General features: G+C 67.6%; 86 protein-coding genes, 2 tRNA genes, 3 rRNA genes, 1 other RNA gene, 7 pseudogenes and 1 riboswitch (2 of these 100 cut by a window edge). Of the genes and pseudogenes, 61 read left to right on the top strand and 38 right to left on the bottom strand.

All coding sequences use genetic code 11. The features are described from left to right. A pseudogene (locus ABIE51_RS17480) lies at positions 1-934 on the bottom strand (sodium-translocating pyrophosphatase); it reaches 1,095 nt to the left of the window's first position. Between the two features lie 198 nt (positions 935-1,132). On the opposite strand from ABIE51_RS17480, the gene ABIE51_RS17475 reads away from it, so the two are divergent. Further along, positions 1,133-1,657 (top strand): hypothetical protein, encoded by a 525-nt coding sequence (locus tag ABIE51_RS17475; protein WP_192632872.1) that lies wholly within the window; start codon positions 1,133-1,135, stop codon positions 1,655-1,657. A gap of 75 nt (positions 1,658-1,732) precedes the next feature. Here ABIE51_RS17475 and ABIE51_RS17470 read toward each other — a convergent pair whose 3' ends face one another. The 3 genes from ABIE51_RS17470 to ABIE51_RS17460 are packed head-to-tail and all read right to left on the bottom strand — an operon-like array spanning position 1,733 to position 4,176. Beyond that, a complete protein-coding gene (locus ABIE51_RS17470) occupies positions 1,733-2,203 on the bottom strand; it encodes a DUF2846 domain-containing protein (protein ID WP_192632873.1) in 471 nt (156 codons plus the stop codon). 5 nt (positions 2,204-2,208) lie between these two features. Then, a complete protein-coding gene (locus ABIE51_RS17465) occupies positions 2,209-2,859 on the bottom strand; it encodes a hypothetical protein (protein WP_192632874.1) in 651 nt (216 codons plus the stop codon). Between the two features lie 60 nt (positions 2,860-2,919). Continuing rightward, a complete protein-coding gene (locus tag ABIE51_RS17460) occupies positions 2,920-4,176 on the bottom strand; it encodes a 6-phosphofructokinase (RefSeq protein ID WP_192632875.1) in 1,257 nt (418 codons plus the stop codon). 191 nt (positions 4,177-4,367) lie between these two features. Here ABIE51_RS17460 and ABIE51_RS17455 point away from each other — a divergent pair, with 191 nt between their 5' ends. The 3 genes from ABIE51_RS17455 to ABIE51_RS17445 all read left to right on the top strand — a co-directional run bounded on the left by ABIE51_RS17455 (position 4,368) and on the right by ABIE51_RS17445 (position 7,222). Beyond that, complete coding sequence (locus tag ABIE51_RS17455) at positions 4,368-4,946, top strand: adenylate kinase (protein WP_115844278.1); 579 nt, start codon at positions 4,368-4,370, stop codon at positions 4,944-4,946. Between the two features lie 227 nt (positions 4,947-5,173). Beyond that, positions 5,174-6,580 carry a Mur ligase family protein gene (locus ABIE51_RS17450; RefSeq protein ID WP_502913340.1) on the top strand — a complete coding sequence of 469 codons (1,407 nt, stop codon included), beginning with the start codon at positions 5,174-5,176 and terminating at the stop codon, positions 6,578-6,580. Between the two features lie 69 nt (positions 6,581-6,649). Beyond that, positions 6,650-7,222: an LON peptidase substrate-binding domain-containing protein gene (locus tag ABIE51_RS17445; RefSeq protein WP_115844163.1), complete on the top strand. Its 573-nt coding sequence runs from the start codon at positions 6,650-6,652 to the stop codon at positions 7,220-7,222. Here ABIE51_RS17445 and ABIE51_RS17440 read toward each other — a convergent pair. Beyond that, positions 7,211-9,220, bottom strand: coding sequence for a bifunctional DedA family/phosphatase PAP2 family protein (locus ABIE51_RS17440; RefSeq protein ID WP_192632876.1), 2,010 nt, complete (start codon positions 9,218-9,220; stop codon positions 7,211-7,213). The genes ABIE51_RS17445 and ABIE51_RS17440 overlap by 12 nt on opposite strands. 122 nt (positions 9,221-9,342) lie before the next feature. Here ABIE51_RS17440 and ABIE51_RS17435 point away from each other — a divergent pair, with 122 nt between their 5' ends. After that, complete coding sequence (locus tag ABIE51_RS17435; protein WP_192632877.1) at positions 9,343-10,011, top strand: protein kinase family protein; 669 nt, start codon at positions 9,343-9,345, stop codon at positions 10,009-10,011. Positions 10,012-10,073: 62 nt separating this feature from the next. Continuing rightward, a complete protein-coding gene (locus tag ABIE51_RS17430) occupies positions 10,074-10,922 on the top strand; it encodes an SDR family oxidoreductase (RefSeq protein ID WP_192632878.1) in 849 nt (282 codons plus the stop codon). 18 nt (positions 10,923-10,940) lie between these two features. Here ABIE51_RS17430 and ABIE51_RS17425 read toward each other — a convergent pair whose 3' ends face one another. After that, a complete protein-coding gene (locus tag ABIE51_RS17425; protein ID WP_192632879.1) occupies positions 10,941-11,813 on the bottom strand; it encodes an ion transporter in 873 nt (290 codons plus the stop codon). 110 nt (positions 11,814-11,923) lie between these two features. Between ABIE51_RS17425 and ABIE51_RS17420 the strand changes: the two genes are divergently transcribed. Next, a complete protein-coding gene (locus tag ABIE51_RS17420; protein WP_192632880.1) occupies positions 11,924-13,156 on the top strand; it encodes an acetylornithine/succinyldiaminopimelate transaminase in 1,233 nt (410 codons plus the stop codon). A 63-nt stretch (positions 13,157-13,219) separates the two neighbouring features. Here ABIE51_RS17420 and hemL read toward each other — a convergent pair whose 3' ends face one another. Both hemL and thiE read right to left on the bottom strand, forming a co-directional pair. Then, positions 13,220-14,506: a glutamate-1-semialdehyde 2,1-aminomutase gene (hemL, locus tag ABIE51_RS17415; protein WP_192632881.1), complete on the bottom strand. Its 1,287-nt coding sequence runs from the start codon at positions 14,504-14,506 to the stop codon at positions 13,220-13,222. Then, a complete protein-coding gene (gene thiE, locus ABIE51_RS17410) occupies positions 14,503-15,171 on the bottom strand; it encodes a thiamine phosphate synthase (protein ID WP_192632882.1) in 669 nt (222 codons plus the stop codon). The genes hemL and thiE overlap by 4 nt, the downstream gene beginning before the upstream one ends. Positions 15,172-15,241: 70 nt before the next feature. Here thiE and ABIE51_RS17405 point away from each other — a divergent pair, with 70 nt between their 5' ends. Further along, on the top strand, positions 15,242-15,433 hold the full coding sequence (locus tag ABIE51_RS17405) for a rubredoxin (protein ID WP_157031132.1): 192 nt from the start codon (positions 15,242-15,244) through the stop codon (positions 15,431-15,433). Between the two features lie 18 nt (positions 15,434-15,451). Here ABIE51_RS17405 and ABIE51_RS17400 read toward each other — a convergent pair whose 3' ends face one another. Then, positions 15,452-15,898: a DUF192 domain-containing protein gene (locus tag ABIE51_RS17400; protein ID WP_192632883.1), complete on the bottom strand. Its 447-nt coding sequence runs from the start codon at positions 15,896-15,898 to the stop codon at positions 15,452-15,454. Between the two features lie 563 nt (positions 15,899-16,461). On the opposite strand from ABIE51_RS17400, the gene ABIE51_RS17395 reads away from it, so the two are divergent. The 5 genes from ABIE51_RS17395 to rrf all read left to right on the top strand — a co-directional run bounded on the left by ABIE51_RS17395 (position 16,462) and on the right by rrf (position 21,661). Further along, a 16S ribosomal RNA gene (locus ABIE51_RS17395) occupies positions 16,462-18,006 on the top strand. A gap of 109 nt (positions 18,007-18,115) precedes the next feature. Beyond that, a tRNA-Ala gene (locus ABIE51_RS17390) sits at positions 18,116-18,191 on the top strand. A gap of 21 nt (positions 18,192-18,212) precedes the next feature. Beyond that, a tRNA-Ile gene (locus ABIE51_RS17385) sits at positions 18,213-18,289 on the top strand. Positions 18,290-18,522: 233 nt separating this feature from the next. Further along, a 23S ribosomal RNA gene (locus ABIE51_RS17380) occupies positions 18,523-21,386 on the top strand. Positions 21,387-21,546: 160 nt separating this feature from the next. Beyond that, positions 21,547-21,661, top strand: a 5S ribosomal RNA gene (gene rrf / locus ABIE51_RS17375). The 16S, 23S and 5S rRNA genes sit together here with 2 tRNA genes alongside, the layout of an rRNA operon. Positions 21,662-21,814: 153 nt before the next feature. Here the strand turns inward: rrf and ABIE51_RS17370 are convergent. The 9 genes and pseudogenes from ABIE51_RS17370 to ABIE51_RS17330 form a co-directional block, all read right to left on the bottom strand. Next, positions 21,815-23,290 (bottom strand): DNA polymerase Y family protein, encoded by a 1,476-nt coding sequence (locus ABIE51_RS17370; RefSeq protein ID WP_192631610.1) that lies wholly within the window; start codon positions 23,288-23,290, stop codon positions 21,815-21,817. 132 nt (positions 23,291-23,422) lie between these two features. After that, positions 23,423-24,085: a ribose-5-phosphate isomerase RpiA gene (rpiA, locus tag ABIE51_RS17365; protein WP_192631609.1), complete on the bottom strand. Its 663-nt coding sequence runs from the start codon at positions 24,083-24,085 to the stop codon at positions 23,423-23,425. Positions 24,086-24,134: 49 nt separating this feature from the next. Continuing rightward, positions 24,135-24,605, bottom strand: a complete 471-nt coding sequence (locus tag ABIE51_RS17360; protein WP_192631608.1) for an EVE domain-containing protein — start codon at positions 24,603-24,605, stop codon at positions 24,135-24,137. Further along, positions 24,602-25,189: a 5-formyltetrahydrofolate cyclo-ligase gene (locus ABIE51_RS17355; RefSeq protein WP_192631607.1), complete on the bottom strand. Its 588-nt coding sequence runs from the start codon at positions 25,187-25,189 to the stop codon at positions 24,602-24,604. Before ABIE51_RS17355 ends, ABIE51_RS17360 begins: the two co-directional genes overlap by 4 nt. A gap of 161 nt (positions 25,190-25,350) precedes the next feature. Continuing rightward, positions 25,351-25,537: non-coding RNA, 6S RNA (ssrS, locus tag ABIE51_RS17350), on the bottom strand. 125 nt (positions 25,538-25,662) lie between these two features. Next, a complete protein-coding gene (locus tag ABIE51_RS17345; protein ID WP_115844112.1) occupies positions 25,663-25,962 on the bottom strand; it encodes a cell division protein ZapA in 300 nt (99 codons plus the stop codon). A gap of 7 nt (positions 25,963-25,969) precedes the next feature. Beyond that, complete coding sequence (locus ABIE51_RS17340; protein ID WP_115844110.1) at positions 25,970-26,191, bottom strand: TIGR02449 family protein; 222 nt, start codon at positions 26,189-26,191, stop codon at positions 25,970-25,972. A gap of 77 nt (positions 26,192-26,268) precedes the next feature. Then, positions 26,269-28,461 (bottom strand): putative bifunctional diguanylate cyclase/phosphodiesterase, encoded by a 2,193-nt coding sequence (locus ABIE51_RS17335; RefSeq protein ID WP_354504608.1) that lies wholly within the window; start codon positions 28,459-28,461, stop codon positions 26,269-26,271. A gap of 685 nt (positions 28,462-29,146) precedes the next feature. Further along, positions 29,147-30,814, bottom strand: a pseudogene (locus tag ABIE51_RS17330) (ligand-binding sensor domain-containing protein); the annotation flags it as partial. Positions 30,815-30,965: 151 nt separating this feature from the next. Here ABIE51_RS17330 and ABIE51_RS17325 point away from each other — a divergent pair. Continuing rightward, entirely contained in the window at positions 30,966-31,505 is a 540-nt protein-coding gene (locus tag ABIE51_RS17325) for a UPF0149 family protein (protein WP_192631763.1), read from the top strand. 72 nt (positions 31,506-31,577) lie between these two features. Beyond that, a complete protein-coding gene (locus tag ABIE51_RS17320; RefSeq protein ID WP_192631605.1) occupies positions 31,578-32,906 on the top strand; it encodes an aminopeptidase P N-terminal domain-containing protein in 1,329 nt (442 codons plus the stop codon). A gap of 739 nt (positions 32,907-33,645) precedes the next feature. Here the strand turns inward: ABIE51_RS17320 and pepQ are convergent. The 7 genes and pseudogenes from pepQ to rph form a co-directional block, all read right to left on the bottom strand. After that, positions 33,646-34,912: pseudogene (gene pepQ, locus ABIE51_RS17315) on the bottom strand (Xaa-Pro dipeptidase); the annotation flags it as partial. A gap of 193 nt (positions 34,913-35,105) precedes the next feature. After that, a complete protein-coding gene (locus tag ABIE51_RS17310; RefSeq protein ID WP_192631604.1) occupies positions 35,106-35,456 on the bottom strand; it encodes a PilZ domain-containing protein in 351 nt (116 codons plus the stop codon). A 13-nt stretch (positions 35,457-35,469) separates the two neighbouring features. After that, positions 35,470-37,653, bottom strand: coding sequence for a DUF1631 domain-containing protein (locus ABIE51_RS17305; RefSeq protein WP_192631603.1), 2,184 nt, complete (start codon positions 37,651-37,653; stop codon positions 35,470-35,472). Between the two features lie 321 nt (positions 37,654-37,974). Then, positions 37,975-39,126, bottom strand: a pseudogene (hemW, locus tag ABIE51_RS17300) (radical SAM family heme chaperone HemW); the annotation flags it as partial. Between the two features lie 159 nt (positions 39,127-39,285). Then, a complete protein-coding gene (rdgB, locus tag ABIE51_RS17295) occupies positions 39,286-39,888 on the bottom strand; it encodes an RdgB/HAM1 family non-canonical purine NTP pyrophosphatase (RefSeq protein ID WP_192631601.1) in 603 nt (200 codons plus the stop codon). Further along, the gene (locus ABIE51_RS17290; protein ID WP_192631600.1) at positions 39,885-40,274 is read right to left on the bottom strand and encodes a VOC family protein; all 390 of its coding nucleotides are present in this window, start codon (positions 40,272-40,274) and stop codon (positions 39,885-39,887) included. Before ABIE51_RS17290 ends, rdgB begins: the two co-directional genes overlap by 4 nt. An 8-nt stretch (positions 40,275-40,282) precedes the next feature. Further along, on the bottom strand, positions 40,283-41,047 hold the full coding sequence (gene rph, locus ABIE51_RS17285; RefSeq protein WP_192631599.1) for a ribonuclease PH: 765 nt from the start codon (positions 41,045-41,047) through the stop codon (positions 40,283-40,285). 90 nt (positions 41,048-41,137) lie between these two features. Here rph and ABIE51_RS17280 point away from each other — a divergent pair, with 90 nt between their 5' ends. From ABIE51_RS17280 to ABIE51_RS17260, 5 genes are all read left to right on the top strand, one after another. After that, the gene (locus tag ABIE51_RS17280) at positions 41,138-41,998 is read left to right on the top strand and encodes a YicC/YloC family endoribonuclease (RefSeq protein ID WP_115844139.1); all 861 of its coding nucleotides are present in this window, start codon (positions 41,138-41,140) and stop codon (positions 41,996-41,998) included. Positions 41,999-42,131: 133 nt separating this feature from the next. Beyond that, positions 42,132-42,758 (top strand): guanylate kinase, encoded by a 627-nt coding sequence (gene gmk / locus ABIE51_RS17275; RefSeq protein ID WP_192631598.1) that lies wholly within the window; start codon positions 42,132-42,134, stop codon positions 42,756-42,758. Between the two features lie 152 nt (positions 42,759-42,910). Continuing rightward, a complete protein-coding gene (rpoZ, locus tag ABIE51_RS17270; RefSeq protein WP_115844089.1) occupies positions 42,911-43,210 on the top strand; it encodes a DNA-directed RNA polymerase subunit omega in 300 nt (99 codons plus the stop codon). 272 nt (positions 43,211-43,482) lie between these two features. Next, entirely contained in the window at positions 43,483-45,675 is a 2,193-nt protein-coding gene (locus tag ABIE51_RS17265) for a RelA/SpoT family protein (protein WP_115844087.1), read from the top strand. 74 nt (positions 45,676-45,749) lie between these two features. After that, positions 45,750-46,133: a RidA family protein gene (locus ABIE51_RS17260; protein WP_115844085.1), complete on the top strand. Its 384-nt coding sequence runs from the start codon at positions 45,750-45,752 to the stop codon at positions 46,131-46,133. Positions 46,134-46,185: 52 nt separating this feature from the next. Here the strand turns inward: ABIE51_RS17260 and ABIE51_RS17255 are convergent, their stop codons facing one another. Together ABIE51_RS17255 and ABIE51_RS17250 are read right to left on the bottom strand one after the other, a co-directional pair. Next, positions 46,186-46,533, bottom strand: coding sequence for a YkvA family protein (locus ABIE51_RS17255; RefSeq protein WP_354504603.1), 348 nt, complete (start codon positions 46,531-46,533; stop codon positions 46,186-46,188). A gap of 38 nt (positions 46,534-46,571) precedes the next feature. Beyond that, positions 46,572-47,624 carry an AraC family transcriptional regulator gene (locus ABIE51_RS17250; RefSeq protein WP_192631596.1) on the bottom strand — a complete coding sequence of 351 codons (1,053 nt, stop codon included), beginning with the start codon at positions 47,622-47,624 and terminating at the stop codon, positions 46,572-46,574. A 240-nt stretch (positions 47,625-47,864) separates the two neighbouring features. Between ABIE51_RS17250 and ABIE51_RS17245 the strand changes: the two genes are divergently transcribed. The 10 genes from ABIE51_RS17245 (at position 47,865) to ABIE51_RS17200 (ending at position 61,071) form a co-directional block, all read left to right on the top strand. Further along, complete coding sequence (locus tag ABIE51_RS17245; protein ID WP_192631595.1) at positions 47,865-49,118, top strand: parallel beta-helix domain-containing protein; 1,254 nt, start codon at positions 47,865-47,867, stop codon at positions 49,116-49,118. Then, positions 49,115-50,263 (top strand): SO2930 family diheme c-type cytochrome, encoded by a 1,149-nt coding sequence (locus ABIE51_RS17240; protein ID WP_192631594.1) that lies wholly within the window; start codon positions 49,115-49,117, stop codon positions 50,261-50,263. Before ABIE51_RS17245 ends, ABIE51_RS17240 begins: the two co-directional genes overlap by 4 nt. A gap of 97 nt (positions 50,264-50,360) precedes the next feature. After that, positions 50,361-52,775, top strand: a complete 2,415-nt coding sequence (locus tag ABIE51_RS17235) for a TonB-dependent receptor (protein WP_192631593.1) — start codon at positions 50,361-50,363, stop codon at positions 52,773-52,775. A gap of 119 nt (positions 52,776-52,894) precedes the next feature. Further along, on the top strand, positions 52,895-55,012 hold the full coding sequence (recG, locus tag ABIE51_RS17230; RefSeq protein ID WP_192631592.1) for an ATP-dependent DNA helicase RecG: 2,118 nt from the start codon (positions 52,895-52,897) through the stop codon (positions 55,010-55,012). Between the two features lie 104 nt (positions 55,013-55,116). Continuing rightward, on the top strand, positions 55,117-56,136 hold the full coding sequence (locus ABIE51_RS17225; RefSeq protein ID WP_354504599.1) for a glucokinase: 1,020 nt from the start codon (positions 55,117-55,119) through the stop codon (positions 56,134-56,136). Between the two features lie 45 nt (positions 56,137-56,181). Beyond that, positions 56,182-57,189, top strand: a complete 1,008-nt coding sequence (locus tag ABIE51_RS17220; protein WP_192631591.1) for a glycosylasparaginase — start codon at positions 56,182-56,184, stop codon at positions 57,187-57,189. Next, on the top strand, positions 57,186-57,911 hold the full coding sequence (locus tag ABIE51_RS17215; RefSeq protein ID WP_192631590.1) for a copper homeostasis protein CutC: 726 nt from the start codon (positions 57,186-57,188) through the stop codon (positions 57,909-57,911). The genes ABIE51_RS17220 and ABIE51_RS17215 overlap by 4 nt, the downstream gene beginning before the upstream one ends. Before the next feature lie 36 nt (positions 57,912-57,947). Further along, positions 57,948-58,880, top strand: a complete 933-nt coding sequence (locus ABIE51_RS17210; protein WP_192631589.1) for a nucleoside hydrolase — start codon at positions 57,948-57,950, stop codon at positions 58,878-58,880. An 82-nt stretch (positions 58,881-58,962) separates the two neighbouring features. Then, positions 58,963-59,208, top strand: coding sequence for a type B 50S ribosomal protein L31 (locus tag ABIE51_RS17205; RefSeq protein ID WP_115844063.1), 246 nt, complete (start codon positions 58,963-58,965; stop codon positions 59,206-59,208). 558 nt (positions 59,209-59,766) lie between these two features. After that, a complete protein-coding gene (locus ABIE51_RS17200) occupies positions 59,767-61,071 on the top strand; it encodes a citrate synthase (RefSeq protein ID WP_192631588.1) in 1,305 nt (434 codons plus the stop codon). Positions 61,072-61,718: 647 nt separating this feature from the next. On the opposite strand, the gene ABIE51_RS17195 is transcribed toward ABIE51_RS17200, so the two are convergent. After that, entirely contained in the window at positions 61,719-62,372 is a 654-nt protein-coding gene (locus tag ABIE51_RS17195) for a hypothetical protein (RefSeq protein WP_192631586.1), read from the bottom strand. Positions 62,373-62,594: 222 nt separating this feature from the next. Further along, positions 62,595-65,087, bottom strand: coding sequence for a penicillin-binding protein 1A (locus ABIE51_RS17190; protein WP_115844055.1), 2,493 nt, complete (start codon positions 65,085-65,087; stop codon positions 62,595-62,597). Positions 65,088-65,366: 279 nt separating this feature from the next. Here ABIE51_RS17190 and ABIE51_RS17185 point away from each other — a divergent pair, with 279 nt between their 5' ends. The 14 genes and pseudogenes from ABIE51_RS17185 to tkt all read left to right on the top strand — a co-directional run bounded on the left by ABIE51_RS17185 (position 65,367) and on the right by tkt (position 82,764). After that, on the top strand, positions 65,367-66,425 hold the full coding sequence (locus ABIE51_RS17185) for a pilus assembly protein PilM (RefSeq protein WP_115844053.1): 1,059 nt from the start codon (positions 65,367-65,369) through the stop codon (positions 66,423-66,425). Then, positions 66,425-67,211: pseudogene (locus ABIE51_RS17180) on the top strand (PilN domain-containing protein). The gene ABIE51_RS17185 and the pseudogene ABIE51_RS17180 overlap by 1 nt, the downstream one beginning before the upstream one ends. Next, the gene (locus ABIE51_RS17175; protein WP_192631584.1) at positions 67,208-67,879 is read left to right on the top strand and encodes a type IV pilus inner membrane component PilO; all 672 of its coding nucleotides are present in this window, start codon (positions 67,208-67,210) and stop codon (positions 67,877-67,879) included. The pseudogene ABIE51_RS17180 and the gene ABIE51_RS17175 overlap by 4 nt, the downstream one beginning before the upstream one ends. A gap of 1 nt (position 67,880) precedes the next feature. Continuing rightward, a complete protein-coding gene (locus ABIE51_RS17170) occupies positions 67,881-68,432 on the top strand; it encodes a pilus assembly protein PilP (RefSeq protein WP_192631583.1) in 552 nt (183 codons plus the stop codon). An 18-nt stretch (positions 68,433-68,450) separates the two neighbouring features. Further along, positions 68,451-70,379, top strand: coding sequence for a type IV pilus secretin PilQ (locus ABIE51_RS17165; RefSeq protein ID WP_192631582.1), 1,929 nt, complete (start codon positions 68,451-68,453; stop codon positions 70,377-70,379). Between the two features lie 368 nt (positions 70,380-70,747). Beyond that, complete coding sequence (locus ABIE51_RS17160; protein WP_192631581.1) at positions 70,748-71,740, top strand: AAA family ATPase; 993 nt, start codon at positions 70,748-70,750, stop codon at positions 71,738-71,740. A 64-nt stretch (positions 71,741-71,804) separates the two neighbouring features. Continuing rightward, a complete protein-coding gene (locus ABIE51_RS17155; protein WP_502913339.1) occupies positions 71,805-72,785 on the top strand; it encodes a DUF58 domain-containing protein in 981 nt (326 codons plus the stop codon). Next, positions 72,785-73,270, top strand: a complete 486-nt coding sequence (locus ABIE51_RS17150; protein ID WP_192631579.1) for a DUF4381 domain-containing protein — start codon at positions 72,785-72,787, stop codon at positions 73,268-73,270. The genes ABIE51_RS17155 and ABIE51_RS17150 overlap by 1 nt, the downstream gene beginning before the upstream one ends. A gap of 56 nt (positions 73,271-73,326) precedes the next feature. Then, positions 73,327-74,289 carry a vWA domain-containing protein gene (locus tag ABIE51_RS17145; protein WP_192631760.1) on the top strand — a complete coding sequence of 321 codons (963 nt, stop codon included), beginning with the start codon at positions 73,327-73,329 and terminating at the stop codon, positions 74,287-74,289. Continuing rightward, positions 74,286-76,019 carry a VWA domain-containing protein gene (locus ABIE51_RS17140; RefSeq protein ID WP_192631578.1) on the top strand — a complete coding sequence of 578 codons (1,734 nt, stop codon included), beginning with the start codon at positions 74,286-74,288 and terminating at the stop codon, positions 76,017-76,019. The genes ABIE51_RS17145 and ABIE51_RS17140 overlap by 4 nt, the downstream gene beginning before the upstream one ends. Then, complete coding sequence (locus tag ABIE51_RS17135) at positions 76,016-77,761, top strand: BatD family protein (protein ID WP_192631577.1); 1,746 nt, start codon at positions 76,016-76,018, stop codon at positions 77,759-77,761. Before ABIE51_RS17140 ends, ABIE51_RS17135 begins: the two co-directional genes overlap by 4 nt. 53 nt (positions 77,762-77,814) lie before the next feature. Beyond that, complete coding sequence (locus ABIE51_RS17130) at positions 77,815-79,164, top strand: dicarboxylate/amino acid:cation symporter (protein ID WP_354504590.1); 1,350 nt, start codon at positions 77,815-77,817, stop codon at positions 79,162-79,164. 162 nt (positions 79,165-79,326) lie between these two features. Next, positions 79,327-80,658 (top strand): dicarboxylate/amino acid:cation symporter, encoded by a 1,332-nt coding sequence (locus ABIE51_RS17125; RefSeq protein ID WP_354504588.1) that lies wholly within the window; start codon positions 79,327-79,329, stop codon positions 80,656-80,658. Positions 80,659-80,778: 120 nt separating this feature from the next. Then, a complete protein-coding gene (tkt, locus tag ABIE51_RS17120; protein ID WP_192631576.1) occupies positions 80,779-82,764 on the top strand; it encodes a transketolase in 1,986 nt (661 codons plus the stop codon). Between the two features lie 311 nt (positions 82,765-83,075). Here tkt and ABIE51_RS17115 read toward each other — a convergent pair. The 4 genes and pseudogenes from ABIE51_RS17115 to ABIE51_RS17100 all read right to left on the bottom strand — a co-directional run bounded on the left by ABIE51_RS17115 (position 83,076) and on the right by ABIE51_RS17100 (position 87,540). Continuing rightward, positions 83,076-85,017 (bottom strand): annotated as a pseudogene (locus ABIE51_RS17115) (acetyl-CoA hydrolase/transferase C-terminal domain-containing protein). Between the two features lie 38 nt (positions 85,018-85,055). Beyond that, a complete protein-coding gene (locus ABIE51_RS17110) occupies positions 85,056-85,922 on the bottom strand; it encodes an MBL fold metallo-hydrolase (RefSeq protein WP_192631574.1) in 867 nt (288 codons plus the stop codon). Between the two features lie 111 nt (positions 85,923-86,033). Further along, the gene (locus ABIE51_RS17105; protein WP_192631573.1) at positions 86,034-86,834 is read right to left on the bottom strand and encodes a S1/P1 nuclease; all 801 of its coding nucleotides are present in this window, start codon (positions 86,832-86,834) and stop codon (positions 86,034-86,036) included. Between the two features lie 82 nt (positions 86,835-86,916). Further along, positions 86,917-87,540: an OmpW/AlkL family protein gene (locus tag ABIE51_RS17100; protein WP_192631572.1), complete on the bottom strand. Its 624-nt coding sequence runs from the start codon at positions 87,538-87,540 to the stop codon at positions 86,917-86,919. A gap of 225 nt (positions 87,541-87,765) precedes the next feature. On the opposite strand from ABIE51_RS17100, the gene gap reads away from it, so the two are divergent. From gap to ABIE51_RS17080, 4 genes are all read left to right on the top strand, one after another. Next, positions 87,766-88,767, top strand: coding sequence for a type I glyceraldehyde-3-phosphate dehydrogenase (gene gap / locus ABIE51_RS17095; RefSeq protein ID WP_157031096.1), 1,002 nt, complete (start codon positions 87,766-87,768; stop codon positions 88,765-88,767). A gap of 119 nt (positions 88,768-88,886) precedes the next feature. Beyond that, entirely contained in the window at positions 88,887-89,315 is a 429-nt protein-coding gene (locus ABIE51_RS17090; RefSeq protein WP_253337604.1) for a group III truncated hemoglobin, read from the top strand. Between the two features lie 119 nt (positions 89,316-89,434). Further along, positions 89,435-92,128 (top strand): DUF2339 domain-containing protein, encoded by a 2,694-nt coding sequence (locus tag ABIE51_RS17085; protein WP_192631571.1) that lies wholly within the window; start codon positions 89,435-89,437, stop codon positions 92,126-92,128. After that, positions 92,125-93,468 carry a DUF3999 domain-containing protein gene (locus ABIE51_RS17080; protein ID WP_192631570.1) on the top strand — a complete coding sequence of 448 codons (1,344 nt, stop codon included), beginning with the start codon at positions 92,125-92,127 and terminating at the stop codon, positions 93,466-93,468. Before ABIE51_RS17085 ends, ABIE51_RS17080 begins: the two co-directional genes overlap by 4 nt. A 16-nt stretch (positions 93,469-93,484) precedes the next feature. On the opposite strand, the gene ABIE51_RS17075 is transcribed toward ABIE51_RS17080, so the two are convergent. The 3 genes and pseudogenes from ABIE51_RS17075 to ABIE51_RS17065 all read right to left on the bottom strand — a co-directional run bounded on the left by ABIE51_RS17075 (position 93,485) and on the right by ABIE51_RS17065 (position 97,766). Then, positions 93,485-93,973: a DUF4019 domain-containing protein gene (locus tag ABIE51_RS17075; protein ID WP_192631569.1), complete on the bottom strand. Its 489-nt coding sequence runs from the start codon at positions 93,971-93,973 to the stop codon at positions 93,485-93,487. Positions 93,974-94,099: 126 nt separating this feature from the next. Further along, entirely contained in the window at positions 94,100-95,119 is a 1,020-nt protein-coding gene (locus tag ABIE51_RS17070) for a ribonucleotide-diphosphate reductase subunit beta (RefSeq protein WP_425477957.1), read from the bottom strand. A 237-nt stretch (positions 95,120-95,356) separates the two neighbouring features. Further along, a pseudogene (locus ABIE51_RS17065) lies at positions 95,357-97,766 on the bottom strand (ribonucleoside-diphosphate reductase subunit alpha). A 272-nt stretch (positions 97,767-98,038) separates the two neighbouring features. After that, positions 98,039-98,249, bottom strand: a riboswitch (cobalamin riboswitch). A 184-nt stretch (positions 98,250-98,433) separates the two neighbouring features. Here ABIE51_RS17065 and ABIE51_RS17060 point away from each other — a divergent pair. The 12 genes from ABIE51_RS17060 (at position 98,434) to ABIE51_RS17005 (ending at position 112,614) form a co-directional block, all read left to right on the top strand. After that, positions 98,434-99,606: a phosphoglycerate kinase gene (locus ABIE51_RS17060; RefSeq protein WP_192631567.1), complete on the top strand. Its 1,173-nt coding sequence runs from the start codon at positions 98,434-98,436 to the stop codon at positions 99,604-99,606. A 111-nt stretch (positions 99,607-99,717) separates the two neighbouring features. Further along, positions 99,718-100,356: an HAD hydrolase-like protein gene (locus tag ABIE51_RS17055; protein ID WP_192631566.1), complete on the top strand. Its 639-nt coding sequence runs from the start codon at positions 99,718-99,720 to the stop codon at positions 100,354-100,356. A gap of 104 nt (positions 100,357-100,460) precedes the next feature. Then, positions 100,461-102,497 (top strand): DUF3857 domain-containing transglutaminase family protein, encoded by a 2,037-nt coding sequence (locus tag ABIE51_RS17050; RefSeq protein WP_192631565.1) that lies wholly within the window; start codon positions 100,461-100,463, stop codon positions 102,495-102,497. A 71-nt stretch (positions 102,498-102,568) separates the two neighbouring features. Further along, positions 102,569-104,764 carry a sel1 repeat family protein gene (locus ABIE51_RS17045; protein WP_192631564.1) on the top strand — a complete coding sequence of 732 codons (2,196 nt, stop codon included), beginning with the start codon at positions 102,569-102,571 and terminating at the stop codon, positions 104,762-104,764. 192 nt (positions 104,765-104,956) lie between these two features. Further along, positions 104,957-106,423 carry a pyruvate kinase gene (gene pyk, locus ABIE51_RS17040; protein ID WP_192631563.1) on the top strand — a complete coding sequence of 489 codons (1,467 nt, stop codon included), beginning with the start codon at positions 104,957-104,959 and terminating at the stop codon, positions 106,421-106,423. A 211-nt stretch (positions 106,424-106,634) separates the two neighbouring features. Further along, positions 106,635-107,645: a class I fructose-bisphosphate aldolase gene (locus ABIE51_RS17035; protein WP_192631562.1), complete on the top strand. Its 1,011-nt coding sequence runs from the start codon at positions 106,635-106,637 to the stop codon at positions 107,643-107,645. Between the two features lie 260 nt (positions 107,646-107,905). Then, a complete protein-coding gene (locus ABIE51_RS17030) occupies positions 107,906-108,070 on the top strand; it encodes a periplasmic nitrate reductase, NapE protein (protein WP_115844003.1) in 165 nt (54 codons plus the stop codon). 1 nt (position 108,071) lies between these two features. After that, a complete protein-coding gene (gene napF, locus ABIE51_RS17025; RefSeq protein WP_192631561.1) occupies positions 108,072-108,572 on the top strand; it encodes a ferredoxin-type protein NapF in 501 nt (166 codons plus the stop codon). Further along, positions 108,569-108,889, top strand: a complete 321-nt coding sequence (locus ABIE51_RS17020) for a chaperone NapD (RefSeq protein WP_192631560.1) — start codon at positions 108,569-108,571, stop codon at positions 108,887-108,889. The genes napF and ABIE51_RS17020 overlap by 4 nt, the downstream gene beginning before the upstream one ends. Then, on the top strand, positions 108,886-111,378 hold the full coding sequence (gene napA / locus ABIE51_RS17015) for a periplasmic nitrate reductase subunit alpha (protein WP_192631559.1): 2,493 nt from the start codon (positions 108,886-108,888) through the stop codon (positions 111,376-111,378). The genes ABIE51_RS17020 and napA overlap by 4 nt, the downstream gene beginning before the upstream one ends. A 10-nt stretch (positions 111,379-111,388) precedes the next feature. Continuing rightward, positions 111,389-112,006 (top strand): nitrate reductase cytochrome c-type subunit, encoded by a 618-nt coding sequence (locus tag ABIE51_RS17010; RefSeq protein ID WP_354504580.1) that lies wholly within the window; start codon positions 111,389-111,391, stop codon positions 112,004-112,006. After that, complete coding sequence (locus ABIE51_RS17005) at positions 112,006-112,614, top strand: cytochrome c3 family protein (RefSeq protein WP_192631558.1); 609 nt, start codon at positions 112,006-112,008, stop codon at positions 112,612-112,614. The genes ABIE51_RS17010 and ABIE51_RS17005 overlap by 1 nt, the downstream gene beginning before the upstream one ends. A gap of 493 nt (positions 112,615-113,107) precedes the next feature. On the opposite strand, the gene ABIE51_RS17000 is transcribed toward ABIE51_RS17005, so the two are convergent. Together ABIE51_RS17000 and cysK are read right to left on the bottom strand one after the other, a co-directional pair. Then, positions 113,108-113,629 carry an O-acetyl-ADP-ribose deacetylase gene (locus ABIE51_RS17000; RefSeq protein WP_192631557.1) on the bottom strand — a complete coding sequence of 174 codons (522 nt, stop codon included), beginning with the start codon at positions 113,627-113,629 and terminating at the stop codon, positions 113,108-113,110. Positions 113,630-113,797: 168 nt separating this feature from the next. Further along, on the bottom strand, positions 113,798-114,754 hold the full coding sequence (cysK, locus tag ABIE51_RS16995) for a cysteine synthase A (RefSeq protein ID WP_157031086.1): 957 nt from the start codon (positions 114,752-114,754) through the stop codon (positions 113,798-113,800). Positions 114,755-115,083: 329 nt separating this feature from the next. Between cysK and ABIE51_RS16990 the strand changes: the two genes are divergently transcribed. Then, on the top strand, positions 115,084-115,343 hold the 5' end (the start) of the coding sequence (locus tag ABIE51_RS16990) for an efflux RND transporter periplasmic adaptor subunit (RefSeq protein WP_115843988.1). The gene runs 865 nt beyond the window's last position; only the first 260 of its 1,125 coding nucleotides appear in the window; its start codon is at positions 115,084-115,086; its stop codon lies beyond the right edge, outside the window.

Below are 115,343 nucleotides of genomic sequence, written 5' to 3'. Positions count from 1 at the left end.
GCGTGGTGATCGGGTAGAACGCGATCGCCGCGAGCACCGCCGACACGATCACGCCCTTGTAGAGCGCGCCCATGATCGAACCGCCAGCCTTCACCTTCACGAAGAACGCGCCGATGATCGAGGCGATGATCGACACGCCGCCGAGCACCAGCGGATACAGCACCGCGTTGCGTCCGGCTTCGGCGAGCATCAGGCCGCCGAGCAGCATCGTCGCGATGACCGTCACCGCATAGGTTTCGAACAGGTCCGCCGCCATGCCCGCGCAGTCGCCGACGTTGTCGCCCACGTTGTCGGCGATGACCGCCGGATTGCGCGGATCGTCCTCGGGAATGCCGGCTTCGACCTTGCCGACCAGATCGGCGCCGACGTCGGCACCCTTGGTGAAGATCCCGCCGCCCAGTCGCGCGAAGATCGAGATCAGCGACGAACCGAAGGCCAGGCCGACCAGCGCATGCAAGGCGTGTTCGCCGGTGAAGCCCATGCGCTGCAGTACGAGGTAGTAACCGGCCACGCCGAGCAGGCCGAGGCCGACCACGAGCATGCCGGTGATCGCGCCGCCGCGGAACGCGACGTCCATCGCCTGGCTCATGCCCTTTCGCGCGGCTTCGGCGGTGCGAACGTTGGCGCGCACCGACACGTTCATTCCGATGTAGCCGGCGGCACCCGACAGCACTGCGCCGAGCAGGAAACCCACTGCCGTGGCCCAGCCGAGGAAGAAGCCGATGAGGACGAACAGGACGACGCCCGCGATCGCGATCGTCGTGTATTGCCGGTTGAGGTAGGCGCGCGCGCCTTCCTGGATCGCGCCGGCGATCTGCTGCATTCGTTCGTTGCCGGCGGGTTGTGCGCCGATCCAGCGCGCGGAGATGATCCCGTAGAGGATCGCGATGACGGCGCATACCAGCGCCAGAACCAAACCGTACTGCTCCAGCATGAATCCCTCCCCGTAGAAGTGGAAACACCAGGAAAACGAGTACTGCGCAATCGAATTGTGAGCTGCGCGGGTCGTGGGCCACCGCGACAACGGCCCGACTATCGCACAGGCCGCAGGCCCGACGCACGCTGTAGACGCAGCATTCAGCGCACCCGTGCCAGCCTGCGGTCCCCGTCACGGAAAGGGATTCCCGCCGCCATGCGAGTGTCGCCGCTCCTTCTCCTGCTCTTCACGCTGCCGGCGCTCGCCGCCACTCCCGGGACCGATGCGAAGGCCGATGCGAAGCCGGAAATCGCGCGCGGTCCGGTCCAGCCGCAGGCGCAGGGCGCCGTGCACACGCTGCGGCAGATTCCCGAAGCCTGCGCGCGACTGGAAGGCATGTTCACCGGACAGGCCGACGATCCGTATGCGTTCACCGTGGTGCGCATTTCGCCGCAGTGCCAGCCGCGCGCGCGTTTCGTCGATGCGGCGAAGGCGAAGCCGGCCGAAAACGGATGGGTGCTCAACGACCTCATCCGCGTGCCCAACGCCGCGTGCCCGTCGCAGCAGGCCGTCGTGCACATCTGGCGAAAGCCGGTGGACAAGACGGCGAAGCTCGATGGCCAGGGACAGCAGCGCATCTACCTGGAAGAGCAGTCGCAGAAGGCGAAGGCCGGCAAGCTCGACGCGATCCCGATGTATGCCGCGCAGATGAAGGTCGAGGGCAAGGCCTGCGCGCGCTGATCCATTCGCGAAGCCCGAATCGCAGATGCACGAAGGGGCCGCATGCGGCCCCTTCGCTCTGTTGCAGTGGATGCCTTACTTGGCGAGCTTGAGCTTGCCCGACATCGACACGAACGTCGCTTCGTCCGACGGCGACAGATTCGGGCGACCTGCGACGATGCCCATGCCGAGCGAGCCGAGCACGTAGTACGTTTCGCCGGCTTCGACTTCCATCGTCAGCACGTCCTTGGTCTCGCCATGCACGTTGTACTCGTGCTTGCCCGGCTCGACGTTGGCGACGAAGTACTTGCCGCTGCGCAGCTTGCCCAGCTCGTTCTCGCCTTCGCGCACCTTGAAGCCGATGGCGGCACCGACGAACTTCGACTCGCGGAAGAACACGATCTGCGCCTTGTCTGCCGGTGCGGCCTGGATGAGCGTGTTCGCCGTGGCGGCCGGCGCGGTGGTGGTGGCCGTCGTGGCCGTGGCGGTGTCGCCCTCGTTCGCGATGGCGAAAGCCGGGGCCAGCAGCAGCGAGAGGATGGCGGTGCGGGACAACATGGAACGCATTCGATCTACTCCTTGATGTGGGACGCGTTGTCCGCGTCGGTGGTGCGTGGGGTTTCCTGCGCCGGTGCGGTCGCTTCGGCGACCACCGGCGACGTATGTACGGCGCGTGCGGAATCCAGGTCCTGCGCGAGCTTGGCCATGGCGTGCGTGCCGGCGGGGATTTCGATCTCCCGGCCGCGCACGAACAGTCCGAACGGCCCGGCGACCATCGACGTGGCCAGCGAGGCGTTGATGTTGTCCTTGCCGCGCGCGGCGAGCTTCATCGCGCGCAGCGGCAGCGGGCCGTCGGGGAGGTCGAGGAAGCGCGCCGCGAGCAGCAGCTCGCCGGGCTTTCCGCCGGCGCGCGAGGTCTGCGCATGAACCACCTCGCCGACGCCCGGTGTGCCGGCAGGCACGATCACGACGCCATCGCGCATCAGCGGTGCAGCGAGTCGCAGCTGGAAGCGGTCGCCGATCTTGTGGGTATCGGACCCGACGGGTTCGGCGAGCTCGACTTCGATCTGCTGTCCGGCGCACAGCGTCTGGCATGCGGGCGCGGGAGTCGTCGCGGGTTGCGCAGCGGGCGCAGGCACATCCGTGGGTGCCGGTGCATCCGGCGTTTGTGCGAACACATGCCCGGTGGCCATCGCGGCCACCAGTGCGAGCTGCCATTTCATCCCTGTCCCCTGTTGCGCGGCGGAGGTTCCGCCTGCGCAGGGGAAGCTAACTGAACGGCGCTATTCCGCCAAGGGCGGCAGCTTCTTCTCGACCAGCGTGTGCTTCAGCGACACGTACTTCGGCAGGCCGTCGCGCCCGTACGGCGGCGGCGCTTCGCCGCGGATCAACGGTTCCAGGTACCGCCGTGCCGGCGCGGTGATGCCGTAACCGTCGGCGCGGATGAAGTCGTCGGGCATCTTCTTTTCGTGGTTGGCGATCTGCGACAGCGGCGCGGCTTCGACCTTCCAGCGATACGGCATGTCGGACGTGCGCACGATCACCGGCATCACCGAGTTCATGCCCTTCAGCGCGAACTCCACCGCCTTGCGGCCCACCGCCTGCGCCTGGTCGAGGTCGGTCTTCGACGCGAGATGGCGCGCCGAACGCTGCAGGTAATCGGGCAACGCCCAGTGCACCTTGTAACCGAGCGCGTCCTTCACCCGACCGGCGAGAAACGACGCCACGCCGCCGAGCTGCGTGTGGCCGAAGGAATCCTTGCCGCCGCCGGCATCGGCGACGAACTTGCCGTCGGCCGTCTGGATGCCTTCGCTGGCGACGACGACGCAATAGCCGACGCGCTCGACGGTGGCCTTCACCTTCGCGAAGAAATCGGCTTCGTCGTAAGGACGTTCGGGGAAGAGGATGAGATGCGGCGCGGCGTCCTCGCCGTTGCCGGCCAGCCCCGCGGCGGCGGCGATCCAGCCGGCGTGGCGGCCCATCGCCTCGTAGACGAAGACCTTCGTCGACGTATCGGCCATCGCCGCGACGTCCAGCGCGCACTCGCGCACCGACACCGCGGTGAACTTGGCGACCGAACCGAAGCCCGGGCAGCAGTCGGTCACGGCCAGGTCGTTGTCGACCGTCTTCGGCACGCCGACGCAGGTCAGCGGGTAATCGAATTCGGCGGCGAGCTGCGAGACCTTCAGCGCGGTGTCGGCCGAATCGTTGCCACCGTTGTAGAGGAACCAGCGCACGTCGTGGGCGCGGAAGACCTCCAGCAGGCGTTCGTACTTCGCCCGGTCCTGATCGAGCGATTTCAGCTTCACCCGGCACGAGCCGAACGCGCCGCCGGGCGTATGGGCGAGCGATCGGATCACGCCCGCCGGCTCCTTCGAGGTGTCGATCAACTCTTCGCGGAGCACGCCCAGGATGCCGTTGCGGCCGGCGAGCACGCGGACCTCGTGCGCGCGGGCGGTCTGGATTACGGCCGAGGCGGTGGCGTTGATGACGGCGGTGACACCGCCCGACTGCGCGTAAAGCAGGGTTCCGGAGGGCATGTCCAATTCCTGGTCCGTGGGCGGATCGGGTGAGGGAGGCTGGGCAGGATGCGGTAAAGTGACCGCGAATTTGCCCGCCGGGGCAGGCTGCTGCGAGTGTAGCGCCGGTCGGCGGGCGGCGATCCCGGACCCGGTCCGGCGTGCGCCGGCCCCAGCGGCACCCCGATTTTTCCGTTCTAGGAGTGATGTTGATGCGATTGGTACTTCTGGGCGCGCCCGGCTCCGGCAAGGGCACGCAGGCCGCGCGACTCAAGGACCATCTGCAGGTCCCGCACATTTCGACCGGCGACCTGCTTCGCGCCGAAGTGGCCGCGGGCAGCAAGCTGGGTCTGGAAGCGAAGGAAATCATGGCCTCGGGCAACCTCGTCAGCGACGAGATCCTGCTGGGCATGCTGGAAGACCGCTTCTCGCGCGACGACACGAAGGGCGGCTTCATCCTCGACGGCTACCCGCGCAACCTCGCGCAGGCCGCGGCGCTGGACCAGCTGCTGCAGCGCATCGGCCAGCCGATGGACTACGCGGTGCAGCTGGAAGTGCCGACCGAGATGCTCGTCGAGCGCATCGCCGGTCGCGCCAAGGCCGAAGGCCGCGCGGACGACAGCCCGGAATCGGTGCGCCGTCGCCTGCAGGTCTACAACGACCAGACCGCGCCGGTCGTCGATTTCTACCGCCAGCACGGCCAGCTCACCGTCGTGAATGGCGTGGGCTCGCTGGACGACGTGTTCACCCGCATCGTCGAGGCGCTCGCGCCGGCGAAGGAAGTCGGGTGATTTGATTCAAGCCCCTCTCCTGCTTGCGGGAGAGGGGTTGGGGTGAGGGCAAACCGCCGATGCGCTTCGATCGAAGTCACTGGCCAACCTCCCTCACCCCTTGCCCTCTCCCGCAGGCGGGAGAGGGGGTGTGATGGCCGTGCGGTGCCCGCTTCGTTGACTTGGCCGCGACCGTTTAGGAAGTCCTGATCTTGAAGATTCATATTCTGGGCATCGCCGGAACCTTCATGGGCGGTGTCGCCGCGCTCGCGCGCGAACTCGGTCACGACGTCGAAGGCAGCGACCAGGCGGTGTACCCGCCGATGTCCACGCAGCTGGAAAACATCGGCATCGCGCTGAAGCAGGGCTACACGCCCGACCACATCTCGGCCGATTGCGAACAGATCGTCGTCGGCAACGCGCTCTCGCGCGGCAACGCGGCGGTGGAACAGGTGCTCGACGACGGGCGTCGCTACACGTCGGGGGCGCAGTGGCTCAGCGAAAACCTGCTGCCCGGCCGCGACACGCTCGCCGTCGCCGGCACGCACGGCAAGACGACCACCACGACCATCCTGACTTACCTGCTCCAGGCGGCCGGACGCGAGCCGGGCTTCCTGATTGGCGGCGTCGCGGAAGACTTCGGTGTGTCCGCGCGCGTGGGGCAGGGCCGCGAATTCGTGGTCGAGGCTGACGAGTACGACACCGCGTTCTTCGACAAGCGCAGCAAGTTCGTGCACTACCGCCCGCTGGTCGCGATCCTCAATAACCTGGAATACGACCACGCCGACATCTTCCCGGACGTGGCCGCCATCCAGCGCCAGTTCCACCACCTCGTGCGCACCGTGCCGCGCCGCGGCCGCCTGATCGTCAACGGCGAGGACGCGCACCTGGCCGAAGTGCTGGCGATGGGGTGCTGGACGCCGGTCGAAACCTTCGGCCTGGACGCGAGCCAGATCCCCGCATCCGCCGGCGAACGCAGCCACGGCGACCGGGCGGACGACAGCAGCGTCGCGCGCGCCGCATTCGACTGGACCGCGCGCCTGATCGAACAGGACGGCAGCCGCTTCGCCGTCGTGCATCGCGGCGTGGAACTGGGCGAAGTGACATGGCCGCTGCTTGGCCGCCACAACGTGATGAACGCGCTGGCCGCGCTCGCCGCGGCGAACGCGGTTGGTGTCGACGTGGCCGGCGTGCTCGGCGCGCTGTCGGAGTTCCGCAGCGTGAAGCGCCGGCTGGAAGTGATCGGCCAGGCGCAGGGCGTCACCATCTACGACGACTTCGCCCATCACCCCACCGCGATCGCCACCACGCTGGCGGGCCTGCGCGCGAAGGTCGGCGATGCGCGGATCGTGGTCGCGATGGAACCGCGCAGCAATTCGATGCGCCTGGGCGCGCATTCCGATGCACTGGCGCCTTCGCTCGACCTCGCCGACACGGTGGTGTTCCTGCATCGTCCGGAACTGGCGTGGGATGCCGGCAAGGTGGTGTCGGCGCTGCGCCACGAAGGCGTTGCCGTGCCCGACGCCGACGCGCTGATCGCCGCGTTGCGCGAACGCGTGCGCGACGGCGACCACGTCGTGTTCATGTCCAATGGCGGCTTCGACGGCGCACCGCGCCGCTTCTTCGCCGTGCTCAAGGACGCCGCCGCGCGCTGACGCGGCGCGCGGCCTTCGCGTCGCCGGCACCGGATCGGCCCTACACTGGCCGCGATGTCAGACGACGCCATGCCGCAACCGCTGGGGCTGTTTCCGCTGCACACCGTGCTGGTTCCCGGCGCGGCGCTCGGGTTGCGCGTGTTCGAACCGCGTTACCTCGACCTCGTCCGCGATTGCACCCGCGCCGGTCGCGGCTTCGGCGTCTGCCTGATCATCGACGGCGAGGAAGCGGGCGCGCCGGCGAGCGCGGCCGCGTACGGTACCGAGGCGGTGATCGAGGACTTCGACCGCGGCGAGGATGGCCTGCTCACGCTGCAGGTGCGCGGCACGCGCCGCTTCCATGCGCACCGCGTGCGCGTTCGCGACAACGGTCTGCAGGTCGCCGACGTGAACTGGTGCGATCCCGACCCCGACGATCCGCTGCGGCCCGAGCACGGGCTGCTCGGAAAGTTGCTGGAACAGATCGTGGAGCAGATCGGCGGCGAACACGCCAAGGCGCCGCACTCGCGCTTCGACGATGCGGCCTGGGTCGGCTGGCGACTCGCCGAGCTGCTGCCGCTGGAAAACGCGCAACGGCAGGTGCTGCTCCAGACCGACGACCCGCACGCGCGACTCGACCGGCTCCTCGCGCTACTTCCCTGACGCGTTTGCCGGCGTCGTCGTGCGCACGCGCAGCACGGGCGTGTCGCCGTGCGGATGCGCGTCCTCGGCGATGTCCAGGTCCTTCAGAGCTTCGCGCACCATCGCGTGCGCGCGCCCGTCGTCGCTGACCGGCAACCAGAGCGCTGCCACGGCGAGCGGCTTGTTCAGGCGCAACGTCTGACTCGTGCCGATCCACAGCGGCGTGCCGTCGTCCAGGCGCACCGGCGCGCGCCACAGGCGCAGCACGAACTCTTCGTTCTCGCTTCCGCCCGGATGCACCATCAGCAGCGTCTCGGCCTGCGCGTCGAGCGTGGCCGGCAGCACGGGCTGCTCGCTTGCGGAGGTGTCGTCGTCGAGCAGGCCCAGCGTCGCGATCCAGTCCGCCTGCGGCTGCACGTGCCAGCCGCGTGCTTCCAGGCGTTCGCGCAGCGGGTCGAGCGACCCGGCGACCTGCACGTCCAGCGGCCAGCGGCGGCGCTGGTCGCGTTCGTTGCGCTGCGCCGGCAGCTCGCTCCATCCCTCGCGCCACCATGCCTCGGCATCCATCACCGACGTCGGCGTCGCGGCGGCAAAGCGCGCCAGCAGCGTGTCGGCGGTGCGCGGCGCATGCCACAGCGCGGCGATGGCGAAGGTGCCGTAGAACAGCCACGCCAGCGGGCGCATCCAGAACGAGCGCTGCACGTGCCGGCGATAGGCGATGCCCAGCGCCAGCAGCCACAGCACGCCGAACAGCGTGCCGCCGACGAGGTCGCTGGGCCAGTGCGCGCCCAGGTACAGGCGCGAGAACGCGACCAGCGTGGTGATCACGCCCGCGAGCAGGTACGGCCACACGCGCGTGCGGCCGGGCAATTCGCGCGCGATGAGCACTGCGAAGAAGCCGAACACGATGGTCGACATCGTCACGGCCACCGACGGGAAGCCGAAGCCGGCCGGCGCGGTCGGCGGACGCGGCATGTCGATCACCGCTTCCAGCAGCGACGTGAACACCAGCCCGAACACGATCGCCGCCGCGAAATGCGCCGCCGCCATCCAGCGCTTGCGCCACAGCAGGTAGGCCAGCGCGACCAGCACCGCCGGGCCCAGCACGGACGCATCGCCGATGCAGGCGAGTGCGGCCATCAGGCGGTCGGCGAGCGGGTTGCGCAGGCTCCACATGAAGTCGTGGATGGTGTGGTCCAGCGCCAGCGGCCCGCCGCTGGCCAGCAGCGAGGCGACCAGCGTGAACCACGCCCAGCTGATCGCCAGCAGGCACACGGCGAGCATCAGCAGCGACGGGGATTCGGGCCGGTTCGGATCGATCAGGGCGGCGGCGTACGGCCCCAGCCGCGGATGCTGGCGCGTCCAGCGCAGGGCGCGCGCAAGCAGGGTGTCGGCGTGGTCGGCGAACCATCGCCACGTGTACAGCACCACCGCCCAGACCAGTGCTACCGCGACCGCCAGTGCGCCGAGCACCAGCGCGAGGCGATCGGCCACCGCGGCCACCGCGTCGTAGGACCGCCCCAGCACCCAGCCTGGCGCGAGGAAGAGCGCCGACCATGCGATGCAGGCGACCAGGCTCGGAAGGGCGTAGCGCCGCAGCGGCATGTGCAGCATGCCGGCGATCGCGGGCACGAACGGCCGCACCGCGCCGACGAAGCGCGCGATGAAAATGCTCTTCACGCCATGGCGGCGGAACATCGCCTCGCCGCGATCGAGCCACTGCGGATAGCGCGAGAACGGCCATCTCGATCGCAACTGCGGGCCCCATCGGTGGCCGACCCAGTAGCTCAGGGCGTCGCCGATGAAGGCGCCGAGCGTCGCGCACACCAGCGCATACGGGCCGCTGATGTGCCCCAGGCCCACCAATGCGCCGACCGCGAACAGCAGCGGCAGCGCCGGCACGACGATGCCCAGCAGCACCACGGCGTCGCAGAAGGCGATGAGGAAGATGACGGCGCCGGCGGCGACGGGGTGCTCCGCGATCCATGTGGTCGCGCTTTCGATCCAGGCCGGTTCCATCGGGCGATTATAGGCAGCGCGTCCATGACGACGCGATGGCGACGGTCACGGTGACGATCGGCATCGGCGGGGAGAACCCTCGGCCGTCCCGTCCGCGAATCGCGATTCCGTACACTGGCGCGATGTCTTCATCATCCGACGACGCCATCGAAGTCCAGGCGCTCAAGGCCGACAGCTTCGGCCGCATCGCGCTCATGCGCGACGACCGCGGCCTGTTCGTGCGTCGCGACCTTCGCCATGTGCCGCTGTGGCTGCGCGTTCCCGCGTGGTGGCTCGCACGGCGCGAGGCGCGCGCGCTGCAGCAGGTCCACGGCCTGCACGACGTGCCGCAGCTGCTGCGCTGGGACGGCCGACGGCTCGACCGCAGCTACATGGACGGCGCGGCGATGTACCAGCGTCCGCCGCATGGGGACCTCGCGTATTTCCGTCGCGCGCGTCGCCTGCTGCAGCAACTCCATCGGCGCGGACTGGCGCACAACGACCTGGCGAAGGAGGCCAACTGGCTCGTGCTCGCCGACGGCCGGCCCGGGATCATCGACTTCCAGCTCGCCACGCGCGGGCAGCCGCGTTCGCGCTGGATGCGCCTGCTCGCGCGCGAGGACCTGCGCCATCTGCTCAAGCACAAGCGCACCTATTGCCCGCACGCGCTGACGCCGGTGGAGCGGCGCGTGCTCAAGCGCCATTCGTGGCTGCGCGAGGCGTGGTTCGCCACGGGAAAGCCGGTCTACCGCTTCGTGACGCGGCGCATCCTGAAATGGGAAGACAACGAAGGCCAGGGACCCAAGCCGTGACCTTCCGGCCATAATCGCGGCCATCGGCGCGCCAAAGGCGCGCGCAATGTAGGAGACGCGCCATGCGCACCCTGTCCGGAAAAACGCTCTTCATCACCGGCGCCTCGCGCGGCATCGGTCGCGCCATCGCGCTGCGGGCCGCGCGCGATGGCGCCAACGTCGCGATCGTCGCGAAGTCGTCGGTTCCCAATCCGAAACTGCCCGGCACGATCCATACCGTCGCCGAGGAAGTGATTGCCGCCGGCGGCAAGGCGCTGGCGATCAAGTGCGACATCCGCGAGGAAGACGAGGTCCGTGCCGCTGTCGCCGCGACGGTCGACGCGTTCGGCGGCATCGATATCCTGGTCAACAACGCCAGCGCGATCTGGTTGCGCGGCACGCTCGACACGCCGATGAAGCGCTTCGACCTGATGCAGCAGGTCAACGCGCGCGGCACGTTCCTGTGTTCGCAGGCCTGCCTGCCGCACCTGCTGAAGGCCGCAGATCCGCACATCCTGTCGCTCGCGCCGCCGCTGAACCTGGATCCGAAATGGTGGGCGCCGCACACCGGCTACACGCTGGCGAAGATGGGCATGAGCTTCGTGACGCTGGGCTTGGCCGCGGAGTTCGGCCCGCAAGGCGTGGCGATCAACGCGCTGTGGCCGCGCACGGTGATTGCCACCGACGCGATCAACATGATTCCCGGCGTGCGCCCCGAACTCTGCCGCACGCCGGAGATCGTCGCCGACGCCGCGCACGTCGTGCTGACGCAGCCGTCGCGCGGGTACTCCGGTCAGTTCCTGATCGACGACGACGTGCTCTCCGCCGCCGGCGTCACCGACTTCAGCGGGTACGCCGTCGATCCGGACGCGAAGCATCTGCTGCCGGACCTGTTCCTCACCGACGCGCAGCTCGCGCGGCCGCCGCGCTGAGCTTCAACGCAACGGGCGTCATCCGGTCGCCGACGGCAGCGTAGTGCCGCAGTGGCGGCAGAAGTGCGCGGCCGGATCGTGGCCTTCCAGCCCGCACCCCGTACAGCCGCGGCGATCGAGCCGGCTCGCGTCGCCGCTCGCCTCGCGCAGGCTGCTGGCCAGTTCCGCGGTGTAGATGCCGGTCGGCACGGCGATGATGCTGTAGCCGATGAGGATCAGCAGCGACGTGATGAAGCGCCCCAGCGTGGTCTGCGGCGCGATGTCGCCGAAGCCGACCGTCGCCATCGTCACCACGGCCCAGTACATGCTCGTCGGGATGCTGGAAAAACCGTGTTCCGGGCCTTCGACGACGTACATCAACGCACCGAAGATCACGGTGATGGTCATCACCGCGCACACGAAGACGAAGATCTTGCGGCGGCTACGCCACAGCGCACCGACCAGCACGCCGCCTTCCTCGACGTAGTGCGTGAGCTTGAGGATGCGGAACAACCGCAGCATGCGCAGGATGCGCAACGCCAGCAGGCTCTGGCTGCCGGGCAGCAGCACCGACAGGTACGTCGGCAGGATCGACGCCAGGTCGACCAGGCCCCACAGGCTGATCGCGTACCGCCACGGATTGCGCAGCACCGCCAGGCGCAGCGCGTACTCGGCGGTGAACAGCAGCGTGAATCCCCACTCCAGCCCGTGCAGCAGCTCGCCGTGGCGCGCATGGATGCGCGCGACGCTGTCGAGCATGATCACCACGACGCTGACCAGGATCGCCGCGATCAGCACCAGGTCGAAGTTGCGCGAGCGCCGCGTGTCATGGCGGAACACGATGTCGAACCAGTGGCGACGCCAGCCGGATTCGGTGGCCGGCTGGAGCTGCGGATCCATCAGCAAGGGCATGGGCATCCTCCTGCGGCGATTGTGCTCAGGCCCTCGTGCAGGCCGCGGCAAGCCGCGCGCCGGGTCCGGATGGGCGACAATGTCGCCTTCCATTCCCCACGCCCGTTGCCATGACCGCCTCGTCGTCCGACCTGTTCTCGCTGTCCGAACGCTACTACCTGCCGGTCTACCGGCCGCGCCGGATCGTGCTCGACCACGGTCGCGGCGCGCGCGTGTGGGATCGCGATGGTCGTGAGTACGTGGATTTCGGCGCCGGCATCGCGGTGAATGCGCTCGGCCACGCGCATCCGCCGCTGGTCGCGGCGCTGACCGAGCAGGCGGGCAAGCTCTGGCATACCTCCAACGTGTTCGTCAGCGAACCGCCGCTGCGGCTGGCCGAAGAACTCGTCACCGCATCGCGTTTCGCGCAGCGCGTGTTCTTCTGCAATTCCGGCGCCGAGGCGAACGAGGCGGCGATCAAGCTCGCACGCAAGTGGGCGGCCTCGCAGGGTCGCGCGCCGGCGCAGCGCGGCATCCTCACGTTCCGCGGCAGCTTCCATGGCCGCACGCTCGCGGCCGTCACGGCCGGTGCGCAGCCGAAGTACCACGAAGGGTTCGAGCCCCTGCCGCCGGGCTTCGTCTACAGCGATTTCAACGACCTGGCCGCGGCCGAAGCCGCGATGGCGTCGGGCAGTGTGTGCGCCGTGCTGGTCGAACCGGTGCAGGGCGAGGGCGGCGTGACACCGGCGACGGCGGAATTCCTGCTCGGCCTGCGCGCGCTGTGCGACCGTTTCGGCGCGCTGCTGATGCTCGACGAAATCCAGTGCGGCATGGGCCGGACGGGCCGCCTGTTCGCGTGCCATGCCTATGGCGTGACGCCGGACGTGGTGACGCTGGCGAAGGCGCTGGGCAGCGGTTTCCCGATCGGCGCGATGCTGGTGGGCGAGAAGGCCGCAGAAACGATGCAATTCGGCGCGCACGGCACGACCTTCGGCGGAAACCCGCTCGCCGCAGCGGTGGCACGCGCGGCGCTGGCGGAGTTGTCATCGCCGCAGCTGCTCGCAAACGTGACGCGCCAATCGCAGGCGATTCGCGATGCGCTGGTTGAGGTCGACGCGGAACTGGCCCTGTTCTCCGAAATCCGCGGCATGGGCCTGATGCTCGGCGCGCAGCTGCGCGAAGCGCATGCGGGCAAGGCCGGGGCGATTCTCGATATCGCCTGCGATCACGGCCTGCTGTTGCTGCAGGCCGGGCCCGACGTGCTGCGTTTCGTCCCGGCGTTGAACATCGGCGATGACGACATCGCCGAAGGTTTGCAGCGCCTGCGTTCGGCGCTGCGCGCATTCGTCGCGAACGCAGGCTGATCCGGACGTAACGCCTGCAAGTAAAAATCCCCGCTGACGCGGGGATTTTTTATTTCGCGGATCTCAGCCCAGTTCGGCGAACGACGCGCGTGCCGCGTCGATCGTGTGCGCGATCTCCGCATCGCCATGCGCGCTCGAGACGAAGCCGGCTTCGAACGCCGACGGCGCCAGGTACACGCCGCGGCCCAGCATCGCGTGGAAGAAACGGTTGAAACCCGGGGTATCCGATGCCTTCGCGTCCTCGAACGTTTCCACCGGACCTTCGCGGAAATACAGGCCGAACATGCCCGGGGCGCGCGTGGTGGTGAACGCGATGCCGGCATCGCGCGCGGCGGCTTCGAGGCCGTCGCACAGCACGTGCGTGCGGCGCTCCAGTTCAGCGTGGAAGTCCGGCACCTGGATCAGGTCGAGCGTCGCAAGACCCGCGGCCATCGCCACCGGATTGCCGCTCAGCGTACCGGCCTGGTAGATCGGGCCGCTCGGTGCGACCTGCTCCATGAGGTCGCGACGACCGCCGTATGCGCCCACCGGCATGCCGCCGCCGATGATCTTGCCGAACGTCGACAGGTCCGGCGTGATGCCGTAAAGCGCCTGAGCGCCGCCGAGCGCGACACGGAAACCGGTCATCACCTCGTCGAAGATCAGCAGCGCGCCGTGCTTGGTGCACAGTTCGCGCAGGTGTTGCAGGTAGCCATCGCGCGGCAGGATGCAGTTCGCGTTGCCGACGATGGGTTCGATGATCAGGCCCGCGATTTCGCTGCCGATTTCGTCGAACAGCTGCGTGGCGGCGTCGAAATCGTTGTACGGGATCGTCGAGGTCAGGTCGGCCAGCGCCGACGGGACGCCCGGGGAATTCGGCAGGCCCAGCGTCATCACGCCGCTGCCTGCCTTCACCAGGAAGCTGTCGCCGTGGCCGTGGTAGCAGCCTTCGAACTTCACCATGCGCGTGCGCCCGGTGGCGCCGCGGGCGACGCGGATCGCCGACAGCGTCGCTTCGGTGCCTGAGTTCACCATGCGCACCATCTCGCAGCTCGGCACAATCTGCGCGATGCGTTCGGCCATCGTCACTTCCAGCGCGTTGGGGACGCCGAAGCTGAGGCCGTTGACCATCGTTTCGGAAACGGCGGCGAGCACCTGCGGGTGCGCGTGGCCGGCGATCATCGGGCCCCACGAGCCGACGTAATCGACGTAGCGGTTGCCGTCGACGTCGACGATGTATGCGCCTTGTGCGCTCTGCGCGAAGAACGGTTCGCCGCCGACCGACTTGAAGGCGCGCACCGGCGAGTTCACGCCGCCGGGAATGAGTTCGCGGGCGCGGGAAAACAGGGCATGCGAGCGTTCGTGGTTCATGGCGTGGAAATGTCCGTCGTGGAAGGGGAATGCGCAGGCCGCGCATCGAAGCAGTCGAGATAGGCGCGCACGGCAGCCGCAGGATCGGCCCCGTCGAACACGCCGGAAATCACAGCGAGCAGGTCGGCGCCTGCCTCGACCAGCGGGCGCGCATTGTCCGGCGTGATCCCGCCGATCGCCACGCGCGGCAGGCCGAGCGGCGCGCTGGCGCGCAGCAGGTCGAGCGTCGCGCGCCGCGCATTGGGTTTGGTCGGCGAGGGGAAAAACGCCCCGAACGCGATGTAGCTGGCGCCGGATGCGGCGGCCAGGCGCGCGAGTTCGGGATCGTCGTAGCACGAGGCGCCGATGATCGCCGCGTCGCCCAGTGCGTCGCGGGCCGCGGCGATTTCCCCGTCGTCCTCGCCCAGGTGCGCGCCGTCGGCGCCGATCGCCGCGGCAAGGCGCCAGTCGTCGTTCACGATCAACGGCACGCCGTAGCGGCGGCACAGCGTCAGGAGCTCACGGGCCTGAGTGGCGCGGAGGGCCCCGTCCGCGGCCTTGTTTCGGTATTGCAGCCACGTGGCGCCGGCAGCCAGGACCACTTCCACACGCGCGAGGAGGCGGCCGGTGTCGGTTTCGTCGGGCGTGATGGCGTAGAGGCCGCGCGGCGGCCAGGGCGGATTCATGCGGAAAGCTTCCGTGGGCGCGGGCGCGGTGGGACAATGCGCGTTCCCGCAAAGCCCGCATTATCCGCCCATGTCCGAGACCGCTGCGACCACCACGTTCCGCACCTGGATGTGCGTCGTCTGCGGCTTCATCTATGACGAGGCCCTGGGGCTGCCGGAAGAGGGCATCGCCCCGGGCACCCGCTGGGAGGACGTCCCGGACACCTGGACGTGCCCGGACTGCGGCGTCACCAAGGACGACTTCGAGATGATGCCGCTCTGAGGCGGCCCATCTGACGGTTCAGGGCTTCACCAGGCCCGGGCTGAACGTGAGTTCCGCGCCGTCCTGCAGTTTCAGCCGCGCCGCCTGGCCGGCATTGAGTTCGAGTACGTAACGCGCCGGCGCATCGCTGGGATACGGCGGGCAGCGGTCGCCCAACGAGCAGGGCGGCACGTCCCGCTGCTGCGAGACCAGCTTGCGGGCCGAATCGAAGTAGAGGATGTCCAGCGGGATCTTCGTGTTCTTCATCCAGTAGGCCAGTGGCTCCTGGCGCTCGTGGATGAAGAGCATTCCGCGATCGGCGGCCATTCCGTCGCGGAACATCAGGCCGCGCTCGCGCTCTGCCTCATCGTCGGCCACTTCCACCGCATAGCGCTGGCCGCCCAGCTCGACCCAGGTGTCGGCGCCGCTGGCGCAACCGGACAAGGCGAGGCCACAGCACACGAACAGCAGTCGGAAGGCGGTCATACGGGGCTCCAAGGTGCCGGGAACAGGGAAGACCGGAACATCCGGCAACGCCTTTCGCGAGTCAACGAAAAAACATTCGACGCACCCCTTCCCAAAGCCGGAACGCATGTGCACAATGCGCGCCCCGCCGAGGTGAATCACTGACGCGGGACGCGGTTGAAGCGGCGTTGTTCGAAGGGCGGTTGACGAACTTCGAAGGTGCTGTAAGATGCGCGGCCCTGCTGACGGGACGGCCTTGAAACGAGGCGCTGAACGGGAGGCGGGGGCAGCGAAAAAGATCTCGACACGGTGTTGACGGAATCGAAATTCGCTGTATAGTAGTCGGCTCCCTCGGGCACTTCGGTGCGGCGGGGTGAGGCAAGGGAAAGGCGCTGAGGCCGGCCCCGAGATCTTTGACAGTGTGCGCAGGTGACTTGTGCGGGCGTCTGGCTAGTGGATGGTTGTCCATCAGCAGATGTCCTGTAACAAGCATTAATGATTCAAAGCATGCAAATGCAAGCGAGTAATTGATGCCTGGAACGGGCTCTGCACTCAAGATATTGAACCTTCGGGTTCTGCAATTTTAAGTGAAGAGTTTGATCCTGGCTCAGAGTGAACGCTGGCGGCAGGCCTAACACATGCAAGTCGAACGGCAGCACAGAGGAGCTTGCTCCTTGGGTGGCGAGTGGCGGACGGGTGAGGAATGCATCGGAATCTGCCTATTTGTGGGGGATAACGTAGGGAAACTTACGCTAATACCGCATACGTCCTACGGGAGAAAGTGGGGGACCTTCGGGCCTCACGCAGATAGATGAGCCGATGCCGGATTAGCTAGTTGGCGGGGTAAAGGCCCACCAAGGCGACGATCCGTAGCTGGTCTGAGAGGATGATCAGCCACACTGGAACTGAGACACGGTCCAGACTCCTACGGGAGGCAGCAGTGGGGAATATTGGACAATGGGCGCAAGCCTGATCCAGCCATGCCGCGTGTGTGAAGAAGGCCTTCGGGTTGTAAAGCACTTTTGTCCGGAAAGAAAAGCGCTCGATTAATACTCGGGTGTTATGACGGTACCGGAAGAATAAGCACCGGCTAACTTCGTGCCAGCAGCCGCGGTAATACGAAGGGTGCAAGCGTTACTCGGAATTACTGGGCGTAAAGCGTGCGTAGGTGGTTTGTTAAGTCTGATGTGAAAGCCCTGGGCTCAACCTGGGAACTGCATTGGAAACTGGCTTACTAGAGTGCGGTAGAGGGGTGTGGAATTCCCGGTGTAGCAGTGAAATGCGTAGATATCGGGAGGAACATCTGTGGCGAAGGCGACACCCTGGACCAGCACTGACACTGAGGCACGAAAGCGTGGGGAGCAAACAGGATTAGATACCCTGGTAGTCCACGCCCTAAACGATGCGAACTGGATGTTGGGGGCAACTTGGCCCTCAGTATCGAAGCTAACGCGTTAAGTTCGCCGCCTGGGAAGTACGGTCGCAAGACTGAAACTCAAAGGAATTGACGGGGGCCCGCACAAGCGGTGGAGTATGTGGTTTAATTCGATGCAACGCGAAGAACCTTACCTGGCCTTGACATGCACGGAACTTTCCAGAGATGGATTGGTGCCTTCGGGAACCGTGACACAGGTGCTGCATGGCTGTCGTCAGCTCGTGTCGTGAGATGTTGGGTTAAGTCCCGCAACGAGCGCAACCCTTGTCCTTAGTTGCCAGCACGTAATGGTGGGAACTCTAAGGAGACCGCCGGTGACAAACCGGAGGAAGGTGGGGATGACGTCAAGTCATCATGGCCCTTACGGCCAGGGCTACACACGTACTACAATGGTAGGGACAGAGGGCTGCAAACCCGCGAGGGCAAGCCAATCCCAGAAACCCTATCTCAGTCCGGATTGGAGTCTGCAACTCGACTCCATGAAGTCGGAATCGCTAGTAATCGCAGATCAGCATTGCTGCGGTGAATACGTTCCCGGGCCTTGTACACACCGCCCGTCACACCATGGGAGTTTGTTGCACCAGAAGCAGGTAGCTTAACCTTCGGGAGGGCGCTTGCCACGGTGTGGCCGATGACTGGGGTGAAGTCGTAACAAGGTAGCCGTATCGGAAGGTGCGGCTGGATCACCTCCTTTAGAGACTAAAGACAGCAAATTGCTGGCCGGACGTCCGCACAAGTGACCTGCATCTAGTTCCGGGACCTCCCAAGGGGGAAGTCCGCGGGAGCGTCCCTCGTTTGAACAAGGGGCTTTAGCTCAGCTGGGAGAGCACCTGCTTTGCAAGCAGGGGGTCGTCGGTTCGATCCCGACAAGCTCCACCAAACCAGCCGTGCACGACTTTTGGGTCTGTAGCTCAGGTGGTTAGAGCGCACCCCTGATAAGGGTGAGGCCGGTGGTTCGAGTCCTCCCAGACCCACCACTCCCGAACGAAACTAGATTGCGCACACATCAAGAATTGAAGCGGTACGGCGTTGAGGCCGGATCGCGTTCTTTGAAAACTGGGAAAGTAGCGAGCGTTTTGAGACGAATGTCCATGACGTGTCGTGAGGCTAAGGCGGGTGCCGAAAGGCACCTTATAATTGAGTCGTTGAATTCGCGTTTGGGCTTTGTACCCCCGAACACAGACGACCCTGAGGCGACTTGGGGTTATATGGTCAAGCGAATAAGCGCACACGGTGGATGCCTTGGCGGTCAGAGGCGATGAAGGACGTGGCAGCCTGCGAAAAGTGCGGGGGAGCTGGCAACAAGCATTGATCCCGCAATGTCCGAATGGGGAAACCCACCTAGCAATAGGTATCCTGCAGTGAATACATAGCTGCTGGAAGCAAACCCGGAGAACTGAAATATCTAAGTACCCGGAGGAAAAGAAATCAACCGAGATTCCCTAAGTAGTGACGAGCGAACGGGGACCAGCCCTTAAGTTGATTGAGTTCTAGCAAAACAACCTGGAAAGGTTGGCCATAGACGGTGACAGCCCGGTATGCGAAAGAGCTCTTTTGATGAAATCGAGTAAGGCGGGGCACGAGAAACCCTGTCTGAACATGGGGGGACCATCCTCCAAGGCTAAATACTCCTGACCGACCGATAGTGAACCAGTACCGTGAGGGAAAGGCGAAAAGAACCCCGGAGAGGGGAGTGAAATAGACCCTGAAACCGTGTGCGTACAAGCAGTCGGAGCCCGCAAGGGTGACGGCGTACCTTTTGTATAATGGGTCAGCGACTTACTGTTCGTGGCGAGCTTAACCGTATAGGGGAGGCGAAGGGAAACCGAGTCTGATAAGGGCGCATAGTCGCGGGCAGTAGACCCGAAACCGGGTGATCTAGTCATGCCCAGGGTGAAGGTTGAGTAACATCAACTGGAGGCCCGAACCCACTCCCGTTGCAAAGGTAGGGGATGAGGTGTGATTAGGAGTGAAAAGCTAATCGAACCCGGAGATAGCTGGTTCTCCTCGAAAGCTATTTAGGTAGCGCCTCATGTGAATCTTCCTGGGGGTAGAGCACTGTTATGGCTAGGGGGTCATTGCGACTTACCAAACCATGGCAAACTCCGAATACCAGGACAGACTGCATGGGAGACACACGGCGGGTGCTAACGTCCGTCGTGAAAAGGGAAACAACCCAGACCCACAGCTAAGGTCCCAAATTTCGTGCTAAGTGGAAAACGATGTGGAAAGGCACAGACAGCCAGGAGGTTGGCTTAGAAGCAGCCACCCTTTAAAGAAAGCGTAATAGCTCACTGGTCGAGTCGGTCTGCGCGGAAGATTTAACGGGGCTAAGCACGGAACCGAAGCTTGGGGTGCACACTTTGTGTGCGCGGTAGAGGAGCGTTCCGTAAGCCGATGAAGGTGGATTGAGAAGTCCGCTGGAGGTATCGGAAGTGCGAATGCTGACATGAGTAACGATAATGCGGGTGAAAAGCCCGCACGCCGAAAGCCCAAGGTTTCCTTGCGCAACGTTAATCGACGCAGGGTGAGTCGGCCCCTAAGGCGAGGCAGAAATGCGTAGTCGATGGGAAGCTGGTTAATATTCCAGCACCTCGCGTAAGTGCGATGGAGGGACGGAGAAGGTTAGGCAGGCCGGGCGTTGGTTGTCCCGGTGAGAGAGTTGAGGCGGTCCCCTTAGGCAAATCCGGGGGGGCAACGTTGAGACTAAGGACGAGTCCTTTAGGACTAAGCTGCCGATATCACGCTTCCAGGAAAAGCTCCTAAGCTTCAGCTTACGCAGACCGTACCGTAAACCGACACAGGTGGGCAGGATGAGAATTCTCAGGCGCTTGAGAGAACTCGGGTGAAGGAACTAGGCAAAATAGCACCGTAACTTCGGGAGAAGGTGCGCCCTTTTTGGTTCATAGCTGAGAAGGGCCGCAGTGACCAGGCCGCTGCGACTGTTTATCAAAAACACAGCACTCTGCAAACACGAAAGTGGACGTATAGGGTGTGACGCCTGCCCGGTGCCGGAAGGTTAATTGATGGGGTCAGCCGCAAGGCGAAGCTCTTGATCGAAGCCCCGGTAAACGGCGGCCGTAACTATAACGGTCCTAAGGTAGCGAAATTCCTTGTCGGGTAAGTTCCGACCTGCACGAATGGCGTAACGACAGCGGCGCTGTCTCCACCCGAGACTCAGTGAAATTGAAATCGCTGTGAAGATGCAGCGTTCCCGCGGCAAGACGGAAAGACCCCGTGAACCTTTACTATAGCTTTACACTGAACGTTGAGTTCGTCTGTGTAGGATAGGTGGGAGGCTATGAAACCGAGGCGCTAGCTTCGGTGGAGCCATCCTTGAAATACCACCCTGATGTGCTTGACGTTCTAACCTAGGTCCGTAATCCGGATCGGGGACCGTGTATGGTGGGTAGTTTGACTGGGGCGGTCTCCTCCCAAAGTGTAACGGAGGAGCACGAAGGTACGCTCAGCGCGGTCGGACATCGCGCACTGTGTGCAAAGGCATAAGCGTGCTTGACTGCAAGATCGACGGATCAAGCAGGTACGAAAGTAGGTCTTAGTGATCCGGTGGTTCTGTATGGAAGGGCCATCGCTCAACGGATAAAAGGTACTCCGGGGATAACAGGCTGATACCGCCCAAGAGTTCATATCGACGGCGGTGTTTGGCACCTCGATGTCGGCTCATCACATCCTGGGGCTGTAGTCGGTCCCAAGGGTATGGCTGTTCGCCATTTAAAGTGGTACGCGAGCTGGGTTCAGAACGTCGTGAGACAGTTCGGTCCCTATCTGTCGTGGGCGTTGGAGATTTGAGAGGGGCTGCTCCTAGTACGAGAGGACCGGAGTGGACGAACCTCTGGTGTTCCGGTTGTCACGCCAGTGGCACTGCCGGGTAGCTATGTTCGGAAGCGATAACCGCTGAAAGCATCTAAGCGGGAAGCGCGCCTCAAGATGAGATCTCCCGGGAGCTTGACTCCCCTGAAGGAACCATCAAGACCAGGTGGTTGATAGGCTGGGTGTGTAAGTGCAGCAATGCATTGAGCTAACCAGTACTAATGATCCGTGTGGCTTGACCATATAACCTCAAGTGGCCTTGGACTTACGACAACGTCGTGACGTTCGGCTCACTCGCTACTTATCCCAACCTATCCGCTGAAGACGGCTTGCCGTCCTAAGCAAACCAACGAGAGCGTGTGCGCGACTCAGTCCACCGAGATCCGCGACCCTCCACCCTCTCCCTGGTGACAATAGCTGTGTGGTCCCACCCGATCCCATTCCGAACTCGGAAGTGAAACGCACATGCGCCGATGGTAGTGTGGCTCAAGCCATGCAAGAGTAGGTCATCGCCAGGGGCTTTACCCCAGAAGGCCGGTCCATCAGGACCGGCCTTCTTCTTTTGCGCGATCAAAAAAGCAAACTGGCGCATCGCTTGACCGAACGTCAGCACAGGCATGCGCTGCAGAACCTTTCGAGATTCAACGGCAGCCGATCCCGCACCACGAGAATCAGAACAGCGATCCCGTCGTTCCCGATGCCGCAGGTGGTTCTTTGGAGGTTCCGCGCGTCCAACCTCCAGCGCCAAAAGGCTTCGCGGTAACCGCCTTGATCCTCTCAGGCTGTTCCCGAGCTTTCCGGTGCGCCTCTTCGGCCAGCACCTTGAACTGGCGTTCGCGCTCAAGCCACAGCTCTTCCGCTGAATCCGCGGGCTTGCTGCGCGCCGCCACGTCTTCCTCCAGCCCCGCCTCCGGAATCGTGGCGAAGGGAATCCGCATCGGCGCCGCGTCCTGCTCCAGCGCCTCCTGCATCGCGCCGAAGTAGAGCGTGTTGTTGCCGTAGCGCCGGTTGATGGAGTCGAGCGTGGCGCTGATTGCCTTCGCGCGCCCGCGGGTGGCCATCAGTTCTTGGGTAATGCTGCCAACCGGTTCGAGCTGAGTTAGCGTAACGGCCACGGATAGCGGCGGGTGTCGCTTGACGTTCCAGCGCTTCCCTTGGATGGCGGTTTCGAGCGACGCGAGTTCATCGCCCAGTAAACGCAACAACGTCGGCGTGTCGTCGAGCGGCGCAAACGAGAGGTCGCGCTCGAAGCGGTTTTCCATCCCGACAAAACGAATGCGGATCGAGAGTCCGCCGGCCAGGTAGCGTTCGTGCCGCAACCGCATCGCGGCCTTCGCCAGCAGCTTGAAGAGAACGGCGCGCGCGCCCTCGAACGTGCGCAGTTCAGGACCGAGCACGTGCGAGTGGCCCAGCGACGCGCGGCGCTCGGTCCGACCCGGCAATTCATGCCCGCGCAACTGAAGCCAATAGCGTTCACCTTCGATGCTGCCCCACGCGGCGCGTAGCTGGGATCGCGATGCAGCGCAGAGCTGCTCAGACGTATGGATCCCGGCGCGCAGCAGGCGCTGCTCGACCGATGGCCCGATGCCGCAGAACTCCCGAAGCGTGAGCGAATGCAGGGCAGACGGGAGATCGACTTCCTCGAGTACGGTCAGTCCATCCGGCTTGCGCATGTCCGACGCCGTCTTCGCAAGAAACCGGTTCGGCGCAATGCCGATCGAACAGCGGATCGCCGGACTGAAGCCCTCGTCGACCAGGCGCTGCTTGATGCGCTGGGCGATTGCTTCCGCATTGGCGCGCTCGCGCTCGCGGCCGATCAGCCAGCACGGCACCTCGTCGATCGATTCGGCCTTGCCGTGCGGAATGCACTCCTCGATGGCGGCCATCAGGCGATGGTGCATCGCGATGTATCGGGCGGGTCGCGCCTCGCGCAGGATGAGATCCGGGCAGAGCTCCAGCGCTTCCCACACCGGCGTGCCCGTCTTCACGCCGAACGCCTTTGCCTCATAACTGGCCGCGATGGCACAGGTCGTGGCCGACATGACCGGCACGACCGCAACGGGCCGCCCGAGCAGCGCCGGCTCGTCGTACTGCTCCACCGAGGCGAAGTACGAGTTGAAGTCGACGAAGAGGCAGCGCAGGGTCATGGCGTACCGGCGAATTCACCGGGAAAAGCGACAGCACCGGAGGAAAGTGTCGCGCGCCGTTGACGCCGGCGCGTATCCGAGCCGATTGTCGACGCTGCCGGTCTCACGTCTTGAGACCGGCACGCCACGGAACTACAGGACGATCGGCGGCTCGCCGCCGACGATCACCACGTCGGCCGGGCGGCGCGCGAACAGGCCGACGCTGACCACGCCGGGAATCTGGTTGATCGCCTGTTCCAGTCCGACCGGATCGACGATCGCGAGCCCATGGATGTCGAGAATGACGTTGCCGTTGTCGGTGACCACGCCCGCGCCGTCCGCGGTCTGGCGCCACACCGGCTGGCCGCGCGTCATCGCCTGGATCTCACGCGCGACGAGGCTGCGCGCCATGGGGATCACCTCGACGGGCAGCGGGAATTTGCCGAGCACGTCCACGCGCTTGCTCGGATCGACGATGCACACGAACTTCTGGCTCGCCTCGGCGATGATCTTCTCGCGCGTGAGCGCCGCGCCGCCGCCCTTGATCAGGCGCTTGTGCGGATCGCATTCGTCCGCGCCATCGACATACAACGACAGGGGGCCGGTCGCGTTCAGATCCAGCACCTCGATGCCGTGCTGGCGCAGGCGCGCGGTGCTCTGGTCGGAGCTCGACACGGCGCCCTTGATGCGGTCCTTGATGCGCGCGAGCGCGTCGATGAAGAAGGCCACGGTGGAACCGGTGCCAACGCCGACGATCATGCCGTCCTCGACGTACTCGATGGCCTTCTCGCCGGCCAAGCGCTTGCTTTCGCTCATGTGGGCTGCGTGGGTAGTGGAAATTGGAAAGGGACGACGCGCGCCGGCGTCATTCGAGCGACAGCAGGTACTTCCACTGCGCGGCCGTGACCGGCAGCACCGACAGGCGATTGCCGCGGCGGATCAGCGCGAAGTCCTCGCCGAGCTTGCCGGCGTGCTGCTTGAGTTCGTCCAGCGTGATGGTGCGCTTGAACTTGCGCTCGAACGCGACGTCGACGAGGAACCAGCGCGGTTCCTCGCGCGAGCTCTTGGCGTCGTAATAGTCCGACTTCGGGTTGAACTGCGTCTCGTCGGGATACGCCTTGCTCGCCACCGTCGCCGTGCCGACGATGCCGGGCACGTCGGTATTGGAGTGATAGAACAGCACGCCGTCGCCGACCTGCATGCCATCGCGCATGAAGTTGCGCGCCTGGTAATTGCGCACGCCGTTCCACGGCTCGGTGCGCACGCGTTCGAGATCGTCGATGGAGAACGTGTCCGGTTCGGACTTCATCAGCCAGTAGCGGCGACGAGCGCTCATGCGGAACTCCTGCAGTCGAGCGTGGACGATTGCGTGCACACCGCGTCCAGGGCGACGTCCCAATCCGCGCGGTCGAGCGTCTCGACCCGTTGCACGTCGAACGCGGCTCCCACCAGCCACGGCGGCGCAGGGCGCTGGTGGCGGAAGGCGAAGCTGCGATCGTACCAGCCGCCTCCCATGCCGAGCCGATGGCCGCGTCCGTCGAAGCCCACCAGCGGCGCGACGACGAGGTCCATCTGTTCCGGTTCGAGCATCGAGGTTTCGGCGATGTCCGGCTCCGGGATGCCGTGGCGATTGCTCACCAGCGCGTCGCCCGGCCGCCACGGCGCGAAGCGCAGGCGACCATCGTCGTTGAGGACAGGGAGGCAGTAGACGCACTCGCGCGGCAGGCGCAACTGCCACACGTGCAGCGCGATCTCGCCATCCATGGCCCAGTAACCTGCGACGGAACCCGAGGAGGGCGCGAAGGGGAGCGCGAGCAACTGCGCGGCGAGACGTTCGGCGGCGGCGATGCGCTCGCCGGCAGGCAGTTCACGGCGGCGGTTGCGGAGCTCGCGGCGCAGCGCCGTGCGGTCGACCGTCATGCAGCGCGGGATCCTGTAGTGCGGCGCCGCGAAGGCGGCCGGTGGACGGGAATCAACGAAGTTACGAAAGCCGGGCGCGACCGCGCGCGGCCACATAAAAATTCGGGCGCGAATCCGCGCCCGAACCGGGGTGCGGCATTTCTGCCGCGACCGTGAGATGGAAGTCCTCCGCCAATGGCGATGCTTGCGAAACGACCTTGAACCCGGGGTTCAAGTGGGGACGCTTGGATGCCTTCGGGCTTCCCGCTACGAGGCGGACCTGCACTCCGGGCGTCCGCCGCGCCCCCGTGGTCGTCATTAAGGGACAAGGCGAATGTTTGCGCACGCTGTCGCGCACAGCAGAGGACGAGGAGAAAGTATAGCGCGGCGACCTACGGCTGCGTGTCCGCTCGTCGGTGCCGGCTCGGGAACGATTCAGTGCACGAATGCATCCGGTTCGATCTGCGCGTTCAGTGTGAACGCAATGTCGCGCTTCAACGCGCCGGTACGTCGAACAGGTCGTCCAGGCGGCGATGCAGGGTGTTGAGCGTGCGCTCGAGTTCGCGGTCGCGCGTGGCCAGTTCGTCGCGCATCTGCTGCAGGTCGTGCGCGAGGTTCAACGCGGCCAGCACGGCGACGCGATCGAGCGCGGCCATGCGGTTGGTGCCGCGGATCTCGCGCATCTTGCCGTCCAGCAGCTTCGCGGCGGCCTGCAGGCTGTCGCGCTCGCCGGGTTCGCAACCGACGGTGTATTCGCGATCGAGCAGTCGGATGCTGACGACTTCGCTGGTCATTGCGATCTCACGTGTGCTGTTCCAGCGATTTCAGCCGCGCGATCATCGCTTCGACCCGCGTGCGCGCCTGTTCGTTCTTGGCGAGCAGCGCGGAGCGTTCGCCCATCAGCTGTTCCTGTTGCTGCCGCAGGCTGCGGTTTTCCTCGGAGAGGCGACGCGCGCGGTCGGCCAACTGCTCGACCCGGTCGGCGAGCGACTGCAATTGCGCGAGGAGTTGGGCCTGTTCCATGCCGGGCACGATAGCAGGGCGGGGTGACGGGTCAAGGGCGCGGCCGGGTGGGGCTGCGCGCCCGTTCACGCCTGCCGTCAGACCGTGTCCACGGTCCCGCTGCCGACCGGCACCGAGTGCGGCGTCCAGGCCCGGATGAAGGACAGGCAGCTGGCCGCTTCCAGCGGACGCGCGAGCCAGTACCCCTGGATCTCGTCGCAGCCACGCCCGCGCAGGAACTGCATCTGCGCCTCGGTTTCCACGCCCTCGGCGATCACCGTCAGGCCCAGCGAATGCGCCATCGCGATGACCGTGGTGGTGATGGCCTCGTCGTCGGCGTCGCGGGTGAGGTCGCCGATGAATTCCTTGTCGATCTTCAGCGTGTGGATCGGCAGGCGCTTGAGGTAGGCCAGCGACGAATAGCCGGTGCCGAAGTCGTCGATCGCCAGGCCCACGCCGAGCGAGCGCAGCGCATCCAGCGTCGCCGAGGTCTGCCCGGCGTTGGCCATGATCACGCTCTCGGTCAGCTCCAGCTGCAGCATCTCCGGCGGCACGCCGCTTTCGACCAGCGCACGCGCGACCTGCTTGGGCAGGTTGCCGCGCAGCAACTGCAGCGAGGAGACGTTCACCGCCATCGTCAGCTGGTCCAGGCCCTTCATGCGCCAGCCCTTGAGCACGCTGCACGCTTCGCGCAGCGCCCATTCGCCGATGTCGAGGATGAGGCCGCTTTCCTCGGCCAGCGGGATGAACTGCGCCGGCGAGATGGCGCCGAGTTCCGGGCTCGTCCAGCGCAGCAGCGCTTCCACGCCGGTGATGCGCGAATGGTCCAGCGAGAGCTTGGGCTGGAACACCAGCCGCAGCTCGTTGCGGTCGAGCACGCCGCGCAGCGCAGCGGAAATAGTGGCGCGGCCGCGGATCTCCACGTCCATCGCCTCGGTGTAGCGCATGAAGGTGCGTCGCCCCGCCGCCTTGGCCTGGTACATCGCGGTGTCGGCGTGCTTGAGCAGGTCGGTGGGCACCAGCGCGTGGTCTGGGTACAGGCTGATGCCGATGGACGGCGAGATCACCACGTCGTGGCGCTGGTCGATGTCCAGCGGCGCTTCGAACGAAGCCAGCACGTCGCGCGCGACCTGCTCGGCATGTTCGATGCTTTCCAGGTTTTCCAGCAGCACGGTGAACTCGTCGCCACCCAGGCGCGCGACCGTGTGCGTCGGCCCGACGGCATGCTGCAGGCGATGCGCGGCCGCGCGCAGGATGCGGTCGCCGGCGGCATGGCCGAGCGAATCGTTGATGTCCTTGAAGCGGTCCAGGTCGAGGAACAGCATCGCGATGCGCGTGTTGCCGCGGCGCGCCTTCACGATCGCGCGCGACAGGCGCTCGGACAGCAGCGCGCGATTGGGCAGGCTGGTCAGCGTGTCGTAGTTGGCGAGATAACGCAGTTCCTGTTCGGCGCGCTTCTGGTCGGTGATGTCGCCCAGCACCGCGACGTAGTGGCCGTGCTGGCCCCCGGCGTCGAGCACTTCGCTGCCCTGGAACCAGCACAGGAACTCGTCGCCGTTCTTGCGCTGCTGCCAGATCTCGCCCGACCAGCGACCGTTGCGGCGCAGCTCGGCGCGCACGTGCTGGTAGAACGCCGGGTCGTGCTGGTCGCTGTCGAGCAGGCGCGTCGGGCGGCCGATCACCTCCGCGTCGCTGTAACCGGTCATGCGGGTGAAGGCGGGGTTGACCGACACGAAGCGGAATTCGCGATCGAACACCGCCACCGCTTCCATCATGCTGTCGAGCACCTGGCCGGCGATGCGACGGTCGCGCTCGGCGCTGCGGTTGGCGGTGATGTCGCGCGCCGTGCCGGCCACGCGCAAGGCGCGTCCGGTGCCGTCGCGTTCGACCACGCGCCCACGCGCGCGCATCCAGACCCACTTGCCGTCGGTTTCGCGAACGCGGTGTTCGGACACGTACAGCGGCGTTTCGCCGCGCAGGTGGCGACGCAGCGAGGCGATCGCGCGCGGCAGGTCATCCGGATGGATCTGCAGGTTCGCGTCGACCAGCGTCTGCACCCCGAGATCGGTCGTGAGGCCCGCCTGCTCGTCGGCACGCGTGCGGCGCAGCACGCGACGCTCCAGGTCGTAGTCCCAGAACTGTTCGCCCGACGCCCACAGCGCGAGCTTCAGGCGCTCGTCGCGTTCGCGGATCTGCGCGAAGTAGCCGCGCTCGCGACGGCGGTCCTGCAGGCGGCGCCAGGTCAGTCCGCCGACGAATGCGAGGAACGCCAGCACGGCGGCGGCGATCACCAGCGGATGGCGCCACACGGGCGGGGCGACGTGCACCGGGATGTCGAGCGTCGCTTCGTTCCACGCGCCATGCCGGTTCGTGGCCTGCACGAGGAAGTTGTAGCTGCCCGACGGCAGGCGCGAATAGGTGACGTCCTGCGCGGTGCCGTTGTCGATCCAGTCGCGATCGAAAACCGTCCATGCGGTAGCGGTAGCGCGTCGCCGCGGTGGGCGCGAAATCCAGCGCGCCGATGCGCAGTCGCAGCAGGCCGTCGCCTTCGTCCAGATCGAGTTTCGGCGCCTGCCACAGCGAACTCGGATCGGCCTTCGCCTGGTTGCCGACCCAGGCGCCCAGCAGCCGCAGCGGCGCGGTGTAGCCGGACTCGTGCATGCGTCGCGGATCGAACAGGTTCAGCCCGCGCACGCCGCCGAAGGCGATGCGTCCGTCGCCCAGCTGCGCGACCGAGCCGCCGTGGAATTCCAGGTCCTGCAGGCCGTCGGCGAGGCCGTAGCTGCGCGTGCGCTCGTCGCGGATGTCGTAGCTGATGATCCCCGCCTGCGTGCTCAGCCACAGCCGGCCCGCCGGCGCTTCGGCGATTGCGAACACCACCGGCACCAGGTCGCTGCTCAGCGTGCCGGTGAGCGGATGCGCGAAGTGCACGCTCCCGTCCTTCTCCTCGACGACGCGACTCAGGCCGGCGTGCGTGCCGACCCACAGCGAACCGTCGCTGGCCACGTGCAACGCGCGCACGCGATTGCCGGGCAGGCTCTGCGGATCGGTATTGAGATGGCGGAAGTGACGAAGTCGACCGGTCGCCGGATCGAGCACGTCCAGCCCGTCGCCGGTGCCGAACCACACATGGCCGTGGCGGTCTTCGACGATCGCATGCACGACCGGATAACTCAGCCCGCTGGGATCGTTCTCGCGATACGCGAAGTGCGTGAGCTTGCCGGTGTCGGGCCGGTAGCGGTACGCCCCGTAACCGTGGCTGCCGATCCAGAGCGAGCCGTCGCGTCCGAGCGCGAGCGTGCGCAGCGGCGTGCGGCCAAGTTCCGGTATCGGCAGCGGGCGCGCGGTGCGACGCTGCGGATCGAGGCGATAGAGGCCGGTGTCGGTGGCGACCCACAGATCGTCCGGGCCCGCCTTCGCGAAACCGGTGACGTGCGGCGTGCGGCCCTGGTCGTCCAGCAGCGCGCTCAGGTCCTCGAAGCGGTCGTCGTCCAGTGCGTAGCGGAACAGCCGCGCGTTATCGGTGCCCAGCCACAGGGCTCCGTCCTGGCCCTGCACGATCGAACGGATGCTGTCGGCCGACGCCGGACTGTCGGGGCGGCGCGGGTGCTCCATGTTGAACACGTAGCGAAAGCGCGTGCCGCGCGGATCGGCGACGGCGACGCCGCGGAACTGCCCGCCGATCCAGAGCATGCCGCCCCGGTCGATCATCAATGCGTTGATCGAATCGTCCGGAAGGCTGGCATCGATGCCGGGTTCCTCGCGGACTTCCTCGACGTGGCCGCTGACGGGATCGAGCCGGCGCAGGCCGTAGCCGTAGACGGAGAACCAGAGCTGCCGGTCAGGCGCCTGCGCGATCGCGCGCACCACCGGCGCGTCCTCGCCCGGCATCGGCTGTTCCGGCCACGCGCGCATGAGTTCGCGGCCGTTGCTGTGCAGGCGGAACAGGCCGTCGCGTCGTCCGACCCAGAGCTGGCCGCCGGCGTCCTGGAACAGCGCGGTGACCGCGTCCTCGGGGCCGATGCGCTCGGGCAGGCTGCCGTCGAGCCGGTAGAGGCCCTGCGGACCGCCCCACCACGCCACGCCGTCGCGGGCGGCGAGCAGGCTCTGCCGGCTGGCGTTGCCGATGACCTGCGTCTCCAGCGGCACGACCGTCTGGCGCTTGCCTGTGGCCGGGTCCAGGCGTTCGAGGCCGGCGACGGTGCCGACCCACACCTGTCCGCGCTGCGGCAGCACGGCCATCACCTGCCGGTGCGGATGCGCCGCGCCGGAGGCCTTGAAGCGCTTGATCTGCCCGTTGGCGAGGTCCAGCCGGCTGAGGTATTCCGAGTACGTGCCGACCCACAGCGCGCGGTCGCCATCCATCGCGAGCGCCGTGATGTGGCTGTCAGGCAGGCTCGCGGCGTCGCGCGGGTTGTGGCGGTAGGGCAGGTAGCGCTGGCCGTCGTAACGGTGCAGCCCGCCCTGGGTGGCCACCCAGACGTAGCCCTGCGTGTCCTGCGCGAAGGCGGTGACGGTGTTCTGGACCAGGCCGCGCTCGCTGCCGGGACGGTCGAAATAGAAGTCGCGCGTGGCCGCGCCGGCCGTCCCGGCCAGGGCTGCAGCGAGCACGAACACCACGCCGGCGAACCGGGCGGCTGGCATCAAGGTCTGGCGGAACACGAACACCCCCGGCAACGACTCCAGCGTTGCTGCGTGCAGTGTAGGCAGGCGTTCGCGCCGGCAACAACCATCAGGTTGTTACACTGCCGCCCGTCCCCCTCTTTCCCGCACTTCGCGCCCGATCGTGTCCGAAATCGAACTGCCTTCCGTCTCCGCGATCGAGGCCGAGAGCCGCCAGCTGGCGCTCGCAGCTTCGCCCTTTGAACTGCACGGCGGCCTGTGCGGCTGGCTCGCCGGCGGCGGCGCCTCGGTGCGCGAATGGCCGGCGAAGGTGCTGGCCGACGACGCGCTGCCGGCGCCCGCTGCGGGCGGCGCGCTGGACGAACTGCGCCTGGCCAGTGCCGCGCAGCTGGCCGACCGCAGCTTCGACTTCGCCCTGCTGCTCCCGGAACCGGACGCCTCCCTGGCCGAGCGCAGCGGCGCGCTGTTCGAGTGGTGCCGCGGTTTCCTCGGCGGCTTCGGCCTGTCGACCGGTTCGCGCCCGAAGCTCTCGGACGAAGGTGCCGAAGCGCTGGGCGACCTGGCCAAGCTCGCCGCCGCGCAGCCGCAGAGCGACGGCGACGAGGAAGACGAGGAAGCGCTGGTGGAGATCGAGGAATTCGTGCGCGTGGCCGTGTTACTGCTGCACGGCGACTGCGTGCTGGCGGCGCAGCATCGGCAGAAGTTGAACTGACGTCGTGGTCGGTTGCGCGTAGCGCAAGCCGAGTCACTGGATTCCCGCCCGCGCGGGAATGACGAGCCTCAAATGCACAAACCCCTCCGCATTCCCGACAAGGCCTACGCGAAGCGGCGCAAGCAGCTCATGCGCATGGCCGGCGACGACGCGATCGCGATCCTGCCGTCGGCGCCCGAGCGCATCCGCAGCCGCGACACGCACTATCCGTATCGCCAGGATTCGGACCTGCTGTACCTCACCGGTTTTCCCGAGCCCGAAGCGGTGCTCGTGCTGGTGCCCGGTCGCAAGCACGGCGAGGTGATCCTGTTCTGCCGCGAGCGCGATCCCGAGCGCGAAGGCTGGGACGGACCGCGTTTTGGTCCGGAAGGCGCGGTGGAGGCATTCGGCCTCGACGACGCGTACCCGATCGCCGACCTCGACGACATCCTGCCCGGCCTGCTCGAAGGCCGTTCGCGCGTCTATTACCACTTCGGACGCGACCAGGAATTCGACCTCAAGCTCATCGGCTGGCTCAACCGCGTTCGCGCGATGGTGCGACAGGGCGCGCAGCCGCCGCACGAGTTCCTCGAACTCGGCCATCTGCTCGATGAGCTGCGCCTGTTCAAGGATCGCGACGAAATCCGCCTGATGCAGCGCGCCGCCGACATCAGCGTGCTCGCGCACGAAGCCGCGATGCTCGCCGCGCGCCCCGGCATCCACGAATACCAGTTGCAGGCGGAAGTCGAACGTGTGTTCCGTTCGCACGACGCCGATCCCGCGTACAGCAGCATCGTCGGCGCCGGGAGCAACGCGTGCGTGCTGCATTACCGCGCGAACGCGGCGCAGGCGAAGGACGGCGACCTGGTGCTCATCGACGCCGGCGCCGAATACCGCGGCTACGCGGCCGACATCACGCGCACGTTTCCGGTCAACGGCCGCTTCACCAGGGAACAGCGCGCGCTGCACGACCTCGTCGGCGAAGCGCAGGCGGCGGCGCTCGCGCAGGCGCGGCCGGGCATTCCGTACGAGACCGGCCACGTCGCCGCGGTGGAAACGCTGACCGAAGGCCTGCTTCGCCTCGGCCTGCTGAAGGGCAAGCTGGAGAAGAACCTGGCCGACGGGAGCTACCGTCGTTTCTATCGCCACAAGACCGGCCACTGGCTCGGCCTCGACGTCCACGACGTCGGCGAATACCGCTTCGACGGCGAATCGCGGCTGCTTGAACCCGGCATGGTGTTCACCATCGAACCGGGCGTCTACATCTCGCCCGACGACACCACCGTGGACGCGAAGTGGCGCGGCATTGGCATCCGCACCGAAGACGATGTGCTGGTCACGCGCGACGAACCGCAGGTGCTGACGAATGCGCTCGCGCGCAGTGCGGACGAGATCGAGGCGTTGATGGCATCGCGCGGCTGAGGTCGGTTCGCGGAAGTCGCCTCACGGCATCCCGCCTCCCGTCATCCCGGCGAACGCCGGGACCCAGGCCCATACCGCTCGGGCACTTCGCGCGGGTGACTTCCACTTCACCGTCCTCTTGGCGAAAGCCGGACCCAGCTCGTAGCGAATGGGCACTCCATCGACGGTAAACCACACCAGCGTCGTCCCGGCGAAAGCCGGGATCCAGGCCCGTAGCGAACGGGCACTCCGATGACGGCGAACCGCCTCACCGTCATTCCCGCGAAGGCGGGCCGCTTCTGGGCCGCTGAATGGCGGCACCATCCATGGACTTTCCACGCTTTCCCGGTAACGTTCGTAGAGCAAAGAAGAATCACTGGCCGAGCTTCCGATCGCCTGCGGCGCTCGGGTCACTTTTCTTTGCTCGCACAAAGAAAAGTAACCCAAAGAAAGTGCGTACAAGTCCAACCCAATCCCACGACCGGAAAGCAAAAGGGCGCGTTCGCGATTCGCCATCCATGGCGCAGCGCTCACCGCCGCACATCCTGTGCGGCGCCCTCCGGGGCTAGCAACGAATAGGCTGTTCAAGAGCAACAGCAACAGCAACAGCAACAGCTCGAAGCAACTGCTCAAATCAAAGCGCTCGAAGCAAAGCCATCAGCCCGACGCCGCCGACGCATCGAAACACCAACCGCACAAACAAGAACGCCGCAACCGAGGATCCGGTCGCGGCGTTCGTCGATCAAACGATCGGAGCGGATCAGGCCGCTTCGTCGAAGGCCTCGCGCGTCAGGTTGATCGGCGCGTCATCCGTGCACACGACGTCGTCCTCGATGCGGATGCCGCCGAAGGGCATGAACGCGTCCACGCGCGACCAGTCGACGCTGTCGGCGTGGCCGTTCTTCTTCACTTCGTCCAGCAGCATGTCGATGAAGTAGAGGCCCGGTTCGATCGTCACCGCCATGCCCGGCTCGAGCACGCGCGTGAGGCGCAGGTATGGGTGGCCGTCGGGCTTGGGGATGGTGCCGCCTTCGTCACTCGCCGCGAAACCGGCGACGTCGTGCACCTGCAGGCCGATGCCGTGGCCGATGCCGTGCGGGAAGAACGCGCTGCTCACGCCGGTGGCGACGGCCGTCTCGGGCGAGACGTTGATGACGCCGAAGTCCTTCAGCACGCCGGCGAGCGCGAGATGCGCATCGAGGTGGATCTGCTTGTAGTCCGTGCCGGCGCGTACCTGGTCGCACATCTTCAGCTGCGCGGCGTCGACGGCGTCGATCATCGCCTGGAACTCGCTGCCGGCGTCGTAGGCGTAGCTGCGCGTGATGTCGCAGGCGTAGCCGCCGTGCGCCGCGCCGGCGTCGATCAGGAAGCTGCGCGGCGACTGCGGCGCGATCGTGTCGCGATCGGTGTAATGCAGGACCGCGCCGTGCTCGTTGATCGCGATGATGTTGCTGTAGGGCAGGTCGTTCGCGTCCTGCGCGGCGGCCTGGCAATACACGAGGTGGATGCCGAACTCACTCGCGCCGGCGCGGAAGGCGCGCTCGGCCGCTCGATGCGCGCGCACGCCGCGACGCGACGCCTCGCGCATCATCTGCACTTCGTACGGCGTCTTGAATGCGCGGTGGTATTCCAGGTAGTTCACGACCGACGCCGGGTTGTTCGGCGCGAAATTTCCCACCGTGCTGTTCGCCTCGCCCAGGATCGCGCAGCGCGCCGGGTTCGCCGGCAGGTGCTGCAGCGCTTCGTCCCGGCGTGCGGATGGTGACGATGTCGAAATGCTCGACCCAGTAGCCGCTCGGCGCCGACGGCACGACGTGCCAGTAATCGAACGGCTGCAGGAAGATCAGCTTGGGCTTCTGGCCCGGCGTGGCGACCAGCCAGCTGCCCGGCGCGCGCGTGAGCGGCAGCCATGCCTTGAACTGCGGGTTCACCGCGTAGGGGTAGTCGCGATCGTCGAACACCTGGTAGTGCGAGGTGCCGCTGGGGACGACGAGGTGGTCAAAGCCGCCGCGGGCCAAGGCCTGTTCGGTGCGGCGGTGCAGTTCGGCGATGTGGTTCGGGTACAGCGCGGCGGCAGTGGTCATTCGGATGCGGTCGAAAGGCGGGAACACCGCCCATTGTGCCGCATGGCGTCGACGCGTCCGTATTCAGGCAAGGCAATGGGCAGATCGTGCGAGCGGCAGGGCCGCGCGCTGCAAGCCGCGGCGCCACTCGGCCGTGTCACATCTGCTTGCCGTGCCCCGATTCCAGCCAGTGGCGCAGCTGCTGGAGTTCGCTCTCCAGCATCGTGATGAAGCGGAAGCCCGACCACGTCTGCCCGGGCGTGCTGGTGCTGTCCTGCCAGAGCAGGTGCGCGCCGACTTCGATGGGCGAGGACTGGTGCGGTGCGCCGCGCAGGTTGAAGCGCAGCTGGTAGAGGCCGTCCTCGACCAGTGGCGCGGTGGCGATGAGGAGCATCCCGGTTTCCGACAGGTTGCTCAGCTGGCCGATCACCGTGTCGGTCATGGTGTCGACGACCTGTACCGGTTCCTGGATCGCACGGCGGCGGGCGCGGCGGAACTCTTCCATCATGCGGGCATCCCCTTCAGGCGTGGGCTTCGGAGTGGTTGTTGTGCCCGACCAGCTGGCCGAGCGCGCCCATCACCGCGCTCCATGCGCGGTCGACCAGGCGGCTCTTTTCCTCGGTGACCACGCGTGCGCGACCGGCGGCGACCTGGCGCGCGAGGCTGTCCAGCGACTGCTCGGCCACGCGCTGCCCGCGCTGGTTCACGAACAGCGCGTTGTCGGTCACCGGGCTGAACCACGACAGCCGTCGGCGCACGACCTCGCCGGCATCGCCGATGTCGAACTCGAACCACGTGCCGAACGGAAGCGTGCGCAGGTGGCGCCAGCATTCCTGTTCCTTCGGGGTGCGCTCGGCGGCTTTCGGCGCGGGTACGTCGTCCGTGCCCAGGCGCGTGCGCGCCTTGAGCTTGAGCGCCAGTTCCGTGCGCGAGGCCGCATCGTCGTTGGCCGCCACCGTGCCGGTGACGAGCTGGCGCGAAATCGCGCCCGCGTCCTCGACGTGGTAGCCGACCTGCGTCAGCGCGGCCTCGATGTCCTCGCCGAGCGCACTCGACACCTGCCCGAGTTGTCCCGCCGCGTTGGCGGCGACGATCTCCCGGGTGGCGTCCAGCTGGCGCTGCCATTCTTCCGAATCCTCGCCGCTGCGCAGCAGCGTCAGGGTCAGCACGTCGGTCCACGCCTGGCTCAGCAGCGTCTGCACGAAGCGCGGCAGCTTGTGCTCGCTGATGATCGCCTCGATCGCATCGCTGGCCTGGCGCTTGGCCAGCACCAGCTTCTCCTTGCCACGCGCGGCCTCGACATGCCGGCGCTCGGCGACCTCGGCCTTGCGCGCCATCGCACGCAGGTGTTCCTGGAGCTGGCGGTTGGCGTTCTCGAACACGCCGTTGTCGCCGTCGTAGTTCTCCACGACGTGGTCGACCGCGCGGCGCAGCTGGTCGTTGAGCTGCGGGTCGGCCTCGTCCCGGGGCACCCAGTGGGCGCCGGCTTCGGCAACGGCGTTGAGCAGCTGGCGAGCCGGGTGCTCGTTGCGGACGAAGAAGCCGCGGTCCTGCAAGGCCAGGCGCACCAGCGGCACCTGCAGGCGGTTGAGCAGCGTGCCGACGGCGGCGTCGGAGCGCAGCTCCCGGCCGATCTCGTTGTAGAACAGGTCGAGCAGCTCGAAGGTATCGGCGTCGTCGCGCGACAGGAACGTCGCTTCCCCGCGCTGCTGCCGCGCCTGCGCGAGAAGCGTCTGGCGGACGTCGGTGAGGTTGCGCGGCGGGGCCTGGTGCAGGGGGACGTCCTGCAGCGCCGAGAGCGCGTTGGCCAGTTCCTCGCGGGTGAGCGTCGGGCGCGGCGCACCGGCATCGGAGCCGCCGGTCCCGGGCCGCAGCCGGTTCATCGCATCGCGACGCGCGGCCAGCAGCTGCTGCAGCAGGTTGAAGGTCTCGCTTTCCAGCGCCGGACCGTTGCCGCCGTCGTGGTTCCCGGGCCAGTCCGTCATCGGGCGCTGGCGTTGCGGCGCATCGACCGCTTCGCCCGGCTCGGCGACACGGCGCTGGCCTTCCTGCCGCTGCGGCGAGCGCGGGCGGATCGGCACGAACGACAGGCTCGGCAGCACGTTCTCGCGCGCGAGCAGGGCGTTCATGGTTTCCACCAGCTGCGCGTAGCCGGTCATGACCTGATGGTCAAAGACCTTGTAGAGGTGCAGCCGGGCCTCGGGGCTGATCTGCAGCGCGTGCGCGGCGTCGGACAGGATCTTGCCCAGCGCGTACGGCCCGACCGGCAGGCGTTCGGCATCGAAGGCCGGCTGGCCCGCCAGCACGCCGAAGCGCTGGCCAAGCAGCAGCAGCGGAAGGCCGGCGCGCGATTCCTGCCGCGCCGCGATCGTGCGCAGCAGCAGCGATTCGTCGACCTCGCCGTGTTCGACCAGCTTGAGGTCGCGGAACGCCGGCGCGCTGCCGTTGCTTTCCAGCGGCGCGCCGATGGGGTCGCGGATCGTCGTCAGCTCGCTTTCGACCAGCGCGAGGTAGCGCGGCACCAGGTCGGCGCGGTTGAGGCGCGTGGTGCGCAACGTTTCCAGATGGCTGGCCTGCTGCGCGGGATTGCGCGCGAGGTCGGCGTGCTTGAACAGCTGCTGCTCGAATTCGCCGAGCATCGCTTCGAGCTGGCGCGACATTTCGTCGGAGACCAGCGCATAGAGATGTTCGAGGACGCGGCGCACGCGTGGCGGCAACGCCGCCGAAGCCAGGGTAGGACGAGGGATCGAACTGCCTAGGGGTTCGAACGTGGCGGACATGGGATCACCGTCTCAGATCGGACGATCATGCATCGACCCATCCGTGCCCCGCCAGCCTTGTCGCTCCAGCGTGGTCCCTCAGGGGGCGCACTCGATGAAACGTCGGACGACCTAAACAGCGGCCAGAGCCGCTTGCGACCGTGGCTTGTCCCGGGACATGAGCGTAGTGGTCGACCCGGCTCAGTCGACGGTGTAGCCGGCCACCTCATGCGGCAGTGCGGCAGGTTTTGCGCCGTCGGCAGTGTCCTCGTCGAGGAACAGTTCGATCACGTCGTTGGTGAAGCGGCGGCCGAGTTCCGTCGGCCGGACGCGGTCGCCATGGACCGACAGCCAGCCCTGCGCTTGCGCCTGTTCGAGGGCGGGGGCGATCGCCGTGCGCGGCAGGCCGGTGCGTGCTTCGAACGCGTCGAGCGCGAACCCGTCGACCAGCCGTAGCGCATTGAGCATGTATTCGAACGGACGACGCGCCGGCGCGATGCGGTCGTCGCCGCCGATCGCCTCTGCATGACCGGCCGCGGCGAGGTAGCGCGTCGGATGCCTGGTCTTCCAGCGGCGCAGGATGTCCTGCTCGGCGCCGAGGGTGATCTTGCCGTGCGCACCCGCGCCGATGCCGAGGTAGTCGCCGTACTGCCAGTAGTTGACGTTGTGCAGGCACTGCCGGCCGGGCCGCGCATAGGCGCTGACTTCGTACTGCGCGTAGCCGGCCTGCGCGAGCATCGCCTGGCAGTGCTCCTGCATGTCCCAGCTCGCGTCGTCATCGGGGATGTCGCGCGGCGGACGCGCCGCGAACACCGTGTTCGGTTCGAGCGTCAGCTGGTAATGGCTGACGTGCGTCGGATCCAGTGCGAAGGCGCGTTCGAGGTCGCGCTCGGCCATCGCCAGCGTCTGGCCGGGCAGGGCGTACATCAGGTCGAGGTTGAAGTTGTCGAAGCCCGCGTCCTGCGCGAGCTTCACCGCCGCTTCGGCCTCGCCGCTGTCGTGGATGCGGCCCAAGCGCTTGAGCGTTTCATCGTCGAAGGTCTGGACGCCGAAGCTCAGCCGGTTCACGCCCGCGGAGCGGTAGAGCTCGAAGCGGCCGTGCTCGGCGGTGCCCGGGTTGGTCTCCAGCGTGATCTCGCAGCCCGGCGCGAAGCGGAGACGGCTGCTCGCCGCCTGCAGGAAGCGGTCGATGAACTCGGGCGGGAACAGGCTCGGCGTTCCGCCCCCGAAGAACACCGAATGGATCGTGCGACCCCACACCAGCGGCAGGTCGTAGTCCAGGTCGGCCAGCAGCGCGTCCACGTACGCGTCGAACGGAAGCGGCCCGCGTCCCTCGTGCGAATTGAAATCGCAGTACGGGCACTTGCGTACGCACCAGGGCAGGTGGACGTAGAGCGAGAGGGGCGGGGTGGTGAGCATTGGGGAATTCTGGACGCTGGGAACTTACGAGGCCGTCATGCGGCTTGGGTGGCCGTCATCCCGGCGAAAGCCGGGACCCAGGCTGGGGTGCTATCAGGAGGTGGGCATGGCCTCTCCGCCTGCCCTCACCCCAACCCTCTCCCGCACGCGGGAGAGGGGCTAAAGAAGCGCCAACTGCCGCTTCAACGCCGCCAGCGCGAGCCCGCGATGGCTGATGCGGTTCTTGAAATCCTTGTCCAGTTCGGCCGCCGACTTGCCCTGCTCGACGTCGAGGAACACCGGGTCGTAGCCGAAGCCGCCAGCGCCGCGGCGTTCGTGCAGCACGCGTCCGCGCCAGAGGCCTTCGGCGACGATCGGCTGCGGATCCTCCGCGTGACGCAGCAGCACGATCACCGCATAGAAGTGCGCCGTGCGCTGCGCATCGGGCACATCGCGCAGTTCATGCAGCAGCTTGTCGATGTTGGCGTCCGCATTGCCGTGCTCGCCGGCATAACGCGCCGAATACAGCCCGGGCGCGCCGCCGAGCGCATCCACGCATAGCCCGCTGTCGTCGCCGAGCGCGGGCAGGCCGGTTTCGCGCGACGCCTTGCGCGCCTTCAGCAGCGCGTTCTCGACGAAGGTCAGGCCCGTTTCGTCGGCATCGGCGACGCCGAGTTCGCCCTGCGTGACGATCTCGATGCCGGTGTCGCCCAGCAATTCGCGGATTTCGCGCAGCTTGCCCTGGTTGCTGCTGGCGATGACCCAGCGTTCGCGCGCGCTCATGCGGCCGGCTCCAGCAGGTCCCAGCGGTTGCCGTACAGATCCTCGAACACCGCGACGGTGCCGTAGGGCTCGCGGCGCGGTTCCTCGTGGAAGCGCACGCCATGCGCGAGCATCGACGCGTGGTCGCGCGCGAAATCGTCGGTGTGCAGGAAGAAGCCGACGCGGCCGCCGGTTTGCCGGCCGATGGCCGCGCGCTGCTTGTCATCGCCCGCGCGCGCCAGCAGGATCGCCGTCTGCGCGCCGCGCGGGCCGACGAGCACCCAGCGCTTGCCATCGCCCATGTCGGTGTCTTCGCGCAGCTCGAAGCCGAGCTTGCGCACGTAGAAGTCGATGGCCTCGTCGTAATCGGCGACCACCAGAGCGAAACAGGCGATGTGCTTTTGCATGTCCGGCGTCAGAGCCCGAGCGCTTCGCGCTGCTTGGCGATGAGCTCGGCGATGCCGGCTTCGGCCAGCGAGGTCAGCGCATCGAGTTCCTCGCGACGGAACGCGTGGCCTTCGGCCGTGCCCTGCAGTTCGATGAAACCGCCGCCGTCGTTCATCACGACGTTCATGTCGGTGTCGCAGGCGCTGTCTTCGGCATAATCCAGATCCAGCACCGGTACGCCGCGATAGATGCCGACCGATACCGCCGCGACGGCGCCGAAGATCGGATCGCGCGCGATCTCGCGGCGCTTGAGCAGCCACTGCACCGCGTCGACCAGCGCGACGTAGGCGCCGGTGATCGCCGCCGTGCGCGTGCCGCCGTCGGCCTGCAGGACGTCGCAATCGAGCGTGATGGTGCGCTCGCCCAGCACCTTGCGATCGACGCAGGCGCGCAGCGAGCGGCCGATGAGACGCTGGATCTCCAGCGTGCGTCCGCCCTGCTTGCCGCGCGCGGCTTCGCGGTCGGAGCGCGAATGCGTGGCGCGCGGGAGCATGCCGTACTCGGCAGTGACCCAGCCTTCGCCCTTGCCGCGCAGGAACGGCGGCGCCTTGTTCTCGACGCTTGCGGTGCACAGCACGCGGGTTTCGCCGAAGCTCACCAGCACCGAACCTTCGGCGTGGCGGGTGTAGCCGCGTTCGATGCGGACTTCGCGCATCTGTGCGGGCGCGCGGCCGCTGGGGCGCGCGACGGAGGCCGGGAGGCCGGCGGAGGGGGCGACGGGCGTGCCGGACATGGCCTGAATACCTTGGTTTGTACCGTTCGGAGGCGCGCGAGTTTACCATTCGCTCCCGGTCGGCCCTGCCCGACGACGCTGGATTTGTCGATGATCCGCAGCATGACCGCCTTTGCGAGCGGCGAACGCGCCACCCCGTGGGGCACGCTGGGTTGCGAGCTGCGCTCGGTCAACCACCGCTTCCTCGAACTCGGCGTACGTCTGCCAGACGAACTGCGCGCGCTGGAACCGGCGCTGCGCGAGCGCGTCGCCGGCCGCGTCGCGCGCGGCAAGATCGACCTCACGCTGCGCCTGCGCTCGCCGGAAGGCGAGGGCGCGCTCCAGCTCAACGCCGCGCGCCTGCGCGAGCTGAGCGAGCTGGCGCTGGACCTCGATTCGCGTTTCCCGCGGCTGCGCACCGAGCTGACCGAACTGCTGCAGTTCCCCGGCGTGTTGCAGTCGCAGGCGACCGATCCGGCCGAACTGCAGGCGCAGGCGCTGTCGCTGCTGGACGAGGTGCTCGACGAATTCGTGCGCGCCCGCGAGCGCGAGGGCGGCAAGCTCGCCGCGGTGATCACCGAACGCGTCGACGGCATCGCCGCGCTCGCGTCGGAAGTGCGCGCGATGATGCCGCAGATCCGCGCCGGCCAGCGCACCAAGCTGGAAGCGCGGCTTGCCGATCTCGCGCAGCCGCTGGACAACGGCCGGCTGGAGCAGGAACTGGTGATGTGGCTGCAGAAGCTCGACGTGGACGAGGAACTCGATCGCCTCGACTCGCACGTCGCCGAAGCGCGCCGCGTGCTGAAGCTGAAGGAAGCCGTCGGCCGTCGCCTGGATTTCCTGCTGCAGGAATTCAACCGCGAAGCGAACACGCTCGGTTCCAAGTCCGTCGACGCACGCAGTTCGGCGGCAGCCGTCGAACTGAAGGTGCTCATCGACCAGGTTCGCGAGCAGATACAGAACATCGAGTGAGGCGGGATTCGGGATTGGGGATTCGGGATTCGCACAAGCGACACCGAACTTCATCCCGGCGACGGCTCCACCGATATCCACCTTCGCTTTGCGAATCCCGAATCCCGAATCCCGACTCACGAATCTCGGCCTTATGCGCGGAACCCTCTTCATCGTCGCGGCCCCTTCCGGCGCCGGAAAATCCAGCATCGTCAACGCCGTGCTGGCGCGCGATCCGAACATCTGCCTGTCGATCTCGTTCACCTCGCGCAAGCCGCGGCCGGGCGAGCGGCACGCCGAGCACTATCACTTCGTGAGCAGGGAAGAGTTCGAGGGCATGGTCGCCGCGGGCGACTTCTTCGAGCACGCGCTCGTGCACGGCGACTGGAAGGGCTCGGCCCGGCAGTCGGTGGAGCCGCAGCTGGCATCGGGCAAGGACGTGTTGCTGGAGATCGACTGGCAGGGCGCGCGCCAGGTGCGCGAGAAGGTGCCCGACGCGGTCAGCGTGTTCATCCTGCCGCCGTCGCGGCAGGCGCTGGAGCAGCGCATGCGCAACCGCGGCCAGGACAGCGAGGAGGTCATCGCCCAGCGCCTGGCCGCCGCGCGCGAGGAGATGTCCCACTACGGCGAGTTCGACTTCGTGATCGTCAACGAGGACTTCGAGACGGCCGTGACCGAGATGTGCTCGATCTTCATCGCCAGCCGCGTCCGCAAGGACCAGCAGGTGGCCCGCCATTCGCGGCTGATCACGGCCCTGCTGGCGGACGATCCGGGGCCCTGATCGACTCCCGCCGCCTGCCAGGCCACCGAAAGCGACGCCCGATGCCCGTAACCTACTGATTCATAAAGCGCGGCTTGCCTGTGGACAACTGCCCGGGTAGACTTCGCGGTCCCATTTAGTCGCACGACGGCCCGCCGGCCGCCAGGAGCCCCATGGCCCGCATTACCGTTGAAGATTGCCTGGAAGTGGTCAACAACCGCTTCGAACTCGTCATGATGGCCGCCAAGCGCGCGCGCCAGCTGGCCAATGGCGTGGATCCGCAGCTGGACAACAGCGAAGCCAACGACAAGCCGACCGTGCTGGCGCTGCGTGAGATCGCCGCGCGCCGCATCGACACCGACTACATCGACGCCGTCGAGAAGGCCGAGCGCGAGCGCAAGGAGCGCGAGGCGCTGGAGTGGGCTGCCGCCGAAGTGGTCGCCGACGACGACCTGTCCAAGGGCGACGACTGATCCAACCCGTCGCGGCCGGTTCTGCTGGCCTGCTGCACGAACGGCCCCGCCTGCGCGGGGCCGTTTTCGTTTGGGCGGTGCCTTGATCCGACGACGTGAAGACGGCGACCGGCGTTCCACTTTTCGCAGGCTGCGACACGGCGCGAGCCGTGGCACGGGGGATCTTCGCGCGCAGGTCCGTTCCTGACCGTGGGATAGCCATAAACCACGCCTATTCAGCGCATCGATCCGCTCGCATTGCGCACATGGACCACCGCGCTTAGATTCCTTACATGACCCCCGCACAACCCGCACCGACCGCTCCGCTCCCGGTGCCGCCGCTCCATGACGACGCACAGGTCCCTGACTACGTGCGCGAGCTGGAACAGGCGGCCGACTACCTGCCCGACGACCAGCGCGCACAACTGCGCCGGGCGTGGGCGGTGGGCGCGGCCGCGCACGTCGGGCAGACGCGCAAGTCGGGCGAGCCGTACATCACCCACCCGGTTGCCGTCGCGAAGGTGCTGGCCGACCAGGGCCTGGACGTCGAGACGCTGATCGCGGCGATCCTGCACGACACCATCGAAGACACGCCGCTCACCTACGACGGCCTGGTAAGCGAGTTCGGCGAAACCGTGGCCGAACTGGTCGATGGCGTCACCAAGCTGGACAAGATCCAGTTCCGCGATCGCCAGGAAGCCGCGGCGGAAAGCTTCCGCAAGATGCTGCTGGCGATGTCGCGCGACCTGCGCGTGATCCTGATCAAGCTCGCCGACCGCTTGCACAACATGCGCACGCTCGGCGCGCAGAGCATGGAAGCGCGCCACCGGATCGCGCGCGAGACGCTGGAGATCTACGCCCCCATCGCGCAGCGACTGGGCATGAACCTGATCAAGGCCGAGCTGCAGGACCTCGGCTTCCGCGCGCTGCATCCGTGGCGCCATGCGGTGATCGAAAAGCGCCTTCGCACGCAGCCGGTCGTGCGGCGCGAATCGCTCGTGCAGATCGAGGCGCAGCTCGCGCAGCGGCTGGCGAAGGAAAAACTCGCGCACCGGCTCGTCAGTCGCGTGAAATCGCCGTGGAGCATCTACACCAAGATGCGCGCGGAGCACAAAACCTTCGCGCAGGTGATGGACGTGTTCGGTTTCCGCATCGTCGTGCGCACGGTGCCGGACTGTTACCACGCCCTGGGCGTCGTGCACGCCGCGTACAAACCGCTGGATTCGCGCTTCCGCGACTTCATCGCCATTCCGAAGGCCAACGGTTACCAGTCGCTGCACACGGTGCTGTTCGGCCCGTACGGCTCGCCGATCGAAGTGCAGATCCGCACCGAGGAAATGGACCTCATCGCCGAACGCGGCATCGCGGCGCACTGGTCGTACAAGCACGGCGGCGACGGCCCGAACAGCGCGCAGACGCGTGCGCACAGCTGGATCGCCAACCTCGTCGAATCGCAGCGCGCCACCGGCTCGTCGCTGGAATTCCTCGAGAACGTGAAGGTCGACCTCTTCCCCGACGAGGTGTACCTGTTCACGCCGAAGGGCGACATCATGTCGCTGCCGCGCAATTCCACCGCGCTGGATTTCGCCTACGCCGTGCACACCGATGTCGGCAACCGCGCGGTCGCCGCGCGCGTGGACGGGCGACTGGTGCCGCTGCGCACCAAGCTCGCCAGCGGCCAGCGCGTGGAGATCATCACCGCGAAATCGTCGACGCCGAAGCCGCAGTGGCTGGAGTTCGTCGTCTCCGGCAAGGCGCGCACGTCGATCCGCCAGCAGCTCAAACAGCTCGAACACGAGGACGCGGTGCAGCTGGGCCATCGCATGCTCGATCGCGCGCTGGAAGCGCTCGGCATCTCGCTCGACCGAGTGCCCGCCGTGCGCATGGATGCGTATCTCAACGAATTCCGCTACCCGCGGCTTGAGGCGCTGCTGGCCGACATCGCGCTGGGCAACCGCATGCCGCAGCAGGTCGCGATGGCGCTCGCGCGCGAAGCGCCAGGCAAGCCATTGCGCACGCCGGGCGGCAACATGCTGCCGATGTCGCAGGACAAGATCCTGATCACCGGCGCCGAACGCGGCGTGATCAGTTTCGCCAACTGCTGCCTGCCGATTCCCGGCGACGAGATCATGGGCTACCACACGGCCGGCAAGGGCATCGTGGTGCACCGCCTGGACTGCCCCAACGTCGCCGACTACCGCAAGTCGCCCGACCGCTGGGTGCCGATCGGCTGGGACCGCCAGGTCGCCGGCGATTTCTCCGCCGCGCTGCGCATCGAAGTGGACAACCGCCCGGGTTCGCTCGCGCAGGTGGCCGCCGCCATCGCCGAAGCCGAGTCGAACATCGACCGCGTCGAATACCTCGAACGCGATGCGAACATCGCGGTGATGCGCTTCGCCATCGAAGTCAGCGATCGTCGCCACCTGGCCGACGTGATGCGACGCGTGCGACGGCTCGCGGTGGTGCTGGGCGTGCAGCGGATGTGACTGTGGCTGCGCGGGACAGGCGCGCGTCGTCGCATCTGCGCTAACCTCGTGCTTTCGCAATCAGGAACCCGCCCATGTCCCGCCAGATCATCCAGACCGACAAGGCGCCGGCCGCGATCGGCCCCTATTCGCAGGCCGTGCGCGCCGGCGACACCGTGTACCTCTCCGGCCAGATTCCGCTCGATCCGAGCACCGGCCTGCTGGTGGAAGGCGACATCACCGCGCAGGCGCGTCGTTCGTTCGAGAACCTCAAGGCCGTGTGCGAAGCCGCCGGTGGCTCGCTTGGCGACATCGTGCGCCTGGGTCTGTATCTCACCGATCTCGACAACTTCGCCGCGGTGAACGCGGTGATGAGCGAGTTCTTCCAGGCGCCGTATCCGGCACGCTCCACCGTCGAAGTGTCCGGCCTGCCGCGCGGCGCGCGCTTCGAAGTCGATGCGGTGATGGTGCTGGACTGATCGACCGTGTTTCGCAGCCCGGTATGCCAAGCGCATCCGGGCTGCAGTTGCATCAGTGGCGGAACGTCCGCCACGCCCACAGGCCGAGCACCGCAAGCGCGATCGCCCAGATCGCCACGATCACCACGGCCATGCCGCGACTCACCGGTCGTTCCGAAGCCACCGCCGCTTTCGCCTGCGAATCGGCGATGACCTCGGCGGGCACCATCCGCAACACCAGCCACACGCCGAGCGGCACGAGGATGACGTCGTCCAGGTAGCCCAGCACCGGGATGAAGTCGGGGATCAGGTCGATCGGACTCAGCGCATACGCCGCGACGGCGAGCGCGAGCACGCGCGGAAACCACGGCGTGCGCGGATCGCGCGCCGCGAACCAGACGACGAGCGTCTGCCGCTTCAAGGCGCGAGCCCAATTCCGCAGGCGCGACATGCGTCCGATCAGCCGCCGCCAGCTGCGGTGTATTCGACGTCGCCCGCGTCCTGCTTCTCGCCCGCGCGCATCTCGCGAGGCGCGACGCCGGTCCAGCGCTTGAACGCGCGTCGGAACTCGCGCGCGTCCTTGAATCCCACCGCCGCGCCGACGTGCGCGATGCTCAGTCGCGCGTCGGCCAGCAATGCGCGCGCCGATTCGCTGCGCACGTGGTCGTGCAGTTCGCTGAAGCTGGTGTGCGCCGCGTGCAGCTGGCGGCGCAGCGTGCGTTCGGTCAGATGCAGTTCCGCGGCGATCTGCACCTCGCGCGGGTTGTCGGCGATGCGCTGGCGCAGCAGGCGCTCGACCACCGCCACGATCTCGCTGCGCGGCTGCCCGGCGGGCATCTGCTCCTCGCACAGCGCGATGATCTGCTGCGCGCTGGCGCTGTTGTTCGCCGGCATCGCCGCCTGCAGCCAGCGCGGATCGATCACCACGCGGTTGCGCGGCGCGTCGAAGCGCACCTCGCAGGCGAACACATGCACGTAATCGGCCGCATACGACGGCGCGGAATACGTCAGTTCGAGCACGCGTGGGCGGAACTCCGCGCCGAGCAGGCCACGGCACAGCATCAGCGAACTGGCGAACAGTTCCTCGCACAGGAACGGCTCCAGTTCCGGCTCCGGCGACTGCATGCGTGCGACCACGCCCATGGCGCCGTCGTCGTATTCGTCCAGTTCCAGTTCCATCATCGCGCCGGTGATCGGCGCGTAGCGGATGCCCAGCTGCATGGCCTGCGCGAACTGCGGCGCGGTCAGCATCGCAAGACCCAGCAGGCCGAAATGCCCGATGCCCTGCCGCTGCCCGAGCACCAGCCCGGGCCCGTGCACCGGCAGGCTGAGCACCGCGCGGCGGATGATCTGGCACGCCTGCCGGTAGGAGAGATAGACCGGCGCCTCGCCGTCGAACGCGGCCGGGCCGAGCCGCAATCCCGAGAACCAGTGTTCGCAGGCGACGCCGTGCTCGCGCGCCATCGCGACCAGCCCGGCGACGATGCCGCTCTTGATCGTGGCGTTGTTCAATCGGGGATCGTCGCGGTGCTGGCTCGGCATACGCTGGCGTAGCTTGTCCGGTTTTCCCCCCTGAGTATGCCGGCTTTGCCCTCCACCGGGATCGCCGGAAGGTCACAGACTCCCGAAGGGGCCGGGGAGGGGCCACGCCGCAGGGTCGGCGTGGCCTGTTTTCGGCGGGGACATTCGCGACGGGCAGTCCGTCGCAGGACAGGTCGCGGCCGGCGCCGCGCACTCAGGAGTGGAAGTCGGATGAAGCGCATCGTGCTCGGCGTGGCGGTCACTACGGGACTGGCGGCACTGGCCGCCTGCCAGCAGCAACAGCCGGCCGCGCCCGCGGCCAGCCCGGACTTCCAGAAGGTGCTGATCGAGCGCCTGCTCGACGCCAAGCCCGGCGACGTCATCGACATTCCCGCCGGCCGCCACGCGTTCGACCGCAGCCTGACGCTGCGCGTGAACGGCGTGACGATCCGCGGCCAGGGCATGGACAAGACCATCCTGAGCTTCAAGGACCAGAAGGCCGGCGCCGAAGGGCTGCTGGTCAACGCCGGCGATTTCACGCTGGAGAACCTCGCCATCGAGGACAGCAAGGGCGACGGCCTGAAGATCAACGAAGGCGACAACATCACCATCCGCGGCGTGCGCGTGGAATGGACGGGCGGGCCGAAGACGACCAACGGCGCGTACGGCATCTATCCGGTGCAGACCACCAACGTGCTCATCGAGGATTCGGTCGCGATCGGCGCGTCGGACGCGGGCATCTACGTCGGCCAGTCGAAGAACGTCGTCGTGCGCCGCAACCGCGCCGAGCGCAACGTCGCCGGCATCGAGATCGAGAACACCATCGGCGCCGACGTCTACGAGAACATCGCGACGCAGAACACCGGTGGCATCCTCGTCTTCAACATGCCGAACCTGCCGCAGCCGGGACACACGACGCGCGTCTACAACAACAAGGTCTTCGAGAACAACACCGACAACTTCGCCGCGAAGGGCGCGGCGGTTGCGAGCGTGCCGGCCGGCTCGGGCGTGGTCATCAATTCCAACGACAAGGTCGAGATCTTCGACAACGACATCGCCGACAACCAGACGGCGAACGTCATCGTGTCGAGCTATTTCTCCACCGGCTACATGACCGACAAGGGCGTGGCGAAGAGCTTCGATCCGTACCCGGAAGAGATCGCGATCCACGGCAACCGCTTCAAGGGCGGCGGCGACAAGCCCGACGGTTTCGACCTGAAGGCGTTGAAGGTGGCGATGTTCGGCCTCAACGGCCGTCTGCCCGACGTGCTGTGGGACGGTTACGTCAACGCGCAGCGCCCCGGCGGCGCGGAGGTCTGCATCGATAACGGACAGGCGCAGACGCTCAACGCCGACGGTCCGAACAAGTACAAGAACCCGAGCGTGGTCACCGACAAGGTGCGCTGCACGCTGCCGCCGCTGCCGGTGGTGACGCTTCCTGCCAAGGCCGCGGCGACGACCGCGAAGGCAGCACCGTCGGCATGAAGCAGTTCGTGATCCACGCGGCCCTGCTGGCGGCCGCGATGTTCCTCGGCGGTTGCCAGCGTAGCGAAGCGCCGGTGCTGTTCCACCCGCAGGGGCAGCCACAGACGCTGGGCGAATGGCATGTGCTGTCGTCCGACGGAAAGCAGTTGAAGCTCAACCACGGCGTCGAACCGTATGCGCTGAACAGCGCGCTCTTCAGCGATTACGCGCACAAGCTGCGCACGATCTGGATGCCGGAAGGCAAGAAGGCGAAGTACAGCGCGAACGACGCGTTCGACTTCCCGGTCGGCACCATCATCAGCAAGACGTTCTACTACCCGCGCGGACAGGACGGCGCGGTGCTGCGCGTGGCCGAACAGAAGGGCGAATCCGCGAACGGGCTCGATTTGTCGAAAGTGCGCCTGATCGAAACGCGACTGCTCGTGCGTCGCGAGACGGGCTGGGTCGCGCTGCCGTACGTGTGGAACGAAGAACAGACCGAAGCGACGCTCGCGCGCGCCGGCGACGTCGTGCCGCTGACGATGCACAAGCCCGACGGCAGCGCGAAGACCTCGTTCGCCTACATGGTGCCCGACGAGAACCAGTGCGCCGGCTGTCATTCGACCAACAACACCACGCGCGAACTGCATCCGATCGGACCGAAGGCGCGGCACCTCAATCGCGACGATCCCTGGCACGAAGGCCAGAACCAGCTCGCGCGCATGGTGTCGCTGGGACGGCTCGAAGGCCTGCCGGCGACGGGCGTTCCGCACAACGCGCGTTTCGACGATGCGAGCGCGTCGATCGAAAGCCGCGCGCGTGCGTATCTCGACGTGAACTGCGGCCATTGCCATAGCCAGGTCGGCCCGGCCGACACCTCGGGCCTGTGGCTCGACGCCGGTACCGACGAGGCGCGCCGTCTGGGCCTGTGCAAGCCGCCGGTCGCCGCGGGGCAGGGCACGGGCGACCACCTGTTCGACATCGTGCCCGGCAAACCGGACGAGTCGATCCTGATCTACCGCATGAGCAGCCTGGATCCTGGCGCGATGATGCCGGAGGTCGGGCGCGCCACCGTGCACGAGGAAGGCGTGGCCGTGGTGCGCGACTGGATCGCCGCCTGGCTGGGCAATTGCACCGGCGATGGCGCGCACGTCGCGATGAGGTAAGGTGCCTTCGTCGTGCGGAACAGGGGCGCGCGACGCGGCACTGCAGCAATGAAGTGAGCCGCTACAAAACTAGAAAGCCATTGGGAGGGGAGTTCCGATGTCGCCACGCAAGAGCAGGCTCGCGGTCGGTCTTGGCCGCGCGCTCTTTGGATGTTTCGCCGTCGCGGCCTCGCCGCTGGCATTCGCGCAAGCCGCGTCCACCACGGCCGACGCCACGCAGCTGGACACGATCACCGTCACCGCGCAGAGCCGCGAGCAGGAACTGCTCGACGTGCCGATTGCGTTGCAGGTCGTCACCGAACAGCTGATCGATGACGTCGCCGCCGAAGACCTCGGCGACATCGACAGCTTCGTGCCCGGATTGCGCGTCAACAGCCTCCAGCCGACGCAGCCGAGCTTCCAGCTGCGCGGCATAGAGACCGACGACTTCGGCATCGGCACCGATCCGGCCGTCGGCGTGTACGTCGATGGCGTGTACGCCGGACGCGGCGGCGGCGTGCTGCTGCCGTTCACCGACGTGCAGCGCATCGAAGTGCTGAAGGGCCCGCAGGGCACGCTGTTCGGACGCAACACCGCGGCCGGTGCGATCTCGATCATCACGCACCGTCCCGACACCGACGGCAACCACGCGCGCGGCAAGCTGCGCCTGGGCAACGACAACAAGACCTACTTCGAAGGCATGGCGAACATCGCCGTGAGCGATACGTCGGCCTTCCGCTTCAACGGCATCTTCAACCACAGCGATGGCTGGATACGCGACGCGGACACCGGCGAGGACCTCGCGCCGGAAGACAACTGGGCCACACGCGCCGCGTTCCAGACGCGCTTCGGCGACAACACGCGTGCATGGATTTCGTGGGACCACGAAAGCCTCGACCAGCGCGGCCAGGCAACGACCAGCGTCGTGCCGATCCCGGCGCTGCCCGCGTTGCCGACGGCGCCGGCGGATCCGGATTCGTTCCTGGATCCGGAACGCCAGCCGTACAGGACCGACGCACCGGACGCGGAAACGCGCACGTTCGACGGCGTGACCCTGATCGTCGACCACAACTTCGGCGGCTTCAGCCTGACCTCTACGAGCGCGTGGCACGACTACGATTCGCTCAACCGCGTCGAGGAAGACGGCACGAACCTGAGCTACCTCTACGTCGATTCGACGAACACCGAGAGCAACACGAACTTCTACCAGGAGTTCAAGTTCAACGGTTCGACCGACCGCATCGACTGGGTCGCGGGCCTGAGCTACTTCCAGGAAGACGCCGACCAGACCAGCGAAGTCAACGCGCTGACCGATTCGGTGGACACCATCGCCAACAATCTCGGCCTCGCGCCGGGCGGCCTGTACGGTCCGCTGACGATGGCCGCGAACATGTTCGGGATTCCGGTGGATCTGACCGGCCTGCCGTGGAACGAGAAGTTCGTGAACTCGCTCGACACGAAGGCATACGCTGCGTTCGGCGACGTGATCTGGCATGTCAACGACAAGACCAACCTCACCGTCGGCCTGCGCTACACGCGCGACGAGAAGGACTTCACCTGGTTCAACGACCTGCGCAGCGCGCCGGAACTCGACGCGCAGCTGGCGCTGCTCGACCGCATCGGTTTCCTCGATGCGGCCGGCATTCCGCTGGAAATGCTCGTGTTCGACATCGCCTTCATCGATCCGCCGGCGGTGGCGAACAAGGGCGTGCTCAATCGCGCCAAGAAGTCGTGGGACGACTGGAGCCCGCGCTTCGTCGTCGATTACCACTTCAACGACAACCTGATGGGCTTCGCCTCGCTCGCGAAGGGCTACAAGGCCGGCGGCTTCAACGCACTGCAGATCGGCAGCGAGTTCGAGAACGAGGACGTCTGGAACTTCGAGACGGGCATCAAGCACGCGCTGCCGGACTATCGCCTCGCCTACAACGTGTCGGCGTTCTACTACGTCTACGACAACCGCCAGGCCGTCACGCTGGACATGACGACCGACATCCCGCGTTTCCTGGTGAACACGTCCGACCAGGAGGCGTACGGCGTCGACTTCGACCTGCGCTGGCAGGCCACCGACGGACTCGGCTTCGACTTCAACGCCGAGTACCTGGATTCCACCTTCAAGACGTACGTGAACCCGCAGGGCCTGGACCTCGGCGGCCAGCCGACCGGCGCGCCGGAATGGTCCTTCGCCGCCGGCGCGAACTACGTGTGGCGTCTGGCTGATGCCGGCGACGTGCGTGCCTCGGCGCGTTACTCCTACGTCGGCAAGTGCCGCACGAATGATGAATCCGTGTCGGTACTGGGTTGCGGCCGCTTCGGCCAGGCCGAGGCGGGCGAGGCGCAGGAAATCCTCGACGCACGCATCGGCTGGACGTCGGCCACCGGGCACTGGGGCGTTGCGGTCTACGGCAACAACCTGCTCGACAACCAGTACGTGAACTCGTTCGGCACCTACGGCATGACCGTGCTGGGCACCGTCGGCGCGCGCATGACCCAGCCGCGCACCTACGGCGTGGAGCTGACGGCGAACTTCTGATCGCACCAGGCAACACCCTCTCCCGCACGCGGGAGAGGGGTCGGGGTGAGGGGCTTCCGACACCGCGCCGCCCACTTTCCCTCTTTCTACCGACGCGCCTTTCGCGGCATCCTTTCCCGATGCCGATTCGCAAGGGCGGGGCGTCCGTCGATCTTCAACAGCAGCCGATCAGCGCCTTGAAGGGCGTCGGGCCGCGCGTGGCCGAGAAGCTCGCCGCACGCGGGCTCGCCACGCTGCAGGACCTCTGGCTGCAACTGCCGCGCCAGTACGAGGACCGCACCGCGCTGACGCCGATCCGCCTGTTGCAGCCGGGCGTGGCGGTGCAGGTGGAAGGACGCGTGGAAGCGGTCGAACGCGGATTCCGTTATCGCCCGATGCTGCGCGTGGCCCTCGGCGACGATTCCCACGGCACGCTGGTGCTGCGCTTCTTCCATTTCCGTGCCGCGCAGGTGGCGCAGTTCCAGGTCGGCGCGCGGGTGCGCTGCTACGGCACGCCGCGACCGGGCCAGCACGGGCTGGAGATCGTCCATCCGAGTTACCGGATGATCGACGAGGCCGGCGACGACGCGCTGGGCACCAGCCTGGATCCGGTGTATCCGGCGATCGAAGGCCTCGGGCCGGTGTCGCTGCGGCGCCTGATCGGCCAGGCGCTCGATCGCCTGCCCGACGAGGACGCGCTGGAACTCCTTCCGCGCGAGCTGCGCGACGGTTCGAACCTGCCGTCGCTGCGCGAAGCGCTGCTGACGGTTCATAGGCCGCCGCAGGATGCCGACGTCGCCGCGCTGCTCGCGGGGCGTCACCCGGCGCAGCGCCGGCTCGCGATCGAGGAACTGCTCGCGCACCACCTGAGCCTGCGCCGCCAGCGCATCGCGCAGCAGGCACACGCCGCGCCGGTGCTGGACCGGATCACGCTGGCCGACACGTTGCGCAAGCGGCTGCCGTTCGCGCTCACCGGCGCGCAGCAGCGCGTGTTCGAACAGATCCGCCAGGACCTCGCGCAGCCGCACCCGATGCTGCGCCTGGTGCAGGGCGATGTCGGCAGCGGCAAGACGGTCGTCGCCGCACTCGCCGCGATGTGCGCGGTGGAAGCCGGCCGGCAGGCCGCGTTGATGGCGCCGACGGAACTGCTCGCCGAGCAGCACCTCAACAACCTGCGCGGCTGGCTCGAACCGCTCGGCATTCGCGTCGCGTGGCTCGCCGGCAAGGTCACCGGCAAGGCGCGCGCGAAGGTCCTGGAAGAGGTCGCTTCGGGCGAGGCGCAGGTGGTCGTCGGCACGCATGCGCTGATGCAGGAAGGCGTCGCCTTCAACGACCTGGCGCTGGCGATCGTCGACGAACAGCACCGCTTCGGCGTGCACCAGCGCCTGGCGCTGCGCGACAAGGGCGGCGGCGGCAGCGGCAATGGCGATGCGATCGTCCCGCACCAGCTCGTCATGACCGCGACACCTATCCCGCGCACGCTCGCGATGGCCGCGTACGCCGACCTCGACGTTTCGGCCATCGACGAACTCCCGCCCGGGCGCACGCCGGTGCAGACGGTCGCACTCAGCGCCGAGCGCCGGCCGGAACTCGTCGAGCGTATCCGCAAGGCCTGCGCCGAAGGGCGGCAGGCGTACTGGGTGTGCACGCTGATCGACGACAGCGACGAGGTGGTGGCGCAGGCCGCGCAGTCGACCTACGAGGATCTGTGCAAGCGTCTGCCGGAAGTGCGCGTGGGCCTGGTCCACGGCCGCATGAAGGCCACCGAGAAGCAAGCCACGATGCGCGCGTTCAAGGACGGCGAGATCGGCCTGCTCGTGGCGACGACGGTCATCGAAGTCGGCGTCGACGTGCCCAACGCGTCGCTGATGATCATCGAGAACGCCGAGCGCCTGGGTCTCGCGCAGCTTCACCAGCTGCGCGGGCGCGTGGGGCGGGGCAGCGCGGCGTCCAGCTGCGTGCTGCTCTACCAGGCGCCGCTGTCGCAGATGGCGCGCCAGCGCCTTGAAACGATGCGCGAGACTAACGACGGCTTCGTCATCGCCGAGAAGGACCTGGAACTGCGCGGGCCCGGCGAACTGCTCGGCACCCGCCAGACCGGCCTGGCGCAGTTCCGCGTGGCCGATCTCGCCCGCGACGCCGACCTGCTCCCGCAGGTACACGAGATGGGCGAGAAGCTGCTGCGCGAATCGCCGGAACTGGCCGAGCGGATCGTCGCGCGCTGGGTCGGTGGCGCCGTCCGCTTCGCCTCCGCGTGAGTCGCCCTCCGCCCGCCGAAACCCGTGCGTGAAGGCCGAACCTGCAGCCCGCGGCCCGAAACGGGCATCATGAACGCCCGTCGTAGCCTTCGAACCCGCCGATCGTGATCCCCGCTCCAACCGAACATCCCGTCGGACGGCACGGCTCGCAGCCGTTCATCGCCGCCGACGTCGGCGGCACCCATGCGCGGCTGGGGCTGGTCCACGTGCGACCCGGCGGCAAGGTCGACGTGCTTGCCTACCACCGCTACGTCTGCGCCGAATTCCCCTCGCTCGCCGCGATCGTCGACGACTTCGCGAAAACGCAGGGCGCCGAGCGCACGCACGTCGTGGTCGCCATCGCCGGCAGGCTTGAAGGCGACACGCTGATCAACGCCAACCTGCAGTGGCCGGTCTCGCTGGAGCGCACACGCCGCGAGGCCGGCATCGCCTACTTCGCGCTGCTGAACGATTTCGAGGCCGTGGCCTGCGCGATGCCCTACATCGACGTGGCCGCGATGACCCGCGTCTGCGGCCCGGTCCAGGCCGGCGACGGCCCCGCGCTCGTGCTCGGTCCGGGCACCGGCTTCGGTGCGTCGCTGTGCCTGCCGCGCACGCTCCAGCAGGGCGTGCCGCTGCGCGTGCTGGCGAGCGAAGCCGGGCACGCGTCGCTCGCCGTCGGTACGCCGCGCGAGATCGCGCTGCTCACGCGCCTGCTCCAGCGCTGGCCGCACGTGGACAACGAACGCGTCCTGTCCGGCCCGGGCCTGGTGAACGCCTACACCGCGCTGTGCGAACTCGACGGCGTGACGCCGAAGCTCGACACGCCCGAGGCCATCGCGACGGCCGCACAGGCCGGCGCCGACGCGCAGGCGCGCGAGTCGCTGCAGCTGTTCTGCAGCCTGCTGGGCAGTCTCGCGGGCGATCTCGCGGTGACGTTCGGCGCGGACGCGGTCTACCTCGCCGGCGGCATTCCCGCGCAGATCCGCCCGTTCCTGCTCGAAAGCGACTTCGCCGAGCGCTTCCGCAACAAGGGCGTGCTGGGCGAAGTGCTCGCGCGCGTGCCGGTGTGGCTCGTCGACCATGGTCAGCTGGGCCTCGTTGGCGCGGCCGCCTGGTATTACGAGCGACATTCCGGCTTCTGATCCGATCGGCCGGCTCGGCCCGATCCAACTTTCCGGGAAACCCTGATGGCCGATCGCCGACAGTTCCTGAAGGCCACGATGCTCGCGGCCGGCGCCGCCGTTCTCTCGCGCGCCGAAAGCGCACCCGCGACGAGCGGTGCGCGCGTGGTGTCCACGTGGGACTTCGGTGTCGGCGCGAACGCGGCTGCATGGCCGGTGCTTGCGCGCGGCGGCAGCGCGCTCGATGCGGTGGAAACCGGCGCGCGCTGGGCCGAGGCCGACCTGTGCAATCCGACCGTCGGCCGCTGCGGCAACCCCGACCGCGACGGCGTGCTGACGCTCGACGCCAGCATCATGGACGGCGACGGTCGTTGCGGCGCGGTCGCAGCGCTGGAGGACATCGCGCATCCGGTCTCCGTCGCGCGTGCGGTGATGGAGAAGACGCCGCACGTCATGCTCGTCGGCCCGGGCGCGCAGCAGTTCGCCATCGCGCAGGGCTTCGAGAAAACGCCGCTGCTCACCGATCAGGCGCGCGAGGCATGGCGCGAGTGGCTGAAGACGTCGAAGTACGCGCCGCAGATCAACGCCGAGCGCCAGGTGCGCCCCGGCGACAAGACCAACCACGACACGCTCGGCATCCTCGCGCGCGACGCGCAGGGGCGCCTTGCCGGCGCGTGCACGACGAGCGGCATGGCGTGGAAACTGCACGGCCGCGTCGGCGACAGTCCGATCGTTGGCGCCGGTCTGTATGTCGACAACGAAGTCGGTGCCGCGACCGCCTCGGGCGTCGGCGAGGAGATGATCCGCAACGCCGCCAGCTTCCTCGTCGTCGAACTGATGCGGCAGGGGCGTTCGCCGGCGGACGCGTGCCGCGAAGCGATCGACCGCGTCGTGCGCAAGCGTCCGGAAGCCAGCAAGACGTTGCAGGTGTGTTTCCTCGCGATGAACAAGGACGGCGACGTCGGCGCGTTCGCGTTGCATCGCGGCTTCGTCTACGCCGTGCAGGACGCATCGCCCGGCCCGCACGATCGCCTGTTTGACGCGGCGTCGGTGTACCGGACCGAGCAGAAGTGAGTCCGGTAACGCTGGAAATCGCCGCCAATTCGCTGGCCTCGGCACTGGCCGCGCAGGAAGGCGGCGCCGATCGCGTCGAACTTTGCGAAAACCTCGGCGAAGGCGGCTGCACGCCGTCATACGGCACGCTGGCGATGGCGCGCGAACGGCTGCGCATCCCGCTGTACGTGCTGATCCGTCCGCGCGCCGGCGACTTCCGTTTCGACGCGCTCGAACGCGACACGATGCTGCGCGACATCGAGCTGTGCGTGCGCCTTGGCTGCGACGGCGTGGTGATCGGCGCGCTCGATGGGAATGGCGACGTCGATGTCGCACTGTGTCGTGATCTCGTCGACGCTGCGCGCCCGCTCGGCGTGACGTTCCATCGCGCAATCGACGTCGCACGCGATCCGCAGGCTGCACTGGAGGCGGCGATCGCGCTGGGTTGCGAGCGCGTGCTGACGTCGGGCGCACATCCCACCGCGATGGAGGGCGCTGACGTCATCGCCTCGCTCGTGCAACGCGCTGCCGGGCGCATGGGCGTTATGGCCGGCGCCGGTGTCACGCCGGAAAACGTGCGCGATCTCGTGCAGCGCACTGGCGTTCGCGAGGTGCATGCCTCGGCGAAAACGCTGGTCGAATCAACCCTGGCGCTACCGCGCCGGCTTCCTGGACTGGAAGCGCAGCGGTGGCAGACGGGCGCAGCGGCCGTGCGCGCGCTGCGACAAGCGCTGGAATCGTGAAAAGCGCTCGACACGCGTCGCGGTGATAATCGGCCGATGAACAAGATCCCTCTCCTGATCGATACCGACCCCGGCGTGGACGACGCGCTGGCCCTGCTGATGGCGTTCAACGACCCGCGTCATGAGGTCGTCGGCCTCACCATCGCCGCCGGCAACGTCGGCCTGAAGCACACCGTCGCCAACGCGCTGAAGCTCTGCGAAGTCGCGGGCATCGAGGCACCGGTGTTCGCCGGCTGCCCGGGCCCGCTGCTGCATCCCGCACCGGATGCGGGTTACGTGCATGGCCAGGACGGCTTCGGCGACGTGGGCTACGAGCCCGCGCAGCGCGCCGCGGAACGCGAGCACGCCGCGCAGGCCATCCTGCGGCTCTCGCACGAACACGCCGGCAAGCTGCTGCTGGTCGCGCTCGGTCCGCTGACCAACGTCGCGCTCGCCCTCAAGCTCGATCCGACGCTGCCCGACCGCGTCGCCCGCATCGTGGTGATGGGCGGCGCGGTGACCGGCCACGGCAACATCACGCCGGCGGCGGAGTTCAACGTGTACTTCGACCCGGAGGCGGCGCACATCGTCTTCGAAGCGTTCCCGCAGATCGACCTGGCGGACTGGGAAGGCACCATCGCGCACGGCCTGCTGCACGACCACGTGGTCGAGTGGCTCGCCGCCGACTCGCCGCGTGCGCGTTTTTACGAACGCATTTCGAAGAAGACGCGCGAATGGTCCGCCGACCGCCGCGGCGACTACTGGCATTCGGCCGACGCGCTGGCGATGGCGTACGCGCTGGAGCCGGGCGGCGCGACGGAGCTGGTCGATCGCCCGGTCGTGGTCGAGCTGGGCCACGGCCACGCGCGCGGCATGACCGTGGTCGACTGGAACCGCCAGAACGGCCTGCCGGACCGCTTCCGGATCCTCATGCGCTACGACCAGGCCCGGTTCGAGGGGCTGATCCGGGCGGCGCTGGCGGCGGGTTGAAATCCGCCTCCGGAGCGACTTGCGCAAGGGTAGCGGCGGCCGCTATACTGCCGCGCTTTCCCCGAATGAATTGGTGAGTGCCATGAAGGCCGGCATCCATCCCGACTACCGCGACGTCGTTTTCCAGGACGTCACCACCGATTACCAGTTCCTGACGCGTTCGACCCTTGGCAGCAAGGAGACGATCAAGTGGGAAGACGGTAACGAGTACCCGCTGATCAAGGTCGATATCAGCTCGGCTTCGCATCCGTTCTACACGGGCAAGCACAAGATCGTCGACACCAGCGGTCGCGTCGACAAGTTCCGCAAGCGTTACGCGCAGAAGTAATCTGCGTCCGCGCTTTCGAGCGCGACCCACGGGACTTCGCACGACGACTCGCCGGCCTCGCGGTTGCCCGCGGCGTCCCGGATTGCGACGAAGCTTCGCGCAGAAATCAGCCGACGGCTGCCGAGAGGTGGCCGTCGGTTTTTTCGTGTGCGTACGAAATGCGGCGTCGGATTTGCGAGGCCGGCCCCGCCGCAATTCGTCTGAGGGCGTCGGGCCGGGCGACCGTCCAAATTCCCGGGCGCTGCGATTGCCAGCGCATCGTAGGGAAGGTGGCCAGGACGCCGGTGGTCGGGCATCAATGGCCGCTCGTGCCCCGCTTCCACACCGTCAAGGGTCGCGCGCTTTTTCGCCATCTGGCCGCTTCCTGCGCCCATTCCCTCGTAACGGACGGGAACCCGGCGGGATGCGCCCGAGCGTGGCCTGCCACCAAAGTCCGAGTCAGCGCTCGAAGGGCGTTGTGCGATAATTCACGGATCGCGGCGCCGATCTGTGCCGTGACCCCCCGTCCCCCGCTCCGTGCCGTGTTTCCCGGCGGCATGCAGACTTGAGGAGTGTTTCGTGTCCGATTCCAACAAATCCGGCTTCGATCAGGTCTCCCTGACCGCCCGCGACAAGACCGTGACCCTGCCGGTCCATCATCCCGTCCTCGGCCAGCCGTGCATCGACATCGCGAAGCTGCCCAAGGAAACCGGCGCCTTCACCTACGATAACGGCTTCACGGCTACCGCCAGCTGCAAGTCTGCCGTTACCTACATCGACGGCGATGCCGGCGTGCTGCTGTATCGCGGCTACCCGATCGAGCAGCTCGCCGAGAAGTCGAGCTTCCTCGAAGTCGCGTACCTGCTGATGAACGGCGAACTGCCGAGCAAGGGCGAGTTCGATTCGTTCGAACACGAGGTCACGCATCACACGATGATGCATGAGGCCTTCCGCACGTTCCTCTACGGCTTCCGCCACGACGCGCATCCGATGGCGATGCTGGTCGGCATGCTCGGCTCGATGGCGAGCTTCTACCACAACGATCTCGACCTGGAAGATCCGGAACAGCGCCGCCTGGCCGCGATCCGCCTGATCGCGAAGGTGCCGACGATCGCCGCCGCCTGCCACCGTTATTCGATCGGCTGGCCGATGCGCTATCCGAAGAACAACCTCGAATACACCACGCGCTTCCTGCACATGATGAAGGAAGTGCCGAGCGAGCCGCTTGAGCTCAACCCGGTCGCCGCCAAGGCGCTGGACCTGCTCTTCATCCTGCACGCCGACCACGAGCAGAACGCGTCGACCTCGACCGTGCGCCTTGTCGGTTCCACCGGTGCCAACCCGTATGCGTGCGTCGCCGCCGGCGTCGCCGCGCTGTGGGGCCCGGCGCATGGCGGTGCGAACGAAGCCGTGCTGAAGATGCTGGAAGAGATCGGCCGTCCAGAGAACGTCGGTTCCGCCGTCGCCAAGGCGAAGGACAAGGAATCGGGTTTCCGCCTGATGGGCTTCGGACACCGCGTCTACAAGAACTTCGACCCGCGCGCCAAGATCATCCGCGAGATGACGCACAAGGTGCTCGGCGAGCTCGGCATCAACGATCCGCTGCTCGAAGTGGCGATGAAGCTGGAAGAGGCCGCGCTGAAGGACGAGTACTTCGTGCAGCGCAAGCTCTACCCGAACGTCGATTTCTACTCCGGCATCATCTACAAGGCGCTCGGCATCCCGGTGGAAATGTTCACCGTGATGTTCGCCATCGCGCGTACCGCCGGCTGGGTCTCGCACTGGCTGGAGCAGCAGAACGATCCGGAAAACAAGATCGGCCGTCCGCGCCAGATCTACATCGGCTCGCCGCAGCGCGATTACACCGACCTGGCCAAGCGCTGAGTCCATCGCGCCGGTGGCTCGCGTCACTGCCGACCCTTCGAAGCCGCGGCCACGCCGCGGCTTCGTCGTATTCAAGTGGTCGATCTACGCGCTGCTCGCGGGCGACGTCGTCCTGTACTCGTTGTACGGTCGGCTCACGGAGCTGATCGACACCGCGGCGTGGCTGGTCCTGCTGATGCTGTTCGAGTGGGAGACCGGCGGCTGGCCGCTGCGCGCACGCTGGATTACAGTGCTGCATGGCGTGCGCCTGCTGGCTAGCGTCGCCGTGGTGATTGCCGTGGTGGGCTACGCGCTCGAACGCGTGTGGCTGGATTTCTTCAACGAGATGACGTGGCTCGGCGTGGTCGCGCTGCTCGAACTCGAAGTGCGCCTGCCGCCCGGGGCCGTGCGACTGCATCGCATGCGTCGCGCGCTCGCCGCCGTGCTGTATGTCGCACTGGTCGGCTTCCTGCTCACTTGGGCGGTGATGGGTTTCGGCGACGAAAACCCGCAGGCGGCGTGGCTCGACACGTGGGACGCGTTGCTGTGGCTGGTGGCGTTCGTCGTGATCGAACTCAACGTGTGTCGGCGCGCGCGATGCGGGCGCGCGGCCACGCAGGACGGGTCTGGCGAACGTGCCGCGCTGAGCGCCGGGCGTTCCGGTTCCGTCAGGCTCCCGTGTAACCCTCGATCTCTTCCTCGGCCAGCATCTGGCGAAGCTGCGCCGCGCTGGCGCGCTTCATCGGCTTCTCGTCCAGGTTCGACAGCGGCGCTTGGCGCAGGCCGTCGAGCGGCAATACGGTCAGGTCGAACGCAATTTCTTCGGCACTGAACACCCACACCGGTACGTCGGCGATGCGTTCGCGATCCAGTCGCACGCGACGGCTGCGCGATTCGGCCGGAATGCCGTGCTGCTCCAGGAAACGCGGCGGCGCATCGGGGTCGTCGCTGAACAGATGAAGCGCGACCGGGCTGCGCGTATCGGCCGTGCCGTCGAGCACCGATCCGACCAGCCGCGGCTGGAACGCCTGGAAGAACTCCATCGCGCGCAGCGCGGCTTCGCGACGCTGGCGCAACGCGGGCACGTTCTCGCGCTGGAACAGGCGCTGGTATTCGCGCAATGCGTCTTCGATCTCGCGGTTCCGCGGCAGCGAAGCGTCGTCGAAGATGCCGAGTCGTTCGGCGGCCTTGAGCTTGGCCTGGTGGTAGTCGCGAATGCCGCCTTCGGCCATCAGCCGCGCGGCTTCGTGGGCGAGGCGATGCCGGCGTTCGCGTGTGCGGGTGAGCGCGTGCTGGTGGGCGTGCTGTCGAGCGTGGGGCATGAGGACCTCCGCGGCTGGCACGACGTGGCGGAATTCGCCGCGGCCGACAGCGCCGGCAGGGCGAAGCTAGCATGTTTCCTGGCGCACGCACGTTACCTTCGCTGGCGTGTCGGTTTCGTGGACGCGCTCGCCCGAGGATGAACGCAGCCCATCCGTGACGCGACGCCCAAAAAGAAAACGCCGGGACATGCCCGGCGTTCTCATGCGTATCGATGGCGGCGATCAGAAGATGTCGAACGCTTCTTCCGTCGGCGCGGTTTCCTGCGGACCGTAGTCGACGTAGCTCTGCATGCGGTCGAGGTCTTCGGCCTTCACCCATTCGATGATGCCGCCTTCGCCGCCCGGGATCAGCGCGCCGTTGCCCGCGACCGACACCTTGACCATGCCTTCCGGCGGATCGTTCAACGCCAGCGGCTGGTCCTTCAGCGCCACGCGCATGTAGTCGATCCAGATCGGCAGCGCGGCCTTGCCGCCGTACTCGCGATAGCCGAGCGACTTGTAGTTGTCGCGGCCCACCCAGACGGTGGTGACGTACGGGCCGCCCACGCCGGAGAACCACGCGTCGCGGTGGTCGTTGGTCGAGCCGGTCTTGCCGCCGACGTCGTCGCGTTCGAGCACCTTCGCCGGCGTGCCCGTGCCGCGCTTGACCACGTCGCGCAGCATCGAAACGATCTGGTAGGCAATGCGGCCATCGATCGCGCGCGGCGCGAGCACCATGTTGCTGGTGTCGATGACAGGCTTCTTCGGCTCGTCCTTCGGCGCTTCGGGCGTCGCGGCGGGCGCGGCGGAACCGGCGGGGCCGAGGTTGAAACCATCGACGACCGTGGTGTTCTGCACCGCGCGGCCGACGGTGCCGGGCACGCCGCATTCCGGGCAGGCGACCGCGGGCTTTTCCTTGAACACCACCGCGCCTTCGCGATCCTTCACTTCATCGATGAACCACGGCGTGATGCGGAAGCCGCCGTTGGCGAACACCGCGAAGCCGCGCGCCACCGACAGCGGCGTCAGCGACGCGGTGCCCAGCGACATCGACAGGTTCGGCGGCAGTTCGGCTTCGTCGAAACCGAAGTGGCTGATGTACTTGCGCGCGTAGTCCACGCCGATGGCGTCGAGCAGGCGAACCGAGACCAGGTTGCGCGACTGCACCATCGCCTCGCGCAGGCGCATCGGCCCGGCGAAGTTGCCGCTGTCGTTCTGCGGACGCCAGATGTGGCCGCGGCGATCCTTGAAGACCACCGGCGCGTCGAGCACGACGGACGCCGGATTGAAGCCACGCTCGAACGAGGCCGCGTAGACGAACGGCTTGAAACTCGAACCCGGCTGGCGGCGCGCCTGCGTGGCGCGGTTGAACTTCGCGCCGGCGAAGCTGTAACCGCCGGAGAGCGCGCGCAACGCACCGTTGGCCGGTTCCAGCGATACCAGCGCAGCCTGCGCCTGCGGCACCTGGTCGAGACGCCAACGTGCCGGCGGCGGTACCTCGCCCGGCTTCACCTCGGCGGTGGATTCGATGCGGCTCACGCGCACGAGATCGCCACGCTTGACCAGGCTGGCCGGCGCGCGATCGCCGAAGCCCTGGCCATTGCCGAGTTCGATCTGCGTGCCGTCGCCGAGCACCAGCTGCACCTGGCTGCCGCTCACGCCGGTGACGATGGCGGGCATCAGCGCCGCCTGCGGGGCGATGTTGCGAAGGCGCGCACGAACCGCGGCGACGTCCTCGTTCGGTGCGAGGTCGAAATGCTGCTCCACGCCGTGCCAGCCGTGGCGGCGGTCGTAGACGTGCAGGCCATCGCGCACGGCCTTGTCGGCCGATGCCTGCAGCACCGGGTCGATGGTCGTGGTGACGTGGTAACCCTTGGTCAGCGCCTCGTTGCCGAAGCGGGCGACCATCTCCTGGCGGACCATCTCGGCCACGTAGGGCGCGTACACCTCGACGGGGCGCTCGTGCGGCGTGGCATGCATCGGCACGGCCTTCGCCTGCGCGGCTTCGGCTGCGCTCACGAACTTCAGCTCGACCATGCGATCGAGGATGTAGTCGCGGCGCACCTTCGCGCGCTCGGGATTGGTCAGCGGATTGCCGCTGGACGGAAACTTCGGAATGCCCGCGAGCGAGGCCATCTCGTCGAGCGAAAGCTCATTGAGCTTCTTGCCGTAATAGAACTCCGCTGCGGCCGCGACGCCGTAGGCGCGATTGCCGAAGAAGCTCTTGTTCAAGTACAGCTCGAATATCTCGTCCTTGCTCAGCTCGCGCTCCATGCGCATCGCCGTGAGCATCTCTGCGAGCTTGCGCGTGTAGCTGTACTCGTTGCTGAGGAAGAACTGGCGCGCGACCTGCTGGGTGATGGTCGAACCGCCCGGCACGCGCTTCGCATCGGTCGTGGCGATGAGCCACACCGCGCGCGCGACGCCCTTGAAGTCGACGCCGTGGTGCTTGTAGAAGCGCGCGTCCTCGATGGCGAGGAAGGCCTGCTTCTGGCGCTCCGGGACATCCTGGATCGACACCGGGTAGCGGCGCGTCTCGCCGAACAGCGCCATCAGGCGTCCGTCCTTCGCGTAGACGTACATCGGCTCCTGCATCTCGACCGCGCGCAGGGTTTCCACGTCGGGCAGCTTGGGGGCCACGAGGTAGTACAGGGTGCCCAGCGCGATGGCGCCGAGCAGGGCCAGGCCGGCCAGCGCGAACAGCGCCCAGCGCAGCAGGCGACGTATACGGGGCATCAAGCAGATTCCGATTGCGGGTGTAGTGGGCGTGGAGTATAGAGGAGCAGGGAAGGGGGTTTTTTGAGCGCAAGCACACCGGCCAAACGCCCGGGCCGCAAGGCTGGGCGGGCGGGGACCCAGGGGTGGGTCGACCCGGCCGGAGGGCGCCGCGAGGGGTTGGAAAGTGACGCAGTAAGGCAATTCGGAAGGAAAAGGTTGCCAGCCTGTGCAAACTTGGTTATTTAAAGCAGGGTCACACAAGGCGCACGTAAGCGCCTGTGGCAAGGGGAAAATATCGTGGGGATCGTCACAAAAAGCCAGCCGGCGGTCGTCGGCGTGGATATCAGTTCGACTGCCGTAAAGCTGTTGCAGCTCTCCAAGGCCGGCAACCGCTATCGCGTCGAGCATTACGCGGTCGAGCCGCTGCCGCCCAACGCCGTCGTCGAGAAGAGCATCGTCGAGGTCGAGGCCGTCGGCGAGGCGATCCGTCGCGCCGTCGCGCGTTCGGGCACTCGTGCCAAGCACGCTGCCGCCGCGGTCGCGGGTTCGTCGGTCATCACCAAGGTCATCCCGATGCCGGGCGACCTGGATGAGGACGACCTCGAGTCGCAGGTCGAGCTGGAGGCGGTGAACTACGTCCCGTATCCGATCGAAGAGGTCAACCACGATTTCGAAGTGCTGGGCCCGATGCCCGGCAGCCCGGACATGCTGCAGGTGCTGCTTGCGGCGTCGCGTTCGGAGAACGTCGAAGTGCGCGCCTCGGCGCTGGAGATCGGCGGCCTCACCCCGAAGGTGATGGACGTGGAGGCCTTCGCGCTCGAGAACGCCTTCGCGCTGGTCGCCGACCAGCTCGGCGGTCCGCGCGACGGCCTCATCGCACTGGTCGATTCCGGCGCGACGATGACCACGCTCAATGTCCTGCGCAATGGCCGCAGCCTGTATGCGCGCGAGCAGGTCTTCGGTGGCAAGCAGCTCACAGATGAAGTGATGCGCCGTTACGGCCTGAGCTACGAGGAAGCCGGCCTGGCCAAGCGCCAGGGTGGTCTTCCGGAGAGCTACGAAGCCGAAGTGCTGGAGCCCTTCAAGGAGGCGATGGTCCAGCAGATCAGCCGCCTGCTGCAGTTCTTCTACGCGGGCAGCGAATTCAACCGCGTCGACCAGATCGTCCTGGCCGGCGGCTGCGCGTCCATCGCCGGCATCGCCGAGATGGTCGAGGAACAGCTCGGCGTGCCGACCACCATCGCCAACCCGCTGGCGCACATGACGCTCGGCCCGCGCGTGCAGGCGCATGCGCTGGCGCAGGACGCCCCGGCCCTGATGATCGCCTGCGGCCTGGCCCTGAGGAGCTTCGACTGATGGCACGCATCAACCTCCTCCCGTGGCGCGAAGAGCGCCGCAAGCAGCGGCAGAAGGAAACCGGGCTGATGCTCGGCGCGGCGGCCATCGGCGCGCTGCTCCTGTCGTTCGTGATCGTCAGCTACTACAACGGCCAGATCGACGGCCAGAACGAGCGCAACGCGTTCGTCCAGAGCCAGATCGACGACGTCAAGAAGAAGAACGAGGAAAATCAAGGTCCTCGAAGAGAAGAAGGCCAAGCTGCTCGCACGCAAGGAAGTGATCGAGAAGCTGCAGGCCAACCGCTCGCAGATGGTGCACCTGTTCGATTCGCTGGTGCGCACGATCCCCGACGGTGCGGTGCTGACCTCGATCAAGCAGGACAGCGAGACGCTCACGCTGGAAGGTCGCGCGCAGTCCAACGCCCGCGTCAGTACCTACATGCGCAACCTCGAGGGCTCGGGCTGGATGACCAATCCGGACCTGTCGATCATCGAGGCCAAGGGGGGCGACAAGGGTCTGCCGTACGAGTTCAAGCTGCAGGTCAAGCTCGCCAACCCGAACGCGCCGAAGGATGAGGACGGCGACGGCGTGCCGGATGCGCCCGCCGCGCAGATCGCCCAGTCGGGCGATGCCGCCGCCACCGCGGGCGCGGCTCCGGCCGCTACCCCGCCGGCAGCCACGACTCCGGCTGTCCCGGCCGGTTCCGCCGCGCAGCCTGCCGCCGCGCCTGCTGCTCCGGCCGCAACGCCTGCCACTGCGCCCTCGGCGCCGAATGCCACGCCGGCCCAGGGAGCGGCGTCATGAGCAAGAAGAAACCCATCAAGCTCAACGAGCTGGACTTCAACAACATCGGCGGCTGGCCGCAGCAGGCGAAGATCGGTCTTTGCGGCGTGATCGTCGTGGTGATCGTCGGCTTGGCCTGGTACCTGTTCGTCAGCGACAAGCGCTCCGAGCTGGAACGTCTGGAAGCGCAGGAAGTGAGCCTGCGCGGCGAGTTCGAAACCGAGCAGGGCAAGGCCGCCAACCTGGAGCCGCTGAAGCAGCAGCTCGCGCAGATGGAGCAGCAGCTCCAGCAGATGCTGCGCCAGCTGCCCAGCAAGACCGAGATGCCCGACCTGATCGTCGACATCTCGCAAACCGCGCTGGCCACCGGCATCACGAACGAGTTGTTCCAGCCGGGCGCCGAGGAACCGAAGGAGTTCTACGCCGAGAAGCCGATCATGCTGCGCATGGTGGGTAGCTACCACCAGTTCGGCGGTTTCGTCAGTGGCGTCGCCTCGCTGCCGCGCGTAGTCATCATGACCATGCACGACATCTCGCTGAAGCCGCGCGGCAAGGAAGGCGTGATCACGCCCAACAGTCCGCTGGAACTGGCCGGCACCGTGAAGACCTACCGCTACCTGGACGAAGAGGAAGTCCAGAAGCAGGAAGCCGCTGCGGGTGCAGCTGGCGGCACGAAGGAGGGGACCTGAGATGCGCGCACACCTGATTGACCGCGCCGCACCGCTGCGTGCCCTGACTGCCATCGCCCTGGTGCTCGGCCTGGCCGCGTGCTCGCGCGGCATCACGAGCACGCCCGGCGAAGCGCCGAACCTGGAAAAGTGGATCGCGGAAGTGAAGGCGCGTCCGGCCCCGCCGCTGGATCCGCTGCCGGTGATGCAGCAATTCGAGACGTTCGAATACAACGCCTACGCGTTGCGCGATCCGTTCAGCACGGCCTTCACCGACGAAGGCGGCGGCAACGGTCCGCGTCCGGACGCTGGCCGTCGCAAGCAGACGCTGGAACAGTTCCCGCTCGACAGCCTCGACATGGTTGGCACGCTCGGCAAGGGGAACGGCGTGATCGCGCTGGTGATGGCACCGGACAAGGTGACCTACCGCGTGACGCCGGGGAACTACATGGGGCAAAGCGACGGTCGCGTGACCGGCGTGTTCGAAGACCGCATCGAGCTGGTGGAACTGGTGCCGGATGGCGCGGGTGGATGGTTGGAGCGTCCGGCCACGGTCGCGCTTGAAGATCAATGATTCTTGGGGGAATGCACGATGACCGTTTTTGAACCGGGTAGCTTCAGCGCGCGCGCTGATCGTCGCCCCCTGCTGCGTAGCGGGTCCATTGGCCTGCTGATCGGTGCGATCGCCGCCGTCAGCGCCGTCCACGCCGCCACGCCGGCGCCGGCTGCGCCGACGGCCGTCGCGCCGCCGGCGAGCCTGGATCCGTCCAAGCAACTGCCGGGCACCGTCGAGGTGTCCAACATCGACTTCAAGCGGGGCAGCGACGGTTCCGGCCGCCTGGTCGTGAAGTTCAGCGGCGATGGCGCCGCGCCGGACCTGCGCAACCAGGGCCAGAGCGTGGTGGTCAACGTCGGCAACGCCAAGCTGCCCGACTCGCTGCGCAAGCCGCTGAACGTGGTGGACTTCGCCACGCCGGTGCAGCGCATCGACGCGCGCACCAGCGGTGCCGGCACGCAGCTCGTGCTCGACATGAGCGGCAACTTCGAATCCATGGCGTACCAGACCGGTCGCGAGTACATCGTCGAGATCGTGCCGCGCACCGGTGCCGCCACGGGTCGCGCCGTCGGCCAGTCGACGACGGGCAAGGCCCCGGCGACCGGTGCGCGCAGCTACAGCGGCCGTCCGGTGACGTTCAACTTCCAGGACGTGCCGGTTCGCACGGTGCTGCAGCTGATCGCCGAAGAGTCCGGCCTGAACATCGTGGCCGCCGACACCGTGTCGGGCAACGTCACCCTGCGCCTGATGAACGTGCCGTGGGACCAGGCGCTGGACATCGTCCTGCAGGCCAAGGGCCTGGACAAGCGCCGCAGCGGCAACGTCGTGTGGGTCGCCCCGCAGGCCGAGATCGCCAAGTACGAGCAGGACAAGGAAGACGCCCGCATCGCGCTGGACAACCGCGTCGACCTGACGACGGAATACATCCAGATCAACTACCACAACGCCGCGCAGATCTTCAAAGCGCTGACCGAAGCCAAGGGCATCGGCGGCGGTTCTGGCGGTGGCCAGGGCGGCGGCGGTAGCAACAACAACGACAGCGGCTTCCTGTCGCCGCGCGGCCGCCTGGTCGCCGACGAGCGCACCAACACGCTCATGATCAGCGACATCCCGAAGAAGGTCGCGGAGATGAAGCAGCTGATCCACGTGATCGACCGTCCGGTCGACCAGGTGCTGATCGAAGGCCGCGTGGTCATCGCGCAGGACACCTTCGCACGTGAGCTCGGCGCGCGTTTCGGCATCGCCGGTACGAAGGATGGCAAGTACTTCTTCAACGACACGATCGAGAACAACGACCAGACGCGCGGCTCGCTGGCGGAAGCCGGCCAGTCGGGCGACCTGCCGACCCTGTTCAAGGGCCCGATGAGCAACCTGGGCGTGCTGAACCCGGCCGGCTCGGTGGCGCTGCAGATCCTCAACGCCGGTTATGCGCTCGACATCGAACTGTCGGCAATGCAGGAAGAGGGTCGCGGAGAAGTGATCTCCAATCCGCGCCTGGTCACCAGCAACCAGCGCGAGGCGGTCATCCGCCAGGGCCAGGAAGTGGGCTACGTGACGATCTCGCCGTCGCAGGGCAGCACGACGATCCCGATCCCGAACGTGCAGTTCAAGGACGTGCTGCTGGAGCTGAAGGTCACCCCGACCATCACCCACGACGGCCGCGTGTTCCTGAACATGAACGTCAAGAAGGACGAAGTCGAAGGCTACGTCGACACGTCGATCGGCCAGGTGCCGACCATCGCCAAGCGCGAGGTCAACACCGCCGTGCTGGTCGAGGACGGCCAGACCGTCGTGATCGGTGGCGTCTACGAGTTCCGCGATCGCAGCGACATCTCGAAGGTGCCGTTCCTGGGCGACATCCCCTTCCTGGGCAACCTGTTCAAGAAGAAGGGTCGCAGCAAGGACAAGGCCGAGCTGCTGATCATGGTCACCCCGAAGGTGATGAAGGTCGAACAGCGGGGGTGAGCGCACGCGCTGCGGACCACTGGTCCGCGCGTGCGCGAACGCCCGGCCACGGATGACCGGGCCGGGCGATCCGAAGCTAGAAACCCATCGCCATGGATGGCAGCAGTAGCGCTACAGCATCCGGTGCTACGCGGCACTGCCGCGTGGCCTGACGAACGCCCCGCCGCGGTCGGCAGGGCGATCCGAAGCCAGTCACGCTTCGCCCTGGACGACAGCAGTAGCGCAATAGCATCCGACGCCACGCGCCACGCACGCCAAAGGGCCCCCTCGGGGCCCTTCTGCTTTTCATTGCTGAATGAATGACGCGATGCGTGAACTGCATCGTCCGTCTTCGGTCAAACTGGCCCGGATTCCCCACCGAGACCGCCATGGACCGCCGCAGCGACGATCTGTCCCGCCTGCACGACGCCTTCCGCGCCCTGCGGGACGCCTTATCGGCCGAGATCGTCGGCCAGTCGGCCCTGATCGACCGCCTGCTGATCGCCCTGCTGGCCGACGGCCACCTGCTGGTCGAGGGTGCCCCGGGCCTGGCGAAGACCAGCGCGATCCGCGCCCTCGCATCCCGCCTGGAAGCCGATTTCGCCCGCGTCCAGTTCACGCCCGACCTGCTCCCGGCCGACCTCACCGGCACCGAGGTGTGGCGTCCGCAGGAGGGCCGCTTCGAATTCCAGCCCGGTCCGATCTTCCATCCGATCCTGCTGGCCGACGAAATCAACCGCGCGCCCGCCAAGGTCCAGTCCGCCCTGCTCGAAGCGATGGGCGAGCGGCAGGTGACCGTCGGCCGCGCGACCTACGCGCTGCCGCCGCTGTTCCTGGTGATGGCGACGCAGAACCCGATCGAGCAGGAAGGCACCTTCCCGCTGCCGGAAGCGCAGCTCGACCGCTTCCTGATGTACGTGCGCATCGGGTATCCGCAGGCCGCCGCCGAGACCGAAATCCTCCGGCTCGCCCGCGAGCGCGCACGCCAGGCCACGCAGCAGGTAGCCGCCGCGGTCGAACGCATGCCGATGGACGATGTCTTCGCCGCGCGCAACGCCGTGCTCGACCTGCACCTGGCGCCTGCGGTCGAACGCTACCTGATCGAACTGGTGCTCGCCTCGCGCGATGCCGCGCGCTACGACGTGACACTCGCACGCCGCATCGCCTGGGGCGCCAGCCCACGCGGCTCGATCGCGCTGGAACGCTGCGCGCGTGCTCACGCGTGGCTCGCCGGGCGCGATTTCGTCACGCCCGACGACGTGCGCGCCGTCGCGCCCGACGTGCTGCGCCATCGCATCCTCCCCAGCTACGAAGCCACGGCCGAAGGCTGGGATGGCGAACGCCTGGTCGTCGAGCTGCTCCAGCGCGTCCCGTTGCCGTAAGGCTTCGCGTGACGCGTCGCGCGTCGCTCACTCCAGGTCTGCGCTCCAGCGGTTTCAATCGACCCTGACGTCCAACGCTCCCGAATCGATCGTGTCCACCTCCACGCCAACCCGCGAAGACACCTCCGGCAACGGCGTCGTGCCGACGCTGCCGGAACTGGTCGCGTTGCGGCAGGCCGTCGCAGGGCGACGTCCGGCCCAGCGCGGTCGCTTCGGCGTAAGCGGCCACGCCCTGTCGCCGTTGCGCGGCCGTGGCATGGAATACGCCGAGTCGCGCGAGTACGTGGCCGGCGACGACGCGCGCCACATCGACTGGCGCCTCACCGCGCGCACAGGCCGCGCGCACACCAAGCTCTTCCAGGCCGAGCGCGAGCGCCTGAGCCTGATCGTCGCCGACACCTCGCCCTCGCTCTATTTCGGCACGCGCGTGCGCTTCAAGTCGGTGCAGGCGGCGCGCGCCGGCGCGGTCGCCGCATGGGCCGCAGTGCGCGACGGCGATCGCATCGCCGCGCTGCGCGGCAGCCAGCGCGAAGCGCCGATCCCGCCCGCCGCCGGTCCGCGTGGCGCGTTGCGTGTGCTCGACGCGCTGGTGCGCTGGTATGCGCGTCCGCCGGAGGACGATGCCGGCCTCGGCGTCGCGCTCGATCATGCACAGCGCCTGCTGCGTCCGGGCTCGCGGCTGGTGGTGCTTGCCGATCCGGCGAGCATCGCCGCGCTGCCGGCGCAACGATGGCCCGCGCTCGCGCACCATCACGAAGTGATCGTGCTGCTGCTGACCGACCCGCTGGAAGTCGCGCCGCCCAAGGCGTCGTTGCCGTTCCTCGGCGGCAGCAGCGTCGACATGGCGCGAGATGCACACCGCATCGATGTTGATCTCTCGGTGGCCGCGCAGCGACAGGCGTGGCGCAACGAATTCGGTCGCCCGCTCGAAGCGGCGCTCGCGCAGCTGCCTGCGCGCGGGGTGCGCGTCCAGGCGTTGTCGACGCAGGCCGAGAGCGCATCGTGGCTGCCGCTGCTCGGCCGCAACCGGCCGCTGGTGGCGTGATGGCCGCGCCCGCATCGCTCGTCCTGCGCGACATCCACGCCACGACGGCGCCGTCGTGGTGGCCGCCCGCGCCGGGCTGGTGGATCGTCGCCGGTGTGGTGGTCGCGACGTTCGTTGTCTTCGCGTGGTGGCGTGCGCGCGTGCGCCGTCGGCGTGCCGCTATCGCCGCCTTGTTCGATCGCGAGGTCGATTCGGCATCCACGCCGCCGCAACAGGTCGCGGCGATGTCCGAGCTGCTGCGCCGCGCCGCACGGATGCAGGACGCGCGCGCCGACACGCTGCATGGCGAGGACTGGCTGCGTCATCTCGACGCCGCCGGTCCGAAGCGCAAGCGCAAGGCGCCTGCTCGAACCGATTTTTCCGAAGGCCCCGGCCGGTTGCTGCTCGACGGCGGATTCCGTCGCGATGTGAATCCCGGCGACGTCGCCGTGCTGCGCGCGCTCGCGCGCGAACGCTTCCTGCACTGGATGGGCGCGCCCCGGTGATCGACGCGCTGCTCGCTCCGTTCCTGTCGCTGCACGAGCACTTCGCGTGGCCGTGGATGCTGCTCGCGCTGCCGCTGCCGTGGTTCGCGCGATGGCTGCTGCCCCCGGCGCGTCATGCGTCGTCGGCCGCGTTGCGCGCGCCGTTCGGCGACCGGCTGGATCGCGTTGCGCACGCGGGTGGCCGCACGGCCTTCGGTTCGCGCGCGAACTGGCTCGTGTGGCTGGCGTGGATCGCGCTGTGCGTCGCGGCGGCACGTCCGCAGCAACTCGGCGACGCGGTGCAACCGCCACAGGTGGGCCGCGACCTGATGCTCGCGCTCGACCTCTCCGGCAGCATGCGCGAGCCCGACATGGAACTCGGCGGCAATACCGTCGATCGTCTTACCGCAGCGAAAGCCGTGCTCGCCGACTTCCTGGACCGCCGCCGCGGCGATCGCGTCGGCCTGATCGTGTTCGGTCGTCGCGCGTATGCGTTGACGCCGCTCACGCTCGATCTCGCCTCGGTTCGCCAGCAACTCGAAGACAGCGTGATTGGCCTGGCCGGCCAGGAAACCGCCATCGGCGACACCATCGCGCTGGCGACCAAGCGTCTGCGCGGGCAGCCGGCGGAGCAGCGCGTGCTGGTGCTGCTGACCGACGGCGTGAACACCGCGGGCCTGCTCGAACCGAAGAAGGCGGCCGAAATCGCGAAGGCCGAAGGCGTGCGCATCCACACCATCGCGTTCGGCGGCGAAGGCACGATGTCGCTGTTCGGCCTGCCGGTGCCGATGCCCGGCGCCGGCGACGAGATCGACGAAGCGACGCTGCGCGAGATCGCCAGCAGCACCGGCGGCCGCTTCTTCCGCGCGCGCGACACCGCACAGCTCGCCGGCATCTATGCCGAAATCGACCGGCTCGAACCGATCGAACGCCCCGGGCAGGCAGTGCGCCCGCGCATCGAACGTTATCCGTGGCCGCTCGGCGCAGCGTTCGCGCTGGCGTTGCTCGCGTTCGCCTGGCCGCAGCGGAGGCGCGCATGAACCCCTTCGCCGATCTGTCGCTCGCGTCGCTGCATCTGCTGCGTCCGCAATGGTTGTGGGCGCTGCTCGCGTTGCCGGTGCTGCTCGGTTTGTGGCGCGTGCGGCGACGTCGCGCGAGCGTCTGGCGCGAGAACGTCGATGCCCATCTGCTGCCGCACCTGCTCGTCGAACGCGGCGGTGCGCGCGTTCGCTGGGGCGCATGGGTCGCGGGGCTTGCGTACGTCCTCGCGGTGTTCGCGCTCGCCGGGCCGAGCTGGCGGCAGACGCCGCAACCGCTGTGGCAGAGCCGCACGCCGCTGGTGGTTGCGGTCGATCTCTCTGGCGCCGCGCTTGCAGCCGATCTACCACCGTCGCGACTGGCGCAGTCGCGCGCGAAGCTGTCCACGCTGCTGCGCGAACGCCAGGGCGGACAGGTCGCGCTCGTGGCGTTCGCCGACGATGCGTTCACCGTCGCGCCGCTCACCGAAGACGCCGCCAACGTCGCGCTGTTCCTCGACGCACTGTCGCCCGACGTGATGCCCGTCGACGGCCAGCGCGCCGATCGCGCGATCGAATCTTCGGTGCAGTTGCTGAAGCAGTCCGGCTTCGATCGCGGCCGCATCCTGCTGATGACCGACCACGCTGGCGACGGCGCGAACGATGCCGCCTCGGCTGCGGCGAAGCAGGGTTTCCGCGTGGACGTGCTCGGCGTCGGCGCCGAAGCCGGCGCCCCGTACCGCCGCGGCGACGGCACCTTCGCCAACGCGCGGCTCGACGAAGGCTCGTTGCGCGGTCTCGCCTCCGCCGGCAACGGCAGATACGCGCGCATCGCCAGCGACGACGGCGACCTGCGCGCGCTGGGCGTGCTCGATCCAACCGACACCGAGGACGCCACGCGCGTGGACGGCAAGCGTGGCAGCGCGTGGCAGGACGAGGGTTACTGGCTGCTGCCGCCGTTGATGCTGCTGGCGCTGTTCGCATTCCGGCGCCGCGCGGCGCTGGCGATGATCGCGATGTGCGTGCTGTGGACGCCGGTGAAAGCCGCGGACCTCTGGCGCCGCGCCGACCAGATCGAACACGCGCACATCGCGCAGGGCAACGAGGCGTTCCGGCGCGGCGATTTCAACGCCGCCGCGCAGGCGTACCAGTCGGCCGACAGCGCAGACGCGCACTACAACCGCGGCAACGCGCTGGCGAAAGCCGGCCAGTATCCGCAGGCGATCGCCGCCTACGACGAGGCGCTCAAACGCCAGCCGGACATGCCAGACGCCATCGCCAACAAGCGCGCGGTGCAGGCGGCGATGAAGCGCAAGCCACCGCAGGGCGGTGGCGGGCAGTCGAAGGACCAGGACAAATCCAAGTCCGACCAGAAGCCGCAGTCCGGACAGGGGCAGCAGGGTCCGCAATCGCAGCAGGACAAGTCGCAGCAGTCCGAGCCGCAACCGCGGGATTCGCAGAAGCAGGATCCGGCCGACAAGCCGTCATCGGAAGGCTCGCCGGCGGATGCGCAGAAGCAGCGCGAGGCCGACGCCGCGCAGCGCGAACGCATGCAACGCGCGCTGCAACAGCAAGGTCAGGCGAAGCCGCCGCAGGACGCCCCGTCGCGCAACGAAACGCCGCAGCAGCGCGAACAACGCCTGGCGAACGAAGCGTGGCTGCGCCGCGTGCCGGACGATCCGGGTGGCCTGTTGCGAGAGAAATTCCGCATCGAGTACGAGCGCCGCAACAACAGCGGCGAGGGCAACGAATGAACGTCGCGAGCTTCCCGTTACCGGCTCTCCGGCCCCGCTGGTTCGCGCGCGCGACGCTGTTGCTGCTGCTCGCGCTGGCCAGCATGAACGCCGCGGCGCAGGTGCGCGCGTGGCTCGATCGCGACCGCATCGCCATGGGCGAAACGGTCACGCTCAACATCGAAAGCACCGCCGCGACGACATCGACCGAACCCGACTACGCGCCGCTGCTCACCGATTTCTTCGTCAGCGGGCGCACGAGCCGACGCGAGTTCGTGATGGGCACCGGCGGCAGCACGGTGCGCACGCTGTACGCCGTGGCGCTGCGTCCGCGCCGCGATGGCGTGATCACCGTGCCCGCGCTCAACGTCGGCAGCCTGCGCACGCAGCCGATCCCGCTGACGGTCGCGCCTTCGGCCGCGCCATCGCCGACGCGCACCGAAGACGTGTTCATCGAAAGCGAAGCCGATGACCCCGATCCGTACGTGCAGCAGTCGGTCGGCTGGGTCGTGCGGCTGTATTCGGCGACGCCATTGATTTCGGGACAGCTCGACCAGGACGCGCCCGACGGGGCATCGCTGCAGCGCGTGGGCGACGACGCGCAATACCAGCGCGACATCGGCGGGCGTCGCTATCACGTGGTCGAACGCCGCTTCCTGCTGGTGCCCGAGCGCAGCGGCATGCTGACGGTGCCGCCGGCGCGTTTCGAAGGCCGTGGTGCCGGCGGGTTCTTCGACGACCTGCTCGGCGGCGGTCGCGGCGGCGCGCTCGAAGCACAGGGCACGCCGCGCAAGCTCGACGTCCAACCCGCGCCGGCAAATGCGCCGCAGCCGTGGCTTCCGTTGCAGAACCTGACGCTGCGCTACCAGTCCACGCCGCAGGAACTGCGCGTCGGCAACGCCGCGACGGTGACGGTCGAAGCGCTCGCCGATGGCGCCACCGCCGCGCAGATGCCGGAACTGCAACTGCCGCCAATCGACGGCGTGCAGGTGTTCGCCGAACCGGTGCAGGCCGACGAACGTTTCGTCGACGGGCGCCCGCGGGTGAAGCTCACGCGGCGCTTCTCGCTCGTGCCGGCGCGCGAGGGCAAGGCGAGCATGGCCGGCCTGCAACTGCGCTGGTGGGACGTACGCGCCGGGCAGGCGCAGACGTCGAACCTGCCACCGCTGTCATGGACGGTGTTGCCGGGCACCCCCGCCAATGCGGGCAACGGCTCGCCGGGCGCGGCGCCGTCGCCCTCGGGAACGATTTCGACAACGCCGGGCGGCACGGACACGTCGGGCACCGCCGCGCGCTTCACCGATCTGGGCGGCGCGAACCGGGCCTGGGTGCTCGTCGCGCTGCTGTTCGCGGCGCTGTGGCTCGTCACGCTGGTGTGGGGCCTGCATCGCGGCGACGCGGCGAAGGTCGCGCCCAAAGCGCAGGGCGACGCGCCCGCGCCACCGGCGGCCGGCGGGCATGTCGACCTCAAGCGACTGATCGACCGCGGCGACCTCGGCGACGTGGCCGACGCCCTGTGCGCGATGGCCCATCCGTCCGCGCGCGACCTGGACGAAGTCCGCGCCCGCCTGGCGGACACCGACCAGCGCGAGGCCGTGGACGAACTCCAGCGCGCCCGCTGGGGCGGCGGCAGCGCAGTCACCGCGCGCGAGGCGCTGCGTCGCGCCTTCGCCAAGGGGCCGACCTGGCGCTCCGTACCCACCCGGACGGCGTCGCCGCTGCCACCGCTGTACCCGGGCGGCGGGCCGCAGCAGGAAGGCTGAGGCGCCGAGCTGGTGTAATCTCGCCGGCTGATTTTGCCGACGAGACGCGCCGAATGAGCCACATCGCCCTGCCCGAAGCCCGCATGCCGGCGAAGGGGATGCCCCTCCACATCAAGGTGCTGCTGGGCTTCATCGCAGGCGCGGTGCTGGGCCTGTTCGCGCACTTCATCGCGCCGGGCTCGCCCTTCGTGCTCGGCGCGGTGAGCTACGTCGCGCAGCCGATCGGCCAGATCTTCCTCGCGCTGCTCTTCATGCTCGTGCTGCCGCTGATGTTCTCGGCGCTGGTGCTGGGCGTGGCGGAACTGGGCGACGTCGCGAGCCTCGGCCGACTGGGCTGGCGCACGCTGATCTACACCGCGGTGGTCACGCTCATCGCGGTCGCCATCGGCCTGGTGATGGTGAACCTCATCGCGCCGGGCCAGGGGCTGGATCGCGGCATGCTCGACCAGGCGATGGCGCAGGGCGCGCAGAAGGCGGGCGAGATCGCCGCCACCGGCCAGCAGCTGGACTTCATGAAGATGCTGCTGGGCATCGTGCCGAAGAACGTGCTCGCTGCCGCGGTTGACGACAAGCAGAAGCTCGGCGTGATGTTCTTCGCGCTCATGCTCGGCATCGGCCTGGTGATGACGCCGAGCCCGCACACGCAGGCGTTCAAGAATGCGGTGCAGGGCCTGTTCGAAATCTGCATGCGCCTGATCGGCATGATCATCAAGCTCGCGCCGTACGCGGTGGCGTGCCTGATGTTCGCGCTGTGCGCGCAGTTCGGCTGGGAACTGCTGCTGGTGCTGGGCAAGTTCGCGCTGACCGTGGTGCTGGCGATCGCCGTGCACATGTTCATCGTGCTGCCGCTGTGGGTGAAGTTCGCCGGCGGCATGAGTCCGCGCGCGTTCTTCCGCGGCAGCCAGGAAGCGCTGCTGACCGCGTTCGCAACCGCGTCCTCGACCGGCACGCTGCCGGTGACCCTGCGCGTGGCCGAGCAGAACCTGAAGCTGCCGCGCAAGGTCGCGCGCTTCGTGCTGACCGTCGGTGCGTCGGCGAACCACCACGGCACCGCGCTGTTCGAAGGCATCACGGTGCTGTTCCTCGCGCAGGCGTTCGGCGTCGAACTGACGCTGATGCACCAGGTGATGGTGCTGGGCCTGTGCCTGCTCGGCGGCATCGGCACCGCGGGCGTCCCGGCCGGTTCGTTGCCGGTGATCGCCATGATCTGCGCCGTGCTCGGCATCCCGGCCGAAGGCGTCGGCATCATCCTCGGCGTCGATCGCTTCCTCGACATGTGCCGCACCGCGCTCAACGTCACCGGCGATCTCGCGACCGCCGTCGTCGTGGCGAACCGCAGCGGCGACGTGGCCGAAAGCGAGGTCGTGATGCCGGCCGACACCGCGCCGGAAGCTGCCGGCTGACGCGCATCGCCGCCGGCATCGCCCGGCGGCATCGGCAGTGCGTGCGCGATCCGTGCATCGCGCATGCCCAATCGGGCGTCGCACGCGAAGTGAGGGATGAAGACGCCCTCCACGCCGGTTTCTGCATCATGCTGGATTCCCGCCGCAGCGTGGAGTTCCGGGATGACGCCCGAACGCGACCGCGACACGAACACGAAAGGCACCGATAACGGCCGGATGCCGCTCCACTGGAAGATGGCGATCGGTTTCGTCGCCGGCCTGGTCCTCGGGCTCATCGTGCATTCCACCGTCGGCGCCGACGCCCCGTGGGTGCAGTGGATCACCAGCAACGTCACCACGCCGGCAGGCACGCTGTTCCTGCGGCTGATCTTCATGCTCGTCATCCCGCTGCTGTTCTCTGCACTGGTGATGGGCGTGGCCGAAATGGGCGACGTCCGATCGCTCGGCCGCATCGGCTGGCGCACGCTGGCCTATACGATCGTCGTGTCGGGCATCGCGGTGGTCCTCGGCCTGGTGCTGGTCAACTGGCTGCAGCCGGGCGCGGGCGTCGATCCGGCGCGCGCGCAGGCGCTGCTCAACGAAGGCGCCGAACGCGCCAGCGCCATCGTCGGCAGCGCCAGCGATCAGCCCAAGGGGCTGGACATGCTGGTGTCCATCGTCCCCGACAACGTGGTGAAGGCCGCCGCCGACAACACCATCCTCGCGGTGATGTTCTTCGCGCTGATGCTCGGCATCGGGCTCGTGCTCACGCGCACGAAGGCGACCGAAACGCTGCAACGCGGCATCGAAGGCCTGTTCGACGTGTCGATGACGCTGATCGGGCTGGTCATCCGACTGGCGCCGTACGCGGTCTTCTGCTTCATGTTCAACCTCGCCGCGCTGTTCGGCTGGGAACTGCTGCGCAGTCTGGGCGCGTACGTCGGCGTGGTCGTGCTCGCGCTGGCGCTGCACCAGTTCGTCGTCTATTCGCTGGTGCTGAAGTTCGCCGCCGGCTACTCGCCGGTGCGATTCTTCCGCGGCGTGCAGGAGGCGATGGTGATGGCGTTTTCCACGGCGTCGTCGAACGCGACGTTGCCGACGTCGCTGCGCGTGGCCGACGAGAAGCTCGGCCTGCCCAGTCGCGTATCGCGCTTCGTGCTGACCGTCGGCGCCACGGCGAACCAGAACGGCACGGCGCTGTTCGAAGGCGTCACCGTGCTGTTCCTCGCGCAGTTCTTCGGCGTGGAGCTGACGCTCGCGCAGCAGTTCACGGTGATGTTCGTCTGCATCCTCGGCGGCATCGGCACCGCGGGCGTGCCGGCCGGTTCGCTGCCGGTCGTCGCGCTGATCTGCGGCATGGTCGGCGTGCCGCCGGAAGGCATCGGCCTGATCCTGGGCGTCGACCGCTTCCTCGACATGTGCCGCACCACGCTCAACGTGACCGGCGACCTCATGCTGGCCACCGTGGTGTCGAAGGGCGAACCGGACGGGCCGGGAGCGCTGGAAGACGCCTGATCGGGGCGAAGGCCGGGGCGACATCCCCGGCCCGGGGTGTGACAATGGGCGTCCGCCGGCCGGGCAGCGCGCCCGGAGCCCCGCGCGGCCTCCTCCCGCAGCCGAAGACCGCCCGACGCCATGACGACGCCCAGCCGCCGCGACCTCGCCAACGCCATCCGATTCCTCGCCATCGACGCGGTGCAGGCCGCCAATTCCGGCCATCCGGGCATGCCGATGGGCATGGCGGACATCGCCGAGGTGCTCTGGAACGACTACCTGCGCCACAACCCGGCCAATCCGGACTGGTTCAACCGCGACCACTTCGTGCTGTCCAACGGCCACGGCTCGATGCTGCAGTACGCGCTGCTGCACCTGTCCGGTTACGACCTGCCGATCGAGGAGCTGAAGAACTTCCGCCAGCTGCATTCGAAGACGCCGGGCCACCCGGAAAACTTCATGACGCCCGGCATCGAGACCACCACCGGTCCGCTCGGCCAGGGCTTCGCCAACTCGGTCGGCATGGCGCTGGCCGAGAAGCTGCTCTCGCAGCGCTTCAACAAGCCGGACTTCTCCGTGGTCGACAGCCGTACCTGGGTGTTCATGGGCGACGGCTGCCTGATGGAAGGCATCTCGCACGAAGCGGCCTCGCTCGCAGGCACCTGGGGCCTGCACAAGCTCGTGGCCTTCTGGGACGACAACAAGATCTCCATCGACGGCAACACCGACGGCTGGTTCACCGACGACACGCCGAAGCGTTTCGAAGCCTATGGCTGGAACGTGATCCGCGGCGTCGACGGGCATGACGCGGAGAAGATCAAGGCCGCCATCGAGCAGGCGCTGAAGTCGACCGACAAGCCGACGCTGATCTGCTGCCGGACCACCATTGGTTTTGGTTCGCCGAACAAGGCCGGCAAGGAGTCCTCGCACGGCGCCGCGCTGGGCAAGGACGAAGTGGCCGCCACGCGCGCGGCGCTCAACTGGAACTACGGCGAGTTCGAGATCCCGCAGGAGATCTACGACGGTTGGCGCAAGCGCGACCACGCCGGCGAAGAGAAGGCCTGGAACAAGCTGTTCGACGCGTACGCCAAGCAGTTCCCGGAACTCGCCGCCGAACTGACGCGCCGTTCGCGCGGCCAACTGCCGGACGGCTTCGTCAAGGCGGCCGACGAGTACATCGCCAAGCTGCAGGCCGACGGCCCGACCATCGCCTCGCGCAAGGCGTCGCAGATGGCTATTGAAACCTTCGCGCCGCTGCTGCCGGAGCTGATCGGCGGTTCGGCCGACCTCGCGCATTCCAACCTGACCCTGTGGAAGGGCAGCAAATCCGTCGCGACCGACGATCCGAACGCGAACTACGTCTACTACGGCGTGCGCGAGTTCGGCATGACGGCGATCAGCAACGGCCTGGGGCTGCACGAGTGCTTCATCCCGTTCGACGCGACCTTCCTGGTGTTCAGCGATTACGCGCGCAACGCCGTGCGCATGAGCGCGCTGATGGGCTCGCACGCGATCCACGTCTACACGCACGACTCCATCGGCCTGGGCGAGGACGGCCCGACGCACCAGCCGATCGAGCACATCGCCTCGCTGCGCTACATCCCGCACAACGACGTGTGGCGCCCGTGCGACGCGGTGGAATCGGCGGCGTGCTGGAAGGCCGCGATCCTGCGCAACGACGGCCCGAGCTGCCTGATCTTCTCGCGCCAGAACCTCGCGCACCAGCAGCGCAGCGCGCAGCAGGTCGCGGACATCGAGCGCGGCGGTTACGTGCTGAAGGATTCGGTCGGCGCACCGGAGCTGATCATCATCGCGACCGGTTCGGAAGTCGGCCTGGCCATGGATGCCGCCAAGCAGCTCGGCGACCAGGTGCGCGTGGTGTCGATGCCGTCGACGACGGTGTTCGATCGCCAGGACCCGGCGTACCGCGAATCGGTCCTGCCGAAGGCCTGCCGCAAGCGCGTGGCGATCGAAGCCGGCGTCACCGATTTCTGGCGCAAGTACGTGGGCCTGGACGGCGCGGTGATCGGCATCGACGAGTTCGGCGCCTCGGCCCCGGCCGAGCAGCTGTTCCCGTACTTCGGCTTCACGGTCGAGAAGGTGGTCGAGGCGGCGCGTTCGCTTTGATTCGTGATTCGTGATTCGTGATTCGTGATTCGTGATTCGTGATTCGAAAGAAGCGGCTTCGGCCGCTTCTTTCGTTTGACGTGGGGGCTTCCAGAACGGACCGCTCCTGCGGTTGGGCACCTCCGCACCGGCGCACATCTCCATCGTCATTCCCGCGAAAGCGGGAATCCAGCGCGGTTCCACGCTTTGCCTGATGCGCGTCGCCTTCGGATCGGCGAAATGCGAACGCATGAAAAGTCCATGGATTCCCGCCTTCGCGGGAATGACGAGAAGGAGAATGGCAGTCGTACATGCCCTGCGGCGCGGCGCGACTAACCCCGCCCGCTCTCCACCAGCGCCAGCGACACCAGCCTCGCTTCCAGTCGCTCGCCAAACCCCCGCGGCGACGCAAGATCCATGCGTTCAAGCGCCTCGCGATCGAGCGCCTTCGCGCCCAATGCGCGCCATACCGTGCGCAGCTTCGCGCCGCGCGTCGCGGTGTTCGACTTCAGCCAGGCCAAGGCCTTCACCAGCCGCTGCTCGACCGGCGTGAAATCGCTGCCCAGCGGGTAGTCCGGCAGCGCGCCGCTCGTGTGGAACGGACGCAGCGCCGCAGCCAGGCGTTCGGGCGTGTTGCGCGACGCGGCCGGGGGCAAGGCGAAATCCGCGCGCAGCTTGCCTTCGCGCCTGGCCACATCGATCAGACCTTGCTGGAAACGCACATCGGCGATGGCCACCATCGCCATCACGCAATCCTCGTCGCAACGTCCGCGGATGTCGGCGATCCCGTACTCGCTGATGTACACGTCGCGCAGGTGGCGCGGGATCGTCGTGTGCCCGTAGTTCCATACGACATTCGACGTGACGCGGCCCCCGGATTCGCGCACCGAACGCACCATCAGCACCGAGCGCGCGTCCGGCAGCGCGTGCGCCATCGCCACGAAGTTGTACTGTCCGCCGACGCCGGACACGACGCGTCCGTCTTCCAGTGCGTCCGACGTCGCGGCGCCGAGCGCGGTGGCCATCATGCAGGTGTTGAAGAAGCGTGCGTCGCGACGTTGCAGGCGCTCCAGTTCGATGTCGCCGACCAGGTCGTTCACTTCACCAACGCGACGCATGCCGATCGCGCGGCGCGTGTCCGGCGGCAGGTCGCGCATCCACGCGTAGAACTCCGGCGAGCCAAGATAGAACGCGCCGTGCAGGAATTCGCCCTGCTGTTCGAGCAGCGCCAGGTCGTGCGCGCTCGGGCCGCCGCGTTCGATGCGCTGCATCGCCGCCAGATCGTCCACCACGCGACGCTTGATCACGCCCACTTCGACGAGGCGGCGGAAGCCTTCGTTGATCATTTCGCTGCAGCCGTACAGGCCGCGCTCGAAGGGCGACAGCGTGTCGTCATCCGCACGCGGCGAGCCGAGTGCGCGCAACACGTCGCGATACGCCTCGTTGTCGACGTGACGCAGCACGAGCGCATGACAGAGCGCGTCGGCAAGGGCGCCGATGCCGATCTGCAGGGTGCCGCCGTCGACCACCAGCGTGCTCGCGTGGAAGCCGATGGCGTAGTCGGCGTCGGTGACCGGCTGGCGCGGCAGGCCGAACAACCGGGGATACGGGCCCGGCGGCGTCACGATCGCGTCGAAGTAGTCCGGCGCGACCGTCGCGCTGCCACCGAGCCACGGCAGGCGCGGATCGACTTCGGCGATCAGCAGCGGGCGCGGCAACCCGCGCGCCACGACGGCATCGACCGCGTCGAAGGTCAGGTCGGTGTTGCACGACAGCGACAGGCGCGAACCGTCGGGCGAGCGCGCCACCTTCTGCACGATCGCATTGAGTCCGCGGTCGGCGAGCGCGCGGGCGACGTGCGTGTAGTTCAGGCTCGCGTAACGGCGCTGCACCCGGCACGGAGTTCAGCATCGCGCCCGATTGCAGGTAGAACTCCTCGATTTCGACATGCGCCGGCAGTGCGTTGCGCTTGAGCGCCTGCACGTACGCCAGTCGCGGGAAATCCGCGCCGAAATGACGCTCGACGAACGGCTTCACGAAGCGGCCTTCGAGTCCCTTTCCGCCGCCGGGCGGATCGAGCGACAGCGCGGTGTACAGGTGCAGCGGGCGCGAGGTGTCGTTCTCGACGCGCGCATACAGCGCGTTGAGGAGCCGGTGCGGCTTGCCGAGGCCAAGCGGCGCGCCGATGTGCAGCGGGCCGGCGATGCGCTTGAGCAGGAAATCGGCCGCGGTATCGACCGAATCGAAGGTGAGGGGAGCGGGGCGGGGTTCCATGGCGGAAGCCTAACGTGATCGACGCGCTTCCGGATCGCTCAGATCCGGTCGATGGGGATCCGGAGGTAGCGAATGCCGTTGGTGTCCGGCGGCGGCAGCGCGCCCGCCCGGATGTTGGTTTGCACAGCCGGGAGGATCAGCGCCGGCATCGCCAGCGTCGCATCGCGCGCCGTGCGCTGCGCGACGTAATCGTCCTCCGGAACTCCATCGCGCACGTGGATGTTCTCGCGACGTTGCGCGCCGATCGTGGTCTCGCACGCGACCTCGCGCCCGCCCGGGCCGTAGTCGTGGCAGACGAACACGCGCGTGTCGTCGGGGAGCGAGTCGAACAGCCGGCGGATCGACCGGAACAGCGTGCGCGCATCGCCGCCGGGGAAGTCGCAACGCGCCGTGCCACTGTCGGGCATGAACAGCGAGTCGCCGGTGAACAGCGCATCGCCGACCAGGTAGGCGCAGCTGTCGCTGGTGTGGCCGGGCACGGCGATGACGCGCGCGTCGATGGTGCCGATGCGGAACGTGTCGCCGTCGGCGAACAGGCGGTCGAACTGTGAGCCGTCGGTGCGGAAGCTGTCGTCGAGGTTGAACACCGGTGCGAAGGATTTCTGCACGTCGACGATGTCCGCACCGATGGCGACCTGCGCATCCGGCCATTGCGACTTGAGCCACTGCGCGGCGCTCAGGTGATCGGCATGCGCGTGCGTTTCCAGGATCCACTGCACATCGAGGCCGCGTTCGCGTGCGGCGTCGACGACCTTCTGTGCCGACGTGGTCGACGTGCGCGCGGCCTTCGCGTCGAAATCGAGCACGGGATCGATGATGGCCGCGGCGACGCCAGACGGATCGCGGACCAGGTACGTCCACGTGTTGCTGTCGGCGTGGAAGAACGGCTGGATGTCGGGCTTCATCGCGATCTCCGCGCGGGGCCGGACGCCCCGCGGCGCCAATCTAGCGGATCGCCGCGACCGTTGTGATGCGGCCTCGTTAAGACCGCCGAGACCAGGCCGGCGCGAGCGCGATCAGCGCGACAGTGCAGCGTTGAGCGTCACGGCCAGTTCCGCGCCGCCACGACGCAGTTGCTCTTCGGCCAGCGGGCGCCACGTCTGCACGTACGCATCGCCGATCGTCGCCTTCGCCGGATAGAAGCCCGGACGAAGCACGATGCGGCACGAGGCTTCCGCCCACTGCGTCGACGGCGGCGACAACGGCTGCGGCGGCAGGTCCACGGCCAGCGGCATCGCGCGCAAGCGCTGCAGCCACGCGGCTTCCTCGAGGTTGGCCGCCTTGAGCATGCCGCTGTCCCACAGCGAATGCAGGTTGGTGCCGCGGCCGTCGAACTGGACCTGGAAATCGTTGCCGCCCTTGTCACGCCCGAAACCCGCGTGCAGCGGCTGGTGCGCATCGCCGACGAAATGCACGACGAACTTCAGCGCCTGCAGGCGTTCGGCCTTGCTGCGCGAGGCGTCGGCGAGGATCGCCGTCTGCGCGCGGATCGCCTCGACCACGCAGTCGCCGTCCTTGCAGTGTTTCGCGGCGTCGTACCGGCAGTCGTCCTCGGCGATGTTGACGTAATGCCAGCGGCTGCTGCGCTTGCCGAGGTCGGGATCGTGTTCGCGCAGTTCGTCGGCCCAGCTCGCGATGCCCGGCAGCGTCGGATCGGCTTCGCCTTCCAGCACCCTGGCGATCTGCGCGCGGGCCTGCGGCGTGAGGTCGTCCCACGCGAGCGCGGCGACCAGCCGATGGCCGAGGCGGCCCCACGCGTGCGCCGGATGCGGCACGAGGAGCAGCGCGATGACGAGGGCGGAAAGAATGCGGGCCATGCCGGCATTTTAGCCGGCACGGCCCTGCGGGAGGATTGCCGTCCGAGCGCATTCGCGCGTCGGACGATGCACCGTCGCGCTATCAGAACTTCATGACGTACGCCGCGCCGTAGACGATCGGATCGATGTTCACCGTGCCCAGGCCCGCGCCGTCCAGTTTCACGTCGGTGTCGATGTCGATCCAGCGTGCGTCGATGCGGATCGCGCTGCGTTCGTTCAGCGCGAAGTCCACGCCCGCATGCGCGGCCAGGCCCCAGGAATCGTCGAGCTTGAGCTTCGATCCGGCCAGCGCGCCACGCGTGTCCTCACTGAAGAACGTCGTGTAGTTCACGCCGGCGCCGAGGAACGGCAACACCTTCCCCTTGGTGTTGAAGTGGTACTGCAGCGACACGGTCGGCGGCAGCTGCTTGGCGCTGCCCACCGTGCCCAGTCCGGCGATGCTGATGTCGTGCTCGAACGGCCACGCGGCGATGACTTCCACGCCGAGGTTGTCGCGGACGAAGTATTCGAAGGTGAGCGTCGGCTTCACGTCGGTGTCGACGCGCACCGGCAGGGTGCCGTCGGCCAGGCGGCCGTTGCCTGATTTCGGATCGACCGCGTGGACGCCGACGCCCAGCGTCCAGTCGCCCTTGGACTGGGCGAGAACGGGCGTGGCGGCGCCGGCCAGGGACAGCGCCAGCGCGCAGGCGAGGAAAGTCTTTTGCATGGGAGCGTCTCGTTGGGAAGCGTGTGGGAACGCTTCCAGTCTCCGCAGCGGATCAAACGGGCGCTTGATCATGATCAATTCAGTCCCGCGGGCACGGGGGCGGCCGGCGAAACGGGACTGCCCTGTTAGAATGGGCGCTCGCGGTTTCCCCTCGTCCGGGCTCGCTCGCCCGGGCTTTTCACGACCACCCGCCGCGCGCGTCGCGGCCGCAGGAGCTTGGAACTCATGACCATCAAGGTTGGCATCAACGGCTTTGGCCGCATCGGGCGCAACGTGCTGCGCTCGGCCGTGCAGAACTTCGCTGGCGAGATCGAGATCGTCGCCATCAACGACCTGCTGGAGCCGGAGTACCTGGCCTACATGCTGCGTTACGACTCCGTGCACGGCCGCTTCAAGGGCGAGGTGTCGGTCGAGGGCAACACGCTGATCGTCAACGGCAAGAAGATCCGCCTGACGCAGGAGAAGGATCCGGCCGCGCTGAAGTGGGACGAGGTCGGCGCCGACGTCGTCATCGAATCCACCGGCCTGTTCCTCACGAAGGAAACCTGCCAGAAGCACCTCGACGCGGGCGCGAAGAAGGTCATCCAGTCGGCGCCGTCGAAGGACGACACGCCGATGTTCGTCTACGGCGTGAACCACACGACCTACAAGGGCGAGGCGATCATCTCCAACGCGTCGTGCACGACCAACTGCCTCGCGCCGCTGGCGAAGGTGCTGCACGACAAGTGGGGCATCAAGCGCGGCCTGATGACCACCGTGCACGCCACCACCGCGACGCAGAAGACCGTCGACGGTCCGTCCAACAAGGACTGGCGCGGCGGCCGCGGCATCCTGGAGAACATCATCCCGTCCAGCACCGGCGCGGCGAAGGCCGTCGGCGTGGTGATCCCGGAGCTCAACAAGAAGCTCACCGGCATGTCGTTCCGCGTGCCGACCTCGGACGTGTCCGTCGTCGACCTCACCGTCGAACTCGAGAACTCCGCGACGTACGCCGAGATCTGCGCCGAAATGAAGGCGCAGTCCGAAGGCGCGCTGAAGGGCATCCTCGGCTACACCGAAGACAAGGTCGTCGCCACCGATTTCCGCGGCGATGCGCGTACCTCGATCTTCGACGCCGAAGCCGGCATCGCGCTCGACGGCACCTTCGTCAAGCTCGTCAGCTGGTACGACAACGAGTGGGGCTACTCGAACAAGTGCCTGGAAATGGTCAAGGTCGTCGCGAAGTAACCTGCGACCGACGCGATACCCGCAAGGGCCGGCTCGATGCCGGCCCTTGCTGTTTCCGGGGGCCGCGATCCCGCCCCATTGCCCTTGTTTTCCAAGGCTTCAGCCCGCACTACACCGTCATGAACGACACGCGCGACATGCCCGGTCCGTCCGGCGAAGACGCCCTTACCGAGCAGCACCTGGCCGAACTGGTCGACCGCTTCTACGAACGCGTTCGTGCCGATGCCGAACTCGGTCCCGTCTTCAACGCCGCCATCGACGACTGGCCCGAACACAAGCGCATGCTCACCGCGTTCTGGTCGTCGGTCGCGCTCGGCACGAAGCGGTATCGCGGCAATCCGATGGCCGCGCATCGTCCGCACCCGATCCGCGTCGAACATTTCGACCGCTGGCTTTCGCTTTGGCGGCAGACAGCACGCGAGGTGCTCCCCGCCGACCAGGTCGAACGCGTGTGCGCGTACGCGGAGAAGATCGGCTACAGCCTGCGCTACGGCCTGGGGTTGATGGAGCGCAAGGGCGCGTTGCCGCTCGGCCTGCCGACCGTCTGAGGCCGACATTCACCCATCGCGGCGCGGTTGCAATGCGCCGTTGATTCGCCGAGGCTGCGATCCCGAAGGGGCTGGAACGACAGGACCGCCGACGGCGGCAACCGGCCCGGGGACATCGCATGGAAGGGTTGCTGGTTCTGGTCGCGCTCGCGGTGCTTGCCGTGCCGGTGCTGCTGATCGTCACGCTGGTATCGCTCGGCGGAGTGAAGGCGCGCGTCGCCGAGCTGGAGCGACAGCTCGATGCGATGCGCCGCGCGGCCAGCGTCCGCGAAACCGTGACCGCACCGCCGCGCGAAACGCCCGTGGCCGCGCCCGCGCCACCGGTCACGCCGCCTCCTGTTCCCGAAGCCGCGCCACCGCGCGAAGCACCGCGTGCCACGCCCAGGCCGACGCCCGCGGACCTGCCCGAAGCCTGGCGCGTCCAGGCATCCGAACCCGAAGCCGCGTCCGAAGCCCCGCGCGCGCCGCCACCGCGGGCCCGCGTCGCGCCCGCGCGGCCGGACATCGCCACGATGGGCCTGCGCATGGTGCAGCGCTGGTTCATGACGGGGAACGTGCCGGTGAAGATCGGCATCCTCGTGCTGTTCGCAGGCGTCGCATCGCTGCTGAAATACGCGAGCGACCAGGGCTGGATGCGCATGCCGATCGAATTGCGGCTGGCCGGCATCGCGGGCGCGTCGCTCGCCGCGCTGGTCTTCGCGTGGCGCAAGCGCGAGCGCAACCGCGTCTTCGCGCTGAGCCTGCAGGGCGGGGCGATCGGCATCCTGCTGCTCACCGTGTTCGCCGCGTTCAAGCTCTACGGTCTGCTGGATGCCGGGCCTGCGTTCGCGCTCAGCGTGCTGTTGATCGCCGGCGCCGGTGCGCTGGCGGTCCTGCAGGACGCGAAGGCGCTGGCGGTGTTCGCGCTGCTCGCCGGATTCCTCGCGCCGATCTGGCTGTCGACCGGCAGCGGCAACCACGTCGCGCTGTTCTCCTACTACGCCGTGCTCAATCTCGCCATCGCCGGCGTGGCGTGGTGGAAATCGTGGCGCGTGCTCAACGTGCTCGGTTTCGTCTTCACCTTCGGCATCGGCGCGTTGTGGGGCGTGTCGGCGTACCGGCCCGAGAAGTTCGCGACGACTGAACCCTTCCTGCTGTTGTTCTTCGCGATCTATCTGGCGATTCCGCTGCTGCACGCACGGCGCCAGCCGGAAGGTCGTCGCGGCCTGGTCGAAGGCTGCCTGATGTTCGGCACGCCGCTGGTCGCCTTCTCGATGCAGGCGGGACTGCTGGCGGGCGATCGCCTGCCGCTTGCGTTCAACGCGCTGGGCCTGGCGGCGATCTACGCACTGCTCGCCGCGTGGCTGCGTCGCCGCGACGGCTACGGCGCACTAACGCCGATGTACGCGCTGCTGGCGGTCGGTTTCGCGACGCTCGCGGTGCCGCTCGCGTTGTCCGCGAGCGCGACGGCGAGCGTGTTCGCGCTGGAAGGCGCGGCGCTGGTGTGGCTCGGCCTGTACCAGCAGCGTCGATGGCCGCAGTTCGGCGGCACCTTGCTCCAGTTGCTCGCCGCGTTCGCGTTCGTCGTCGGCTACGCACCCGCGGGCGAGGTCGCCATCGCCAATCCGGTGTTCATGAGCGCACTGCTCATCGCGCTGGCGGGATTGGCGAGTGCGTGGAGTTACCGCAGCCGGCCGGGCCACGACACGTTCGCCGCGGCGTTCTACCTGTGGGGTCTTGCGTGGTGGCTCGGCAATGCCGTGAACGAAATCGAGCGTTTCGTGGCGCCGATGCACCGCGCCGACGTGCTGCTCGCGTTGATCGCGGTAACTGGCTGGATCGCGGCCGAAGTGCAGCGACGCCGTCCGGCCACCGCGCTCGCGTGGACCACGCTGGGCGCGCTCGTCGCGGCGGGTCCGATCGCGTGGGTGCAGGCGCAGGTGCACGCGCATCCGTTCGCCGGGTACGGCGCGTGGAGCTGGCTGGTGTACGCCGCGCTCGGATTGCGATCGCTCGTGTGCCTGCGCGCCAGCGCGCACGCCGTCGCCGCACGGGCGCAGTTCGTGTGGCTGCTGGTGTGGCCGCTGGCGATCTCGTTGCTGCTCGACTGGCTCTGCGTCCGCTTCGCGCTGGCCGGCGGGTGGCGCGTGCTGGGCCTCGCGCTGCCGTGGTGCACGCTCGCCGCGTTGAGCCTGTTCCGCTGGCGATGGCTGTCGATGCCGCTGGGCGAACGTTTCGATGCCAGTCGTGCCGCGTTGCAGGCGGCGGGCTTCACGGTGCTGGCGGTGGGCTGGCTGCTTGCGCTCTTCAGCGCCGACAGTGGCGCGCCGCTGCCATGGATTCCGCTGCTCAACCCGCTCGAGCTCGCACAGCTTGCGGTGCTTGTGCTGTTCGCCTGCTGGCTGGTCACCGACGAGGCGCCGGACGCGCTGCGCCGTCTGCGGCCGATCACCCTGTCACTGGCCGGCTTCGCGCTCGTGACCGCGAGCGTGCTGCGCACCGTGCACCATTGGGGAGGCGTCGCCTGGACCGACGCGATGCTGCACACCAGCCTCGCGCAGACGAGCCTGAGCGTCACGTGGAGCGTGCTCGGCGTGATCGGCTGGGTGCTCGGTTCGCGCCGCGGACAGCGCGGACTGTGGCTGGCCGGCGCGGTGCTGATGGGCGTCGTGCTCGCGAAGCTGCTGCTGATCGACCGCGGCAACCTCGGCAACGGCCTGGGCATCGCGTCGTTCATCGCCTACGGGCTGCTGTGCACCGTGGTGGGTTACATCGCCCCAGTGCCGCCGCGCCATGCTTCCAACGCCGACCACGTGGAGACCGAACCTGCATGAAGAAGTGGCTCCTGCTCCTCCTGGTGCCGTTCGCCGCAACCGCCGCCGCGCAGTACGCGCGCGAGTGGCCCCTGCAGCTGGGCACGCCCGATGCCGGCGCGTATCGCGTCGTGCTCGATGCGTCGGTCTATCGGCAATTGCAGTCGCCCGCGCTCGCCGATCTCGACGTGCTCGACGCGCGGGGCGAACCCGTGCCGGCGGCATTGCTCGACGCATCTACGCCTGCGGTGCCGGGAGCGCGCACGGTCGATCTGCCGTGGTTTCCGTTGCCGCCGCGGTTCCGCGGGAACGATGTCGCCTCGATCAGCGAAATCGACACCGACGGTCGCCTGCGCCGCGTCGAATTGCGCGACGGCGGCGGTGGCTTCGTCGCGGGCAACGGGTTCCTGATCGATGCCAGCGGCGTCGAGTTGCCGATCGACGCGATTCGCGTGAAGTGGGACGCAGGGCAGGCGCCGTTCGATATCGGCATGAGCGTGAGCGCGTCGGACGACCTGCGCGAGTGGCGCGTCGTCGCCGACGGGGCGCGTCTGGTCGAGCTGACCAACGCCGGCCAGCGCGTCGTGCGCGACCGCATCGAACTCGCGCCGGTGAAGGCGCGCTACCTGCGCGTGATGCCGCTGGAACCTCAGGCGCAGCCGCTGCGTGTTTCGGCGGTCGTCGCCGAACTCCACGCGTCGCCCGTCGCGGCGCAGTGGCAGTGGAACGTGCTGTCGGGCAGGCAGGTGGACGACGCCAACGGCGAAGTGCATTACGAGTACGAACTCGATGGCCGATTCCCGGTCGCGCGCGCGGACATCGCGCTGCCCGGCAACAGCACCGGCCAATGGCGACTGCAGGCGCGCGACGACGCGACGCAGCCTTGGCGCGACGTCGCCGCACCGTGGCTCGCCTTCCGCCTGCAAGGGCAGGGCGATGGTGATGCCTCGCCGCCGCAGCCGCTGTCCGGCCTCCATCGCGAACGCTACTGGCGACTGACGCCCGTCGGTGGCGCGCGGCCGACGGATGTTCCGCAGCTTCGTCTCGGCTACCAGCCGGAGGCGCTGGTGTTCGTCGCGCGCGGCGAAGGCCCGTTCGCGCTGGTCGCCGGCAGTGCGCGCTCGATCCGTGCCGATGCGCCGATCGAACCGCTCGTCGAGGCCATGCGTACGCAGCGCGGCGCGCAGTGGCAGCCGGCCATCGCGACGTTGGGCGAGTCGACCGAGCGCGGCGGTGCGTCGGCGCTCACGCCCGCGCCGGTGCAGCGCGACTGGAAAACCTGGTTGCTGTGGGGCCTGCTGGTTGCCGGCGCGGCGCTCGTCGCCGGCTTCGCCATCAGCCTGCTTCGCAAGCCGCGATAGGCGCGCGCCGGCGCGATCAGTTGATCGTGTAGCCGGCCAGGCGCCAGGTGTTGTCGTCGTCGTAGTGGAGCGAGACGAGTTCCTCGGCGACGCGGTTGGTCGAGAACCGCGTCTGGAAGCGCGCGCTGACGTACGCGCCGGCCGGCACGTTGCCGCCAGCGGGCACGAGGTTTCGCGACACCGACGTCCATTCGCGCGACACCGGTGTGCCCAGCGCATTGCGCCGGGTGGCGATGCCGCCGACGAACTGTTTTTCGGTGGCGGCGGCGCGCGCGACGGGCGATGCGCCTTGCCAGACCTGCGCCGTCTGTCCCTGGTCGATCAGCTGCGCAACGGTGAGCGCCGCCTGCACGACGGCGTTGGGATCCACCGACGGCGCGGCGCGCACGACCGCCGCGGGGTTTGCGGGCGCGGGCTGCGGCGGCGTCGCGGGACGGGTCTGCGCGATGGCGGCGAACGAGGCGCTGAACAGCAGCGCGATGGCCAAGGGCGTACGTGCGTTCATGGTCGAACTCCGGTGTCGAAAGCGCGCGGAGTGTAAGTCTGTAGCGCACGCCGTAAACCGGACGCGACAGGCGACCTTGTCGCCTTGCCATTCGTCGGAAGGCATGGACGCGCGCCGCGCCGTTCGTCAGAACGCCGCGTCGAACGCCACTTCGCCCTCGACGCCGACCTGGTAGGCCGACACGCGGCGTTCGAAGAAGTTCGTCACTTCCTGCACGTCCTGCAGGTCCATGAAGGCGAACGGATTGGTCGCGTTGAAATGCTTCGGCAGGCCCAGCTGCGCGAGGCGCTGGTCGGCGCAGTACTGCAGGTACTGGCGCATGTCCTTCGGCGACAGCCCCGCGACGCCGCCGGACAGCACGTCCTGCGCGAACTGCATCTCGCATTCCACCGCTTCCTCCAGCATGCGGACCACCTGCGCCTTCAGTTCGTCGTCGAACAGGTGCGGCTCCTCCTCGCGCGCGGTGCGGATCACTTCGAACGCGAACGCCATGTGGCAGCTCTCGTCGCGGAACACCCAGTTCGTGCCCGACGCCAGCCCGTGCAGCAGCCCGCGCGAGCGCAGGTAGTAGACATAGGCGAACGCCGCGAAGAAGAACAGGCCTTCGATGCAGCACGCGAAACAGATCAGGTTGAGCAGGAACTGGCGACGCTGTTCGACGGTTTCGATCCGCTGCAAACCCTGGATCGAATCGATCCACTTGAAGCAGAACTCCGCCTTCGCGCGGATCGACGGAATGTTCTCCACCGCCGCGAAGGCCTTCGCGCGCGCGACCGGATCGGGCAGGTACGTATCCAGCAGCGTGAGGTAGAACTGCACGTGCAGCGCTTCCTCGTACAGCTGGCGCGACAGGTACATGCGCGCTTCGGGCGCGTTGATGTGCTGGTAGAGGTTCAGCACGAGGTTGTTCGCCACGATCGAATCGCCCGTGGCGAAGAACGCGACGAGGCGTTCGATCAGGTGGCGCTCGGCCGGCCCGAGCTTGTGCTTGAGGTCGTTGACGTCGAGCGAGAAGTCGACTTCCTCGACGGTCCACGTGTTGCGGATCGCGTCGCGGTACATCTCGTAGAACTGCGGGTAGCGCATCGGCCGCAGCGTGAGGTCAAAGCCGGGGTCGAGCAGGCGGGGCGTGTGCGACATGGTCATTCTCGTCTGGGACCTTGCCCTTCAGCGGCAGCCGTTCCGCGATCCTGCGGAAGGGGAGGGAGGCAGGCCACGCATCGGCTGCCGGCTGAAGGGAAGGTGTTCGGTAGTGCTTGAAATAGAATCCCTTCTCCCGTCCACGGGAGAAGGTGCCCGGCAGGGCGGATGAGGGCGCTCCACCGCACAGAGCGACTCGCCCTCACCCCAACCCCTCTCCCGCATGCGGGAGAGGGGCGTAAGTCACTGGCACGCCTCGCACGCTTCCGGATTCTCGAGCGAGCACGCCACCGCGTCGGCCGGCGTGACTTCCGGTTTCGGCGCCTGCGCGGCGGCGCCGCTCACCGTGGCCTTCGCGATCTTCGTCGCCGGTCGCGAGCGCAGGTAATACGTCGTCTTCAAGCCCTTCTTCCACGCGTACATGTACATCGACGACAGCTGGCCGATGTTCGGGCTTTCGATGAAGAGGTTGAGCGACTGGCTCTGGTCGATGAAGGCGCCGCGTTCTGCCGCCATATCGATGAGCGACCGCATCGGCAGTTCCCACGAGGTGCGATACACCGCGCGCAGCGATTCGGGAATCGCGTCGACGCCCTGGATCGAGCCTTCGGACATCTTGATGCGGTCGCGCAGTTCCGGCGTCCACAGGCCCAGCGCCTTCAGTTCCTCGACGAGATAACGGTTCACGACGAGGAAGTCGCCCGACAGCGTCTCGCGCTTGAACAGGTTCGACACCTGCGGCTCGATGCATTCGTAGCAGCCGGCGATCGACGCGATCGTGGCCGTCGGCGCGATCGCGACCAGCAGCGAGTTGCGCAGGCCGTGCTCGCGGATGCGTGCACGCAGCGCCTCCCAGCGTTCGGGGTCTTCGGGCACCACTCCCCACGCATCGAACTGCAGCTCGCCCTGCGCCGCGCGCGTGTCTTCGAAGCTGGGATGGCGGCCACGCTCCATCGCCAGTTCGTTGGACGCCGACAGCGCGTGGAAATAGATCGCTTCGGCGATGCGCGCCGACAACGCACGCGCCGCGTCGGAATCGAACGGCAGGCGCAGCTTGAAGAACACGTCCTGCAGGCCCATCACGCCCAGGCCGACCGGGCGCCACTTCAGGTTCGCGCGGCGTGCCGTTTCGATCGGATAGAAGTTGAGGTCGATGACGCGGTCGAGCTGGCGCACCGCAAGGCGCACGGTCTCGGCGAGCTTGTCGAAATCGAAGCGTCCGGCATCGCCATGCAGCGGGCCGTCGGCGAACACCTCGACGTGGTGCGAGAGATTGATCGACCCCAGGTTGCACACCGCGGTCTCGTCCTGAGACGTGACTTCCAGGATTTCCGTGCACAGGTTCGACAGGTGCACGACGTTGCCGTCGCGAGCGGTCTGGTTGCACGCGCGGTTGGACTTGTCCTTGAAGTTCATCCAGCCGTTGCCGGTCTGCGCGAGCGTGCGCATCATCCGCGCGTAGAGGTCGCGCGCCTTCACCTGCTTGGTCGCCAGTCCGGCGACTTCCGCCGCGCGGTAGGCGCGCATCGAACGCCTCGCCCCACAGGTCGGTCAGCTGCGGCACCTTCGCCGGATCGAACAGCGACCATTCGCCGTCGGCTTCGACGCGGCGCATGAATTCGTCGGGGATCCAGTTCGCGAGATTGAGGTTGTGCGTGCGGCGCGCCTCGTCGCCGGTGTTGTCGCGCAGTTCGAGGAACTCCTCGACGTCCGCATGCCAAGGCTCCAGGTACACGCACGCCGCGCCCTTGCGCTTGCCGCCCTGGTTCACCGCGGCGACGGACGCGTCCAGCGTCTTCAGCCACGGCACGATGCCGTTCGACAAACCGTTCGTGGAACGGATCAGCGAGCCGCGCGAGCGGATGCGCGTGTACGACAGGCCGATGCCGCCGCTGAACTTCGACAGCTTCGCCACGTCCATGTAGCGCTTGTAGATGCCTTCGAGCGAATCGTCCGGCGAATCGAGCAGGAAGCAGCTGGAGAGCTGCTCGTGCGTGGTGCCGGAGTTGAACAGCGTGGGCGAGGACGGGATGTAGTCCAGCTGCGCCATGCGCTTGTACAGCGCGAGCGCTTCGCCCACGTCCTCGCTCAGCGCGCAGGCGATGCGCAGGAAGAACTGCTGCGGCGTTTCGATCACCGTGCGCGCGGTCGGGTGGCGTAGCAGGTAGCGGTCGTAGAGCGTGCGCAGGCCGAAGTAGTCGAAGCGCTGGTTGTGCGCGTTGTCGATCGCGTCGTTGAGCTTGCGCGCGTGCGCCTGCACGAACGAGAGCAGGCGATCGTTGATCAGCCCCAGTTCGTGTCCGCGCTGGACCGATTGCGAGAACGCATGGATCTCGATGCCGGCCACTTCCTTCTCGATCACGCCCGCGAGCAGGCGCGCGGCCAGGCGACCGTACTCGGGCTCTTCGGCCGTGAGCAGCGCGGCGGTGCGGATCGACAGTTCGTCCAGTTCGCGCGTGGTCGCGCCGTCGTACAGGCCGGAAATCGTGCGCGTGGCCACGCGCATCGGATCGACGGAGAACAGGCCTTCGCACGCACGCGTCACGGCGCGGACGATCTTGTTGAGGTCGACCGGTTCGCGACGGCCACTGCGCTTGGTCACCGTCATGGTGAGGTTGGCGGCGGGCGGCGTCAGCGCGAAACCGGGGTCCATGTCGGATGCGCGGGTCTCGGGCGTGCGCGCGGCGCTCTCGCGGGCAGGCGTGGCGACGGGGGCTTGCGTGGTGGTGGTCATCGGCGACTCCGGTGCGTGGGCGCACGTCTGGCCGTCCTCTCCCTCGAAGGACGACGCGGGCGCGGGAGTCGAAGCGTGAATGCGGGGTGTCGCGCAGCCCGAGATTCGGGGCGGCGACGGCGCGAACCGTCGCGTGCAGCGACACCGACCGTCTTCCCTCCGAAGACTCCGTGGCCGGTCACCGCGCGGTGTGCAACGCGCGGTTGTCGGCAGGTCTTCGGACTCGGGACATGACGCGAACACGAAGGTCGCATCGCCTACCGGTAGCCGCTTCCCGGGCATCTCGCCCAGTGCCATGGCCACCTTCGTTTCCCATACCGCTGCGGGGCAGTGCTGGATTCCCACCAGCTTCCCGTTTTAAGCCGACCTGCGAAGGCCGGCACCGACGGGCCACAACATAGTGGGGGTGAGTGGATCCGTCAACGCAAAATCTTGTGGATAACAGCAGAATCGAACATGCGCGAGATTTGCCCATGCGGATGCGGCAGGGGACAATGCACGCCCTCGCGCCGCGCCCGCACGCTGCGCCGCGCCGTCGTCTCACCCCCATCCGCCCTTCCATTGAAGGGCCGCAGAGGAAGCTTCCATGTCCATCGTCCGCATGTCCGACCTCGACCTCCACGGCAAGCGCGTGCTCATCCGCGAAGACCTGAACGTGCCGATCGACGGCGGGCGCATCACCTCCGAACAGCGCATCACCGCCGCGTTGCCGACGATGAAGCTGGCGCTGGAAAAGGGCGCCGCGGTGATGGTCACCTCGCACCTGGGCCGTCCGAAGGAAGGCACGTGGACGCAGGAGGACTCGCTGGCGCCGGTCGCGAAGCGCCTGTCGGAACTGCTCGGCATTGACGTGCCGCTGGTGAAGGACTGGGTCGACGGCGTCGACGTGAAGCCGGGCCAGCTCGTGCTGCTGGAGAACTGCCGCATGAACGTCGGCGAGGGCAAGGACGACGAGGCGCTGTCGAAGAAGTACGCCGCGCTGTGCGACGTGTACGTCATGGACGCGTTCGGCACCGCGCATCGCGCACAGGCGTCCACGCACGGCGCGATCCGCCACGCGAAGGTCGCCGCCGGCGGCCCGCTGCTGATGGCCGAACTCGACGCGCTCGCCAAGGCGCTCGACAACCCGGCGCGCCCGCTGCTGGCGATCGTCGCCGGCTCGAAGGTGTCGACCAAGCTCGAACTGCTGTCGTCGCTGGTCTCGAAGGTCGACCAGCTGATCGTCGGTGGTGGCATCGCCAACACGTTCATCGCCGCGATGGGCCACGGCGTCGGCAAGTCCCTGGTCGAAATGGACCTCATCGACACGGCGAAGAAGATCATGGCCGATGCGAAGGCGCGCGGCGCGGACATCCCGGTGCCGGTCGACGTCGTCGTCGCGCCGGCGTTCGCCGCCGATGCGCCGGCGACGGTGAAGGCCGTCGATGCCGTGGGCGCGGACGACATGATCCTCGACATCGGCCCGCAGACCGCCGCGCGTTATGCCGAACTGATCAAGGCCGCCGGCACCGTCGTGTGGAACGGTCCGGTCGGCGTATTCGAATTCGACGCCTTCGGCAAGGGCACCGAAGTGCTCGCGCGTGCGATCGCCGCATCGAAGGCGTTCTCGATCGCCGGCGGCGGCGACACGCTTGCGGCCGTGGACAAGTACGGCATCGAGGATGACGTGTCGTACATCTCCACCGGCGGCGGCGCGTTCCTGGAATTCCTGGAAGGCAAGGAACTGCCGGCGGTCGCGGCGCTGAAGGCGCGCGCGTAACTACCGCGATGTAGCCCCGGCAAGCGAAGCGCACCCAGGTTGCCCGCACCATCACGCATCACCCCGGGGGCGCTTCGCTTACCCGGGCTGCAAACGCAATCGAGTACCCGCATGACCACGCTCTTCTTCGACATGGACGGCACCCTCATCGATTCGGCCGTCGGCATCACGCGCTGCGTCGAGCACGCCATGGTGCAGATGGGCCTGCCGGTGCCGCCGCACGAGGAACTGCGTCGCTGGATCGGCCCCGCGCTGCGCACCAGTTTCGGGCCGCTGCTCAACGATGATGCGAAGGTCGAGCAGGCCGTGCTGCATTACCGCGACCGCTTCGAGACGCACGGCTGGGCCGAGCACGAGGTCTACGCCGGCATCGGCGAGACGATCGAAGCGCTGCACGCGGCCGGGCATCGCCTCGCCGTTGTCACCGCGAAGAACGAGCCGCACGCGCGCAAGATCGTCGACCACCTGCCGTTCGGGCATCGCTTCGACGACGTCATTGGCGCGACGCTCGACGGCCGCATCAGCCACAAGGACCAGCTCATCGCCGAAGCGCTGCGCCGGTTCGAGCTTCCTGCCGACGCGTGCTGGATGATCGGCGACCGCCGCATGGACATCGAAGGCGCGCGCCACCACGGCATGCGCAACATCGGCGTGCTGTGGGGTTTCGGCGGCGAAGCCGAGCTGCGCGAAGCCGGCGCGCTTCATCTGGCGCAGGCGCCGGGCGAACTGCCGGCGCTGCTTGCCGCCTGACGGGTACGCGACCGCCTGCCAAGTTCTCGCGCGACGTCGCGTCGGCCCATTGCTGCCCGCCCACGCGCCTCCTAGTATCGGCCCGTGGACTAGGGGGAGTTCCAATGGGGAAGTGGTGGGGGTTGCTAGCCTGGATGCTGGCGGGCGCGGCGTGCGCGGCCGATGCGCAGCACGAGCGCGGTGAGTACCGTTTCACGGTGGGCCCGGAGCCCGCCTTTGTGGAGGTCGGCCAGCCCGCGGACCGCTGGGATTCCACAGCGCCCGGCGCTGATGGCGCGCCATGGCGGTTCTGGCGCTATGACATGCAGGTCGACAACCGGCGTGGCCGCGACGCGTACTACGTCGACTACGTTTACGAGCCCAGGTCCGCGACCCTGCTGGGCGAGGCAGGACGCTTCCAGATTTCGTTCAATCCCGAGTACCAGCAGCTGAAGATCCATCGGGTCGAACTGCGGCGCGATGGCCGCTGGCTCTCGCGGCTGGCGCCAGAACGGATCTCGCTGGCACGACGCGAGACCGACTTCGAACAGGACCTGGCCGATGGGCAGGTCACGGCATTGATCGTGCTGGAGGACATCCGCGTCGAGGATGTGGTCCGCGTGAGCTACACCGTCACCGGCAGCAACCCGGTGCTGGCCGGCAGCCAGAGCACGACGATGCCGATGGGCTGGCGCAGCCCGGCGCTGGACATGAACTTCCGCGCGCTCTTCGACCCCGGCGCCAGCGTGGCGGTTCGAACGGAAGGCGACGCGCCGGTACCGCAGGTCCAGACCTTCGCCGATCGGGTGGAAGCCAGTACGAAAGCGCATGCCGTGCCGGCGTACGTGGACGAGGGCGATTATCCGCGCTGGTACCGGTTCTACCCGCGGGTGCAGGTCGCAAGCCGACGCAGCTGGGCCGACGTGGTGGCCTGGGCATTGCCCCTCTATCCCGCCGTGGGCACCCTCTCGCCGGAGCTTGAGGCACAGATCGCCCGATGGCGCACGCTCGGGAGCGATGAAGCGCGGCTCAAGGCCGCGTTGCGCACGGTCCAACAGCAGGTGCGCTACTTCGGCGTGGAGATGGGCGAGAACACGCACCGCCCGACGCCACCCTCCGAAACGTGGGCGCGCCGCTACGGCGACTGCAAGGACAAGGCGTACCTGCTCTCGACCATGCTGGCGCGCCTGGGCATCCGTGCCGAGCCGGCACTGGTGTCGATGGAGCGTGGGCAGGCGGTGGCGGACTACCTGCCGTCGGCGTCGGCGTTCGATCACGTGATCGTGCGCGCGCGCCTGGGCAAGACGACGGTATGGGTCGATCCGACGCTGACCTCCGAGGGAGGCGATCCATCCCAGAGCGATCAGAGCGCCTACGCCTACGCGCTGCCGATCGCGCGCGATGTCGTCGCGCTGCAGCCGATACTGCGCCCGCCCAGCGCGGTAAACGGCGTAAGTGTCCAGGAGCATTACCAGCCTGCAGCCGACGGACGCGAGTCGATGCTGGAAGTGCGAACGTTGTACCAGGGCGACAGCGCCAACGGCATTCGTCGCTCCATTGCCCATCAACGCATGGAGGAAGTGTCGCGCCGCTACGCCGACTACTACCGGCAGCGGTTTGGCGATATCGAGGTCGTGCAGTCTTCAACGGTGCAGGACGATCTGGACGCCAACCGGCTGACGACGGTCGAACGCTATCGCCTGCTGGCGCCCTTCGAAGCCCAGGGTGGCAACCGCGTGCTGGATCTGGTGGCCGAAAGCCTCCTTCGCCTGACCAACCCGCCATCTACCGTCGAGCGTACCGGGCCGCTCTACCTCAGCGCGCCAGCGCGCTACTCGCACCGCATCCAGATGGATATCCCATCGCAGTGGCGGCCGATGTTCAGCGACGACCACCAGCAGTTTTCCACCGCCGCCTTCGATTATCGCCGCGACGTGCGAGTCGGCGACGCGAAGGTGGACGTTGCGTACGAGATGGATCTGCTGCAGCCGGAAGTCGCCGCGAGCCAGGCGGCCGGGTACGTGCAGCAACTCCGTAAGGCGCGTGAAGGCCTGTCGGCCCAGTTGCGCTTCCAGGTACCCGGCCCGCTGCAGAGGCAGGATCGCGACGCGCGACTCAAGGCCTTGCTGCGCGATGTCATCGATGAAGGAGCTTCACCATGATTGCGCGCATACGTGCACGTTTCTCCTGCGCCTGCCTGGCCTTCGGGCTGGGCGTCGCGGCGCCGGCCGCCGTGGCGGCCGAGCCCGCGTTCGATGCGGCGCAGGCGTGGGAGCGGTTCCTGGCCAAGGGCGACATCACGAAGGCGTTCGCGGCTTTCGACGTGCTCGACAAGGTCGGCTACGACGCCGTGAACGTCGACGCCGCGCAATGCGGGCGGCAGCAGCAGGCGCTGAGGAAGGCGGCCCAGGACGCGCCGGTCAGCATCGCGATCCGTCGCGCTGCCTTCCTGTGCGCGCAGGCCGTAGGCGATGACGCCGGCGCGGAGCGCGAGCTGGCCGTGCTGGCCGCGCTGTCGCGCCATGCGCTGGCATCGACGGGGGAACCGGGAGTGAGCAAGCCGATCCGCATTCTGGCGCCGGTCGATGCCGTTGCCCTGCTGGTGACCGGCGGCCTGCGGACGAGCTACTTCTACTACGGCCAACTGTGGCCCAAAGGCTCGCTGCCGCAGTTCGCCGCGGCCTGGGATCCGGAAACGCAGACAGAACGGCACTACGCGTTCGACGTCATCGACACGATCTACACGCTCGACCGCCAGAACGCGATCCACGGCAACGTGGCACTGCGCAACTCCTATGCCCTGAACCTGGTGAACCGCTGGGCCGAGGCGGGCGAGGTGTCCGATCTCGACCTGGCGGCGACCCGCGCGGCGCACGAGGCGCCCGATCCGCGCGGGAAGTTGGCTGCGCTCAAGCCTGCGGCGCAAAAGGGAGGACTGTTGTCGCTGTCAACGTGGTTGACGTTGTGCGACCAACGTCCCTTCGACGGCTGCGCGGACGATCTGGTCGAACCCTTGCTGGCGGGCGCGGAGCGCGGCGAGGCGTACCCCACGTTGCTGCTGGCGTTGATCCATGCGCGCGGGATCGGAGTGGCGCGCGATGAAGCGGCCGCGATGAAGCTGCTCGATCGCGCCGATGCGATCTGGCCGTCGGGCGCGGTCGGGCAGTACGCCGTGTACTGGGAGATGCTGGGCACACCGTACCCTGCCGCGCTGCAAACCCGTCTGGAACGCATGCAGGCTCATGGCAGTCGCATGCCGCGGCGCCTGGCGATCCATCGCAAGGTGGACGAAGCCAAGGCGGAGCTGTCCGCGGATGAAATCGCCTTCCTCGCCGATCCGGCGGAGAACGGCAACGGTCTGGGATTCGCCATGCTCGCGTCGTACTACCAAGGCCGCGGAGAAGCTGCCGAGCGCCGGCGATGGCTCGAAAAGGCCGCCGCCGCGGGCTCGGCCCGTGCGCAGGAGGAACTGGGCTGGCAACTGTTCTATGGCGAGGCGGCCACGCGCGACCCCGAGCGCGGCGGACGGCTGATTTCCGAGGCGGCCCAGAGCGGGCGGACCTGGGCGATGCGCCACATGGCCGAGCAGGAGCGATTGGCCGGGCGCTGGAAATCGGCGGGCATGTGGCTCTTCGCCGCGGTGCAGGGCGACGACGTGGACGCGGCCTTCGACCTGATCGACATCTTCATGCTGGACATGCCGGAGATCGGCACGTCGAAGGACGCGGTCGCCACGCTGCGGTCGCTGTCCGACACCTACGACTCCGCGCGCGCGCGCCGCCAGTTGGCGGAACTGGCCCTGGAGGGCGTCGGCATGCCCAAGGATCCCGCGCAGGCGGAACGGTGGCTGCTCGTCGATGCCGAAAAGGGCGACCACCAGTCGCAGGCGCAGCTGGCAATGGGCTATTTCTACGGCCACTTCGGCGCGATCGACGAAGCAAAGGGCCAACAGTGGATCCAGCCTGCGCTGGAGGGCAAGGAAGAGCGCGCCTTCACGGGCTACGCCGGTTGGCTGTACCACCGCAAGCGCACGCCCGAATCCCGGGCCGAGGCCGTAGCGTTGTGGAACCGGAGCATCGAAGCTGGGCAGACGGCCGCCTACAACGAGCTGGCGTGGGCCTCGTGTACGTCGCCTTACCCCGATGTGTTCGACGCCCAGCGTGGACTGGCGACGGTGGAGAAGATGGGCGACCCGGCCGTGCTCGACTTGCCGGAACAGGACACTGTCGCGGCCTGCTATGCGGCAGGCGGGCGTTTCGCGCAGGCCATCGACCTGCAGTCAAAAGCGATCGAACAGCTGGATGTCCTGGCCCGAGCCAACAAGGCCCGCTTCAAGCCGATGGCGGACGATTTTCGCGTCCGGCTTGCGTTGTACCGCAAGGGACGCGTCTACCTCAGCCGGGATGAGGACGAGGTCGCTGGCCCCTGATCGCCTCTCGCGCGCGCCTGCGCTGCTGGACCGTGCCTACGCGGTCTCGCGGCGTGCGGTGGTCTGCTTTCAGGATGGTTTTTTCAGACCACTTCGCCGCATGCGCCGCGGTATGGAGGCGCTGCGGATGGGGTCAAACCGCATTGACGGACAGCTGTGCTAGCGTCGGGGGGTTCTCTGGACCTGCACTCGATGACGACCATTAAACGCCGCACCAAGATCCTCGCTACCCTCGGCCCGGCCACCGATCCGCCGGGCGTCCTCGACGCACTGCTCTCCGCCGGCGTCGACGTTGTCCGCCTGAATTTCTCGCATGGCGATCCCTCCTCGCAGATCGCCCGCGCGCAGGCCGTGCGCGACGCCGCGCAACGCGTCGGCGTGGAAGTCGGCATCCTCGCCGACCTGCCCGGCCCGAAGATCCGCATCGAACGTTTCGCCGAAGGTCGCGTGCTGCTCAAGACGGGCGACCGCTTCGACCTGGTAGCCAGCAATGACGCACCGCCGGGCAATCTGCGCGAAGTCGGCGTGAGCTACCTCGGCCTGCCCAACGACGTGCGTCCCGGCGACGTGCTGCTGCTCGACGACGGCCTGCTGCAGCTGCGCGTGGGCGCGGTCGAAGGCGAGCGCATCGTCACCACCGTGCTCAACGATGGCGTGCTGTCCGATCGCAAGGGCCTGAACAAGCAGGGCGGCGGCCTGTCGCTGGGCGCGCTGACCGAGCGCGACAAGGAACTGATCGCCGTCGCCGCCGAACTGGGCGCGGACTTCATCGCCGTGTCGTTCTGCCGCAACGCGCAGGACATGCACGATGCGCGCGAGATCGCGCGCAGCCACGGCAGCGATGCCGCGCTGGTGTCGAAGATCGAGCGCGCCGAAGCGATCGAGAACCTCACCGAGATCGTCGATGCCTCCGACGTGGTGATGGTCGCGCGCGGCGACCTGGGCGTGGAGATCGGCGACGCCGAACTGCCGGGCCTGCAGAAGAAGATCATTCGCGAGGCGCTGGAGCGCAACAAGGTCGTCATCACCGCCACGCAGATGCTGCAGTCGATGGTCGACAGCCCGATCCCGACGCGCGCCGAAGTGCTCGACGTCGCCAACGCGGTCATCGACGGCACCGACGCGGTCATGCTCTCGCAGGAATCGGCCGCTGGCCGCTATCCGATCAAGGCGGTCGAGGCGATGGCGCGCATCTGCCTGGGTGCCGAACGCCAGTTCAACCACGACACCGATTTCGAAGCCGCACCGCGCAACCTCGAACGCGCCGACCAGGCCATCGCCATGGCCGCGATGTTCCTGTCCGAGCACATCGGCGTGCGCGCGATCATCGCGATGACCGAATCGGGCGGCACCGCGCGCTTCCTGTCGCGCTTCCGTTCGCAGGTGCCGATCTACGCGCTCTCGCGCCACGACGGCGCGCGCCGCCGCATGGGCCTGATGCGCGACGTGGTCGCCTACAACTTCGACAGCCGCGGCCTGACCTCGCGCGATGCCGCGCGCAAGGCGGTCAAGGCGCTGTTCGAGCAGAACCTGCTCAGCGTCGGCGAACGCGTGATGTTCACCAGCGGCGACCACATGGAGCAGCTGGGCGCGACCAACACGCTGCGCCTGCTGCAGGTGGGCGAGGGCGGTTCGGCCGAGGGGCTGGGCGAGCTGTAACCGGACGCGGTCGCGATTGCGACGTGGCGTCCACGATGGCGCCACGTTGCCTGCGGACCACCGCGGGGCATGTAAACGCATACATCCCAAGTGGTATTGAAATCCGGGGTGTCCGGTCTGCAAGTGGTTGATTTTTCGTCGCGTTGACCGGGTCTTTGCACGGCGACGTGGCTATAATGATGGGCTTCCCACCGCTCCCGCAGGACGACCCATGAGCATCGAACAGCTTGCCGAAACCGCCCAGGCCATGGTGGCCCCGGGCAAGGGCATCATCGCCATCGACGAGTCGGGCGCGACCTGCGCCAAGCGTTTCGCCGGCGTCGGCATCGAGAACACCGAAGAAAACCGCCGCCGCTACCGCGAGCTGCTGCTCACCACGCCGAAGCTGAGCGACTACATCTCCGGCGCGATCCTGTTCGACGAAACCATCCGCCAGTCGACCTCCGACGGCGTGCCGTTCGCCAAGTACATGAGCGAGCACGGCATGATCCCGGGCATCAAGGTCGACAAGGGCACGCACAACCTCGCCGGCTTCCCGGGCGAAGTGGTGACCGAAGGCCTCGACGGCCTGCGCGCGCGCCTGGAGGAGTACTACAAGCTCGGCGCCCGCTTCGCCAAGTGGCGCGCGGTGATCAACATCGGCGAGGACATCCCGTCGGGCACCTGCATCGACGCCAATACGCACGCGCTGGCCCGTTACGCCGCGCTGTGCCAGGAGCAGGGCCTGGTGCCGATGGTCGAGCCGGAAGTGATCATGGACGGCAGCCACGACCTCGACACCTGCTACGAAGTCACCGAAGTCACGCTGCGTTCGCTGTTCGCCTCGCTGTACGAGCACAGCGTCATGCTGGAGGGCACGATCCTGAAGGCCTCGATGGTCGTGCCGGGCACCACCAGCGGCGAAGAGGTGGGCTACGACGAAGTGGCCGCCGCCACGCTGCAGTGCCTGAAGTCCACCGTGCCGGCGACGCTGCCGGGCATCGTGTTCCTGTCGGGCGGCCAGTCGGACGAAGCCGCCACCGCGCACCTGAACGCGATGAACCAGATGGGCCCGAACCCGTGGCCGCTGTCGTTCTCGTACGGTCGCGCAATGCAGGCCGCAGCGCTGAAGCTGTGGTCGCAGGACCTGGTGAACAACTTCGCCCGTGCCCAGCAGACCGTGTACGAGCGCGCCCGCGACAACGGCCTGGCCGCGCTGGGCCAGTGGAAGCAGGCCGCCTAAGCGCCGGCGACCATCGCAAGCAGTACCGAAAAGCCGGCCTCACGCCGGCTTTTCCTTTATGGGCTGCCCGATTCGGATGAGCGCGCACACATCGCCTCTACGCGACGTGCACGCCGTGTAGACGAGGATCCGGCCTGCAGGCGCGCGGGAACGGATCCCGTTGATCCGGATCAAGTCCGCTCCCCGGGCCCGTCAGCAGACTGGACGTCACGGACGCCAAGGCACCGGTGTCCTCGCGCAAGCGAACGACAGGAGCGGCCATGGACCAGCCAGATGACAACGTCATCAAGCGAAGAGAACGCGCGGCCTTCCTGCTGCTGACGGCGGTGGTGTTCCCGCTGCTCACGGTGATGATCGTCGCCAGCTACGGCTTCATCGTGTGGTTCTGGCAGATGTTCGTCTCCGGCCCGCCGACGGGGCACTGACATGGCGGCGCCGGACCGGTCCCGACGCGCATTGCTGTTCGGCCGTCGTGCGGCGACCGCGCCGCTGCGCCCGCCATGGGCGCTGGACGAAAACGACTTCCTCGACGCCTGCACCGCCTGCGGCGCGTGCGTCGATCGCTGCCCGGAGCGCGTGCTCGTGCGCGGCACGAACGGACGCCCGGTGTTCGATCCGCGACTGGGCGAATGCACCTTCTGCGGCGATTGCGAAAGCGCCTGCGCGCCGCGCGCGCTGGATCGCGCCGTCGCGAACGAACCGTGGACCTTGAAGGCGCTCGTCGCCGACACCTGCCTGCCGCGTCACGGTGTGGTCTGTTCGAGCTGTCGAGACGCGTGCCCCGAGCGCGCGATCGCATTCCCGCTCACCGCACGCATCCCGCTTCCCACCATCGATCCCGAACGCTGCACCGGCTGCGGCGCCTGCGTCGGCGTGTGCCCGGCACAGGCCATCGCACTTTCGGCGCGTGCCACGGAGGCCGCATGAAACCCGACGACAACGCATCCGGCGACGTCCACATCGCCAGCTTCGTGGTGCAGCATCGCGTCGAAGCCGCCGACGCTATCGACGCGCACATCGCCGCGAGCGACGACCTCGACCTCGCGTTGCGCGCGGACACGCGGAGCGTCGTGCTGTGCGAATGCGCCGACCAGTATGCGGTGCTCGACCGCATCGACGCGTTGCGCGCGCTGCCTGGCGTGCTCAACGTCGCGCTCGTCTACCACCACGCCGAACCGCGCGAGGCGCTCGACGCGCCGGTGCGTTCGGCTTTCGATATCCAGGCTTCCGGAGTCGCGCCATGACCACACGCCGCGAGTTCATCCGCAACACCGCCGTCGCCACCGCCGCGGCCGCCGCCGGCCTGCCGCTGCCGGGCGATACCGCCAACGTGCTGACCGAAGGCGACCTCACCGCGTTGAAGTGGGACAAGGCGCCGTGCCGCTTCTGCGGCACCGGTTGCGGCGTCAACGTCGCGGTGAAGGAAGGGCGCGTGGTCGCCACGCACGGCGACGTGCATGCCGAGGTCAACCGCGGCATCAACTGCGTCAAGGGCTATTTCCTGTCGAAGATCATGTACGGCAGCGATCGACTGACCGCGCCGCTGCTGCGCAAGAAGAACGGCGTCTACGCGAAGGACGGCGAGTTCGCCGAAGTCACGTGGGACGAAGCCTTCGACGTGATGGCTGCGCAGTTCAAGAAGGTGCTGAAGGAGAAGGGCGCCGACCACATCGGCATGTTCGGTTCGGGCCAATGGACGATCTGGGAAGGCTATGCCGCGAACAAGCTGATGAAAGCGGGCTTTCGCAGCAACCACATCGATCCGAATGCGCGCCATTGCATGGCCTCGGCGGTGATGGGCTTCATGCGCACCTTCGGCATGGACGAACCGATGGGCTGCTACGACGACATCGAGGCCGCCGACGCGTTCGTGCTGTGGGGCTCGAACATGGCCGAGATGCATCCGATCCTGTGGACGCGCGTGACCGACCGCCGCCTAACGCATCCGCACGTGAAGGTCGCCGTGCTGTCGACGTTCGAGCATCGCAGCTTCGAACTGGCCGACATCCCGATCGTCTTCAAGCCGCAGACGGACCTGGTGATCCTCAATTACATCGCCAACCACATCATCACCAGCGGCAAGGTCAACCGGCAGTTCGTCGATCGCCATACCAGCTTCAAGCGCGGCAACGACGACATCGGCTACGGCCTGCGTCCCGACAATCCGCTCGAACTCAAGGCGAAGAACGCGAAGGATGCGAACGGCGGCGAGGTCATCGACTTCGACCAGTTCGCCGCATTCGTGAAACCGTACACGCTCGACAAGGCGGTCGAGATGACCGGCGTGGAGCGCGGCTGGCTGGAGAAGCTCGCCAACCTCTACGCCGATCCCAACGTCAAGGTGATGTCGTTCTGGACCATGGGTTTCAACCAGCACACGCGCGGCGTGTGGTGCAACAACATGGTCTACAACATCCACCTGCTGACCGGGAAGATCGCGACGCCCGGCAACAGCCCGTTCTCGCTGACGGGCCAGCCGTCGGCGTGCGGCACGGCGCGCGAAGTCGGCACGTTCAGCCATCGCCTTCCGGCCGACATGCTCGTGGCCAATCCCGAGCATCGCAAGCATGCCGAGGAGATCTGGAAGATCCCGCACGGCATCATCAATCCCAAGCCCGGTTACCACGCGGTCGAACAGAACCGCATGCTCAAGGACGGCAAGCTCAACGCGTATTGGGTGCAGGTCAACAACAACATGCAGGCCGCGGCGAACCTCTACGAGGAGACCTGGCCGGGCTACCGCAATCCGCAGAACTTCATCGTCGTGTCCGATGCGTATCCGACGGTGACCGCGCAGGCGGCTGACCTCATCCTGCCCGCCGCGATGTGGGTCGAAAAGGAAGGCGCGTACGGAAACGCGGAGCGGCGCACGCAGTTCTGGCACCAGCTGGTGAACGCGCCGGCGCAGGCGCGTTCGGATCTGTGGCAGCTGATGGAATTCTCCAAGCGCTTCACCACCGACGAATGCTGGCCGGCCGACATCCTCGCCGCGAACCCGCAGTTCAAGGGCAAGACGCTGTTCGACGTGCTGTACAAGAACGGCAACGTCGACCGCTATCCCGTCAGCGACATCCAGCAAGGCTACGCGAACGACGAATCCACGCACTTCGGCTTCTACGTGCAGAAGGGCCTGTTCGAGGAATACGCGACGTTCGGTCGCGGCCACGGCCATGATCTCGCGCCGTTCGACGCGTACCACAAGACGCGCGGCCTGCGCTGGCCGGTGCTGGAAGGGCGCGAGACGCGCTGGCGCTATCGCGAAGGCAGCGATGTATACGTACCACCGGGCGAGGGGTTCCGCTTCTACGGCAACAAGGACGGTCGCGCGGTGATCTGGGCGCTGCCGTACGAGCCGGCCGCCGAATCGCCGGATGCGGAATTCGACCTGTGGCTGGTCACGGGTCGCGTGCTGGAGCACTGGCATTCGGGCTCGATGACGATGCGCGTGCCGGAACTGTTCCGCAGCTTTCCGACGGCGATGGTGTTCATGAATCCGGACGACGCGCGCAAACGCGGCCTCAAGCGGGGCGACGACGTGCGCATCGTGTCGCGTCGCGGCGAGATGCGCACGCGCGTGGAAACGCGCGGCCGCAACCGCATGCCCGAGGGCGTCGTGTTCGTACCGTGGTTCGATGCCGGGCAGCTCATCAACAAGGTGACGCTGGACGCGACCGATCCGATTTCCAAGCAGACCGACTACAAGAAGTGCGCGGTCAAGATCCTGGGCGCATAGGAGGCCGGCCATGAGCAACGCATTCGCGCGCAATCGCCCGCTGTGGATCGCAGGCGCGCTCACCGTCGCGGTGATGGTGCTGGTGTTCATCGCCGGCTGGCTCTTCGGCAGCGGCAGCGAGAGGAAGGACGAGGCACGGCGCGAGGTCGCCGCGCAGAAGGCGCATGTCGTAGCGCCGGATTCGGCGCTCGGTCGCACCGATCGTCGCCAGATCGATGCGTTGCGCCGTGGCATTCCCATCGACCAGGAAGCGGCGCCGCAACCGTTGTGGCACGTGCAGAACATGGACGTGAAGCGCGAGCGCGCGTATCCGATGCAGCCGCCGACGATCCCGCACGCGATCGACGGCTATCAGGTCGACAGGAACAGCAACCGCTGCATGCTCTGCCACGCGCGCGCGAACGCCGAGAAATTCCAGGCGCCGCCGGTGAGCGTCACGCACTACATGGACCGCGACGACCAGTTCCTGGCGACGATCTCGTCGCGTCGCTACTTCTGCAACCAGTGCCACGTCGTGCAGACCGACGCGCCGCTGCTGGTCGGCAACACGTTCCAGACCATCGACGCGGTGCTCGCCGCGGCGGAAGCCGGCACCGCCACTGCCGAACCCGCGAAGGGGCGGCCGTGATGCGCCGGCTGTGGCAGTGGTTCTGGGGCTGGTTCCAGCCGTACTGGCTGACGTTGCGCCGGCCAAGTGTGCATTACAGCCTCGGTTTCCTGGTGGCGGCGGGCTTCGTCGCCGGCATCGTGTTCTGGGGCGGTTTCAACACCGCGCTGGAGGCGACCAACACGGAGGAGTTCTGCACCAGTTGCCACGAGATGCGCGACAACGTGTTCCAGGAATTGAAGACGACGATCCACTACACCAACCGTTCCGGCGTGCGCGCGACGTGTCCGGACTGCCACGTGCCGCACAAGTGGACCGACAAGATCGCGCGCAAGATGCAGGCGTCGAAGGAAGTGTGGGGCAAGGTCTTCGGCACGGTGAACACGCGCGAGAAGTTCCTCGATCACCGGCTGGAACTGGCGATGCATGAATGGGCGCGGCTGAAGGCCAACGACTCGCTGGAGTGCCGCAACTGCCACAACTACGAGTCGATGGACCTGACGCGCCAGAGCGCACGCGCCGCGCAGATCCACCAGCGCTGGCTGGTCACGCGCGAGAAGACCTGCATCGATTGCCACAAGGGCATCGCGCATCACCTGCCGGACATGGCGGGGATCCCTCAAGGGTGAGGAGCGGCGCTTGCGCGCCGTTGGCGAGCGTCGCGACGAAGGTCCGGGCGGGAGGCAGGGCAGGTCACGTGCCCTCACCGTCATTCCCGCGAAGGCGGGAATCCAAGGACGTTCCATGCTTTCACGCAAGGATTTCCGCCCCATGGCCTCGCGCTTCCGCTAAAGCGTGAAAAGTCCCTGGATTCCCGCCTTCGCGGGAATGACGGTGATGTGGTTTGCCGGTGCGGGAGTGCCCAAGCGTGTGGAGCCTGGGTCCTGGCCCTCGCTGGCTTTAGCCCCTCTCCCAACGGGAGAGGGGTTGGGGTGAGGGGCAACGAAGCCGAAGCGGTGAACGTCGTCTATCGCACAGCGCTGCGCTGTTGCTTTCGCTGGAATGACGTTGATGTGGTTACTGGTGCCGGAGTGCCCACGTGTATAGAGCCTGGGTCCCGGCTTTCGCCGGGAAGACGGTTTCAAAGAGGCTACTGAGCGCCGGAAAGAATCGCGCGCGCCCTCACTCCGCCAGAACCTTCCCATAGATCCCGGCCATCTCCGCGCCAAAACATGCGAACACCACGCGGACCGGCGCGTCGTGCGCACCGAGCCATGCCCGCACCTCGCGCACCGCGATCGGCACCGCGCGTTCGGGCGGATAACCGTAGATGCCGCAACTGATCGCCGGAAACGCGATCGACGCGACGCGCTGCTCCATCGCCAACCGCAGCGACTCGCGATAGCAGGAGGCGAGCAGGGCCGCCTCGTCCGAATCGCCGCCGTGCCAGATCGGCCCGACGGTGTGGATGACATGCCGCGCAAGCAGCCGGTGGCCGCCGGTGACGCGTGCCTCGCCGGTCGGGCAGCGCACGCCGGGGCGCACCTGCGGCAGTGCGCGGCATTCGTCGAGCAAGCCGGGGCCTGCCGCGCGATGGATCGCGCCGTCCACGCCGCCACCGCCGAGCAGGCTTTCGTTCGCGGCGTTGACGATGGCGTCCACGTCGAGAGTGGTGATGTCGGTTTGGTGGATTTCGATGGGCATGGTGGGTTCTTGGCGGCGTAGAGCAACAGCGCAGCGCTTCGAGACAACGACAGTTCGCCGTCTCGGCTTCGTTGCCCCTCACCCCAACCCCTCTCCCGGTGGGAGAGGGGCTTCACAGCGACCCCTCTCCCGACGGGAGAGGGGCTCAACACCGCGCGGGCCTAACGATTACGGCAACGACGCCAGCCACTCATCGTCCGACCCCTCGTTCACGCCTTCGAACAGGAACGTGGACAGGTAGCGTTCGCCGGTGTCGGGCAGCATCGTGAGGATCACCGAACCTTCCTCGGCGTTGCGCGCGACTTCCAGCGCCGCGGCGGCCGTGGCGCCGGAGGAGATGCCGACGAAGATGCCTTCTTCCTGCGCGAGGCGGCGCGCGGTGTCGCGGGCGAGGACGTCGTCGATCGGCAGGATCGCGTCGGCGACATCGCGATTGAGCACTTCCGGCACGAAGTCCGGCGTCCAGCCCTGGATCTTGTGCGGTTGCCATTCCTTCCCGGCCAGCAGCGACGCGCCTGCGGGTTCGCAGGTCGTCACGCGCACTTCGGGGCGCGCGACCTTCAGCACTTCGCCCACGCCGGTGAGCGTGCCGCCCGTGCCCCAGCCGGTAACGAAGTGATCGAGCCGGCGGCCGGCGAAATCGCGCAGGATTTCCGCCGCCGTCGTCTGCCGGTGGTAGGCGGGATTGGCCGGATTGGTGAATTGCCGCGCGAGGAACCAGCCGTGCTTCTCGGCCAGTTCGGCGGCGCGTCGCACCATGCCGCTCCCGCGCTCGGCGGCAGGCGTGAGGATGAGTTTCGCGCCGTAGGCGCGCATGAGCTTGCGGCGTTCCATCGAGAACGAATCGCTCATCACCGCCACGAACTTGTAGCCGCGCGCCGCGCACACCATCGCCAGCGCGACGCCGGTGTTGCCCGAGGTCGCTTCGATGACCGTGTCGCCGGGCTTGAGCTGGCCGCGCGCTTCGGCGTCCAGGATGATCGCCAGCGCGAGGCGATCCTTCACCGAGCCGCCGGGATTGAAGGCTTCGACCTTCGCGTAGAGCGTCACGTGCTTCGGCGCGAGGCGGTGCAGGCGGACCACCGGGGTGCGGCCGATGGTGTCGAGGATGCTGTCGTGGATCATCGGGAAACTCCTGGGGTCGGGGCCTGAGGGCGAAGGGGCCTGGAGCGGGGACGCAGGACGCGGCCGGAAGCGGCCATCGGCAGGCGCCGATGCGCCGTCGCGGCCGTCCACGAGACCGTCATCGGAGAGTGCCACAGTCGGGTGTCAGATCCCGTTCGGTACCGTCTGGAACTCGGGCCGCCGGTCGGAAGCCGGCCTTGCGCGATCTGGCGCCTGCGGCCGTTTGCGCAATGAGTTGTCAACCAATGGGCTACGCAGCCGTTGATGCCCGACCGCTAGAATCCCCGGGCTCCAACGTCACACCACGTCAGTTCCCTCCAGGCGATCGCATGCGACCTTGTTCCAGATTCAGTTTTCGCGCCCTTCGTGCCGGCCTCGTGCTGGCCCTTGTCGGTGCGACCGTCGCATGCGGCAGCAATGGCGCCGAGCAACGCAAGGACGGTGGCGGCGATCGCCCCATCCCCGTCACCACGCAGCAGGTCCGCATGCAGCCCTTCAGCGACACGCTGCTGGCGCTGGGCAACGTGAAGGCGCGCGAATCCATCACCGTCACGGCGAAGGTCAGCGAGACGGTGCAGCAGGTGCATTT

Origin of the sequence: Lysobacter sp. OAE881 (assembly GCF_040546665.1) — a bacterium.
Classification (GTDB): Bacteria; Pseudomonadota; Gammaproteobacteria; order Xanthomonadales; family Xanthomonadaceae; genus Lysobacter_J; species Lysobacter_J soli.
The sequence above is the reverse complement of the archived record's forward strand: the minus strand, read 5'-3'. Positions and strand labels throughout refer to the sequence as shown.

What these genes read in the sequence shown, in the direction of transcription:
- ABIE51_RS17290 (WP_192631600.1), bottom strand. Translation starts at nt 40,274, where the DNA reads ATGCAAAAGCACATCGCCTGTTTCGCTCTGGTGGTCGCCGATTACGAC.
- cysK (WP_157031086.1), bottom strand. Translation starts at nt 114,754, where the DNA reads ATGATCCACGACAGCATCCTCGACACCATCGGCCGCACCCCGGTGGTC.
- rpiA (WP_192631609.1), bottom strand. Translation starts at nt 24,085, where the DNA reads ATGAGCGAAAGCAAGCGCTTGGCCGGCGAGAAGGCCATCGAGTACGTC.
- ABIE51_RS17420 (WP_192632880.1), top strand. Translation starts at nt 11,924, where the DNA reads ATGACCGCCTCGTCGTCCGACCTGTTCTCGCTGTCCGAACGCTACTAC.
- ABIE51_RS17220 (WP_192631591.1), top strand. Translation starts at nt 56,182, where the DNA reads ATGGCCGATCGCCGACAGTTCCTGAAGGCCACGATGCTCGCGGCCGGC.
- ABIE51_RS17470 (WP_192632873.1), bottom strand. Translation starts at nt 2,203, where the DNA reads ATGCGTTCCATGTTGTCCCGCACCGCCATCCTCTCGCTGCTGCTGGCC.
- ABIE51_RS17450 (WP_502913340.1), top strand. Translation starts at nt 5,174, where the DNA reads ATGGGCGGTGTCGCCGCGCTCGCGCGCGAACTCGGTCACGACGTCGAA.
- ABIE51_RS17465 (WP_192632874.1), bottom strand. Translation starts at nt 2,859, where the DNA reads ATGAAATGGCAGCTCGCACTGGTGGCCGCGATGGCCACCGGGCATGTG.
- ABIE51_RS17170 (WP_192631583.1), top strand. Translation starts at nt 67,881, where the DNA reads ATGCGCGCACACCTGATTGACCGCGCCGCACCGCTGCGTGCCCTGACT.
- ABIE51_RS17165 (WP_192631582.1), top strand. Translation starts at nt 68,451, where the DNA reads ATGACCGTTTTTGAACCGGGTAGCTTCAGCGCGCGCGCTGATCGTCGC.
- ABIE51_RS17455 (WP_115844278.1), top strand. Translation starts at nt 4,368, where the DNA reads ATGCGATTGGTACTTCTGGGCGCGCCCGGCTCCGGCAAGGGCACGCAG.
- ABIE51_RS17125 (WP_354504588.1), top strand. Translation starts at nt 79,327, where the DNA reads ATGACGCCCGAACGCGACCGCGACACGAACACGAAAGGCACCGATAAC.
- ABIE51_RS17310 (WP_192631604.1), bottom strand. Translation starts at nt 35,456, where the DNA reads ATGATGGAAGAGTTCCGCCGCGCCCGCCGCCGTGCGATCCAGGAACCG.
- pyk (WP_192631563.1), top strand. Translation starts at nt 104,957, where the DNA reads ATGACGACCATTAAACGCCGCACCAAGATCCTCGCTACCCTCGGCCCG.
- ABIE51_RS17085 (WP_192631571.1), top strand. Translation starts at nt 89,435, where the DNA reads ATGGAAGGGTTGCTGGTTCTGGTCGCGCTCGCGGTGCTTGCCGTGCCG.
- ABIE51_RS17005 (WP_192631558.1), top strand. Translation starts at nt 112,006, where the DNA reads ATGCGCCGGCTGTGGCAGTGGTTCTGGGGCTGGTTCCAGCCGTACTGG.
- ABIE51_RS17090 (WP_253337604.1), top strand. Translation starts at nt 88,887, where the DNA reads ATGAACGACACGCGCGACATGCCCGGTCCGTCCGGCGAAGACGCCCTT.
- thiE (WP_192632882.1), bottom strand. Translation starts at nt 15,171, where the DNA reads ATGAATCCGCCCTGGCCGCCGCGCGGCCTCTACGCCATCACGCCCGAC.
- ABIE51_RS17075 (WP_192631569.1), bottom strand. Translation starts at nt 93,973, where the DNA reads ATGAACGCACGTACGCCCTTGGCCATCGCGCTGCTGTTCAGCGCCTCG.
- recG (WP_192631592.1), top strand. Translation starts at nt 52,895, where the DNA reads ATGCCGATTCGCAAGGGCGGGGCGTCCGTCGATCTTCAACAGCAGCCG.
- ABIE51_RS17340 (WP_115844110.1), bottom strand. Translation starts at nt 26,191, where the DNA reads ATGGAACAGGCCCAACTCCTCGCGCAATTGCAGTCGCTCGCCGACCGG.
- hemL (WP_192632881.1), bottom strand. Translation starts at nt 14,506, where the DNA reads ATGAACCACGAACGCTCGCATGCCCTGTTTTCCCGCGCCCGCGAACTC.
- ABIE51_RS17360 (WP_192631608.1), bottom strand. Translation starts at nt 24,605, where the DNA reads ATGAGCGCTCGTCGCCGCTACTGGCTGATGAAGTCCGAACCGGACACG.
- ABIE51_RS17345 (WP_115844112.1), bottom strand. Translation starts at nt 25,962, where the DNA reads ATGACCAGCGAAGTCGTCAGCATCCGACTGCTCGATCGCGAATACACC.
- ABIE51_RS17175 (WP_192631584.1), top strand. Translation starts at nt 67,208, where the DNA reads ATGAGCAAGAAGAAACCCATCAAGCTCAACGAGCTGGACTTCAACAAC.
- ABIE51_RS17190 (WP_115844055.1), bottom strand. Translation starts at nt 65,087, where the DNA reads ATGCCCCGTATACGTCGCCTGCTGCGCTGGGCGCTGTTCGCGCTGGCC.
- ABIE51_RS17135 (WP_192631577.1), top strand. Translation starts at nt 76,016, where the DNA reads ATGAACGTCGCGAGCTTCCCGTTACCGGCTCTCCGGCCCCGCTGGTTC.
- napF (WP_192631561.1), top strand. Translation starts at nt 108,072, where the DNA reads ATGGCGGCGCCGGACCGGTCCCGACGCGCATTGCTGTTCGGCCGTCGT.
- napA (WP_192631559.1), top strand. Translation starts at nt 108,886, where the DNA reads ATGACCACACGCCGCGAGTTCATCCGCAACACCGCCGTCGCCACCGCC.
- ABIE51_RS17000 (WP_192631557.1), bottom strand. Translation starts at nt 113,629, where the DNA reads ATGCCCATCGAAATCCACCAAACCGACATCACCACTCTCGACGTGGAC.
- ABIE51_RS17355 (WP_192631607.1), bottom strand. Translation starts at nt 25,189, where the DNA reads ATGACGGTCGACCGCACGGCGCTGCGCCGCGAGCTCCGCAACCGCCGC.
- gap (WP_157031096.1), top strand. Translation starts at nt 87,766, where the DNA reads ATGACCATCAAGGTTGGCATCAACGGCTTTGGCCGCATCGGGCGCAAC.
- ABIE51_RS17020 (WP_192631560.1), top strand. Translation starts at nt 108,569, where the DNA reads ATGAAACCCGACGACAACGCATCCGGCGACGTCCACATCGCCAGCTTC.
- ABIE51_RS17010 (WP_354504580.1), top strand. Translation starts at nt 111,389, where the DNA reads ATGAGCAACGCATTCGCGCGCAATCGCCCGCTGTGGATCGCAGGCGCG.
- ABIE51_RS17145 (WP_192631760.1), top strand. Translation starts at nt 73,327, where the DNA reads ATGCTGCTCGCGCTGCCGCTGCCGTGGTTCGCGCGATGGCTGCTGCCC.
- rpoZ (WP_115844089.1), top strand. Translation starts at nt 42,911, where the DNA reads ATGGCCCGCATTACCGTTGAAGATTGCCTGGAAGTGGTCAACAACCGC.
- ABIE51_RS17320 (WP_192631605.1), top strand. Translation starts at nt 31,578, where the DNA reads ATGCACAAACCCCTCCGCATTCCCGACAAGGCCTACGCGAAGCGGCGC.
- ABIE51_RS17440 (WP_192632876.1), bottom strand. Translation starts at nt 9,220, where the DNA reads ATGGAACCGGCCTGGATCGAAAGCGCGACCACATGGATCGCGGAGCAC.
- ABIE51_RS17050 (WP_192631565.1), top strand. Translation starts at nt 100,461, where the DNA reads ATGGGGAAGTGGTGGGGGTTGCTAGCCTGGATGCTGGCGGGCGCGGCG.
- ABIE51_RS17035 (WP_192631562.1), top strand. Translation starts at nt 106,635, where the DNA reads ATGAGCATCGAACAGCTTGCCGAAACCGCCCAGGCCATGGTGGCCCCG.
- ABIE51_RS17405 (WP_157031132.1), top strand. Translation starts at nt 15,242, where the DNA reads ATGTCCGAGACCGCTGCGACCACCACGTTCCGCACCTGGATGTGCGTC.
- rph (WP_192631599.1), bottom strand. Translation starts at nt 41,047, where the DNA reads ATGTCCGGCACGCCCGTCGCCCCCTCCGCCGGCCTCCCGGCCTCCGTC.
- ABIE51_RS17100 (WP_192631572.1), bottom strand. Translation starts at nt 87,540, where the DNA reads ATGCAAAAGACTTTCCTCGCCTGCGCGCTGGCGCTGTCCCTGGCCGGC.
- ABIE51_RS17210 (WP_192631589.1), top strand. Translation starts at nt 57,948, where the DNA reads ATGAACAAGATCCCTCTCCTGATCGATACCGACCCCGGCGTGGACGAC.
- ABIE51_RS17475 (WP_192632872.1), top strand. Translation starts at nt 1,133, where the DNA reads ATGCGAGTGTCGCCGCTCCTTCTCCTGCTCTTCACGCTGCCGGCGCTC.
- ABIE51_RS17400 (WP_192632883.1), bottom strand. Translation starts at nt 15,898, where the DNA reads ATGACCGCCTTCCGACTGCTGTTCGTGTGCTGTGGCCTCGCCTTGTCC.
- ABIE51_RS17235 (WP_192631593.1), top strand. Translation starts at nt 50,361, where the DNA reads ATGTCGCCACGCAAGAGCAGGCTCGCGGTCGGTCTTGGCCGCGCGCTC.
- ABIE51_RS17055 (WP_192631566.1), top strand. Translation starts at nt 99,718, where the DNA reads ATGACCACGCTCTTCTTCGACATGGACGGCACCCTCATCGATTCGGCC.
- ABIE51_RS17140 (WP_192631578.1), top strand. Translation starts at nt 74,286, where the DNA reads ATGAACCCCTTCGCCGATCTGTCGCTCGCGTCGCTGCATCTGCTGCGT.
- ABIE51_RS17260 (WP_115844085.1), top strand. Translation starts at nt 45,750, where the DNA reads ATGTCCCGCCAGATCATCCAGACCGACAAGGCGCCGGCCGCGATCGGC.
- ABIE51_RS17070 (WP_425477957.1), bottom strand. Translation starts at nt 95,119, where the DNA reads ATGACCATGTCGCACACGCCCCGCCTGCTCGACCCCGGCTTTGACCTC.
- ABIE51_RS17060 (WP_192631567.1), top strand. Translation starts at nt 98,434, where the DNA reads ATGTCCATCGTCCGCATGTCCGACCTCGACCTCCACGGCAAGCGCGTG.
- ABIE51_RS17205 (WP_115844063.1), top strand. Translation starts at nt 58,963, where the DNA reads ATGAAGGCCGGCATCCATCCCGACTACCGCGACGTCGTTTTCCAGGAC.
- ABIE51_RS17240 (WP_192631594.1), top strand. Translation starts at nt 49,115, where the DNA reads ATGAAGCAGTTCGTGATCCACGCGGCCCTGCTGGCGGCCGCGATGTTC.
- ABIE51_RS17245 (WP_192631595.1), top strand. Translation starts at nt 47,865, where the DNA reads ATGAAGCGCATCGTGCTCGGCGTGGCGGTCACTACGGGACTGGCGGCA.
- ABIE51_RS17445 (WP_115844163.1), top strand. Translation starts at nt 6,650, where the DNA reads ATGCCGCAACCGCTGGGGCTGTTTCCGCTGCACACCGTGCTGGTTCCC.
- ABIE51_RS17195 (WP_192631586.1), bottom strand. Translation starts at nt 62,372, where the DNA reads ATGCCCCACGCTCGACAGCACGCCCACCAGCACGCGCTCACCCGCACA.
- ABIE51_RS17105 (WP_192631573.1), bottom strand. Translation starts at nt 86,834, where the DNA reads ATGGCCCGCATTCTTTCCGCCCTCGTCATCGCGCTGCTCCTCGTGCCG.
- rdgB (WP_192631601.1), bottom strand. Translation starts at nt 39,888, where the DNA reads ATGAGCGCGCGCGAACGCTGGGTCATCGCCAGCAGCAACCAGGGCAAG.
- ABIE51_RS17370 (WP_192631610.1), bottom strand. Translation starts at nt 23,290, where the DNA reads ATGACCCTGCGCTGCCTCTTCGTCGACTTCAACTCGTACTTCGCCTCG.
- ABIE51_RS17080 (WP_192631570.1), top strand. Translation starts at nt 92,125, where the DNA reads ATGAAGAAGTGGCTCCTGCTCCTCCTGGTGCCGTTCGCCGCAACCGCC.
- ABIE51_RS17160 (WP_192631581.1), top strand. Translation starts at nt 70,748, where the DNA reads ATGGACCGCCGCAGCGACGATCTGTCCCGCCTGCACGACGCCTTCCGC.
- ABIE51_RS17130 (WP_354504590.1), top strand. Translation starts at nt 77,815, where the DNA reads ATGAGCCACATCGCCCTGCCCGAAGCCCGCATGCCGGCGAAGGGGATG.
- ABIE51_RS17265 (WP_115844087.1), top strand. Translation starts at nt 43,483, where the DNA reads ATGACCCCCGCACAACCCGCACCGACCGCTCCGCTCCCGGTGCCGCCG.
- ABIE51_RS17425 (WP_192632879.1), bottom strand. Translation starts at nt 11,813, where the DNA reads ATGCCCTTGCTGATGGATCCGCAGCTCCAGCCGGCCACCGAATCCGGC.
- ABIE51_RS17150 (WP_192631579.1), top strand. Translation starts at nt 72,785, where the DNA reads ATGGCCGCGCCCGCATCGCTCGTCCTGCGCGACATCCACGCCACGACG.
- gmk (WP_192631598.1), top strand. Translation starts at nt 42,132, where the DNA reads ATGCGCGGAACCCTCTTCATCGTCGCGGCCCCTTCCGGCGCCGGAAAA.
- ABIE51_RS17435 (WP_192632877.1), top strand. Translation starts at nt 9,343, where the DNA reads ATGTCTTCATCATCCGACGACGCCATCGAAGTCCAGGCGCTCAAGGCC.
- ABIE51_RS17460 (WP_192632875.1), bottom strand. Translation starts at nt 4,176, where the DNA reads ATGCCCTCCGGAACCCTGCTTTACGCGCAGTCGGGCGGTGTCACCGCC.
- tkt (WP_192631576.1), top strand. Translation starts at nt 80,779, where the DNA reads ATGACGACGCCCAGCCGCCGCGACCTCGCCAACGCCATCCGATTCCTC.
- ABIE51_RS17430 (WP_192632878.1), top strand. Translation starts at nt 10,074, where the DNA reads ATGCGCACCCTGTCCGGAAAAACGCTCTTCATCACCGGCGCCTCGCGC.
- ABIE51_RS17110 (WP_192631574.1), bottom strand. Translation starts at nt 85,922, where the DNA reads ATGAAGCCCGACATCCAGCCGTTCTTCCACGCCGACAGCAACACGTGG.
- ABIE51_RS17030 (WP_115844003.1), top strand. Translation starts at nt 107,906, where the DNA reads ATGGACCAGCCAGATGACAACGTCATCAAGCGAAGAGAACGCGCGGCC.
- ABIE51_RS17280 (WP_115844139.1), top strand. Translation starts at nt 41,138, where the DNA reads ATGATCCGCAGCATGACCGCCTTTGCGAGCGGCGAACGCGCCACCCCG.